At 66.6% G+C, this 113035-nt stretch carries 103 protein-coding genes, 3 tRNA genes and 1 pseudogene (2 of these 107 only partly in view); 53 read left to right on the top strand and 54 right to left on the bottom strand.

Annotation, left to right across the window (positions count from 1 at the left end; genetic code table 11):
- Positions 1–481, top strand: partial view of a SecDF P1 head subdomain-containing protein gene (locus PV764_RS16360; protein ID WP_421117100.1) — the 3' portion only. It extends 20 nt beyond the left edge of the window; only the last 481 of its 501 coding nucleotides appear in the window; the start codon falls outside the window, past its left edge; the stop codon is at positions 479–481.
- Positions 482–505: 24 nt separating this feature from the next.
- On the opposite strand, the gene PV764_RS16355 is transcribed toward PV764_RS16360, so the two are convergent.
- Genes PV764_RS16355 through PV764_RS16330 form a run of 6 tightly spaced genes read right to left on the bottom strand, consistent with a single transcriptional unit; the run spans position 506 to position 7730 of the window.
- Positions 506–2311 (bottom strand): MFS transporter, encoded by a 1806-nt coding sequence (locus PV764_RS16355; RefSeq protein WP_019185236.1) that lies wholly within the window; start codon positions 2309–2311, stop codon positions 506–508.
- A 53-nt stretch (positions 2312–2364) separates the two neighbouring features.
- Positions 2365–3480 (bottom strand): N-acetylglucosamine-6-phosphate deacetylase, encoded by a 1116-nt coding sequence (nagA, locus tag PV764_RS16350; protein WP_421117099.1) that lies wholly within the window; start codon positions 3478–3480, stop codon positions 2365–2367.
- Positions 3477–4253, bottom strand: coding sequence for a DeoR family transcriptional regulator (locus PV764_RS16345; RefSeq protein ID WP_019185238.1), 777 nt, complete (start codon positions 4251–4253; stop codon positions 3477–3479). Before PV764_RS16345 ends, nagA begins: the two co-directional genes overlap by 4 nt.
- 34 nt (positions 4254–4287) lie before the next feature.
- Positions 4288–5616, bottom strand: coding sequence for a D-tagatose-bisphosphate aldolase, class II, non-catalytic subunit (locus tag PV764_RS16340; RefSeq protein ID WP_421117098.1), 1329 nt, complete (start codon positions 5614–5616; stop codon positions 4288–4290).
- A gap of 23 nt (positions 5617–5639) precedes the next feature.
- Complete coding sequence (locus PV764_RS16335) at positions 5640–6566, bottom strand: ROK family protein (RefSeq protein ID WP_070472464.1); 927 nt, start codon at positions 6564–6566, stop codon at positions 5640–5642.
- A gap of 6 nt (positions 6567–6572) precedes the next feature.
- Entirely contained in the window at positions 6573–7730 is a 1158-nt protein-coding gene (locus tag PV764_RS16330; protein ID WP_399620672.1) for an SIS domain-containing protein, read from the bottom strand.
- Between the two features lie 333 nt (positions 7731–8063).
- Here PV764_RS16330 and PV764_RS16325 point away from each other — a divergent pair, with 333 nt between their 5' ends.
- The 3 genes from PV764_RS16325 to PV764_RS16315 all read left to right on the top strand — a co-directional run bounded on the left by PV764_RS16325 (position 8064) and on the right by PV764_RS16315 (position 15943).
- Positions 8064–11423 (top strand): TIM-barrel domain-containing protein, encoded by a 3360-nt coding sequence (locus PV764_RS16325; protein WP_421117097.1) that lies wholly within the window; start codon positions 8064–8066, stop codon positions 11421–11423.
- A gap of 138 nt (positions 11424–11561) precedes the next feature.
- The gene (locus tag PV764_RS16320; protein ID WP_046273040.1) at positions 11562–14534 is read left to right on the top strand and encodes a TonB-dependent receptor domain-containing protein; all 2973 of its coding nucleotides are present in this window, start codon (positions 11562–11564) and stop codon (positions 14532–14534) included.
- A gap of 53 nt (positions 14535–14587) precedes the next feature.
- Positions 14588–15943 (top strand): Gfo/Idh/MocA family protein, encoded by a 1356-nt coding sequence (locus PV764_RS16315; protein ID WP_421117095.1) that lies wholly within the window; start codon positions 14588–14590, stop codon positions 15941–15943.
- A gap of 142 nt (positions 15944–16085) precedes the next feature.
- Here the strand turns inward: PV764_RS16315 and PV764_RS16310 are convergent.
- Positions 16086–16162: transfer RNA gene (locus PV764_RS16310), tRNA-Arg, on the bottom strand.
- Between the two features lie 158 nt (positions 16163–16320).
- Between PV764_RS16310 and ubiA the strand changes: the two genes are divergently transcribed.
- The 3 genes from ubiA (at position 16321) to PV764_RS16295 (ending at position 19172) form a co-directional block, all read left to right on the top strand.
- A complete protein-coding gene (gene ubiA / locus PV764_RS16305) occupies positions 16321–17214 on the top strand; it encodes a 4-hydroxybenzoate octaprenyltransferase (protein WP_421117094.1) in 894 nt (297 codons plus the stop codon).
- Positions 17215–17369: 155 nt separating this feature from the next.
- The gene (locus tag PV764_RS16300; protein WP_037553828.1) at positions 17370–18761 is read left to right on the top strand and encodes a short-chain fatty acid transporter; all 1392 of its coding nucleotides are present in this window, start codon (positions 17370–17372) and stop codon (positions 18759–18761) included.
- A 267-nt stretch (positions 18762–19028) separates the two neighbouring features.
- Positions 19029–19172, top strand: coding sequence for a hypothetical protein (locus tag PV764_RS16295; protein WP_167390338.1), 144 nt, complete (start codon positions 19029–19031; stop codon positions 19170–19172).
- A gap of 64 nt (positions 19173–19236) precedes the next feature.
- Here PV764_RS16295 and PV764_RS16290 read toward each other — a convergent pair whose 3' ends face one another.
- Positions 19237–19908, bottom strand: coding sequence for a VOC family protein (locus tag PV764_RS16290; RefSeq protein ID WP_421117093.1), 672 nt, complete (start codon positions 19906–19908; stop codon positions 19237–19239).
- Positions 19909–20681: 773 nt separating this feature from the next.
- On the opposite strand from PV764_RS16290, the gene lanKC reads away from it, so the two are divergent.
- From lanKC to PV764_RS16265, 5 genes are read left to right on the top strand one after another with little or no spacing between them, the layout of a single operon-like run.
- Positions 20682–23390 (top strand): class III lanthionine synthetase LanKC, encoded by a 2709-nt coding sequence (gene lanKC / locus PV764_RS16285; protein ID WP_421117091.1) that lies wholly within the window; start codon positions 20682–20684, stop codon positions 23388–23390.
- Positions 23362–25068, top strand: a complete 1707-nt coding sequence (locus tag PV764_RS16280) for an ABC transporter ATP-binding protein (RefSeq protein ID WP_237740339.1) — start codon at positions 23362–23364, stop codon at positions 25066–25068. The genes lanKC and PV764_RS16280 overlap by 29 nt, the downstream gene beginning before the upstream one ends.
- Positions 25068–26387, top strand: coding sequence for an ABC transporter permease (locus tag PV764_RS16275; RefSeq protein WP_346463441.1), 1320 nt, complete (start codon positions 25068–25070; stop codon positions 26385–26387). Before PV764_RS16280 ends, PV764_RS16275 begins: the two co-directional genes overlap by 1 nt.
- A gap of 11 nt (positions 26388–26398) precedes the next feature.
- Positions 26399–27613 carry an FtsX-like permease family protein gene (locus tag PV764_RS16270; RefSeq protein WP_019185252.1) on the top strand — a complete coding sequence of 405 codons (1215 nt, stop codon included), beginning with the start codon at positions 26399–26401 and terminating at the stop codon, positions 27611–27613.
- Between the two features lie 50 nt (positions 27614–27663).
- Complete coding sequence (locus tag PV764_RS16265) at positions 27664–28359, top strand: ABC transporter ATP-binding protein (RefSeq protein WP_019185253.1); 696 nt, start codon at positions 27664–27666, stop codon at positions 28357–28359.
- 80 nt (positions 28360–28439) lie between these two features.
- Here PV764_RS16265 and PV764_RS16260 read toward each other — a convergent pair whose 3' ends face one another.
- Complete coding sequence (locus tag PV764_RS16260) at positions 28440–29942, bottom strand: YifB family Mg chelatase-like AAA ATPase (RefSeq protein WP_019185254.1); 1503 nt, start codon at positions 29940–29942, stop codon at positions 28440–28442.
- A 159-nt stretch (positions 29943–30101) separates the two neighbouring features.
- On the opposite strand from PV764_RS16260, the gene yidA reads away from it, so the two are divergent.
- Positions 30102–30941 (top strand): sugar-phosphatase, encoded by an 840-nt coding sequence (gene yidA, locus PV764_RS16255; RefSeq protein ID WP_421117090.1) that lies wholly within the window; start codon positions 30102–30104, stop codon positions 30939–30941.
- A 22-nt stretch (positions 30942–30963) separates the two neighbouring features.
- Here yidA and ubiK read toward each other — a convergent pair whose 3' ends face one another.
- Entirely contained in the window at positions 30964–31227 is a 264-nt protein-coding gene (gene ubiK, locus PV764_RS16250; RefSeq protein ID WP_019185256.1) for a ubiquinone biosynthesis accessory factor UbiK, read from the bottom strand.
- A gap of 126 nt (positions 31228–31353) precedes the next feature.
- Here ubiK and PV764_RS16245 point away from each other — a divergent pair, with 126 nt between their 5' ends.
- Positions 31354–31692 (top strand): P-II family nitrogen regulator, encoded by a 339-nt coding sequence (locus PV764_RS16245; protein WP_019185257.1) that lies wholly within the window; start codon positions 31354–31356, stop codon positions 31690–31692.
- 39 nt (positions 31693–31731) lie between these two features.
- On the opposite strand, the gene PV764_RS16240 is transcribed toward PV764_RS16245, so the two are convergent.
- Positions 31732–32385, bottom strand: coding sequence for an RIO1 family regulatory kinase/ATPase (locus tag PV764_RS16240; protein ID WP_421117089.1), 654 nt, complete (start codon positions 32383–32385; stop codon positions 31732–31734).
- A gap of 475 nt (positions 32386–32860) precedes the next feature.
- Here PV764_RS16240 and PV764_RS16235 point away from each other — a divergent pair, with 475 nt between their 5' ends.
- Complete coding sequence (locus tag PV764_RS16235; protein ID WP_026070109.1) at positions 32861–33766, top strand: aspartyl/asparaginyl beta-hydroxylase domain-containing protein; 906 nt, start codon at positions 32861–32863, stop codon at positions 33764–33766.
- 289 nt (positions 33767–34055) lie between these two features.
- Here the strand turns inward: PV764_RS16235 and speE are convergent, their stop codons facing one another.
- The gene (speE, locus tag PV764_RS16230) at positions 34056–34910 is read right to left on the bottom strand and encodes a polyamine aminopropyltransferase (protein WP_019185260.1); all 855 of its coding nucleotides are present in this window, start codon (positions 34908–34910) and stop codon (positions 34056–34058) included.
- A 192-nt stretch (positions 34911–35102) separates the two neighbouring features.
- Here speE and speA point away from each other — a divergent pair, with 192 nt between their 5' ends.
- A complete protein-coding gene (gene speA / locus PV764_RS16225; RefSeq protein ID WP_070426138.1) occupies positions 35103–36992 on the top strand; it encodes an arginine decarboxylase in 1890 nt (629 codons plus the stop codon).
- 94 nt (positions 36993–37086) lie between these two features.
- Positions 37087–37410, top strand: coding sequence for a DUF6122 family protein (locus PV764_RS16220; protein ID WP_046273042.1), 324 nt, complete (start codon positions 37087–37089; stop codon positions 37408–37410).
- A gap of 93 nt (positions 37411–37503) precedes the next feature.
- Here PV764_RS16220 and PV764_RS16215 read toward each other — a convergent pair whose 3' ends face one another.
- Genes PV764_RS16215 through PV764_RS16205 form a run of 3 tightly spaced genes read right to left on the bottom strand, consistent with a single transcriptional unit; the run spans position 37504 to position 39802 of the window.
- Complete coding sequence (locus PV764_RS16215) at positions 37504–38844, bottom strand: sensor histidine kinase (RefSeq protein WP_019185263.1); 1341 nt, start codon at positions 38842–38844, stop codon at positions 37504–37506.
- Complete coding sequence (locus PV764_RS16210; RefSeq protein ID WP_421117088.1) at positions 38841–39503, bottom strand: response regulator transcription factor; 663 nt, start codon at positions 39501–39503, stop codon at positions 38841–38843. Before PV764_RS16210 ends, PV764_RS16215 begins: the two co-directional genes overlap by 4 nt.
- The gene (locus tag PV764_RS16205; protein WP_019185265.1) at positions 39503–39802 is read right to left on the bottom strand and encodes a PepSY domain-containing protein; all 300 of its coding nucleotides are present in this window, start codon (positions 39800–39802) and stop codon (positions 39503–39505) included. Before PV764_RS16205 ends, PV764_RS16210 begins: the two co-directional genes overlap by 1 nt.
- 141 nt (positions 39803–39943) lie before the next feature.
- Between PV764_RS16205 and PV764_RS16200 the strand changes: the two genes are divergently transcribed.
- A complete protein-coding gene (locus PV764_RS16200) occupies positions 39944–40378 on the top strand; it encodes a PepSY domain-containing protein (protein WP_019185266.1) in 435 nt (144 codons plus the stop codon).
- A 78-nt stretch (positions 40379–40456) separates the two neighbouring features.
- On the opposite strand, the gene PV764_RS16195 is transcribed toward PV764_RS16200, so the two are convergent.
- The 3 genes from PV764_RS16195 to PV764_RS16185 form a co-directional block, all read right to left on the bottom strand.
- The gene (locus PV764_RS16195; RefSeq protein WP_046273043.1) at positions 40457–40963 is read right to left on the bottom strand and encodes a hypothetical protein; all 507 of its coding nucleotides are present in this window, start codon (positions 40961–40963) and stop codon (positions 40457–40459) included.
- Between the two features lie 98 nt (positions 40964–41061).
- The gene (locus PV764_RS16190; protein WP_046273044.1) at positions 41062–42273 is read right to left on the bottom strand and encodes an NAD(P)/FAD-dependent oxidoreductase; all 1212 of its coding nucleotides are present in this window, start codon (positions 42271–42273) and stop codon (positions 41062–41064) included.
- A 7-nt stretch (positions 42274–42280) separates the two neighbouring features.
- Positions 42281–42775, bottom strand: a complete 495-nt coding sequence (locus PV764_RS16185; RefSeq protein ID WP_046273045.1) for a lipocalin family protein — start codon at positions 42773–42775, stop codon at positions 42281–42283.
- 183 nt (positions 42776–42958) lie between these two features.
- Here PV764_RS16185 and PV764_RS16180 point away from each other — a divergent pair, with 183 nt between their 5' ends.
- Entirely contained in the window at positions 42959–43207 is a 249-nt protein-coding gene (locus PV764_RS16180; protein WP_026070111.1) for a hypothetical protein, read from the top strand.
- 126 nt (positions 43208–43333) lie between these two features.
- Positions 43334–45739, top strand: coding sequence for a DUF3772 domain-containing protein (locus tag PV764_RS16175; protein WP_421117154.1), 2406 nt, complete (start codon positions 43334–43336; stop codon positions 45737–45739).
- 287 nt (positions 45740–46026) lie between these two features.
- On the opposite strand, the gene PV764_RS16170 is transcribed toward PV764_RS16175, so the two are convergent.
- Both PV764_RS16170 and PV764_RS16165 read right to left on the bottom strand, forming a co-directional pair.
- The gene (locus PV764_RS16170) at positions 46027–48129 is read right to left on the bottom strand and encodes a phosphoglycerol transferase I (protein WP_421117086.1); all 2103 of its coding nucleotides are present in this window, start codon (positions 48127–48129) and stop codon (positions 46027–46029) included.
- Positions 48130–48413: 284 nt separating this feature from the next.
- A pseudogene (locus tag PV764_RS16165) lies at positions 48414–50057 on the bottom strand (ABC1 kinase family protein); the annotation flags it as partial.
- A gap of 178 nt (positions 50058–50235) precedes the next feature.
- On the opposite strand from PV764_RS16165, the gene PV764_RS16160 reads away from it, so the two are divergent.
- Positions 50236–51147: a DUF808 domain-containing protein gene (locus PV764_RS16160; RefSeq protein ID WP_070472385.1), complete on the top strand. Its 912-nt coding sequence runs from the start codon at positions 50236–50238 to the stop codon at positions 51145–51147.
- A gap of 12 nt (positions 51148–51159) precedes the next feature.
- Here the strand turns inward: PV764_RS16160 and PV764_RS16155 are convergent, their stop codons facing one another.
- From PV764_RS16155 to PV764_RS16145, 3 genes are read right to left on the bottom strand one after another with little or no spacing between them, the layout of a single operon-like run.
- Positions 51160–51819 carry a hypothetical protein gene (locus PV764_RS16155; RefSeq protein WP_284128674.1) on the bottom strand — a complete coding sequence of 220 codons (660 nt, stop codon included), beginning with the start codon at positions 51817–51819 and terminating at the stop codon, positions 51160–51162.
- 10 nt (positions 51820–51829) lie between these two features.
- The gene (locus PV764_RS16150; protein ID WP_080341516.1) at positions 51830–52354 is read right to left on the bottom strand and encodes an RNA polymerase sigma factor; all 525 of its coding nucleotides are present in this window, start codon (positions 52352–52354) and stop codon (positions 51830–51832) included.
- A 45-nt stretch (positions 52355–52399) separates the two neighbouring features.
- The gene (locus PV764_RS16145) at positions 52400–53962 is read right to left on the bottom strand and encodes a GGDEF domain-containing protein (RefSeq protein ID WP_019185277.1); all 1563 of its coding nucleotides are present in this window, start codon (positions 53960–53962) and stop codon (positions 52400–52402) included.
- A gap of 147 nt (positions 53963–54109) precedes the next feature.
- On the opposite strand from PV764_RS16145, the gene PV764_RS16140 reads away from it, so the two are divergent.
- The 5 genes from PV764_RS16140 to PV764_RS16120 all read left to right on the top strand — a co-directional run bounded on the left by PV764_RS16140 (position 54110) and on the right by PV764_RS16120 (position 59324).
- Positions 54110–54748 (top strand): NAD-dependent dehydratase, encoded by a 639-nt coding sequence (locus PV764_RS16140; RefSeq protein ID WP_019185278.1) that lies wholly within the window; start codon positions 54110–54112, stop codon positions 54746–54748.
- A 71-nt stretch (positions 54749–54819) separates the two neighbouring features.
- Positions 54820–55698, top strand: coding sequence for a tryptophan 2,3-dioxygenase (locus PV764_RS16135; protein ID WP_019185279.1), 879 nt, complete (start codon positions 54820–54822; stop codon positions 55696–55698).
- Positions 55699–55941: 243 nt separating this feature from the next.
- Positions 55942–57444 carry a peptide MFS transporter gene (locus PV764_RS16130; RefSeq protein WP_046273049.1) on the top strand — a complete coding sequence of 501 codons (1503 nt, stop codon included), beginning with the start codon at positions 55942–55944 and terminating at the stop codon, positions 57442–57444.
- Between the two features lie 8 nt (positions 57445–57452).
- Positions 57453–58061, top strand: a complete 609-nt coding sequence (locus PV764_RS16125; RefSeq protein ID WP_284128676.1) for a thioredoxin family protein — start codon at positions 57453–57455, stop codon at positions 58059–58061.
- A gap of 120 nt (positions 58062–58181) precedes the next feature.
- The gene (locus PV764_RS16120) at positions 58182–59324 is read left to right on the top strand and encodes a hypothetical protein (RefSeq protein ID WP_019185282.1); all 1143 of its coding nucleotides are present in this window, start codon (positions 58182–58184) and stop codon (positions 59322–59324) included.
- A gap of 4 nt (positions 59325–59328) precedes the next feature.
- Here the strand turns inward: PV764_RS16120 and PV764_RS16115 are convergent, their stop codons facing one another.
- A complete protein-coding gene (locus tag PV764_RS16115) occupies positions 59329–59817 on the bottom strand; it encodes a MarR family winged helix-turn-helix transcriptional regulator (protein ID WP_026070113.1) in 489 nt (162 codons plus the stop codon).
- A 172-nt stretch (positions 59818–59989) separates the two neighbouring features.
- Here PV764_RS16115 and hppD point away from each other — a divergent pair, with 172 nt between their 5' ends.
- Both hppD and hmgA read left to right on the top strand, forming a co-directional pair.
- Positions 59990–61060, top strand: coding sequence for a 4-hydroxyphenylpyruvate dioxygenase (gene hppD, locus PV764_RS16110; RefSeq protein WP_087947518.1), 1071 nt, complete (start codon positions 59990–59992; stop codon positions 61058–61060).
- Positions 61061–61179: 119 nt separating this feature from the next.
- Complete coding sequence (gene hmgA / locus PV764_RS16105) at positions 61180–62481, top strand: homogentisate 1,2-dioxygenase (protein ID WP_019185285.1); 1302 nt, start codon at positions 61180–61182, stop codon at positions 62479–62481.
- Positions 62482–62489: 8 nt separating this feature from the next.
- Here the strand turns inward: hmgA and PV764_RS16100 are convergent, their stop codons facing one another.
- The 3 genes from PV764_RS16100 to PV764_RS16090 form a co-directional block, all read right to left on the bottom strand.
- Positions 62490–62717 carry a hypothetical protein gene (locus tag PV764_RS16100; protein ID WP_019185286.1) on the bottom strand — a complete coding sequence of 76 codons (228 nt, stop codon included), beginning with the start codon at positions 62715–62717 and terminating at the stop codon, positions 62490–62492.
- A 68-nt stretch (positions 62718–62785) separates the two neighbouring features.
- A complete protein-coding gene (locus PV764_RS16095; RefSeq protein ID WP_019185287.1) occupies positions 62786–63253 on the bottom strand; it encodes a hypothetical protein in 468 nt (155 codons plus the stop codon).
- A gap of 140 nt (positions 63254–63393) precedes the next feature.
- Positions 63394–63924, bottom strand: coding sequence for a hypothetical protein (locus tag PV764_RS16090; RefSeq protein WP_421117153.1), 531 nt, complete (start codon positions 63922–63924; stop codon positions 63394–63396).
- A gap of 156 nt (positions 63925–64080) precedes the next feature.
- Here PV764_RS16090 and PV764_RS16085 point away from each other — a divergent pair, with 156 nt between their 5' ends.
- Together PV764_RS16085 and PV764_RS16080 are read left to right on the top strand one after the other, a co-directional pair.
- On the top strand, positions 64081–64662 hold the full coding sequence (locus tag PV764_RS16085) for a hypothetical protein (protein WP_192814294.1): 582 nt from the start codon (positions 64081–64083) through the stop codon (positions 64660–64662).
- Between the two features lie 100 nt (positions 64663–64762).
- Complete coding sequence (locus PV764_RS16080; protein ID WP_421117085.1) at positions 64763–65719, top strand: sodium:calcium antiporter; 957 nt, start codon at positions 64763–64765, stop codon at positions 65717–65719.
- A gap of 84 nt (positions 65720–65803) precedes the next feature.
- On the opposite strand, the gene PV764_RS16075 is transcribed toward PV764_RS16080, so the two are convergent.
- The 8 genes from PV764_RS16075 to PV764_RS16040 form a co-directional block, all read right to left on the bottom strand.
- Positions 65804–66217, bottom strand: a complete 414-nt coding sequence (locus PV764_RS16075; RefSeq protein ID WP_019185291.1) for a Na+/H+ antiporter subunit G — start codon at positions 66215–66217, stop codon at positions 65804–65806.
- On the bottom strand, positions 66214–66498 hold the full coding sequence (locus tag PV764_RS16070; protein WP_019185292.1) for a K+/H+ antiporter subunit F: 285 nt from the start codon (positions 66496–66498) through the stop codon (positions 66214–66216). The genes PV764_RS16075 and PV764_RS16070 overlap by 4 nt, the downstream gene beginning before the upstream one ends.
- Entirely contained in the window at positions 66495–67001 is a 507-nt protein-coding gene (locus tag PV764_RS16065; protein ID WP_070426120.1) for a Na+/H+ antiporter subunit E, read from the bottom strand. The genes PV764_RS16070 and PV764_RS16065 overlap by 4 nt, the downstream gene beginning before the upstream one ends.
- On the bottom strand, positions 66998–68533 hold the full coding sequence (locus PV764_RS16060) for a monovalent cation/H+ antiporter subunit D (protein ID WP_046273052.1): 1536 nt from the start codon (positions 68531–68533) through the stop codon (positions 66998–67000). The genes PV764_RS16065 and PV764_RS16060 overlap by 4 nt, the downstream gene beginning before the upstream one ends.
- The gene (locus tag PV764_RS16055; protein ID WP_019185295.1) at positions 68530–68913 is read right to left on the bottom strand and encodes a Na+/H+ antiporter subunit C; all 384 of its coding nucleotides are present in this window, start codon (positions 68911–68913) and stop codon (positions 68530–68532) included. The genes PV764_RS16060 and PV764_RS16055 overlap by 4 nt, the downstream gene beginning before the upstream one ends.
- Positions 68913–71738: a monovalent cation/H+ antiporter subunit A gene (locus tag PV764_RS16050; protein ID WP_421117084.1), complete on the bottom strand. Its 2826-nt coding sequence runs from the start codon at positions 71736–71738 to the stop codon at positions 68913–68915. The genes PV764_RS16055 and PV764_RS16050 overlap by 1 nt, the downstream gene beginning before the upstream one ends.
- Before the next feature lie 359 nt (positions 71739–72097).
- On the bottom strand, positions 72098–72577 hold the full coding sequence (locus PV764_RS16045; protein ID WP_070426118.1) for a DUF962 domain-containing protein: 480 nt from the start codon (positions 72575–72577) through the stop codon (positions 72098–72100).
- A gap of 186 nt (positions 72578–72763) precedes the next feature.
- Entirely contained in the window at positions 72764–73690 is a 927-nt protein-coding gene (locus PV764_RS16040) for a phosphoribosylaminoimidazolesuccinocarboxamide synthase (protein ID WP_019185298.1), read from the bottom strand.
- A 143-nt stretch (positions 73691–73833) separates the two neighbouring features.
- Here PV764_RS16040 and PV764_RS16035 point away from each other — a divergent pair, with 143 nt between their 5' ends.
- The 5 genes from PV764_RS16035 to yegS all read left to right on the top strand — a co-directional run bounded on the left by PV764_RS16035 (position 73834) and on the right by yegS (position 77098).
- Complete coding sequence (locus PV764_RS16035) at positions 73834–74163, top strand: J domain-containing protein (RefSeq protein WP_019185299.1); 330 nt, start codon at positions 73834–73836, stop codon at positions 74161–74163.
- A gap of 42 nt (positions 74164–74205) precedes the next feature.
- Complete coding sequence (gene rpe / locus PV764_RS16030) at positions 74206–74883, top strand: ribulose-phosphate 3-epimerase (RefSeq protein ID WP_070426117.1); 678 nt, start codon at positions 74206–74208, stop codon at positions 74881–74883.
- A gap of 12 nt (positions 74884–74895) precedes the next feature.
- Entirely contained in the window at positions 74896–75378 is a 483-nt protein-coding gene (locus PV764_RS16025) for a GNAT family N-acetyltransferase (protein WP_421117152.1), read from the top strand.
- 220 nt (positions 75379–75598) lie between these two features.
- Positions 75599–76090 carry a hypothetical protein gene (locus tag PV764_RS16020; RefSeq protein ID WP_284128683.1) on the top strand — a complete coding sequence of 164 codons (492 nt, stop codon included), beginning with the start codon at positions 75599–75601 and terminating at the stop codon, positions 76088–76090.
- A gap of 75 nt (positions 76091–76165) precedes the next feature.
- A complete protein-coding gene (gene yegS, locus PV764_RS16015) occupies positions 76166–77098 on the top strand; it encodes a lipid kinase YegS (RefSeq protein WP_019185303.1) in 933 nt (310 codons plus the stop codon).
- Between the two features lie 66 nt (positions 77099–77164).
- On the opposite strand, the gene PV764_RS16010 is transcribed toward yegS, so the two are convergent.
- Genes PV764_RS16010 through PV764_RS15995 form a run of 4 tightly spaced genes read right to left on the bottom strand, consistent with a single transcriptional unit; the run spans position 77165 to position 79156 of the window.
- Positions 77165–77623, bottom strand: coding sequence for a hypothetical protein (locus tag PV764_RS16010; RefSeq protein ID WP_421117083.1), 459 nt, complete (start codon positions 77621–77623; stop codon positions 77165–77167).
- Positions 77624–77662: 39 nt separating this feature from the next.
- A complete protein-coding gene (locus tag PV764_RS16005; protein ID WP_421117082.1) occupies positions 77663–77881 on the bottom strand; it encodes a hypothetical protein in 219 nt (72 codons plus the stop codon).
- Between the two features lie 10 nt (positions 77882–77891).
- Positions 77892–78233 (bottom strand): hypothetical protein, encoded by a 342-nt coding sequence (locus PV764_RS16000; protein ID WP_019185305.1) that lies wholly within the window; start codon positions 78231–78233, stop codon positions 77892–77894.
- 29 nt (positions 78234–78262) lie between these two features.
- Positions 78263–79156, bottom strand: coding sequence for a hypothetical protein (locus PV764_RS15995; RefSeq protein WP_421117081.1), 894 nt, complete (start codon positions 79154–79156; stop codon positions 78263–78265).
- A 34-nt stretch (positions 79157–79190) separates the two neighbouring features.
- On the opposite strand from PV764_RS15995, the gene PV764_RS15990 reads away from it, so the two are divergent.
- The 6 genes from PV764_RS15990 to PV764_RS15965 all read left to right on the top strand — a co-directional run bounded on the left by PV764_RS15990 (position 79191) and on the right by PV764_RS15965 (position 85310).
- Positions 79191–80315: a hypothetical protein gene (locus PV764_RS15990; protein WP_139146347.1), complete on the top strand. Its 1125-nt coding sequence runs from the start codon at positions 79191–79193 to the stop codon at positions 80313–80315.
- Positions 80316–80538: 223 nt separating this feature from the next.
- Positions 80539–82014, top strand: a complete 1476-nt coding sequence (trpE, locus tag PV764_RS15985; RefSeq protein ID WP_421117080.1) for an anthranilate synthase component I — start codon at positions 80539–80541, stop codon at positions 82012–82014.
- Between the two features lie 75 nt (positions 82015–82089).
- Positions 82090–82668 carry an anthranilate synthase component II gene (locus tag PV764_RS15980; protein ID WP_019185309.1) on the top strand — a complete coding sequence of 193 codons (579 nt, stop codon included), beginning with the start codon at positions 82090–82092 and terminating at the stop codon, positions 82666–82668.
- Between the two features lie 33 nt (positions 82669–82701).
- Positions 82702–83739, top strand: coding sequence for an anthranilate phosphoribosyltransferase (gene trpD, locus PV764_RS15975; RefSeq protein ID WP_421117079.1), 1038 nt, complete (start codon positions 82702–82704; stop codon positions 83737–83739).
- Positions 83740–83802: 63 nt separating this feature from the next.
- Positions 83803–84597, top strand: coding sequence for an indole-3-glycerol phosphate synthase TrpC (trpC, locus tag PV764_RS15970; protein WP_019185311.1), 795 nt, complete (start codon positions 83803–83805; stop codon positions 84595–84597).
- Complete coding sequence (locus tag PV764_RS15965) at positions 84594–85310, top strand: haloacid dehalogenase-like hydrolase (RefSeq protein ID WP_070426110.1); 717 nt, start codon at positions 84594–84596, stop codon at positions 85308–85310. Before trpC ends, PV764_RS15965 begins: the two co-directional genes overlap by 4 nt.
- Before the next feature lie 50 nt (positions 85311–85360).
- Here the strand turns inward: PV764_RS15965 and PV764_RS15960 are convergent, their stop codons facing one another.
- Complete coding sequence (locus PV764_RS15960; protein ID WP_421117078.1) at positions 85361–86122, bottom strand: sulfite exporter TauE/SafE family protein; 762 nt, start codon at positions 86120–86122, stop codon at positions 85361–85363.
- 122 nt (positions 86123–86244) lie between these two features.
- Complete coding sequence (crp, locus tag PV764_RS15955) at positions 86245–86910, bottom strand: cAMP-activated global transcriptional regulator CRP (protein ID WP_019185314.1); 666 nt, start codon at positions 86908–86910, stop codon at positions 86245–86247.
- A gap of 170 nt (positions 86911–87080) precedes the next feature.
- Between crp and speD the strand changes: the two genes are divergently transcribed.
- Positions 87081–87875: an adenosylmethionine decarboxylase gene (speD, locus tag PV764_RS15950; protein WP_019185315.1), complete on the top strand. Its 795-nt coding sequence runs from the start codon at positions 87081–87083 to the stop codon at positions 87873–87875.
- Positions 87876–88047: 172 nt separating this feature from the next.
- Complete coding sequence (sugE, locus tag PV764_RS15945) at positions 88048–88365, top strand: quaternary ammonium compound efflux SMR transporter SugE (RefSeq protein WP_046273055.1); 318 nt, start codon at positions 88048–88050, stop codon at positions 88363–88365.
- Between the two features lie 81 nt (positions 88366–88446).
- On the opposite strand, the gene coq7 is transcribed toward sugE, so the two are convergent.
- Positions 88447–89091: a 2-polyprenyl-3-methyl-6-methoxy-1,4-benzoquinone monooxygenase gene (gene coq7, locus PV764_RS15940; RefSeq protein ID WP_019185317.1), complete on the bottom strand. Its 645-nt coding sequence runs from the start codon at positions 89089–89091 to the stop codon at positions 88447–88449.
- 181 nt (positions 89092–89272) lie between these two features.
- Between coq7 and rplM the strand changes: the two genes are divergently transcribed.
- Positions 89273–89701, top strand: a complete 429-nt coding sequence (rplM, locus tag PV764_RS15935; protein ID WP_017354548.1) for a 50S ribosomal protein L13 — start codon at positions 89273–89275, stop codon at positions 89699–89701.
- Positions 89702–89703: 2 nt separating this feature from the next.
- Complete coding sequence (rpsI, locus tag PV764_RS15930) at positions 89704–90096, top strand: 30S ribosomal protein S9 (protein WP_019185318.1); 393 nt, start codon at positions 89704–89706, stop codon at positions 90094–90096.
- Positions 90097–90362: 266 nt separating this feature from the next.
- On the opposite strand, the gene PV764_RS15925 is transcribed toward rpsI, so the two are convergent.
- Together PV764_RS15925 and PV764_RS15920 are read right to left on the bottom strand one after the other, a co-directional pair.
- A tRNA-Gln gene (locus PV764_RS15925) sits at positions 90363–90437 on the bottom strand.
- Positions 90438–90486: 49 nt separating this feature from the next.
- A tRNA-Met gene (locus PV764_RS15920) sits at positions 90487–90563 on the bottom strand.
- A gap of 121 nt (positions 90564–90684) precedes the next feature.
- On the opposite strand from PV764_RS15920, the gene PV764_RS15915 reads away from it, so the two are divergent.
- The 3 genes from PV764_RS15915 to bfr all read left to right on the top strand — a co-directional run bounded on the left by PV764_RS15915 (position 90685) and on the right by bfr (position 92251).
- Complete coding sequence (locus PV764_RS15915; protein WP_019185319.1) at positions 90685–91314, top strand: RNA pyrophosphohydrolase; 630 nt, start codon at positions 90685–90687, stop codon at positions 91312–91314.
- Between the two features lie 116 nt (positions 91315–91430).
- The gene (locus PV764_RS15910; protein ID WP_019185320.1) at positions 91431–91637 is read left to right on the top strand and encodes a (2Fe-2S)-binding protein; all 207 of its coding nucleotides are present in this window, start codon (positions 91431–91433) and stop codon (positions 91635–91637) included.
- 143 nt (positions 91638–91780) lie between these two features.
- Positions 91781–92251, top strand: coding sequence for a bacterioferritin (bfr, locus tag PV764_RS15905; RefSeq protein WP_019185321.1), 471 nt, complete (start codon positions 91781–91783; stop codon positions 92249–92251).
- Position 92252: 1 nt separating this feature from the next.
- Here the strand turns inward: bfr and PV764_RS15900 are convergent, their stop codons facing one another.
- The 3 genes from PV764_RS15900 to PV764_RS15890 are packed head-to-tail and all read right to left on the bottom strand — an operon-like array spanning position 92253 to position 97114.
- Positions 92253–94517, bottom strand: coding sequence for an ATP-binding protein (locus PV764_RS15900; RefSeq protein WP_421117151.1), 2265 nt, complete (start codon positions 94515–94517; stop codon positions 92253–92255).
- A gap of 53 nt (positions 94518–94570) precedes the next feature.
- On the bottom strand, positions 94571–96454 hold the full coding sequence (locus tag PV764_RS15895) for an EAL domain-containing protein (protein ID WP_399616571.1): 1884 nt from the start codon (positions 96452–96454) through the stop codon (positions 94571–94573).
- Positions 96455–96487: 33 nt separating this feature from the next.
- A complete protein-coding gene (locus PV764_RS15890) occupies positions 96488–97114 on the bottom strand; it encodes a DUF4126 domain-containing protein (RefSeq protein WP_019185324.1) in 627 nt (208 codons plus the stop codon).
- Between the two features lie 181 nt (positions 97115–97295).
- Here PV764_RS15890 and PV764_RS15885 point away from each other — a divergent pair, with 181 nt between their 5' ends.
- The 5 genes from PV764_RS15885 to ampE all read left to right on the top strand — a co-directional run bounded on the left by PV764_RS15885 (position 97296) and on the right by ampE (position 100944).
- Positions 97296–98045, top strand: coding sequence for a DUF6776 family protein (locus tag PV764_RS15885; RefSeq protein ID WP_019185325.1), 750 nt, complete (start codon positions 97296–97298; stop codon positions 98043–98045).
- Between the two features lie 4 nt (positions 98046–98049).
- On the top strand, positions 98050–98511 hold the full coding sequence (locus tag PV764_RS15880; protein ID WP_019185326.1) for a bactofilin family protein: 462 nt from the start codon (positions 98050–98052) through the stop codon (positions 98509–98511).
- A gap of 54 nt (positions 98512–98565) precedes the next feature.
- On the top strand, positions 98566–98955 hold the full coding sequence (gene erpA / locus PV764_RS15875) for an iron-sulfur cluster insertion protein ErpA (RefSeq protein ID WP_019185327.1): 390 nt from the start codon (positions 98566–98568) through the stop codon (positions 98953–98955).
- Positions 98956–99024: 69 nt separating this feature from the next.
- Entirely contained in the window at positions 99025–99930 is a 906-nt protein-coding gene (gene nudC, locus PV764_RS15870) for an NAD(+) diphosphatase (protein ID WP_070426105.1), read from the top strand.
- Between the two features lie 120 nt (positions 99931–100050).
- A complete protein-coding gene (gene ampE / locus PV764_RS15865) occupies positions 100051–100944 on the top strand; it encodes a regulatory signaling modulator protein AmpE (protein WP_046273058.1) in 894 nt (297 codons plus the stop codon).
- Between the two features lie 9 nt (positions 100945–100953).
- Here ampE and PV764_RS15860 read toward each other — a convergent pair whose 3' ends face one another.
- The 7 genes from PV764_RS15860 to PV764_RS15830 all read right to left on the bottom strand — a co-directional run.
- Positions 100954–101373, bottom strand: coding sequence for a DUF2752 domain-containing protein (locus tag PV764_RS15860; protein WP_070472290.1), 420 nt, complete (start codon positions 101371–101373; stop codon positions 100954–100956).
- Entirely contained in the window at positions 101373–101732 is a 360-nt protein-coding gene (locus PV764_RS15855) for a CD225/dispanin family protein (protein WP_019185331.1), read from the bottom strand. Before PV764_RS15855 ends, PV764_RS15860 begins: the two co-directional genes overlap by 1 nt.
- A 214-nt stretch (positions 101733–101946) precedes the next feature.
- The gene (locus tag PV764_RS15850; RefSeq protein ID WP_421117077.1) at positions 101947–103836 is read right to left on the bottom strand and encodes an MFS transporter; all 1890 of its coding nucleotides are present in this window, start codon (positions 103834–103836) and stop codon (positions 101947–101949) included.
- A gap of 170 nt (positions 103837–104006) precedes the next feature.
- Positions 104007–106184, bottom strand: a complete 2178-nt coding sequence (gene yccS, locus PV764_RS15845) for a YccS family putative transporter (protein WP_284128692.1) — start codon at positions 106182–106184, stop codon at positions 104007–104009.
- A gap of 183 nt (positions 106185–106367) precedes the next feature.
- Positions 106368–108437 carry a TonB-dependent siderophore receptor gene (locus tag PV764_RS15840; protein WP_421117074.1) on the bottom strand — a complete coding sequence of 690 codons (2070 nt, stop codon included), beginning with the start codon at positions 108435–108437 and terminating at the stop codon, positions 106368–106370.
- Between the two features lie 243 nt (positions 108438–108680).
- A complete protein-coding gene (locus PV764_RS15835) occupies positions 108681–111806 on the bottom strand; it encodes an efflux RND transporter permease subunit (RefSeq protein ID WP_019183492.1) in 3126 nt (1041 codons plus the stop codon).
- Positions 111807–111840: 34 nt separating this feature from the next.
- Positions 111841–113035: the end of an efflux RND transporter permease subunit gene (locus PV764_RS15830; RefSeq protein WP_019183493.1), read on the bottom strand. 2045 nt of this gene lie beyond the right edge of the window; only the last 1195 of its 3240 coding nucleotides appear in the window; its start codon lies off the right edge, out of view; its stop codon occupies positions 111841–111843.

Genomic DNA, 113035 nt, shown 5'->3' with positions numbered 1-113035 from the left:
CGCCACCATGATGCTGGGTGGCGGACTGAGCGCCTGCACCCAGGCACCTCCTGCGCCGGCGGCAATCGAGACACCGGCGGGCGTCGCACCGCTGGCGAGCGCACGCATCCAGATGCGTGAGGTGGCCGAGGATGCCCGCCACCCCGGCGTCACCACGCTCAAGGACCGCGACGGCAACGTGCTGCCCCTGATCGAGCCGGCCTTCATCACCACGGCCGACATCGCCTCGGTGGCCGTGGGCAGCGACGGGACCACCGGACACGGGACGCTGATCCTGCGCTTCACGGATGCCGCGGCGCCGCGGATCCTCGCCGCGACGGAAGCGCGCGTCGCCAAGCGTGTGGCGTTTACCGTTGGCGATCAGGTCCTCAATGTCGCCGTCATCGCCGGCCCCTTCGCGCAGTCCATGCAGGTGAGCGGACTGGACAGCAACGAGGAAGCCCACCGGCTGTATACCGAGATCACCGGCAAGGCGCCCTGAGCCCCTCGCGATCCGCGGAGGCGCTCAGCGGAAATTCGCCTCGATCTGCTCCAGCGATTTGCCCTTGGTCTCCGGCAGCCAGAATGCAGCGATGAGGAAGTACAGCAGCGTACAACCGGCCCAGAAGAAGAACATGCTGGCGTAGCCGTGGTGGCCGACCGTGGGCAGGAAGATCGCGGCGATCACGGTGGAGACGAACTGGTTGATCAACAGTGCGATGCTCATGCCGTTGGAGCGGATGCGGGTGGGCATCAGCTCGGACAGCGCGAGCCACACGCACACGCCCGGGCCCACCGCGAAGAACGCGACGAACAGCAGGATGCAGCCGGCGACCAGCCAGCCGTGGGTGGGCGAGGGCACCGGGCCGATCACCGCACGTTCGATCACCAGCGGCGCGTTCGCGGCCTGCGCCGGGTCCGGGAACGGGTTGAGATGCAGCGTGCGGAAGAAGCGGCCGATCACGCTGTCGGCGGAGACCGCATCTTCGCGGCGGATCTGCAGCGTGGCGTCGATCGGGTTGTCGCTGCGCAGTGAGCGCACGTTGCTGAAGCCACCGTAGGCATAGGATACGGTCAGCTGCTGGGGCGCGGTGCCGGCGTTGCCGTCCAGGCGCTGCCATTGCGCGGCATCCAGTGGCAGCGACAAGGTGGTGCCACTCACCTGCTGCTGCAGCGCGGCCTGCACATCCAGCCGCCCGCGTTCGCTCTGCACGAACAGCAGCGCCGCAGCCAGCAGCGACAGCGTGATGCCGCCACTGCCCAGCATCAGCAGGAACTTGCGGCCTTTGCGGTCCACCAGCAGCAGCGCGACCACCGTCATCACGGCATTGAGCAGCTTGATCGCCACATCGGCGCCATTGGCCACCGAGCCAGGCAGGCCGGCCTGGTTGAGGATGTTGACCGCGTAGGCCAGCACCGAATTGATGCCGGTGGCCTGGGTGAAGGCCAGCACCAGGCAGGCCAGCACGAACGGCCACACGTAGCGGCGGCTGAGCAGCGGGTCGCGCTTGCCGTTGCGGCCGGTCTGCATCTCTTCCGGGGCCTGCATGCGCTGCAGGGTCGGCTCCACCGCGTCCGCGGCCACGGTGCGCTGCAGAGCACGGCGCGCCTTGGCGATGCGGCCACGGCGCACGAGCCAGCGGGGGGATTCACTGATCAGCAGCACGCCCCCGGTGAATACCAGCCCAGGCAGCAGGCAGCTCCAGAAAATAGTGCGCCACGCGTGATCCTTGACGTCGAACAGCAGGCGCTGCTGCTCGGCACCGGGCAGATGGCGCACCGCGGCGGTGGCCGCATCCACTGCATGTGCGTGGTACAGCCCGATCACGGCCGCCAGCACCAGGCCGATGGTCAGCAGCAACTGGAACATTGCCGCGCCACGCCCACGTCGTTCCGGGCTGAGCACTTCGGCCAGGTAGAGCGGCACGACGACACCGATCAGGCCGCCACTGATGCCCTGCAGCAGGCGCCCCATCAACAGCGCGCCATAGCCATCGGACAATGCCATCACCGGAATGCTCGCGGTGAACAGCACGCCGGCCAGCAGCATCGCGCCACGGCGGCCGATCAGGTCGGCGACCATCCCGGCGAACAGCGAGGACAGCACACTGCCCAGCAGCACCGCGGCGACCACGAAACCCAGCTGCTGGCTGGTCAGGTGCCAGCTCGCGGTGGCGGTGGCCTCCAGATAGGGCAGGGCGCCGGCGATGATGCCGATGTCGATGCCGTAGAGCAGCCCGCCCATGCCACCGATGAACAACAGATAGCGTACCGGCCAGCGTGGCGCGGAAGCGCCGGCGTGCACGGGCATGGCTGCGGAAACGTCGTTCATCGTGCCGGTCCTGTCTGCTGCTGCGTGCGCCATGGCGGCGCGGGAGTCCACGCTCAGTCGAGCGCGATGTCGTCGCCTTCCACCACCACGCCGCGCACGCGCAGGTCGTGGTCGAGCACCACCAGGTCCGCCCAGGCACCGGTCACGATACGGCCGCGGTCGTCGATGCCGAGGTAGTCGGCCGGGTAGCGCGACAGCCGGTTGGAGGCATCGGCGATGTCCAGGCCGAGCGAGACGAGATTGCGCAGCGCCTGGTCCATGGTCAGCGCGCTGCCGGCCAGCGAGCCGCTCGACAGCCGCACGCAGCCCAGGCACTTGTGCACGCGCTGCACGCCGAGCGCGTACTCGCCATCGGGCATGCCGGTAGCGGCGGTCGCATCAGTGACGCAGTACAGGCGCGGGATCGCGCGCAGCGCGGTGCGGATCGCGCCGGGATGCACGTGCTGCAGATCGGGAATGAGTTCGGCGTACTGCGCATGCGCGAGTGCGGCGGTGGCGATGCCCGGGTGGTAGTGGTCCACGCCGGTCATGCCGTTGAACAGATGTGTGAAGCCGGCCGCACCGGCGTTCAATGCGGCCACGCCGTCTTCATAGCTGCCGGCGCTGTGACCGAGCTGCACGCGGATGCCGAGCGCGCTCAGGGCAGGAATCAGCGCGAGGTGCTGGCCGATTTCCGGGGCGAGGGTCAGCACCTTGATCGGGGCGATCGCGTGCAGGCGCTTAACGTCGGCCAGGGTGGCCTCGACCACCAATGGTGGCTGCGCGCCCAGGCGCTGCGCGCTGATGAAGGGGCCTTCCAGGTGGACGCCGAGCACGCGCGCCATGCCGGGTTCGCGCGTGGCGATCGCAGCGGACAGGCCTTCAAGCGCGCGCGTGATGTCGTCTTCCTGCGCGGTCATGGTGGTGCCCAGCAGCGCGGTGGTGCCGTGCCGGGCGTGCGCGCGGGCCACCGTCTGCGCGGTCGTGCCGCCCTGCATGATGTCCACCCCGGCCCCGCCATGCACATGCAGGTCGATGAAGCCGGGCAGGATCAGCGGCACCTCCGCATCGTCGCGCGGGTCGGCGTGCGCGGTGTCGATGGCGATGATGCGCTGGTCGAAATGGAGATCGCCGCGGACCCAACCGGTGTCGGTGAGCAGGCGGCCGTGCAGGGAGCGGGATTCGGTCAAGGCGGGGACTCGGCGATGATCACTTCGACGCCCAGCCGCTGCAGCCCTTCCAGGTACTCGGGCTCGATGCTGGCGTCGGTGATGATGGTATGGACCTGGTCCAGCCGCGCGATGCGGTGCAGGCTGACCCGGCCGAACTTGGAGGCATCGGTCAGCACCACGATGCGGCGCGCGCGCTCGACCATGCGGTGGTTGAGGCTGGCTTCGGCCTCGTGGTGGGTGGTCAGGCCGAACTGCAGGTCCAGGCCGTCCACGCCGAGGAACAACGTGTCGAAGCTGTAGGTGTTGAGGCTGGCTTCGGCCTGGCTGCCATGCAGCGACAGCGACTGCTTGCGCAGCAGCCCGCCGGTGAGCAGCAGCTCCACGCCGGGCGCATTGGCCAGCTCCCAGGCGATGTTGAGCCCGTTGGTCATCACCGTGACATCGCGATGCCCGCGCAGGTGCCGCGCCAGGGTCATCGTGGTCGAGCCGGAATCGATGATGATGTTGTCGCCGGCCTTGACCAGCTTGGCCGCCTCGATACCGATGCGGTCCTTCATCGGCAGGTTCAGCGCATCCTTCTCGTGGATGTCCTGTTCCTGCGGCGGCGTGCGCACCAGCGTGGCGCCCCCGTGGGTGCGCGTGGCCAGCCCCTGCGACTCGATGTGGGTCAGGTCGGCGCGGATCGTCACTGCCGACACCGCAAAGCGCTCCACCAGCTCGCTGACCTGCACGTTGCCGTGCTCGACCAGGGTCTGGAGGATCTGCTGGCGGCGCTGCCGGGTGTTTCGCATGGGGGCGATTCCGTTCGAAAGGGAAAGCCGAAGCTTACCGTTCCGAAAGCTCCTTGGCCTGCCGGGTTTCGTTATTCGGGCTTGAGAGGTTGCGATTGCAGGCCCGGGCATACTCGGCCAAGCGCAGCGCGACCTTGTGCTGGATCAGCGCCAGCGGCTCGGGCTGCAGCTCGCCGGCTTCGATCGCCTTGAGCTGTTCGGGCATGAACTGGCTGAGCAGCATCTGCGGCGGCGCGTGCGCGGTGAGATTGGCGATGAGCGTATCCAGCGCGGCCTGCACCGCCGGCTCGCCCCAGTAATAGCGGCTGCGGTCGCTGAGCGAGTACGCGCGCAGCAGGCGCAGTTCGTGTTCGTCGCCCTGGTAGTAGCTGCGCCAGCTGCCGGGTTTGTCGACCATGCAGCGGTCCAGCACCTCGATCAGCTGCGAGTGCTGCGTGGCCGGCAGCAGCTCGCGCTCGATCATCGCCAGGGCGAACACCGCTTCGCGGAAGGCATAGGTTGCCGCCGGGCCGACTTTCAGGATCGCGAAGTGATCGCGGACCAGCGCGTGCAGGCCAGCTTCGGTCTGGTAATCGGTGGAGTGTGCTTCGAACACGATGCGCGGCTGCTGTTCGACGAAGGCCGACAGGTCCGCGGCGGCGGCAGGGTCGTAGTAGTGCACGCTGCTGTGGTCGAAATCCACGCCGGGCTGCACCACCATCGCGATCACGCGCTCCCAGGCGGGCAGCAGGTCCGGGGCGGAAAATGCTTCGCGGTGGATGGCCAGGGTGGTGGCCGCGGCCGCCGGCGTCGTCACCTGCAGGCCACCGGCCAGCGAGGCCTCACCGCCGGGAATCGGCACTTCGGTGCCGATCACATAGACCGGCGGCGGCAGCCCGTGCTCGGCAGCGGTGCGCTCGGCAATCCGCGCCAGCTCGGCCGAGCGCGCCGCGACGATGGCGTCCGGCAACGGGGTCGGGTCATCGGCGCAGGACATGCTGCAGTCCAGGTGGATCTTGTGGAAACCGGCGGCCACATAGGCGGCGATCAGCTCGCGGGCGTTGGCCATTGCGGCCGCTGCGGGGCCTTTCTGCCAGGCATTCGGACCGAGGTGGTCGCCGCCGAGCACCAGCCGCTCGGCCGGGAAGCCCGCATCGCGCGCCAGCTGCAGTACGTAGTCGCGGTACTGCGGTGGGGTCATGCCGGTATAGCCGCCGAACTGATCGACCTGGTTGGAGGTTGCCTCGATCAGCAGCAGGGTGTCGTAACGCTGCGCCACCTGCATCGCCGCCAGCAACACCTGCGCGTTGCTGCAGCAGACGCTGTACAGCCCGACGGGGGCGCCCTGGCGATGGGTGGCGATCAACGATTGGACGGCGGACATGGCAACTCCAGTAACAGCGGTGTTCAGGGGGAGGGATGGTGCTGACGCGCGAGCAGGGCGGCGCCCCGCGCACCGCCGGCATCGCCGAAGGTGGGCGGCAGGATCGGCGGCACGCGCACGCCGGTGAACAGGTACGGCGCGATCGCGGCCGGCAGATCGCGATACAGCTGCTCCAGCTTGGACAGCCCACCGCCGAGCACGATCACGTGCGGATCGAGCGCGAGAATCAGGCTGGCGAAGCTGTAGCCGAGCAGGTCGCGGTGGATGTCCAGCGCCTGCTGCGCGATCGCATCGCCGGCCTGCGCGCGTGCGACCACCTCGGCAGCATCCAGCGCTGTACCACCGCGCCGCGCATGGATCATCGCCAGGCCGCTGCCGGACACGTACCGCTCCAGGCAGCCGCGCAGGCCGCAGCCGCAGTCCAGCAGCGGCAGGTCGTGGCGCTGCTGCAGTGTGGCGGGCAGGCTCCAGTGGCCCCACTCGCCGGCGATGCCGTTGTGCCCGGCGATCAGCCGGCCACCGACGCAGAAGCCACCGCCCGCACCGGTGCCGAGGATCACCCCGAACATGCTGGGATACCCGGCGGCGGTGCCGTCATGCGCTTCGGACAAGGCAAAGCACTGCAGATCGTTGCCCAGTTCCAGCGGGCGCTGCAGGCGAGCCTGCAGGTCCGCCCCGACTGTGTGACCGGTCAGGCTGGGCACATTGGCACTGAGCTGGCGGCCGCTGGCGCGATCACGCACGCCGGGCAGGCCAAGGCCGACCGCCACCCCGCGCTGGCCGAGGGCGGCATCCGCCGCATCGACCAGATCGACGATCGCCTGCAGGAACGCAGCGTAGTCCCGGGTCGGCGTCGGTACGCGCTGGCGATGATGCACCGCCAGCGCGGCGTCGCACGCGACCAGTTCGATCTTGGTGCCGCCGATGTCGATGCCGTACCAGGTCTGCATGCGCGCTCAGCCGTGGGGGTGGATGGTCACGCCCTGCACCACACGGTTGACCGTGCCGTCGGGGAAGGGATTGTCAGGCGTCATGCCGAGCGCGGCCGAACGTTGCAGCGCATAGCACTGCGGCGCCAGCAACCACAGCGGGGCCAGCCACGGATCGGGCAGTGCAGGTGCGGCGAGGACGAAGTCGCCATCGGCGCGGTCCGCATCGTCCGGCCCGATCGACAACACACGCCCGGCGATGCCGTCGCGGCGCAGTTCGTTCAACAGGTCCTGCTCGTAGCGGCGGGCGAGCGGTTGCGCGCTGCGCAGCATCACCACCAGGGTTTCCCCGTTGAGGGTGGACTTGGGCCCATGGCGGAACCCCAGCGGGGTATTGGCCAGCGCCAGCACCTGGCCGGCGGTGAGTTCGAGCACCTTCAGCGCGGCCTCGCGGGCGACCGCTTCCAGTGGCCCACTGCCGAGATAGATGACGCGCGAGTATGGCGCTTGGGCCAGCGTGGCCACCGCCGCATCCCAGGCATCCAGTGCGCGTTCGCCGTGGCTGGCCAGGCTGTGCAGACGTTCCATGCGCTGCGCCCACGGGGCGCTGTCGAACGCACTCAGCGCGGCCAGCAGCATGCAGCTCAGGCTGCTGGTCATCGCAAAGGCGCGGTCGCAGCTGGCCGCCGGCATCAGCAGCGACAGCGTATCGCTGCGGCCGTGACCACGCTTGGCGAGTTCGCCTTCGGCATTGCAGGTGATATCCACGAAGCGTGCGCGGTCGACCTGGTCGCGGACCAGATCCACCGCCGCCACGCTTTCCGGGCTGGAGCCGCTGCGCCCGAACGACACCAGCAGGGTCGGGCGGTCGCGGCGCAGGTACAGCGCCGGATGGGTCAGCAGGCTGGTGGTATGCACGGCGCGGACCTCGGCAGGCCACTGCGCATTGATCTGGTCGGCCACCATCTCGGCAATGAACCCCGAGCTGCCGGCGCCGGTGAAGATCACCAACTGGCCGGGATCGCGCAGGGCTTCCCCGAGGAAGCCGTCGATGCGCGCCTGCGCTGCGTCCAGAAGGCCGGCCAGCGCGGCCCACAGCCGGGGCTGCTGAGCGATTTCTTCGGCGGTATAGGCGCCACCGAGGCGCTGCCACGTGGGCAAATCAGGGAGCAGAGAAGCGTCCATTCGCAATTCCTGTTGGGCGACCGCACCTTCTGCGTTTTCTTTCGAAATGTCAAATATCGAAAGATAAAGAAAAGGTGGATCGGTCACAGTTTTCGTCGTCTTCTCGGAGGGGTCCCGTCACGCCGGCATCTGAATGCCGCGCCGCAGCAAGGTTTCGGGCGCTTAAAAACGCGTATTCAGGCGACGTTTGGAAAGCAGGGTCGCACAGTATCTTTCGTTTTATATAAATTATCCTTCCTTTTTCTTTGCAATTTGTTGACATCTTTCGAGACCCTGCCCTAGAGTCGGCCGCACTGGTTTCAGTTTCCCGCTGACCGCGGGCTTGGGGGCAAGGTGGACTTCCGGTTACGACGCACTGGTCTGACGATTGCACTGCTTGCCGCAGTGGCGCTGGGCGGCACCGCCAGTGCCGCGCCGGTGGGTAACCTGCGTGCGATCAGTGCCACCCCCGCCAACGACGGCACCCCCGGTTGGACGCTCAGCACCGATACCGGCGCCACGGTGCGCGTGGACCTGTTGCGCGATGACGTCCTGCGCGTGCGCGCCGGCCGCAACGGCACGCTCACCGGTGCCGGCGACAAGGCCGCCCCGATCGTGCTGCTGCAGCCGGCCGCGAAGGTTGCCGTCCAACTGGAAGAGGATGCCAACGAGGTGCGCATCCGCACCGATGCGCTGGTCCTGCACATCCAGCGCCAGCCACTGCGCCTGGCGCTGGTCCGCCGCGAGGGCGACCAGGATGTCGCGCTGTGGCGCGAACTGCAGCCGCTGGACCTGGACAAGGACCAGAGCGTGCAGGTGCTCTCGAGCGAGAGCGATGAGCACTTCTACGGCGGTGGCCAGCAGAACGGCCGCTTCGAGTTCAAGGGCCGCGAACTGGAGGTGTCGTACTCCGGTGGCTGGGAAGAAGGCGATCGCCCCAACCCGGCGCCGATGCTGTTGAGCTCGCGGGGCTGGGGCATGCTGCGCAATACCTGGAGCGACGGCACCTACGATCTGCGCCAGGCCGACCAGGCCACGCTGCTGCACCGCGAGGACCGCTTCGATGCGTACTACTTCGTCGGGCCGAGCCTGCATACGCTGCTGGACCGTTACACCACGCTGACCGGCCGCGCCGGCCTGCTGCCGCGCTGGGCGTTCTCCTATGGCGACGCCGACTGCTACAACGATGGCAACAACATCAAAAAGCCGGGCAGCGTGCCCGACGGCTGGAGCGACGGCCCGACCGGCACCACGCCCGACGTGGTGGACAGCGTGGCCAGGCAGTACCGCGAGCACGACATGCCCGGCGGCTGGATCCTCCCCAACGATGGTTACGGCTGCGGCTACAAAAAGCTGCCCGAGACCGTGCAGGGGCTGGCGAAGTACGGCTTCAGGACCGGCCTGTGGACCGAGAACGGCGTCGACAAGATCGCCTGGGAAGTCGGTACCGCCGGCAGCCGCGTGCAGAAGCTGGACGTGGCCTGGACCGGCAAGGGCTATCAGTTCGCCATGGATGCCAACCAGTCCGCGTTCAACGGCATCATGGACAACTCCGATTCGCGCCCGTTCCTGTGGACGGTGATGGGCTGGGGCGGCATCCAGCGCTATGCGGTGGCCTGGACCGGCGACCAGAGCAGCAGCTGGGATTACATCCGCTGGCACATCCCGACCCTGATCGGCTCGGGCCTGTCCGGCATGGCCTACGCCAGTGGCGACGTGGACGCGATCTTCGGCGGCAGCGCCGAGACCTTCACCCGCGACCTGCAGTGGAAAAGCTTCACCCCCGTGCTGATGGGCATGTCCGGCTGGTCGGGCAATGCACGCAAGCACCCGTGGTGGTTCGATGAACCCTACCGCAGCGTCAACCGCGACTACCTCAAGTTGAAAATGCGCATGACTCCGTACATGTACGGACTGGCGCATGACGCGGCCACCACCGGCGCACCGCTGCTGCGCGCGCTGATGTGGGATTACCCGCAGGACCCGCAGGCCTACACTGAGGCGCACAAGTACCAGTTCCTGCTCGGCCGCGAACTGCTGATCGCGCCGGTGTACCGCAGCCAGGCCGCGAGCCGTGGCTGGCGCCGCGACATCCACCTGCCGCAGGGCCGCTGGATCGACTACTGGGATGGCCGCCAGCTGCAGGCCGGGGCCGAGGGACGTTCGCTGGACCGCCCGGTCGACCTGGCCACGATCCCGGTGTTCGTGCGCGCCGGCGCGATCATCCCGATGTACCCGGCGATGCTCTACGACGGCGAAAAACCGCTCGATGAAGTGACCTTCGACCTGTACCCGCAGGGCGCCTCGCAGTACACGCTGTACGAAGACGATGGCGCCACCCGCCGCCATGAGAAGGGCGAATCGAGCACGCAGGCGATCACGGTGCAGGCCCCGGCGCAGGGCACGGGCCCGGTGCAGGTGCGCATCGATCCGGTGCAGGGCAGGTACGCCGGCCAGCTGCCGCAGCGGCGCTATGCGCTGCGCGTGCTCAGCCGCCAGCGCCCCGCCGCAGTGACGCTGGACGGCCGTGCGCTGCCGATGCTGGCCGACCAGGCAGCATGGCAGGGCGCCAACGAAGGCTGGTACTTCGACGCGGCCGAACGCCGCGGCACCCTGCACGTACGCACCGCGCCGACCGACATCCGCCAGCCACTCGCACTCCAGCTGGACCTGCCGGTTGTCGCCGCGCCGGCCGACGATGCCTTCCCGGCCGCACCGGAACTGGGCCGCGCGCTGCCGTCGGACAGCCTGCTGGTGGTGAACCGCCCGGCCGAGGAGCAGGGCTATGAGATGGAGAAGGCGTTCGACGACGATCCGGCGACGTGGTTCCGCACCGTGCGCAACCAGGCGGTCAAGACCGGCGCGCACGAATGGGTGCTCGGCTTCGGCGAACGCAAGCTGATCGACGGCATCGAACTGGCGCCGCGCAACGACCAGCACTGGAAGAACGGCCAGATCCGCGACTACGAAATCTACATGGCCGACAGCAACGGCGAGTGGGGTGAGCCGATCAAGCGCGGTCGTCTGACCCTGCAGCAGGGGATGCAGCAGATCGACTTCCCCGCCCATGCCGGCCGCCTGCTGCGCTTCCGCGTGCTGAGCACGCAGAACCCGGAAGGTGATGGCGCCAGTGGTGCCGATCCAATGGTGACGGCTGCGCAGGGCAGCGTGGCACGTGCGGTGGATGCGCTGCAGCCGCGCGATGTCGGCCCGATCGTGCTGTCCACCTTCCACGTGCTGGAGCATCCGCAGCCGGACGGCCCGGCGCAGCAGCTGTACCTGTCTGCGCTGCCGCTGCCGGCACCGTTGCAGGCCAGCGTCGCCACCGACCACGCCTTCGGTGGGCAGGCGGAAATGCGCATGAACGGCCTGCATTTCCGCCGCGGCCTGGGCGTCAACGCCAGCAGCCGGATCGACCTGGACCTCAACGGCAGCTGGCGCCTGCTGCGCGCCGACCTGGGCATCGATGATCAGTGCCGCACGGCCGGCGGCATGCAGTTCCAGGTGTGGGGTGACGGTCGGCTGCTGTACGACAGCGGCCTGGTCAACGCACCCGGCGTGGTCAAACCGGAGCTGGACGTGCGCGGCCTGCAGCGGCTGAGCCTGCGCACGCTCGGGGCGCAGGGCGATCACCCCGCGCAGGTCTGTGGCAACTGGGCCAATGCCGCCCTGATCGGACAGGAGGGCGATACCGCCAGCATCGTGTCGCCGTAACCGAAGAAACACGCTTTCAGAAAAACAGCTCTCTCCCGTTTCCCGTCTGCGGCCCTCTGGCCGCGGCACGGGGGACGTTTGCCCGAACACACCCATCCACCGCCAGCCCCACGCTGCGGATCGAACAAGGAGCCCAAGATGTTGACCGAACGCCATCGCCATCGCCGCATCACCGCCACCCCCTTGTCCATCGCACTCGGCCTGGCCGTTGCGGTGGTCGGCAGTGCCAGCGCCCAGGACGCAGCGCCCGATACCAAAGCCACCGAGCTGTCGCGCATCGAAGTAACCGGCTCCAACATCCGCCGCAGCGATGTGGAAACCGCCTCGCCGGTGCAGGTGATCAGCAAGCAGGACATCGAGAACATGGGCGCGCGCACGCTGTTGCAGGTGCTCGACAACCTGCCCGCCGCGCGGCCGGGCCAGCAGGACGCCCGCTCACTGTTCACCGGCTCCGACGGCGCCTCGCAGGCCAACCTGCGTGGCCTCGGCGCGCAGGGCACGCTGGTGCTGCTCAATGGCCGCCGGCTGTCCTACTACGGCGCGCCGGCCGGCTTCCAGACACAGTTCGTCAACATCGATGCGATCCCCGCCGCGGCGATCGAACGCATGGAAGTGCTGACCGACGGTGCCTCGGCGGTGTACGGCACCGACGCGGTGGCCGGCGTGATCAACGTGATCACCAAGCGCTCCTACCAGGGTGCGGAGATCAATCTCACCACCGACAAATCCTCGCGGATCAGCTCCTATGGCGAGCACCAGGGGAGCATCACCGCCGGTTTCGGCGACCTCGATGAAGACCGCTACAACGTCTACGCCTCGGTGAACCTGTACCGGCGCGACGCGATCCCGCTGAGCGATTTCTACGACAAGCGCCCCGACCAGTACTACGTCAACAACCCGAACTACCTGCCCAACCTGCGCCTGGGTACCGGCAGCAAGCCGGGTGAGTTCAACCCCGGCAGCTACTTCGCCTTCGACCCGGTCACCGGCCGCCGCGTGCAGGAAGCCGCGCCGGGCTGCAACAACGTGCTCACCAGCGAAGCGGCCGGCCCGCGGTGTATCTGGGAGACGTGGATGAACAACGAGATCGACGCCGGCGCCAAGTCCGAGCGCAACACCGCCTACGTCAATGCGCACTTCCTGATCGGCGACAGCACCGAAGCCTTCGCCGAGGCGACCTACACCGACATCGACCTGACCGCCAACGGTGGCACGCCGCGCGCCTATGGCACCACCACCGGCAACCCGACCAGCTGGTTCTCGCGCAACACCGGCACCACCGTCAACCAGTTCCTGTATCCGTACCTGGGCCCGAACAACGAGTACAACCACGCTTCGCCCGAGCTGAAGGCACTGATGGGCGGCGTGGTCGGCCTGCAGTACCTGCTGCAGGACGTGGGCGCCAACCACTTCGGCCAGCGCAACACCGACCAGAGCTACCGCGTGGTGGCCGGGCTGCGCGGTGACATCGGCGACTGGAACTGGGAAACCGCCTTCGCCACCGCCGGCAGCCACTCGGTCACCTACCAGACCACCAACGTGAATCTGGCCGGCTTCGAAAAGGCCTTCGGCCCGTACTCCGTCGATCCGGGTACCGGCCGCGTCATCATCTCCGACCACCCGGCCTACAAGTTCGGCGAGATCAGCGAGGCCAACGCCGCGCTGATCCGCGAAGCATTCCCGACCTTCGACATCCAGTCCTGGACGCGCCTGCATACGCTGGATGGCAAGATCGAGGGCCCGCTGTTCCAGATGCCGGCCGGCGAGGTGCGTGCGGCCTTCGGCTTCAACGCCAGCCGCGAAACCTTCTACACGCCGGGCAACCCGGATGCGGCCAACGGCCTGATCACCCAGCAGGGTGGTTCGTGGTTCGACGGCAAGCGCAACACCTATGCGCTGTTCGCCGAGACGGTGGCGCCGCTCACCGAGAAGCTGGAACTGGACGCCGCGCTGCGCGTGGACAAGTACCCGGACTTCAGCGCCAACCTGGCCCCGAAGATCGGCCTGAAGTACCAGATGTTCGACCAGCTGATGCTGCGCGGTACCTACTCCACCGGCTTCCGCGCGCCCAGCCTGGCCGAGTCCGGCAACGGCGGCGTGTTCGCCCAGCTGGGCGGTTACCGCGACGAGGTGCGCTGCAACGAAACCAACGCGATCGCCAACCTGCTGTTGCGGTCACAGCGCGGTGGCGATGTCGACCTGGGCAAGACCCTGCTCAACACCGATTGCAGCCGCACCGTGGCGCGCATGACCCAGCCGAACCCGGACCTGAAGCCGGAGAAGGCCAAGATCACCACGCTGGGCTTCGTCTACGAGCCGACCCAGTGGCTCTCGGTATCGGCCGATTACTGGTTCATCTACCGCAGCAACGAAATCGTCGCCCCGGATTTCACCCGCGATGAAGACATCATCTCCTCCACCCGCTCGCCGATCACCGACAGCGACCGCGCCAACCTGGCGGCGCTGGCGGCGATGTGCGCCGATCCGGCCAGCGGCGTCGCGTGCCCCGGCACGCTGCCCGGTTACAGCGTCGGCAACGTGGCCAGCGTGGTGGGCCAATACAAGAACCGTGGCAAGACCCTGATCGACGGCTTCGACATCGACGCGCGCAGCCGCTTCTCGCTGGGCGAATGGGGCAACCTCAACATCGGCGTGGCTGCCACCATCGCCAACCGCAACCGTTCCTACGTGGATGACGAAAGCGGCTGGTACTACGGCGACCTGGTCGGCTATTACAACAACCCGCGCCTGCGCGCCACGTTGAACGCGGACTGGAGCTACAAGCAGGTCACCACCAGCGTCTTCGTCAATTACGTGGGCGGCACCAAGTGGGCGCTGCAGCAGATCGACGAGGAAGACAACAACCCGCAGACCTGCACCGCCGGCTACCTGCCGGTGGAGCAGAGCAAGTGCGATGGCGCCCCGTCGTGGTGGACCACCAACCTGAGCGTGGCCTGGCGCCCGGATGACCACTGGAACGTAGGCTTCACCATCAAGAACCTGTTCGACCGCCTGCCGTTCTATGACCCGAACAGCTTCCTGGGCGACTCCAGCGATTACGCCACCATCTTCGGTCGCGGCTACAGTCTGACCGTGGGCTACAAATTCTGATGCATCCCTCGCGCCGGTCCCGGCCGGCGCGATCTTCACATGAGGTACTGTCCATGAAACGCAGAGAATTCATCGCCGCCAGCGCGGCCGTCGCCGCCAGCAGCCTGCTGCCGAACACACCCGCCTGGGCCCGCGCACGCAAGGTGCGGCTGGGCCTGATCGGCACCGGCATGCGCGGCCAGGTGCTGCTGAAAGAACTGGTCCGCCGCGATGACGTGGAGGTGGTCGCCCTGTGCGACATCGAGCCGATCATGCTCAAGCGCGGCATGGACATGGTCGCCAAGGCCGGCAAGCCGGCGCCCAAGGCCTATGGCCAGGATGGCGATGTCAACGCGTGGAAGCGGCTGATCGAGCAGCGCGGGCTGGACGGGGTGGTCATCGCCACGCCGTGGGAATACCACGCGCCGATGGCGATCGCGGCCATGCAGGCCAAGGTCGCGGTGGGCTGCGAAGTGGTCGCCGGCATCACCCTGCAGGACCACTGGGATGTGCTCAAGACCCAGCTGTCCACCGGCACCCCCTACATGCTGCTGGAAAACGTCTGCTATCGCCGCGACGTGATGGCCGCGCTGCAGATGGTGCGGCAAGGCCTGTTCGGCGAGCTCGTGCATCTGCAGGGCGGCTACCAGCACGACCTGCGGGGCGTGAAGTTCAACTCCGGCGATCCCAGCCAGCCCTATGACAGCGGCGTGGAATTCGGTGCCAAGGGCTGGTCCGAGGCGCGCTGGCGCACCGAACATTCGGTGCAGCGCAACGGTGAGCTGTACCCCAGCCACGGCATTGGCCCGTGTGCGATGTACACCGGCATCAACCGCGGCAACCGCTTCACCCATATCAACGCCTTCGCCAGCAAGGCGCGCGGTCTGCATGAGTACACCGTGGCCAAGAGCGGCGGCACCACCCACCCCAGCACCAAGGTGAACTTCAAGCTGGGCGACATCGTCACCACCACGCTGGCCTGCGAAAACGGCGAGACCATCCTGCTGCAGCACGACACCTCGCTGCCGCGGCCGTACTCGATGGGGTTCCGTGTGCAGGGCACCAAGGGCCTGTGGATGGACGTGAACCAGTCCATCCATATCGAAGGTCGCAGCCCGCCGCACAAGTGGGAACCGTTCCAGGCCTACCAGGATCAGTACGAGCACCCGCTGTGGAAGCAGCACGCCGACACCGCCGCCAGCGCCGGCCACGGTGGCATGGACTGGTTCGTCATCCATGCCTTCGTGGAGGCGCTCAAGGCCCGGGCACCGATGCCGATCGACATCTACGACGCGGTCACCTGGAGCGCGATCACGCCGCTGTCCGAGCAGTCGATCGCCAACAGTTTCCAGACGTTGGAATTCCCGGATTTCACCGCCGGGCTGTGGAAGCAGCGCAAGCCGATCCTTGCGTTTGATGGGACGTACTGAGGAAGCCTGACGTCGAATGGCCGGTACCGGTGCGTACCGGCCATCCCGTCCGCGCATTGACCCGGTCGGCCAGACGATGGCGCGGCCCAGCCTGGGCGCGGTCAGCGCAGGTAAAGCAATGAACACGGGGAAGTGGCAAGGATGGTGCGCCCGGAGGGATTCGAACCCCCGACCAATGGCTTCGGAAGCCACTACTCTATCCGGCTGAGCTACGAGCGCGTTGTATCCTGCATCCCGCCGGGCCGCCTGATGGGGCCACGGACCGCCAAAGCGGCGCGGGAGGAGCATTCTATCCGTAAACGCCGCGCAGGTCTGCCCCCTGCATCGATGCACTGGGCGACGGCGCGCCCGGCCAGCCCAGGCGGTATCCTTTACCGATGGCTTACGAACGTTTTGAAGCGCCCGAGGCGGCGCCCCCGTCGCGCTGGCGGCACTACTGGAAGTTGATGCGCGCCGACCGCCCGATCGGCACCCTGCTGCTGCTCTGGCCCACCTGGTGGGCGCTGTGGCTGGCCTCCGGCGGGCTGCCGCCGCTGTGGACGCTGTTCGTGTTCACCGCCGGCGTCTGGCTGACCCGCTCGGCCGGCTGCGTGATCAACGATTACGCCGACCGCTGGCTGGACCCGCACGTCAAGCGCACCAAGGACCGCCCGCTGGCCAGCGGCGCCGTCTCCGGCCGCGAGGCGCTGGCCCTGTTCGCCGGGCTGATGATCGTCGCCTTCGCGCTGGTGTTGACCCTGAACTGGCTCACCATCGGCATGAGCTTCATCGGCGTGTTCCTGGCCGCCAGCTACCCCTACCTGAAGCGCTACACCCACCTGCCGCAGGTTTACCTGGGCATGGCCTTCGGCTGGGGCATCCCGATGGCCTTCGCCGCGGTGCAGGGCGAGGTGCCGGTGATCGGCTGGCTGCTGTACGGCGCCAACATCCTGTGGTCCACCGCGTATGACACCTGGTACGCCATGGTCGACCGCGATGACGACCTGAAAATGGGCTCGCATTCCACCGCGATCCTGTTCGGCGATCTGGACCTGGTCATCCAGGGCATCCTCTATGCGCTGTTCCTGGGCACGATGGTGCTGGTCGGCCTGCGCGCCGGGCTGGGGTTCTATTACGGCCTGGGCGTTGGGGTGGCCGCCGGGCTGATCGCCTACGAGTTCTGGATCGCCCGCAAGCGCGAGCGTGACCCGTGCTTCAAGGCCTTCCTGCACAACAACTGGGTCGGAGCGGCGCTGTTCGCCGGCATCGCGGTGTCGCTGGCACTGCGCTGAGGGGTCCACCCGACCAACGGTCGGGTGCTACCGGTAACGCGCACTACGACCATTAGGCGACTGACAGCGCCGTGGCCAGCGCCCAGAATCCCTCCCATCGAATGATCGGGGAGGGCGGGGCAATGAACACGTCGACGGTGGTGCAGGACGGCTGGATGGCGCGCGCGGCCTTGCGCTCAGCCGCCTGGGCGGAAAAGTGGTTCCCTGATGCGTACGTGTTCGCGGTGCTCGGCGTGGTCATCGTCGCCGCCGCCGCGATGGGCTTCGGCGCCACCCCGCAGGCCACCGCCACGGCATTCGGCGAGGGCTTCTGGAGCCTGATCCCCTTCACCATGCAGATGGCCTTCGTGGTCATCGGCGGCTACGCCGTCGCCACCGCGCCGATCGTCGCGCGTTTCATCGATCTGCTGGCCCGCGTCCCCAAGACCGGCCGTGGCGCGGTGGTCTACGTCGGTCTGATCAGCATGCTCGCCTCGCTGCTCAGCTGGGGCTTTTCGCTGGTGTTCGGCGGCTTGCTGGTCCGCGCGCTGGCCCGCCGCGAAGCACTCCACATGGACTACCGCGCCGCCGGTGCCTCGGCGTATCTCGGCCTTGGCGCGGTCTGGGCGATGGGCCTGAGCTCCTCGGCCGCCCAGCTGCAGGCCAACCCGGCCAGCATGCCGCCCGGCCTGGTCGAGATCACCGGCGTGCTGCCCTTCACCGAAACCATCTTCCTGTGGCAGTCGATCGCGCTGACCGCCGCGCTGATCCTGGTCTCGCTGCTGATCGCCTGGCTGACCGCCCCCGGGGCCGCCTCCGCGCGCACTGCCAAGGACTTCGAAGGCGCCGCCCGCGCCGAAGCCGAGCCGCTGCCGCCGCGCACCCGCCCCGGCGAGTGGCTGGAGTACAGCCCGCTGCTCACCGTGCTGCTCTCGCTGCTCGCGTTCGGCTGGCTGTTCGGCGAGTTCGCCAGCAAGCCGGTGGTGACCGCCATCGCCAACCTCAACACCTACAACTTCCTGTTCATCTCGCTTGGCCTGCTGCTGCACTGGCGCCCGCGCAGCTTCCTCAACGCGGTGGCCAAGGCCGTACCGAGCACCACCGGCGTGCTGATCCAGTTCCCGCTCTACGGCGGCATCGCGATGATTCTCACGCACGCCACCGGCAGTGGCGATGAGACGCTCGCCCATCGTCTCTCCACGTTGTTCGTGCATATCGCCACCACCGACACCTTCGCGCTGGTGATGGGCGTGTACTCGGCCGTGCTCGGCTTCTTCGTGCCCTCCGGCGGCGGCAAGTGGATCATCGAAGCGCCGTACGTCATGCAGGCGGCCAACGAACTGAAGGCCCATCTGGGGTGGGCAGTACAGGTCTACAACGCGGCCGAGGCGTTGCCGAACCTGATCAACCCGTTCTGGATGCTGCCATTGCTGGGCGTGCTCGGCCTGAAGGCGCGCGACATCGTCGGCTTCACCTTCATCCAGCTGCTGGTGCACATCCCGCTGGTGCTCGGCCTGCTGTGGCTGCTCGGCATGACGCTGACCTACGTGCCGCCGGTGATGCCGTGATCGTCATCTGCGCGTCATCTGCAGACGTTGGCCCAGCGATGCCCTGTTCAGTCGCACGACGAGGCATTCTGTGGGAAGCGGAATAAGGGCATTCGAACCGTTCATATGCGGGTCAACGCCTACTGCGACATGGGGTCTGCACTCGCTGAAAAGGCGGGCGTGGAGACGTTGACGAATTCGTATGCAAACCCCCACACGTCGTTAACCTCGCGCTGCAGAGGATGGCCCGGACCGCGACATTCCGTTCGCGGCAACCGGAGAATCGAAATGGCTCAGCAGAACCAGCAGAACCCGAATCAGCGCGGTGAGCAGCAGGAGAGTGGTCGCGGCCAGCAGCAGCAACAGCAGCAGGAACAGCAGCAGCGCAACCAGAACCAGCAGCAGGGCGGCCAGCAGGACGAGGAAGAGTGAGCCCAGCCGGCTGTTGTGCGAACTGAAGCCCCGCTCCGGCGGGGCTTCGTTCGTCCGGGCCTGCTCAGGCCGAGCGCAGGTGCCAGCCCAATGCTGCGTCTTCGACCACCGCGCCCGGCACCACGTCATGCAGCACCACGCGGATGCCGCGCGCATTCGGCAGCACCTTCTGCTCGGGGAACCAGCGGCGGGTGGCATCGACCACGATCAACAGGCCTTCGTCATCGCCGAGTGGTGCGAAGTGCGGCGTGGGCTGTGACAGCGGCGCCAGCCCGAAGGCGTTCTGTGCGTTTGCCTGCACTTCACCGACGTGTTCAGCGGGTAGGCCGACCTCGCTGATGCAGGTCATCTCGCTGCCGTGGAACCCGCCCTGGCACTCGCCCGCAGGCAAGCGTCGCCGCGCGATCAATTCCAGGATCAGGCCGTCCGGCCCGGTGAAATAGATCGATTCCGAATCCCAGCGGCCATCGAACGTGAAGTGGTCATGGCCTTTCAGATCGCGCTGCAGGGTGGCGCGTGCTTTGAGCCAGTCGGTGGCCGCCTCGAAGCGATTGGCGGGCACGTTGAACGCCAGGTGCACACCGCCGACCGGGTTCGATCCTGCGGGTTGCAGCTTCAGGGTGCTCCAGCCGATGCGCACGGCTGAGCCCTCGACCGGCAGCTGAAGTTCATCGCGGAAGTACGCCACGGTGGCGGCGACATCGGACACAGGGAGATCGATCTGATGGATGCGCATGGTGCGGGAGGCCTCGCGTAGCTACGTCGACATTCTGCTGGATAACCGAGGCGCGCGCTATGCGTTGATCTGATCACATGGACGCCGTTACAAGGGCATTTCCTACTTCATTACGCGGAGAAGACCGGCTACTCGCCTGGCTACGAAAGGCGTTGAATATTCGTCAACGCCTTCGCCCCTTCGCGGACGTTTATCGGTAGGAGAATCAACCGCAATCCGCAGTCCGCGGCGCTACACGGTCCATTACGGTTGTTGCTGTTTCGTAATGCCCATTTATCTGCGCAACTGAAATGCCAGTGCGCAGTGTCACCGACTGATTCGATACACAATCAAGTCAGATCGGATTCTTCGTTTCATAATAAGGAGAAATCTCATGAATCGCGTACTCAATCTGCAGCGCCTAGCCTTGGACACCAATGCCGGCACGATGGGAAACAGCTCGGGTAGCTCGACGCACACCTGCTGCGGCGCCGGGAGCGTGGATCGTTAACCACCGCCTGTGACTGATGTGAATAATCGTGGGTGTGGAACGCACCCACGATTCAGACCTTCAGTGATCGGCGTCCAAGCTGGAGATCCTGCCTGACGGTGGGCAAGGTGAGAGGAGGAGCTCTCATCCCGGCGTCCTACCTGCGACGTGCGTCTCAGGATCGCTAGCCGGCGTATCCAGCCGGAGAGGGGACCGCTGCCCGATGTCCTTCCCGCAGCAGTGTTGGACACCGCTTGGCTCAATACATGGGTCAAGCGCCGAGCCCATTCAAGGAGCGCGCGCCATGGCATCTGAAAATCTGACACTGCGGGAACTTCGGCACGTAGACAAGATCACGTTCATCAATAGCGATGATCGCTTCTATGAGCCGGATTACGACCATTACACGCCGGGCGATGAGCTCGCCGCAATCGTGCGACCACTACTGGCAGCGCATGGGCGTGGTTGGGAAATTCGCCGGAAGAATGTCTGGTCGCACGTGACGCCTGGTGGCGATGCTCAGGTGCGCTCTCTTCCCATCCAAGGGTGGAAGATTCACCTGTCGGCGATCGAGGACAATTGCCGCGCCATGCTGGCTGACGCTGCGGCGCTGTTGCTGGAGCAGGATGTCCAGTTCAAGTTCGCGAACGATTGCCGGACGATGAGGATGATGACATCCAAGCGATGGCCCCGGGGAGGGTCCGGAAAGTTCATCACCGTCTATCCGCACACGGAGGGCGAATTCATCCAGGTGATCGAGGCGCTTTACCAGGCGCTTGGCGCCCGGACCGGCTCCTACATTCTGTCCGACAGACGCTACAAGGACAGCCGCTGCCTGTACTACCGCTATGGCGGCATCATCCAGGTGAGCCACCTGGACATCATGGGTAAGCGGATACCGATGCTAGTGGGGCCATCGGGAGAGCACATGCCTGACCGCCGGAACCCATACTTCGAGAGTCCGCCGTGGGCTCAGGATCCGTTCCCGAGTGATGAGGATGAAACTGACGACCGATCACTCAATGGGGGACGATATCTCGTCGAAAGCGCGCTGGGCTTCTCCAACACGGGAGGTGTCTATCTGTCGATCGAGCGCGCTACCGGCCGACAGGTGGTCATCAAGGAGGCGCGTCCTCATGTCGAGCTCTACGAGAACGGCGGGGATGCGACTACCCGTCTCAAGCGCGAGATGGAGAACCTGAGCATCCTGAGTTCCTTGGGTATCGCGCCAGCGGTCCTCGATACGTTCTGGGACTGGGAAAACCTCTACATGGTCGAAGAGTACGTCGATGCCCATGACATGCGTCAGGTCATGCTGCAGTTCTCTCCACTGATGAAAGTACGCCCGACGCTGGCGGATAGTGATGCGTTCTACGCGATGTACAGGGACATCTTCGTCAACATCATGCGTGCAGTTGATCTAGCTCATGGGGCGGGCATGGTGATCGGTGACTTGTCTCCTCCCAATATCCTTGTTGCCAAGAACAGTCTGGCAGTCCGCCTGATCGATCTTGAGGCCGCGTTTCGACCCGAGCTCGGAGAGTCAGAGGACATCCACACACCTGGCTTCCGGAGCAAGCTTAAGAGCCGGGCAAGGATCAGCAGCTACGAAGATGACAACTATGCCGTGGCTGCCATCATGATGTACGCCATGTTCCCGATCGTCGCCATGGCCTACATCAGAGATGATCTGTTCGATACAGTGCTGCCTGAGATTGTGTGGGATATCGGCTGGGAGGACACGCCCGTCATGGGGGTCATCCGTGACCTCGCACGAGGCAAGGTCAGCCTGAAAGAGGCGGAGGAACGGCTGCTGCAGCCGGTGAGCATTCGCCAGCCCTATGCCTCCAGAGCTGGTAGACGCCTTCCCGCTGACAGCGTGCTGAAGAGGCTGGCCGCCTTCATCCAAGTCAATTATCGCCTCGACCCGAATCACACGCTCTTCCCGTGCGATCCATTCGCGCTGGCGACAAACGGTAGCAGCCTTGGTTTTGGGTCATCAGGGGTGATCTACGCGCTCATCCGTGCCGGAGTGGAGGTGCCCCAAGCGGCATGGGATCGGCATCTCGCCGAGGTCTCTAGCCTGAACAGCCAGAATGCGGCGCCGGGATTCCTGACCGGCCTCGCGGGGATCGGTTGGGCGCACCTGGCAATGGGAGAGGCCGCCATTGGCCTCAGCTTTGTGGACCAAGCCAACAGGAGTGCGCAGAACATCACACATCCTTCCCTGTACTACGGGATGGCAGGCCTGGGCTTGGCCGATTTGGCCGCCTACGTGGTCTCTGGTCACCATCGCTATCTTGACCTGGCCCTGGAGCTCGCGGCACAGCTCGAGTCCTCCGCGCTTCGGAGCAACGACGGGCTGTATTGGGAAGACGATGGAGTCGTCCGAATCGGCTTTGGCTATGGACAATCCGGAATCGCTCTTTTCTTCCTTCGACTGTCACAGGCCGCCGGAGACCAGCGCTGGCGAACTCTGGGCAAGGCTGCCCTGTGCTACGACCTCGCTCATGGCCATGAGCTGGAGGCAGGGGTGACGACATTTGCCGCTGCTCCGGCAGGGATCACGACTTATGAGCATTACATTGAGCAAGGCACCGCCGGCATCGTCAAGGTGGCCATCCGGTACGGACTTTGGGAGACGGTGGATCAGCTCGTACTAGATCTGCACAGAAAGTACGCCGGCTTCGCAGGCCTCATGTATGGCTTGGCTGGCCTCATCGACACGCTGGTTGATGCCCACGTGTACTCCGGCAACCCCAAGTATCTGGAAATGGCCCAGCGTGCCTACCAAGGCCTTACCGATCTCTATGTTTTCGGAGACGACGACATGGCTGCGGTGCCTGGAGAGAACCTCTTCCGCATATCGTGTGATTATGCAACTGGAATGGCCGGGGTCATACGCGCCGTCCAGAGGCTCAGTGCTCCTGATAGCGATGACTTCTGCTTGGATGTCATGGACGGGCCACTGCTGAAGCGCATCGGTGCGCACGCTGTCCAAGCGTCTGCGTGATCGCGAGGAGCGCGCAATGAAATTCGCAGCCCGAGGACAAGGAGTGCAGGCTGCCTCCACTGCCAAGACTAGCGTGAGAGACTTCGCTTGTCTGTTGGGCGGCGATCGACGTGAATACATCGGCGTGACTGCTGCAGGTGTGCTGATCGGCGCTGCCGAAGGCCTGATTCACCCCTTGCTGATCAAGGCAATTCTTGATCATGCGTCGTCCAGCGGCGAAGTTGAAAGGGTGATTATTTTGGTGCTCGGCTATCTGGTGCTTGGCATATCCCTGAATGCTGGCGCCTACGCCACCTCGTTGTGGCAGCAACGCCTGGATAACAGGATCGTGAGGCGAATCAGTGCGGATCTGCTTGGAGCGTTCTACACCGAAAACTACCGTTGTTTCCTCCGCAATGGGGTCGGGCACTACGTATCGCGCATACGGGCGGATGTAAAGGATGGGTTGGTTCCGATGCTTGCGTTGGTGCGAGTGCTTGCGACGAAGATCTCCATGTTGCTGGCCCTGGTCTCTGCATTGATCCTCATCTCCTGGCAAGCATTTGCCGTGCTGGTGGTCATCATTCCCGTGGCGACGGTCGTGAGCTTGTCTGTCGGCAACAGAATCCGCCACCTGACATCGACCGAGCGGGAAAATGAAGCCGACGTGCTCGGTCTGCTGACCAAGGCCGTTGGAAGCATCAAGATGGTTTGCGGCTTTGGGCTTGTGAACAAGACGGTCAAGGAATTCGATAACGGTATGGGCGTATTGCTTGATACCGGCTACAAGCGATTCAAGGCCGTCCGCACCCTGCAGGGTGCCAGTGACCTGACCATGGTGCTGTCGGATGTCTGCTCGATCTTTGTTGGCGCATTGTTCGTCCTTCAGAGAAAGATGACGTTCGGCTCATTCATTGCCTTCATGAATTCATTCTGGCGGGCCGCGACGACATTGATCGCGATCTTCAAGCACTGGGCCGAGCTCCAGAGCCATGGCGCAACCGTTCATCGGATCACCCAATTCCTTCATGGTCACGAGACGCCTGATTTCGACGTCAGCGACGGCGTGATCGCCATGGATGTTGGCTTCTCCTACAACGCGGCCGACGTGCTGCGGAATGTATCGGTGGCCTGGAAGGCCGGGCGCCGCGTTCTGATCACGGGCGACAACGGATCCGGGAAGACAACGTTTGCCAACATTCTGGCAAGATGCCTGTACCCGACGCAGGGGGGCGTTTCGCTTCCTTCCCGGATCAGTGCCGCTACGCTGCCACTTGCATTTCCACCGCTGAGGGTTGGACAGCTTGACGTCGAGCAGCGCCTGCTCCAGTCCTTTAGCCTGGACTGTCCGGAAATCCTAACGGCCTATCCCGACCAGCTGTCAGCCGGGCAGCAGCAGAAGCTCGCATTGGCCATGGTGCTCAGCAAAGCAGCGGATCTTTATGTGCTGGATGAGCCCCTCGCAAACCTGGATACCAGCGCTCAGGACGTCGCGATGCGAGAGATCATGGCATGGACCGAAGGCGGAACCCTAGTGATGATCATGCATGGCGGCAGCCGGTTCCGAGACCTCTTCGACGAATGTCACCACCTTGGGTCGCTGGAGCAGCCCTCACCGAGTGTGTTCAGCCCCGACCAACCGCGGGCGACGTCAGGAAGGCAGAGAACCTTGGTGGCGAACCACGGAAATGCTTCATGATGATTTTCTACTACGTCAAGGTCGCTCTGCGCAACGCAGCGAGAAGCAAGGTCGTCACCGGATTGATGGTTCTGGCGATCGCCGTCGGTATTGGTGCCTGCATGGCTACGCTGACCGTCATGCGCCTGCTGTCGGGCGATCCACTTCCGGGAAAGAGTGCCCGCATCTTCTACCCTCAGGTCGATGTGAACCCTGCTTCCAGAGGACGCGAGCCGTACGACGTACTGGATTACCGGACTGCCCACGATCTGTGGTCGTCCAGCCAGGCCGACAGGCAGACGATGGTCGTGTCGAGCCCGGTGAAAGTACGATCAGATCTGACCGGTACCGTTCCATTGATGGTGTCTTCGACCTCGACCACAGCGGACTTTTTCCCGATGTTCGAGGTGCCGATTCAGTACGGGCGAGCGTGGACGCAGGAGGACGATAGGCGGCGCAGCCGGGTAGTTGTCATATCCGATCGCCTGAATCGGCAACTGTTCGGAGGTCGTGACAGCGTCGGTCAGACCCTCAGTGTCAAAGATGCGAAGCTGCAAGTGATAGGCGTGCTCAAGCCATGGCGCCCTGCGCCCCTGTTTTACAAAATCCGAGGGGGGCGCTTCTCTGGTGGCAAGACCTCAGGATTCTATGGCGCAGCCGATGATGTCCTTCTCCCGATGTCAGCGAGCCTTGAGATAAACGAAGGGGACTTCCAGCCCTTTACGTGCTGGGCCGCCCCAGAGCGCAGCGGCGTCCTGCAGGGGTCACCGTGCGTGGCGGTCGGTGTATGGGTGGAGCTTGGCAGTCGGGAGAAGGTCGCAAACTACCGTCGCTATCTCGCCAACTATGCCAGCGAGCAGAAGCGCCTGGGTCGTATTGCGCATGACCAGAACACTCGTATGCCATCGCTGATGGAGTGGCTGGACTTCAATCGCGTCGTACCCAGTGATGTGAAGGTTCAGGCCGTTCTGTCATTCGCATTTCTCATCATCTGCCTGGCGAATGTCGTGGGCCTGTTGCTGGCCAAGTTCATGAGGCATGGCGGAGAGATTGGACTGCGGCGGGCGTTGGGAGCGAGCAGGACAGCGGTGTTTACGCAGTGCCTTGTGGAGGCGGGGGTCATTGGCATCATTGGTGGGGTCGCTGGCCTGCTTCTGACTCTGTTCGCCTTATGGGCGATTCGCACCCAGCCGGTGGCATACGCAGACCTGATACGCCTGGACGTCACCATGTTCATCGCTACGTTTGTCCTGTCTTTGGTGAGCAGTTTGCTGGCCGGTGCCCTTCCGGCCTACCGGGCCAGCTCGATCCAGCCAGTGGCCCAATTGAAGCTGCTATAGCGGAGTCCATCATGCAAGTGGGAATCATCGTCGCCGCCCTGCGAAAGCATCGATTGGCCACGTTTCTGATAGCAGCGGAGATTGCACTGGCATGCGCAGTGCTCTGCAATGCAATCTTCATGTTTATGGAAAGACGTCGGGCACTGAATCTGGACAGCGGGATCCAGGAGTCTGCGCTTGGTGTCGTTCAACTCTCTGGTTTCAGCTCGGACAACGCCAATGACATCAATGCCCGTGTGACGAGTGCCCTCAGGGCGATTCCCGGTGTCGAGTCGGTGGGGGTGATAAGCGCTGTGCCTTTTGGAGAGCCGGGAATCCGGGCCGGCGTGAGCACCGACGAGGAGCTGGAGCAACCTGGTGGCGTGCTGGATTTCTACCTGGGAGACTCCGCTGCGCTCCAGGCGTTGAGCTTGAGGCTTGTCGCGGGCAGGATGCCAGAGCCGGCGGAGTACACGCCTGTTGCTCAGTACGTCCCTTCGAATGCGCCCGTGCTGATTACCCAACAATTGGCGGAGCGCTATTGGCCCGGCCAGAGCGCCGTGGGGCGGAGCCTGTGGGCGTTGGATACGCGATTCACTGTCATCGGCGTCGTCGAGCATCTCATCATCTCGCAACCCGGCGGCGGCGAGGCCTTGGGAAATGATTGGTCCCTCTTCGTGCCAGCAAGTCCTGGGCCATACCTTGCAGGACGTTACATCGTTCGAGCAATGCCCGACGATCTCCCGCGGGTATTTGGCCAAGTAGCAAGGGTGGTGTCATCTGCCGCCCCTGATGTGGTCTTCGATCAATCCGCCAGTCGAACGTTGACTGAGCTCCGTACAGAGTTCTTCCATGATGCAACGGTGATGATGGGACTTCTGGCGGGCGTCATCGCCGCGCTCCTCGGTGCTACTGCACTCGGCATCGGCGGGTTGGCGAGCTACTGGGTGGAGCAGCGCCGCAAGCAGATCGGGATCCGCCGCGCATTGGGAGCAACACGATGGGACGTGCTTCGCTACTTCCAGATCGAAAATTTCATGATCGTGAGCGTCGGCGTCGCCGCAGGCCTGGTGCTTGCCTACGGACTGAATCTGGCGCTGATGCGCTTCTATGAATTGCCCCGGCTGCCCGCGATGTACTTGCCACTTGGCGCCGCGGCGCTATGGATACTCGGCCAGTTCGCAGTACTTGCGCCGGCGCTGAAGGCATCGATGATCACGCCTGTTCAGGCGATCCGGTCGTTCTGAATTGATCTAAGGGCGCCTGAAAGGCGTCTCCCTAAAGCGCGAGGTGGAAGATGTTGAGAATGCAGGGATTGAGCAAGGTCTTTCAGGTCGAACATGTGCGAACGCATGCCTTGAGGGAGGTTGACCTTCACGTAGGCGAAGGGGAGTTCCTCGCTGTTACCGGTCCCTCGGGCTCTGGCAAGTCCACATTGCTCAACATTGCTGGTCTTTTGGAGGGTGTGACGACGGGTACGTACACGCTCGATGGCCGGGATGTGTCCAGACTCAGTGACGGCAATCGAAGTCGGATCAGGAATGAAAAGGTGGGTTTCATCTTCCAGGGCTTTAATCTGATCCCTGATCTGACACTCTACGACAATGTCGATGTGCCCTTGAGGTATCGCGGACTCGGCGTGAAAGAGCGCGCTGAAAGAATCATCCGCGTACTGCAGCGTGTCGGCCTCGGCTCCCGGATGCATCACTTTCCACGAGCACTGTCTGGTGGACAGCAGCAGCGCGCAGCCATCGCGCGAGCGTTGGCTGGCCGCCCGCGGCTCCTGCTGGCGGATGAGCCGACAGGCAATCTGGACGGCGAAATGGCGGGAACTGTCATGGAGCTGCTGCAGGAGATCAACGCTGGCGGCGCCACGATCATCATGGTCACCCATGATCCTGATCTCGCCCTGAAGGCGACCAGAAACGTGCACATTGTGGACGGTACCCTCAGTGACAGATTCAGGCCCGATGTGAATTTTGTGGCCGCTTAGCCACTTAGCCGCTTAGCCGCCTGACGGCTTTGCCGGCTACCGGCAAGCTGACGGATCGGACTCCGCCGGCTTGTGCCGCATCACGTCCCCCCACCCCGATCCAACTGCCGATACCCGATCGCCTCCGCCACATGCGCGGTCTCGATGTTCTGGGCATGCCCCAGATCCGCCAACGTCCGCGCCACCCGCAGGATGCGATGCATCGAGCGCGCCGACAGCTGCAACCGTTCCACAGCATCCTCCAACAGCTGCTGATCCTCCCGCGACAACCGGCAATGCGCGCTCAGCTCGAACGGCAGTAGTTGGGCGTTGGCTTTCCCACTGCGCAGCAGCTGCACGTCGCGCGCGGCCACCACCCGGGCGCGAACACTCGCGCTGTCTTCGCCCAGCGGCGCGTCATCGCGCAGCTCGCGCGGGTCCAGCCGCGGCACTTCCACATGCAGGTCGATGCGGTCCATCAAGGGCCCGGAAACCCGCCCCCGGTAACGCTGGATGACCTCTTCGCTGCAGAGACAGCGGCCACTGCGATCCCCCGCCCAGCCGCAAGGGCAGGGGTTCATCGCCGCAACCAGCTGGAACCGCGCGGGAAAGCGCTCCGTCCTTGCCGCGCGGCTGACCACGGCGACCCCGGATTCGATCGGCTCGCGCATGACCTCGAGCGCGTGCCGGCTCCACTCCGGGAGTTCGTCCAGGAACAACACCCCGTTGTGTGCCAGCGAGATCTCGCCTGGCCTGGGATGCGAGCCGCCGCCGATCAGCGCCACCGCGCTGGCGGTATGGTGCGGCGCTCTATAGGGCCGCTGCCGCCAGCGCCCCGCATCAATGCCCTGTCCGCTGCAGGAGGCAATGGTCGCCGCTTCCAGGGCCTCGAGCTCGCTGGCCGCGGGCAGGATGCCGGGCAGACGCGACGCGAGCAGCGTCTTGCCGCAGCCCGGCGTGCCGAGCAGCAGCAGGTGGTGCCCGCCGGCCGCCGCGACTTCCAGCGCCCGGCGCGCCTGCAGCTGCCCGCGCACATCGCGCAGGTCGGGAATGCTGACCGGCACCGTGGCGGCGGCCACAGCCGGTGGCAGCGTGCCGCTTTCAAGGGCGCTGCAGACTTCCAGCAGAGTGCGTGCGATGCGTACGTCGGCATGTTGGGCCAACGCCGCCTCTTCACTGTTGGCCGCAGCCACGATCAGGCTCCGGCCATCCCCGGCGGCTGCGATCGCGGCAGGCAGGACACCGTCTACACCGCGCAGCTCGCCGGTGAGGGCCAGCTCGCCCAGGAATTCGTACTTGTCCAGGGATTGCGCATCGATCTGGCCACTGGCGGCGAGGATGCCGAGCGCAATGGCCAGATCGAATCGGCCGCCTTCCTTGGGCAGATCGGCGGGAGCCAGGTTGATGGTGATCCGCCGCTGCGGAAACTCGAACCGCGCGCAGATCAGCGCGGCGCGCACGCGGTCGCGCGATTCCCGCACGGCCGCCGCAGGTAGCCCAACGATCTGGGTATGCGGCAGCCCACCAGAGAGGAACACCTCGATGCGCACGGCAGGGGCTTTCACACCGGCGCGGGCACGGCTGTGCACCAGCGCGAGGCTCATGCGGTTGTTTCCGGGATCTGCGGCATGGTGGGAACAATGGCAGTGAACGGAGCACCCACTCCATAGGCGTTCACCGCGCCACGGGGTAGGCAAGCACCGCCACCGTATCCGGTACTGCCGCTAGACTGGATGCCCCCACGTGCCACGCCGTCGAACACCATGGATATGCACCACCGCTCCGGCCCGATCGAACTGGTCGCCGTCGATATGGACGGGACCCTGCTTGATCCGTCCCACACGCTCACGCCCCGGGTGATGCACGCCATCGCCCGCGCCCGCGCGCAGGGCGTGCAGGTGGTGCTGGCCAGCGGCCGACCGGTGTCTGGCATGGCGCCGTTCCTGCAGCAGCTGGGTATCCAGGGCGAGCAGGATTACTGCATCGCCTGCAACGGCGCGCTGGTGCAGAACATCGGCAGCGGCCAGCGCGTGGTCGAGTTTCCGCTGAGTTTCGAGGACTTCGTGTTCTGTGAGCGGATCTCACGCGAACTCGGTATCCACTTCCAGGCGCTCGATGGCCGGCGCATGTACACGCCCAACCAGGACATCAGCCACTACACCGTGGCCGATTCGCACCTGTCGAACGTGCCGCTGTCGTATCGCCGGGTCGAGGACATGGACCCGGCCATGCAGTTCATCAAACTGATGATGATCGACGAACCCGCGGTGCTGGATGCCGCGATCCAGCGCCTGCCCTCGGAACTGACCGACCGCTTCGCGGTGCTCAAGAGCGCGCCGTTCTTCCTCGAGGTGTTCGACGACCGGGCAGGGAAGGGGCCAAGCCTGGAGAGGCTGGCCGCCCATCTGGGCGTGGACCGGGCCAACGTGATGGCGGTGGGCGATCAGGAGAACGACCTGACCATGCTGCAGTTCGCCGGGACCAGCGTCGCCATGGGCAACGCGATTCCGGCGGTCAAGCAGAGCGCGCGCTTCGAGACCGCCACCAACGCCGAGGACGGCGTGGCGCTGGCGATCGAGCGGTTCGTGCTGCAGGACGCCTGACGCGCGTCAGCGCAAGCCCGGCTTACTCGCGCGGCGCAGCCGATCCGCCACGTGCTTCCAGCTCGGCCACCGTCTTCTCCAGCGCCTCCAGCTTCTCGCGGGTGCGCAGCAGCACGGCGCGCTGCACGTCGAATTCCTCGCGGGTGACCAGGTCCAGCTTGCCCAGCCCGGCCTGCAGCGCGGTCTTGAAGGTGGCCTGCAGTTCTTCGCGCGACTGGCGCAGGCCCGGGGGGACCATGTCGCTCAGGCGGCGGGCGAGGTCATCGAGGTGGTTGAGGTCGATCATGGTGCGGCTCCGCGGGGTATGCGCCAAGGATAAGCCGCCACGCTGCCGGCGGCACTGACCGCGCGCATCGCGTTCACCGGCGGACAGGCGTTATCCTCGCAGCCTGAGAGACAGGAGTGCAGACGGATGAAGATGGTCATGGCGGTGGTCAAACCGTTCAAGCTCGACGACGTGCGCGAAGCGCTGGCCGAGCGCGGCGTCACCGGGATCACGGTCACCGAGGTCAAGGGCTTCGGGCGGCAGAAAGGCCACACCGAGCTCTACCGCGGGGCGGAATACGTGGTCGATTTCCTGCCCAAGGTGAAGATCGAGGTGGCCGTCACCGACAGCCAGGTCGAGGAGGTGGTGGAAGCCATCGTCAAGGCCGCCGGCACCGGCAAGATCGGCGATGGCAAGGTGTTCGTGTACGACCTGGGCAGCGTGGTGCGCATCCGCACCGGTGAACTGGACGCCGACGCGCTGTAACGCACGCCGGCTTGCCCATGGGCGCATGGGCAAGCGCGGTCAGGCGTGGCCCTTGAACCAGCGGTAGAAGCGCTTCCAGGCCACGCGTACGCCGGCCACCCAGCGCGGGTCGGCCACCTGGGCCGCCTCGGAGGCGCTGGGGCGCTCGCCGGTCAGGCGCTGGCGCATCTTCAGCAGATTCTTCATGTCGCTGCGGCGCAACTGGCGCGAGACCGGGTGCACCGGCAGCCAGCGCGAGCTGCGCCAGGCCGAGGTGAAATCCACCAGCACCGGCACGCCCCCGCTGACCATCACGTTGGTGCCATGCAGATCGTTGTGGGTGATGCCGGCGGCATGCAGGCGGGTGAGCGCGAACTGCAGCTGCTCGAAGACCTCGATGCCGACCGACTGGGCCGCGCTGAGGGTCTGGCCGGGAATGAACTCCATGCCCAGCGCGAGGCCGCCGATGGTGCCGAGCAGGGCAGGGGCGTGCTTCCAGCCGCTCAGGCGCTGCAGGATGCGCGCTTCGCGGCGGACCAGCAGGCGCGCGATCGGCGACAGCGGGGTGCCGCGGTAACGGGTGTAATCCTTGACCACGGCCGGCTGCCCGTTGAGGCAGGTCCGGTAGACGTCGGGTTCCAGGAGGCGTTCGCCGCGCTTGAGCAGCTCGGCGGGGGCGGTGTCATCGACACACGAGGCAACGATTGTGTTCATAGGGGTCTGTGCGACCCGGCGGTCGGCGCAATGCGTCAGGCGTACCGGTGCTGCTTATGGTGGGAACTAAAGATTTCGTTAATTTTAGTACTCGTCAGTACACGAATCCAGATGATGTCGGAGAAATGTCGTCGCCCGGGGTGGAACAGTTCGTCACGCTGAAGCGGACAATCTTGTATCGTTTGGAATAATTCCGTTCAATATCAGCGGGTTGCTGGCGATCACCGGGGGAGTGCGGGGCAGGCAGCGCTGCCGTGCGTCCAACGCAGCAGGCGGTTGCATGGGTCACCCGGCGCTGAACATCACCCAGCCCGCGCTTGACCGCGACGCAGGCGCTGCGGACCATATGCTGTTGTTCGCGACATCGGCGGCCGCCCCTCTCCGGCACGTCCCCGCCCTCTGCCGCCGTATCGGTGCCGGTCACTTCCGTGCATCCCCCCACCATTTCGGGTCCGGCTGTGCCGGAGGAAGACTGATGATCAAGATCGTGCTGGCAGGGCTGTTCATCGCCTGCGTGCTGTACATCCATTACCGCGGCAAGGTGCGCGCGCGCTGGTCGCGCCAGCTGCTGGACCACTCCAGCTTCATGGCGCCGATCAACGTGATCATGTACGCGTTCTCGAAGGTGCCAACCACGCCCTTCCTGGACCCGGGCAAGGAATTCCCGCAGCTCGAGCCATTGCGCCAGAACTGGCAGATGATCCGCGACGAAGCGCTGGCCCTGCGCGATGCCGACAAGATCGCTGCCTCCAGCACGTTCAACGATGCGGGCTTCAATTCGTTCTTCCGCCGTGGCTGGAAGCGCTTCTACCTGAAGTGGTACGGCCCCTCGCACCCCTCGGCCAAGGCGCTGTGCCCGAAGACCACCGCGCTGCTGGAATCACTGCCGGACGTGCGCGCGGCGATGTTCGCCCAGCTGCCCTCGGGCAGCGAACTGCGCCCGCACCGCGATCCCTTTGCCGGCTCGCTGCGCCTGCACCTGGGCCTGGCCACGCCGAACGATGACGCCTGCTACATCGAAGTGGACGGCATCAAGAAAAGCTGGCGCGATGGCGAGTGGATGATGTTCGATGAAACCTACATCCACCACGCGCACAACGAGACGCCGGATGACCGCGTGATCCTGTTCTGCGATATCGCGCGTCCGCTGCGCTTCGGCCTGCCGGGCCTGTTCAACCGCGCGGTGGCCTCCACGCTGCTGGCTGGTGGTGCCTCGCCGAACCTGCCGGGTGACCCGACCGGTGGCGTCAACAAGGCCTTCGGCAGCGTCTACAAGGTGCGCCTGAAGGCCAAAGCGCTGCGCGAGCGCAGCGTGGTTGCCTACCAGGTGATCAAGTGGGGCCTGGTGGTGGCGGTGATTGCGGGTATCTGGGCGATCTGACTGCTGGGGTCATGAGGTTGCCGGCCAGCGGCCGGCACTACCGGAAACGAAAAAAACCCGCGCTGCTGCCAGCGCGGGTCTTTTGTTGTCTGCATGAACCGGTCTCACGGCGCACCGACCAACGGTCGGTGCCTACCCCTTCGTTGCCGGGGCCGAACGGCCAATGCAGGGCCCGAAGGCCAACCGGGGCCGGCCGATCAACACCCGGGCCGAAGGCGACCGGTAGAGCCGACCGTTGGTCGGCTGGCCGCGCGAAGCGCGGCAACGATCGACACCGACGCTTAACGCATCAGCCCTTCAGGGCCGCCGCCACGAACGGCGGCGTCACCAGCACGCCGGTGTGCAGCGCGGCGTTGTAGTACAGCGTCTCGAACGCCTTGCCAGCCGAATCGGCCTGGCGGAAGTCGAAGCTGCTCTCGCCCTTGCGGGCCAGGGTGACGCTCCACCAGCCGGTCGGGTAGCACGGCTGCGGGAACGGCAGGGTCTTGAACGAACCGAAGCCGGCCTTGCCCATCTCGGTGCGCATTTCGTTGATCAGGTCCAGCTGCATCAGCGGCGACTCGGACTGCTGCACCAGGATGCCGTCGTCCTTCAGGGCCTTGAAGCAGCTCTCGTAGAACGCCTTGTTGAACAGGCCTTCGCCGGGGCCGACCGGATCGGTCGAATCCACGATCACCACATCCACGCTGCCGGCCGGGCAGTTGGCCATGTAGGCCACGCCGTCGTCGAACATCAGCTCGGCGCGCGGGTCGTCGTTGGAATCGCAAAGCTCCGGGAAGTGCTTGCGGGCCATCACGGTGACCTGCTCATCGATGTCGCACTGGGTCACGCTCTCCACGCCCTCGTGCTTGAGCACTTCGCGCAGGGTGCCGCAGTCGCCGCCGCCGATGATCACCACGCGCTTGGGCGCGGCGTGGGTGAACAGCACCGGGTGGCTGATCATCTCGTGATAGAAGAAGTTGTCCTTGCTGGTCAACATGATGGCGCCATCGATGGTCATCAGGTTGCCCCAGTCGGTGGTCGCGAAGATCTCGATCTTCTGGAACGGCGACTGCACTTCGTCCAGCTTGCCGGTCAGGCGGTAGCCGATGGCCGAGCCGGTGCGCTCGAAGTGTTCGATGTACCAGTTGTTGTTGTCAGTCATGGAGGAGCAGTCCTGTTCGGAAGGGTGGTGGAGCCGGGCTGGCGGCGGTGCCGCGTGGCGCAAGCCACGTCCGGACGGGTTGGCCCGTTCAGGTTTCAAGCCTGAGCACGGGCGCGGGCGCGCATGATAACGGAGCTGTCGCCACATAGGCGTTATCATGCACCCCCTTTTTTACCAACCAGGCCCACTGAAATGACCGATTGGTCCCTCGACCAAGCCCGCAAGACCTACTCGATTCCGCATTGGGCGGATGGCTACTTCGACGTGGATCAGGCAGGACACATGGTGGTGAGACCGACTGGCCAGGACGGCCCGGTGGTGTCCTTGCCCAAGATCGTGGACGCCGCCCGCGAGGCCGGCGCCAAGCTGCCGCTGCTGGTGCGCTTCCCGGACATCCTGGGCCAGCGCCTGGGCAAGCTGCAGGCCGCGTTCGCGCAGGCCCAGGCCGATTGGGAGTACCCGGGCGGCTACACCGCCGTGTACCCGATCAAGGTCAACCAGCACCGTGGCGTGGCCGGCACCCTGGCCAGCCACCACGGCGAGGGCTTCGGCCTGGAAGCGGGCAGCAAGCCCGAGCTGATGGCCGTGCTGGCGCTCTCGCGCCCGGGTGGCCTGATCGTCTGCAACGGCTACAAGGACCGCGAGTACATCCGTCTGGCCCTGATCGGCCGCAAGCTGGGCCTGCAGACCTTCATCGTCATCGAGAAGCCCTCCGAGCTGAAGCTGGTGCTGGAGGAATCCAAGGCGCTGGATGTGAAGCCGGGCCTGGGCGTGCGCATGCGCCTGGCCTCGCTGGGCGCGGGCAAGTGGCAGAACAGCGGTGGCGACAAAGCCAAGTTCGGCCTCTCGCCGCGCCAGCTGCTGGACCTGTGGAAGTCGCTGCGCGATACCGAATATGCCGACTGCCTGAGCCTGCTGCATTTCCACATGGGCTCGCAGATCTCCAACGTGCGCGACATCGCCAACGGCATGCGCGAAGCCACCCGCTACTTCGTGGAACTGTCGCGCCTGGGCGCGAAGATCACCCACGTGGACGTGGGCGGTGGCCTGGGCGTGGATTACGAAGGCACCCGCTCGCGCAGCTTCTGCTCGATCAACTACGGCCTGAACTCCTACGCCAGCAACATCGTGCAGCCGCTGGCCAATGCCTGCGAAGAACATGGCCTGACCCCGCCGCGGATCGTCACCGAGTGCGGCCGCGCAATGACCGCGCACCACGCGGTGCTGATCGCCAACGTCTCCGAAGTGGAAGAGGCGCAGGAAGGCCGCGTGCCGGACCAGCACGACGACGAGCCGGCGGCGATCCGCCACCTGCGCGAAATCCACGCCGAGCTCGATGAGCGTCCGGCGGTGGAGCTGTTCCAGGAAGCGCAGCATTTCCATGCCGAAGGCCTTGCCAGCTATGCGCTGGGCCAGATCGACCTGCCGCAGCGCGCCCGCATCGATGACCTGTTCTACGCCATCGCCCATGCCGTGCGTGCCCGCCTGAGCTATGACGAGAAGAGCCATCGCCCGGCGCTGGACGAGTTGAACGAACGCCTGGTGGACAAGTACTTCGTCAACTTCAGCGTGTTCGAATCGATTCCCGATGCCTGGGCGATCGACCAGGTGTTCCCGATCGTGCCGATCGAGCGCCTGAACGAGCAGCCCGAGCGCCGCGGCATCATCGCGGACATGACCTGCGATTCGGACGGCATGGTCAAAACCTATGTCGAAAACGAGAGCCTGGACACCTCGCTGCCGTTGCATGCGCTGAAGTCGGGCGAAAGCTACCGCATCGCGTTCTTCATGGTGGGCGCGTACCAGGAAATCCTGGGCGACATCCACAATCTGTTCGGCGACACGGATGCGGTAGAAGTGCTGGCCGATGCCGATGGCTATGCGATCACCCAGCAGCGCCGTGGTGACACCACCGATGTGATGCTCGACTACGTGGGCTACAGCCTGGCCGATCTGCGGGCGAGCTATGCCGAGCGCGTGGCGGCGGCGAAGCTGTCGCCCGAGCGCGCGCAGGAACTGTCCGAGGCACTGGAGGCCGGCCTGACCGGCTATACCTATCTGTCCGACGAGCCGCTGACGTAAGCCAGCGTTGACGGGTGACGGCCTTCGGGCCGCACCCGGCTGTCCGTAACGCCGGGCATTGCCCGGCGGTCTTTGCAAGGCACCCGACACCGGCATGAGCGCGCGCGCGATCTTTCATCTGTTCCTGCATGCGGCCGTCCCCGCGCTGCTGGCGTGGATGTTCTGGCGCAAGCGCTTCCTGTCCGCCTGGGTGCTGATGCTGCTGGGCTGGATCATCGATCTGGACCACCTGCTGGCCGATCCGATCTACGCCCCGAACCGCTGCAGCATCGGGTTCCATCCACTGCACACCGCCCCGGCGATCGCGGTGTATGCGGGGCTGTGCGTACCAAAGAAGACGCGCCTGTTCGGGATCGGGCTGATCATCCACATCGTGCTGGATGCCATTGATTGTTGGTGGATGCACCAGGCCCGTTGAACCGCCGGCCCCGGTAGAGCCGACCGTTGGTCGGCTGGCGCGCGCCTGGGCGCGTTCGGGTGTTCGCGAAAGGCAGCCGACCAACGGTCGGCTCTACCCGGTGGCTGCTCCGCCTGCCGGCAACGTCACCGTCGCCTGCAACCCCGGCGTGTCATTGGCCAGGACCAGCGTGCCACCGTAGCTCTCGGCGATGTCGGCCACGATCGACAATCCCAGCCCGCTGCCCGACGCGCGCTCATCCAGCCGCACGCCGCGTTCCAGCACGCGCTCCAGCTGCGCTGGCGGGAGTCCCGGGCCATCATCGGCCACGGTGATGCGTAGCTGCGTGCTGTCCCGTGCCACGTCCACCCGCACCGCCTGCGCGGCCCACTTGCCGGCATTGTCGAGCAGGTTGCCGAGCATCTCTTCCAGGTCCTCGCGCGCACCGGCGAACACGGCGGCATCCTCGCTGTCGCACGTGAAACGCAGCCCGCGCGCGGCATGTACGCGCTGCATCAGCCCGCACAGCGCGCTCACCACCGGCGCCACCGGCGTGCGCTGCTGGCTGTCCGCGCCCAGGCCTGCAGCGAGGTAACGATCGATGCTGGCCTGCATGCGCGCGGTCTCGCTGCGCAGGGTCTGGCGCCAGTCGCTGCCATCCCCTTCGGCTTCGGTGATGAGCACGGTCAGCGGTGTCTTCAGCGCATGCGCGAGGTCTTCGGCGCTGCGGCGGGCGCGCACCACCATGCGCTGGTGGTGATCGAGCAGCGCGTTGAGCTGGCCGGCCAGCGGCGCGACTTCCTTGACCAGGCCCTGCTGCGGGAAGCGCACGTTCTCGCCGTTGCGGACCTGTCCGGCGATGCGGCCCAGTTCGGCCAGCGGCCGCAGCCCGTAATGCACCTGGGTGACCAGTACAGCGAACCACAGTGCGATCAGCACGGCCAGGGCCAGTGCGGTGCGCTGCCGGAAACTGGCAACCTGGGCATCCAGCTGGCTGCGGTCGGTGGCGACCATGACGATCACCGGTGCGGCGGCGCGCGGCAGGGTCACCTGCTGGGCCAGCACGCGCAGTGATTGCTTCAACGGGCCGCTGGCATCGAAGGCCTGCGCCGGCCCCGGTTGCAGCGCGGTCGGGGCGGCCAGCGCGTCATCCCACAGCGAGCGCGATTGCCCGAGCGGGCGGCCCTGCGCGTCCAGCACCTGCCAGTAGTCGCCGGAGAACACGCGCCGGTAGCGCTCGTCGGCCAGGGTGTCGCGCCAGTGCAGCTGGCCGTTGGCATCGCTCTCGGCCAGTGCCAGCACCGCGATCAGGTCGTTGCCCAGGCGCTCGTCCATCGCGGTGCGTGCCGAGCGCTCGAACATCGCGCCCAGCCACCAGGTGGCCAGCGCGGAGACCAGTACCAGGCCCAGGCCACCGGCCACCAGCAGGCGGGTGCGCAGCGAGCCGGTGGTCATGGCATCGCCGAGAGGCGGAAGCCCTGCCCGCGGTGGGTGTGGATCAACGCGCTGCCCAGCTTGCGGCGGATCCGCCCGATCAGCACGTCCAGCGTGTTGGAGTCCGGATCGAAGCCGTCCTCGTAGACGTTCTCGCCCAGCCGCGCGCGGCTCAGCACGGTATCGGGGTGATGCATGAAGTAACTGAGGATGCGGTGCTCCTGCGCGCTGAGCGCCAGCGGTGCACCGTCCAGTTCGAAGCGGCCGGCATTGACGTCCAGCACCAGTGGACCGCACTGCAGGCGCGGATGCGCGTGGCCGGCACTGCGGCGGATCAGGGCACGCAGGCGCAGCAGCAGCTCTTCGGGCTGGAACGGTTTGGTCAGGTAGTCATCGGCACCGGCATCGAAGCCGGCCAGCTTGTCGTGCCAGCGGGCGCGGGCGGTCAGTACCAGCACCGGGAAGTCCCGGCCCGCCTGGCGCCAGCGCTCGATCACGCTCAGCCCGTCCAGGCCCGGCAGGCCCAGATCGACCACGGCCGCGGCGATGTCCTCGATCTGGCCCTGGTACTCGGCGTCCCGGCCCTCCGCACTGTGGATGACCACGTAGCCGGCGTCTTCCAGCAGCGTCTGCAGGCGGCGGGCGAGCAAGGCGTCATCTTCGGCAAGCAGCACGCGCATCAGTCTTTTTCCATTTTCAGCAGGCGGCCGGTGGCCGCATCGTAATCGAGCTCCATCACCACGCCGTCCGGGCCGAGGATCTCGACCTCGTAGGTGTCCTCATCCAGCTCCACTTCGATGAGCTTGCCGGGATAGCGCCGCAGTGCATCGGCCACCACCTGTTCCAGCGGTACGAAACGGCCCTGCCGGACCGCCTGGCGCACGCTGTCCTGCTGGCGGCTGCCACCGTCGAGCACCCGCATCGGGTCCTGCGGGGCCAGGGTCAACAGCAGGGGCAGCATCAGGGACAGGGCGGACATGCGGGCACGCAGGGCAAAGGGCAGGCCACCGGTATACCGGGGATGTCTAAACAGTATCTAACAGTGCCCCTCATGGTCCGGTTAGGCGTGGTGGCCAGACTGGCGGTGCCGGAATGGACCGGCGCCCCCTCAAGGATTCCCATGAAGACGATGATTGCCGCTACCACCCTGGCCGCCGCCCTGTTCGCCACCCCGGCCTTCGCCGCCAACCTGTCCGCCGCCCAGGTGCAGGCCAGGCTCAGCGCGGCCGGGTACACCCAGGTGCACGAACTGGAGCACGATGATGGCGTGTGGGAGGCGGATGTGACCCGCAAGGACGGCACCGTCGATGAAGTGATCATCGATGACACCAAGGGTGAGATCTTCGACCCGCGCGATGGCCGCGCGCTGCTGGATGCCGGGCAGATCCTGGCGCTGGCCGGCAAGGCCGGGCTGACGCAGATCGAGTCGCTCGAGCGCGATGGCGCCACCTGGACGCTGGATGCACGCAATGCCCGCAACCAGCGCGTGGAAGTGCGCATGAGCGGTCACGATGGCCGCGTACTGGCCAGCAAGCGCGATGGCTGGTGGGACTGATCCCGCGTCACGGCGCACGGATGCACGAACGGCCGGGTTGCCCCGGCCGTCCGCGTGAGTGCCCCACCGCTGCAGCGCTTACCAGCGCGCCGGGTAATCCCAGTAGCCGGGCCCACGGCCGTAGCCGCCGTAGCCATCGAAACCGTCATAGCCGTACGGGCCGAAGAAGCCCGGGCCCTTGCCTTCGCTCACCCGGATGTTGACGTTGACGTTGCGCGTATTGCCTTCGTCGGACGTGTAGTTCTTGCTCAGGTTGAGCTCGGCGGCGTTGTAATGGGTGTTGCCGAAATTCTTCGCGTAACCGATGCCGGTGGTGACGCTGCCGTTGACCCGCAGTTTGTCGTCGGTCACGTGGGCGATGCCGTTGGCGGCCCGGTCGGTGGAACGCCGGCCGGTGCGGTCGCCGTAGAACGTGCCCGGCGGATCGCCGCGCAGGGACTGGTCGCTCAGGTACTGCAGCGGCGCGTCGGGGATGCTCAGGTCCAGCCCGGTGGAGGACTGCGGGCCGGTGGCGCCTGCGGCAGACTGGGCCAGCGCCACACCGGGCAGGGACAGGCACAGCAGCAGGGGAAGCAGGCGGATCATGAGAGGCTCCGGAGCAGACAGGCGGGACGGCCGACAGCGCTGACGCTAGCAGCCGTAGTTTGAATGATGCCTGTCATGGCGTGCGTTGCAAGGGGAACTCAGCCCAGGCGCTCAAATCCGAACAGCTCGGCCAGCGGATGCCGGCGGCGCTCGATCCGCGACCGCAGCAGCCCGGCGCCGATCATGGAGTAGGTGATGCCGTTGCCGCCGTAGGCCATCGCGAACAGCACCCGCGGCCCCCACTGTGGGTGTTGACCGAAGAAGGGCAGGCCATCGTGGGTCTCGGCGAAGGTGCCGCCCCAGGAGAAGGCCGGCTGCAGCGGCAGGTGCGGAAACAGTTTGGCGGTCTTCTTGAGCAGCTTGCCGGTCTTGCTCTCCACACGCCGGTCGCGCCGCGCTGGGAGATCGATGGCGTCGTCTTCGCCGCCGATCAGCAGCCGGTTGTCGCCGGTACTGCGCAGGTAGAGGTAGGGTCGCGCCGATTCCCAGGCCATCGTTTCGCGCAGCGGACCGAGCAGATCCGGGTGGATCGGGTCGGTGATGAAGGCGTAGCTGCTGCGGTTGCGGGCCACCGAGGGCTTCAACCAGCGCTGTCCGGCATAGCCGGTGGCCAGCACCACATGCCGGGCCCGGATGCGTGCGCCGCCCAGCGTGGTGGCGGTGACGCCACGCGCGGTGGGGGTGAGCGTGTCGAGCACGGTGCGGTCGTAGACCCCGCAGCCACGCTTGTGCAGCCGCATCAGCAGGCGGTAGGTCAGCCGGTACGGATCGATGCGTGCGGCGAGCGCGCTGAGGATCGCCCCCGGCGCGCGGATGCCGTACTCGTCCGCGACGGCGTCGCTGTCCAGCCAGCGCACGTCGAAGCCGTGCCTGGCACGCAGCGCGCATTCTTCGGCCAGTACGGCCTGATGCCCGCGCTTGCTCGCGTAGTAGAGGCTGGCCATGCGATGGCAATCCACATCGCGGAACGGCGCGGCCACCTCGCAGATGGCCGGAATGGCATCGGCACACGCCTGGTAGGCCCGTACGGCAGCCTCCTCGCCGTAGCGCTGGGCCAGGTCGATCAGGTGGGTGTCGATCTCATACTGCAGCAGCGCGGTGCTGGCCGCCGTGCTGCCCCAGCCGATATCGCGCTGTTCGATCAGCGCCACGTCATGGCCGTGCGCGCACAGCTCGTCGGCGATCAGCGCACCGCTGATACCGCCACCGACCACCAGCACCTCGCAGTTCAGATCGTTTTCCAGCGGTGGAAACGCATGCATCAGGCCGTTGCGCACGGCCCAGAACGGGTAACCGCTCTTCAGATCCATTGCAGCCTCAAGCGGTGGGATGGCCGGTGTGCGGGGTCTGGATCAGCTCGGACAGGTCGAAGCCCTGCAGCCGCGCCTGCGCCAGATAATGCTCCTGCGTGGTGCGATCGAGCGTGGGGGTACGTGAGAGCAGCCACAGGTACTTGCGGTCCGGGCTGCCGACCAGCGAGACACTGTAGTCCGGCGCGATCTGGATCACCCAGTAGTCGCCCTTGGTGAAGGGCAGCCAGCGCAGGCCCTTGGGCAGGAAGCTGACTTCCAGCCGCGCGGTGTCGTTATCGACCGGGCAGGCCTCACCGTCGGCTTCCTCGATCTCGTTGCCCATGCGGCAGCGGTTGACCACGGCGACATGGCCGTTGTCCTTCAGGCTGTAATGCGCGGACACATCGGTGCAGCCCTCCGGCTCGTGCTTCATGGGCAGGCGGGCGATCTCGTACCAGGTGCCCAGGTAACGCGGCAGCTTGAGGTCGGGAACGGTCTTCAGGTCGGGATGTGTGGTCATGGGCAACGGCTGGTGGGAATGCGATCCCACGATGCCGGGCCTGCTGCCACGGCGGGGTGAAGCCGAGGCGAGTACGGCGTCGAGAACGCTGCGTTGTCGATGCGTCATGCTCCGGCCGCGTGGGCGGCGCTATGCTGGGCAGGGGCGCCATGAGCGCTTCTTTCAACAGCGATGGAGATGCGGATGTACCAGGTGATTCTGCTCAAGAGCGAAACCGGCTTTGCCCGCCAGCAGCGGGAGACCGCCGACGACGTGCTCGACCATGAGGGCGTGACCTATACCCTGCGTGCCGGGCCGCGGCAGCCGCTGCCGACCGATCATGCCTGGGACGAGATCGCGGTCTACGCGCCGGAGGAGATCACCGAAGAAGAGTTCCAGGACTGGTACGCGCGCCTGCAGCCGCAGGTCGAAGAGCTCCGCCTGAAGTACTGAGGGCCGCATACCTGTTCTGAACGGGCCCCGGTTTATAGTCGCGGGCAGGCGCGGTGGTCCGCGCGAACCGTTGGTGCTGGCGTGTCGCTTCGTCATTCTTCGTTTGTGGTGCGGTCGTTGTCGTGGCTGCTGTTGTTCGCCTGGCTCGGCGCCGCGCCGATCGCGCTGGCCCAGGCCGGCGACCCGGATCCGGACCCTGCCAAGCAGCTGGCCCAGGCCGAAAAAACCTTCCGGTCGATCAATGACGACCTGGAGGACGCGGCCACCACCGAGACCCTCAAGGCGTTGTCCGACCGCGCGCTGGCCGTCCAGCGCGATGCGGACGGCCTGCAGAGTGCACTGGACCCGCAGCTCAAGCAGGTGGACGCGCGCCTGTCGCAGCTGGGCGAGGTGGCCGAAGGTACCGTCGAGCCACCGGAGGTCAGCCGGCAGCGCAAGGCGCTGAACCAGCAGAAGGCCGATATCAACGCGCAGATCGCCCGCGCCAAGCTGCTTTCGGTGGACGCCAGGCAGCTCGGCGAGCGGATCGAGAAGATGCGGGTCACCCAGTTCAGCGAACAGCTGACCCGCAAGGTCGCCTCGCCGTTGTCGCCGGCGCTGTGGCGCAGCTTCGCCAAGGATGTGCCGGGCGATGTGGATCGCTTGGCGATCCTGTACCACATGGGCGTGGACGCCGCGCGCAAGGCGATCGCCCGGCACGGCTGGACCGCGCCGCTGATCGGCTTGGGCGTGGCCCTGGTGATGTTCTTCCCCCTGCGGCTGTGGCTGCGCGCGCTGGGCCGGCGCTTCGCTGCCTCCGAGCGCGCACCGGATGGCCGCCTGCGTCGCTCCGGGCTGGCGGTGTGGCTGCTGCTGGTCGGCACCCTGCTGCCCGGCCTGGCGGCGGTGGCACTGGTCGAGTCACTGGATGCGATCGGCGCGATCCCGCCGCGCCTGCAGTCGGTGGCCCAGACCTTCGAAGTGGCCACCTTCGTGGCCGCCTTCATCGCTGCGCTCAGTGCCTGCCTGCTGGTGCCCAAGCGGCCGTCGTGGCGGCTGCTGTCGCTGGATGACAGCGCGGCCTGGCGCCTGCGCAAGTACGCCTGGGGCGCGGCCGGCCTGACCTGGCTGAGCATCATGCTGGTCGCCCTGGACCGCGCGGCACGTACCAGCGAAGTCACCACCGTGGCCGTGGATGGGCTGATCGCGCTCACGTACATGGCGTTGATCATCGCGATCCTGGTTTCGCTGGCGCGCATGCACAACCGCCAGGCGGCTGAAGCTGCCGAAGCCCAAGCGCGTGCCGATCCCCGCGCTGGTGGCGATGGCAAGGTACGCGGCGCGCCCCGCCGCAGCGGCTGGATCGTGCTCGCGCGCCTGGCCGGCCACATCGCCGTGGCAGCGGCGGTGATCGCCACGCTGCTGGGCTATCTCAACTTCGCGCTGTTCGTGGCCCAGCAGCTGGTCTGGGGCGCGGTCGTGCTGATGGCCGTCTCGCTGCTGCTCAAGTTCGCCGATGACCTGGCCACCTGGGCACTCGCGCCCAGCAGCCGTGCCGGGCAGACCATCGTATTGACCACCGGGCTCAGCGAATCGCGGGTGGAGCAGGCCGGCGTGCTGCTCTCGGCGGTGCTGCGCGTGGGCGTGATCGTGCTCGGCCTGCTGGCGCTGGCCGCACCGTTCGGCAACCTCAACGCCTTCCTCGGGGGATTGGATTCGCTGTCCGGCGGGCTGAAGATCGGCGAGACCACGCTCAGGCCGAGCAGCGTGATGTACGCGGTGCTGGTGTTCCTGGTGGTCTGGGCGGTGATGCAGGCGTTCCAGCGCTGGCTGAGCGACACCTACCTGCCCAAGACCGAACTGGACGCCGGTGCACGCAACTCGATCAGCACCGTCACCCGCTACCTCGGCATCATCGCCGCGGTGCTGTGGGGCCTGACCGCGCTGGGCATCGGCTTCGAGAAGCTGGCCCTGGTGGTCAGTGCGCTGTCGGTGGGTATCGGCTTCGGCCTGCAGGCGATCACCCAGAACTTCGTCTCGGGCCTGATCCTGCTGGCCGAGCGGCCGGTCAAGATCGGCGACTGGGTCAAGCTGGGCGATCAGGAAGGGGACATCAAGCGGATCAGCGTGCGTTCGACCGAGATCCAGGTCGGCGACAAATCCACCTTGATCGTGCCCAACTCCGAGCTGATCACCAAGACCATCCGCAACATGACGATGGGCAATGCGCAGGGCCGGATCCAGATCCAGTTCTCCGTGCCGTTGAACACCGACGTGGCCGCGCTGCGGCAGATCCTGCTGGATGCATACACCGATCATCCGGGCGTGCTGAGTGACCCGGCACCGTCGGTGTTCATCGATTCGATCGCCAATGGGCAGATCGCGATCAACAGTTTCGCCTACGTCTCGGGCCCGCGTGCGGTGTACGGCGCACGCAGCGAGCTGTATTTCACGATGCTGCAGAAGTTTGCCGCCGCCGGGATCGCGTTGTCCGCACCGACGGATATCCATCTGGTACGTGAGCCAGCGGCAACGCCGCACCCCGACGCATAACAAGGCCGGTAGGTACCGGCTGTTGGCGGGCAGCGTCCTGATCCGGGTAGTGCCGCGATCCAGGTAGTGCCGGCCGCTGGCCGGCAGCTGCACGATGCAGAGAGAACCGGGAGCCGGCCAGCGGCCGGCACTACCGATACGGACAGCGGACTCGATACGAACAGCGGACCCGATACGAAGAGCGGACCCGATACGAAGAGCGGACCCGATACGAACAGCGGACCCGATACGAACAGCGGACCCGATACGAACGACGGACCGCCCCCATGCCCGGCGGGAGGGCCGGATCAGCCGCGGTTGCCGCGGCGCGACGGCACCAGCGCGAAGGTATCCACGGCCAGCTTCTCGGCGTGGTTCAACCAGGCGCGCACTTCCAGATCATCCACCTCGTGGTCCAGGCCGAAGCTCAGGTTGATGCGGCCTTCGGCATCGGGCTGCACCCACTGCTGGGCCACCACCACCTTGCGCTGCGAGGAGACGGCTTCGATCCAGAAGCCACGGTCCGGCGACTGCTTGGTCACCAGCTGCACCATGTACTGCCCGGCGCGGGTGCGGCGGCCCTTCTGCGTGATCATGTGCGCCTGGCGGATGCTCGGGCGCGGGCCGTTGAACGGGTCCAGCGGGCCATCCACCGCCACGCCACCGCGCAGCTGGTCATCACGGAAGAGCTTGATGCCCTTGTCCTGGTTGACCAGCATCGCGCACCAGTCGCCATCGGCCGAGCCATCCTCGAACGCAGTGCAGCGATCCACGTAGGCCAGGGTATTGGACGGGTCGGCCAGATCGAACTGCTTGGACGTGTTCTCCAGATACACCGACTTCAGATCCCAATGCTTGTCGTACTCCAGCAGCACTGGGGGCTGCACGTGCTGCAGGCCGATCACCACCTGGTTGTCGTCATCGATGCGCAGCTGGCGGGTCTTGTCGCCCAGCCACAGCGAGCGCGAGAACGCGAGGTAGCGCGGGTAGTCCTTGCCGTTGTCGCGGAACACCGCGGCGCTGGCACTGTCCGAACGCTCCGGATGCAGCAGCGAGCGGCCGAAGCCGATCGAATCGATGGCCGGGTCGATCAGGCTCAGCAGCGTGGCGCCCGAGTCCAGCGTCGAGCCGGCCGGCGCGGTCAGCTGGCGCGGAGCGATGTCCTTGCCCAGGAACAGCAACAGATTCTCGCGATCCTGCTTGGCCAGGATGTGGCTGAGATCGTTGGGCATGGCCAGGTGATCGGAGGCGATCACGATCAACGTGTCTTCGCCGTACGGACTGGCCTGGATACGATCGACCAGTTTGGCGATCAGCCCGTCGGTGCACTTGAGTGCGTTGAGCATGCCGATGTTGCCGTGCTCGCTCTGGTAACGGGTGCCTTTGCAGGCCACGGGCAGGTGACCGGCGGGATGATGGGTGTCCATGGTCAGCGTGGTGAGCATGAACGGCTCGCCCTTGCGCGAGAGCTGCACGAAGCGGTCGTACGCCTTGTCCAGCAGCACGTCATCATGCACGCCCCACGGCGAGAAATGCGCGCGCGTGATCTTCTGCTTCTTGAACCAGGCCAGATCATCGACGGTATCGAAGCCGTGCGTGGCCAGGAACTGGCCCTTGCCCGCGAACTGGCCGTTGGCGCCGCCCAGATAGTGGTTGGTGTAGCCCTGCTGCTTGAGGTAGTCGCCCAGGCAGACCGCTTCGGGCAGGAAGCTGCCCATGCGCCCCATGCTGTTCTCATCTTCCTTGGCGGTGGTCAACGGCACGCCGCACATCGAGGAGACCAGGCCGGCGATGGTCCAGCCACCGCCTTCGGCCGAGACCAGCCCACGCACGTCCAGCGACTGCGCGGCCAGCCGGTTGATGTTGGGCATCAGGTCGGGGAAGGTGGTTTCATTGAGATAGGTGCGCTCCAGGCTTTCGCCGTAGATCCACACGATGTTGCGCGGCTTGGTCAGCGGCTGCTGCGGCACGCGGTACTCGGCCTTGACCATGCTGTAGTCGACCGGGCGCATCTGCTGGTACAGGCGCTGGCCATCGCTGTACAGCGGGCTGACCACGATCGCGACGAACCACATCGCCAGGAAGCCGGCGAAGACTGCCTTGCCGTGTGCGGGGCGGTGCCGGCGACGCAGGCGTGCCAGCAGCAAGGGGGTGAGCGAGACCAGCGCCAGTGCGATGAAGCCGGCGATGTAGTGCTTGAAGTCGGCGATGCCGGCGCCTTCCATGTCCGCGCCAAAGTGGTACAGGGTGGCAGCATTGAGGCCATCACCGGACAACTTGTTGATCAACCACCACGCACTGAGGGTCAGCAGCAGCAATGACATCAGGCTTGCCTTCCACCACACCCACTTGTCAGATGCGAGGAACAGCCAGGTGAGCAGCAACAGTGACAGCAGCAGAATCCAGAGCATAAGCACTTTTGGCAGTGGAGACAGGTGGTGATGGACGTCATGACGACGTATGTCCCATCCGACCGGCTGTCCCAACCACACATGCATGACAAGCCGATGACCCGATCATGCCTGCACGAACCTGACTGAAATGTTTGTTGAAAACGACAGCGGTATTCACGCATCGCATTGCGAGATGCGACGTAAAACAGGCGTGAAGACGTACGCATGATGCTGCATTGCATCGCGCGTTCCGCGGTGTGTTTTACCGGTTGTCTGAATGCGTGACGCGCGTGGTGAGCGCGTCAACGATGCCCGCGTTCTTCCTTGGAGCGCGCTCGACGATCGAAGATCAGCGCACTGAGGATGATGCCCAATCCGAGGAAGACACCGATCAACATCAAGGTGAACGCGATGGCGGGATAGCCGAACAGATGCCATCCGGTATCGACCTTCATCATCATCGCGGCGGCCAGTATCAGCGCCGCGGTGACGATGCCGGCAGAGACGCGGTTGGCGATCTTCTGCAGGTTCTCCATCAGGCGGGATTCTTCCAGCCCGGTGACCTTCATCTGCAGGCGGTTCTCGGCCAACAGCGCGAGGATGTCGGTCATCTTGCGTGGCCCGTCGCGCAGCAACTGCTGCATCTCCATCGCTTCGCTGGCGAGGTTGGCGGCCGACAGCGATTTCTTCAGGCGCGCGCGCATCACGTGCTGCAGCTGTTTCTCCACGATGCGCCGGGTATCCAGGTCCGGCGACAGCAGCCGGCACACGGTTTCCAGATTCAACAGTGCCTTGCCCAGCAGGCTCAGCTCCGGCGGGGTGCGCAGGCCGCTGGCGGTGGCAATGCGCACCAGGTCCAGCACCACGCGGCCTTCGGAGAAGCTGCTGTTGGCGGCATAGCGCGCGATGATCTGCCCGGTCTCGCGCAGATAGCGTTCTTCGTCGAAGAACTCCAGCCGCGTGCTGATGCCGATGATTTCATCGGCGACTTCCTCACCGCGCCCATCCACCGCGGCGAACAACAGTTTGAGCAGGCGCTCGCGCAGGCGCGGCGGCATGTGCGCGACCATGCCCAGGTCGAAGATCGCCAGGCGACCGGCCGGGGTGACGCGCAGATTGCCGGGATGCGGATCGGCGTGGATCTCGCCATGCACGAAGATTTGGTCGACATAGCCGCGGATCAGCGCGGCAGCGAGCGGAGCCATCGGCTGCTCGGTACGGCGCACATCGGGGATCATGTCCACGCGCACGCCCTGCGCCAGCTCCATGGTCAGCACGCGGTGGCTGCAGTAGTCCCAGATCGGCTGTGGCACCCACAGCGGCTTGAACGGCTTGAGATGCTGGCCGAAGCGCTGCAGGTTCTCGGCCTCGGCCTGGTAGTCCAGCTCCTGCATCAGGGTCTTGGCGAATTCATTGAGCCAGTCGCGCAGGCGCACGCGGCGTCCGACCTGGGTGAGATGGTCGGCGGCCAGCGCAAAGCTGCGCAGCACGTCCAGATCCGAGCGCAGCTGGGCGGCGACCTCCGGCTTCTGCACCTTGACCGCCACCTGGCGGCCATCGTGAAGCTCGGCGCGGTGCACCTGGGCGATCGAGGCGCAGCCCAGTGGCACCGGGTCGAAGCTGGCAAACAGCTTGGACACCGACGCGCCCAGTTCCTTTTCGATGATCGCCGCGACGCGCTCGACCGGGATCGGCGCAACGTTCTCCTGCATGCGCTCCAGGGCCGTGGCGAACTCCACCGGCACCATGTCCGGGCGGGTGGAGAGCATCTGGCCCAGCTTGACGAAGGTCGGCCCCAGCGATTCCAGGTCGGTGACGAACTGTTCCGGGTTGCCTTCCGGTGGCACATCGTGGACCGCGCCTGCGTCCAGGTTCATGCCGGAAAATACGCCGGAATTACGGTAGCGCAACAGCAGGCGCAGGATCTGGCTGCGGCGGTTCATGCCCTTGACCAGCGACGGCGAACCGGGAAGGACGGGCGTGGTGTTCAAGCAGGACTCCGGGGCGACGATCACCGGCAGTGTGGCCGGGCCGCAGTGGTGGACTGGTGAATCCGCTCCGGCTACCGCGACAGGGGTCGGATCGGTCAGAATCGGCGCTCCCGCTTCCTCCTTTGGATCCACCATGGCCGGTGCCAGTCTGTTCGCGTTGCTCGATGACATTGCGTCCCTGCTGGACGATGTGTCGGTGCTGACCAAGGTCGCGGCCAAGAAAACCGCCGGCGTGCTCGGCGACGACCTCGCGCTGAACGCCCAGCAGGTGACCGGGGTCAGTGCCAACCGCGAGCTACCGGTGGTCTGGGCCGTCGCCAAGGGCTCGCTGGTCAACAAGGCGATCCTGGTGCCGGCCGCGCTGGCGATCAGCGCCTGGCTGCCCTGGGCGATCACCCCGCTGATGATGATCGGCGGCGCGTTCCTCTGCTACGAGGGCGTGGAGAAGCTGGCGCACCGCTTCCTGCATTCGCGCGACGAGGATGAGCAGCGCAAGGCCGAGCGGGCCAAGGCCCTGGCCGACGAGAAGGTGGACATGGTCGCGTGGGAGAAGGACAAGGTGAAGGGCGCGATCCGCACCGATTTCATTCTGTCGGCGGAGATCATCGTACTGTCGCTGGGCGTGGTCTCCAGTGCACCGTTCCTCAACCAGGTCAGCGCGCTGGTGGTGATCGCCCTGGCGATGACGGTGTTCGTCTACGGTCTGGTCGCCGGCATCGTCAAGCTGGACGACCTGGGCCTGTACCTGTCGCGCAAGGGCGCGGCGCTGGCCGCAGTGGGCCGGGGCCTGCTGGTGGCTGCACCGTGGCTGATGAAGTTCCTCTCGGTGGCCGGCACCGCGGCGATGTTCCTGGTCGGCGGCGGCATTCTGGTGCACAGCATCGAACCGCTGCACCACGCCATCCTGGAGATGGGCGGTGACGGCAGCTGGGGCTGGTTGATCAATGCGCTGGGCAACGTGATCGTCGGCGTGGTGATCGGTGCGGTGGTGCTGGCAGCGGTGACCGGGTTCCAGAAGCTGCGCGGGTCCAAGCCCGCGCACTGACGGCCGGCCGGTTCAGGTCGGCGTCCAGCCGCTCAGGGCGTCCAGCTCGGCGCGGGCGCGGGCCAGCCGGCGCCCGGACAGCGCGTCGATTGCGCGCTGCAGCCACGGCGACGCCGGTGCGTGCTGCACCCAGCGGCGGGCAAGGAGCACCGCGGCCAGCATGGCCAGCGCCCCCGCCGCCAGCGAGGCCAGCAGCCACGGTGCGGCCAAGGCCCCCAGGTCCACCCCCCAGGCCTGCCAGGCCACCAGGACCGGCACCGCCAGCCACAGCCAGCACCACGGCAGGCCGAGCAGCAGCTCGGTCAATGCGGTGTGCCGGGCAAGCGCGGCCAGCTGCTGCGATTGCTCCACCACCGTGTGTGTCGGCTCCAGCTGCCGGCGGCGATGCAGGCGGGTGATGCTGGCGATGATCACCGCGATGCAATAGGCGTGCAGCGCCATCGCGCTGAGCATCACCGCCAGCGGCGGTTGCTGCCACCACTGGCTCCCGCAGTACACCGCCAATGCCAGCCAGGCCACCAGCTGCAGCCCCTGCCAGAGGCTGAAGAGCCCGAGTTGGCGCTGCACCGCCCGGTGCCGATGGCTGCGCCACGCCTCCAGCGCGAAGGTCTCCTGCGCATCCGCGTGCTGGCTGGTGCTGTTCCACAGCTGCTTGAGGTCATCCGGTTGCATGGCGGGGTTCTCAGTCGGTGGGGTTCAGGCGCGTGCGCAGCTGCTGGCGCAGGCGGTGCAGGCGGGTAGAGACATTGGCGACGCTGATGCCCAGCACTTCGGCGATCTGCCGATGGTCGTGATCGTCCAGGTGCAGCAGCATCAGCGCACGATCCAGCGGCGGCAGCGCGTGGATGGCGACCTCCAGTTGGTGCAGCGCGTGACGCTGCTCGGGCGGCGCGCTTTCGTCGGCGGCGGGCAGGTCGTCGTCCAGCGCGGCGTGGTGGCGCTGCCGATGCTGCTGCCGGCGCCATTGCGAGATCGCCACGTTGAGCGCCACCCGGTACAGCCAGGTCGAGAAACGCGCCCGCGCCGGGTCGAACGCCTCGAAGGCCGCCCAGGCCTGCACGCTGATCTCCTGGACCAGATCGAGCCGGTCCTCGTGCTGCGGGCAATAGCCGCGCGCCACCTTCAGCACGATGCCGCGGTGCTGCTCCAGCAGCGCGGCGAAGCGCGGGCGCAGATCGGTGTCGGTGGCGGGCAGTGTCATGTCCATACCCGGATGATTCGCGCCGCTGCGCCGAATATCACAGGCGCAGGCTCAGCGCGGCGGCTCGGCCGCCAGTACCCGGTTCTTGCCGACCCGCTTGGCCGCATACAGCGACGCATCGGCGCGCCGCAGCAGCGCCTCGGCCGGCTCGCCCGGCTGCCACTGCGCCAGCCCGGCACTGAAATGCACCGGCACGCGCTGTTCGTCCAGCGGCAGCGGCCGCTGTGCCAACGAGCGCTGCAGCCGCAGCAGGGTGGACATGCTGTCGGCCGCCGGGGTTTCCGGCAGCAGCAGGACGAACTCGTCGCCACCGAGCCGGGCGATGGCATCGCTGCTGCGCAGGTGCAGCTGGCAGACGCTCACCAGGTGGCGGAGTACCGCATCGCCACCGGCATGGCCGTGCAGGGTGTTGGTCTGGTGGAAATCGTCCAGGTCGAGCAGCGCCAGCGCCAGTGGATGGCCGTGGCGTGCGGCGCGCGCCAGCTCGCGCTCCAGCAGCTCGTCCAGACCGCGCCGGTTGAGCGCGCCAGTCAGCGGGTCGGTACGGATCAAGCCGGACACCTCGCGCAGCTCCTGCTCCAGTTCGGCGATGCGCTGTTCGGCCTGTTCCACTTCGCGGCGTGCATTGCCCAGGTGGTCGCGCGCCTGCAGCGCCTGGTCCTGCACGCGCCCGGTGTCCTGCAGCACATCCTGCAGCAGCTGGTTGAGGTCGGCGATGCTGCGCGCTTCCTTCAGGGCCAGCGCGTAGCTGCTGATCCGGTCGTGGTACTCGCCGGTGCTCACCGCCATGCCGTCCAGGCGCTCGATGAAGCCACCCATGACGTTCTTCATCGCCGCCTTGGATTCGACGATGCCCTGCTTGAGCAGCCCCTGCTTGTAGATCACCTCGCGCAGGTTGGCGCGCGCCTGTTCGACCGAATCGCGATCCAGCGGGCCGCCAATCAGTGAGCGCACCGCGTGGACCTGGCCGTGCAGCCAGCTGCTGTCATCCAGCAGCTCGCTGATGTTGTCCAACAGCAGATCGAACAGACTCAGCAGCAGCTCCTGCTGCTCCTGCCAGCCGTCGCTGCGCACGCCGATCTGGTGCGAGAGCTCGCGCAGCCGCTGTTCGATCGGCTGCAGCGGCTGGCCAGGATGCCAGTGGCGCAGTTCACCGGCCAGCTGCACCGGCTCCTCGCGCAGCTCGGGCATGTTCTGCAGCAGGCTGGCCACGGTCACCCCGACGGTGTGCCGCAGCAGCTCGCGCAGGCGCAGGCTGTCAGGCTGGCCGTCGGGCGTTTCCTGCTCGATGGTGCGGATGTACTTGTCGATCAGCTGGCGCATCGCGCGGCCATAGCTCACCCAGTCCGCGCTGCGCTGCGCCGACTGCAGGCGCAGGCCCATGTCGCCCAGCTCGCCGGGCAGGGTGGACATGCCATTGGCGAACGCGGCCAGCAGCGGCTCGGGCGCATCGATGCCGGCGAACAGCCGCTGCAGCATCGCGCTGCTGCCGCCTTTGGGCCCGGGCGCCGGCTCGCTGGCGGTCTCCACCCCGGTGCCCACGCTCTGTCGCCGCGACAGCAGCCGCCCGACGGCGGTGCCGGGGCGGGGGGAAGCGTCGTGCGGGTCCGTCATGCGGCAGGTCCTTGGCAGTGACCGGCGAGGTGCGCCGGGGCGAGGGGAGGTGGCAACAGTATCGGCGCGCGGCACGCCGGCTTGAACGCGGGGCCCGCTATGCGCGATATGCCACGATGGTAGGCAATCTGACCGCAGGAGCGTGCGATGAAGGTGATGCTGGTAGGCGCGACCGGACTGGTCGGGGGCCATGTGCTGCGGCAACTGCTGGATGACCCGCGTTGCGATGCGGTGATCGCCCCGACCCGCCGCGCGCTGAAGACCACGGATGCAGCGCTGCTCAACCCGGTGGTGGACTTCGCGCAACTGCCGGCCGGGGCCGACTGGTGGGCGGTGGATGCCGTGATCTGTGCGCTTGGCACCACGATCAAACAGGCCGGCAGCAAGGAGGCCTTCGCACGGGTCGACCATGATTTCCCGCTGGCCGTGGCGCGGCTGGCGCGTGCCCACGGTGCGCATGCCTTCGCATTGAACTCGGCGATGGGCGCCGACCCGAGCTCGCGGATCTTCTACAACCAGGTCAAAGGACGGTTGGAGCAGGACCTGCGGGCGCTGGGCTACCCCTCGCTGACCCTGGTCCGGCCCGGGCTGATCGGCGGTGAGCGTGCCGAACGGCGTACCGGCGAGCATCTGGCCAGCGTGGTGCTCGGCGTGCTCGGCCCGGTGCTGCCGCGCGCCTGGCGGATCAATCCGGCCGGGAACATCGCCGCCGCGCTGGTCGAGGCGGCGTTGGTGCCCACGCCCGGCGTCAGGATCGTGGGTTCGGCCGATCTGGCGGAGCGGTGAGCCGCTGACGGCCGGATGCGCGGCGACCCGGTCACTGCGCTACCCTTTCAGCCCCTTTAGCGGTCCCTGCCATGTCCGTCGACAAGAACCAACGCGATCTCGAAGCCGGTATCCACACCGATCTGGAGGGGCGGCTGACCTACGGCGGCTACCTGCGCCTGGACCAGCTGCTGTCGGCCCAGCAGCCGCTGTCCAACCCGCCGCACCATGATGAAATGCTGTTCATCATCCAGCACCAGACCTCCGAGCTGTGGCTGAAACTGCTGGCGCACGAACTGCGCGCGGCGATCGGGTTCCTGCAGCGCGACGAGGTCTGGCAGTGCCGCAAGGTGCTGGCGCGCAGCAAGCAGGTGCTGCGCCAGCTGACCGAGCAGTGGTCGGTGCTGGAAACGCTGACGCCTTCGGAGTACATGGGCTTCCGCGATGTGCTGGGCCCGTCCTCGGGCTTCCAGTCGCTGCAGTACCGTTACATCGAATTCCTGCTGGGCAACAAGAACGCGCAGATGCTGCAGGTGTTCTCGCACGACCCGGCCGGCCAGGCCCAGCTGCAGGAGGTGCTTGATGCCCCCAGCCTGTATGAGGAGTTCCTGCGCTACCTGGCCCGCTTCGGCCACCCGGTCCCGGCCGGCTACCAGGGCCGCGACTGGCAGCAGCCGCACGTGGCCGACGACGCCCTGCACCCGGTGTTCGAGCGGATCTACCAGAATACCGACCGCTTCTGGCGGGAGTATTCGCTGTGCGAGGACCTCGTCGATCTGGAGACCGCCTTCCAGCTGTGGCGCTTCCGCCACATGCGCACGGTGATGCGGGTGATCGGGTTCAAGCGCGGCACCGGCGGCTCCAGCGGGGTCGGCTTCCTGCGCCAGGCGCTGGAGCTGACCTTCTTCCCGGAGCTGTTCCAGGTGCGCACCACCATCCGCAACGACGACCCGATGCCGCCGGACGCCTGATCGGGCATCGGCCGCAATAAGCCTATTCATATTTACCTGCCCCATCCGCCGTAGGGTGCGGCAGGCCCCGCCGTTGCTGCGCTGCCGGTCTCTGGCCGGAAGTTGCAGATGCAAGTTCAGCGACCATGCTGCCAGCGGTACACATCAGCGTGTATTTGACGTGAACGTGGTTGGTCTGGGATTCTCCCGCGCTGCTTTCGCACATCGGACGTGCATGTCTTCCACCGAACCCAGGAATCCCGCATGAGCGTAGACGCCGCCGCGAAATCCGTTCCCGATCCGGCGCTGCCGGAGTTCAAGACCACGCTGGGCCATCCGCGCCCGTTGTGGATGCTGTTCATGACCGAATTCTGGGAACGCTTCGCGTTCTACGGGATCCGCTGGGCCCTGGTGCTGTACATCGTCGCGCAGTTCTTCGACGGTGATTCGGCCGGCCAGGCCGCGGCCAGCCGGACCTACGGCGCCTACCTGGCGCTGGTCTACGCCGCCGCCATCTTCGGTGGCTACGTCGCCGACCGGGTGCTGGGCTACCAGCGTTCCATCCTGACCGGGGCGGTGATCATGGCCGCCGGCCTGTTCATGGTCGCGATGCCCAACAAGGAAATCTTCGAGCTGGGCCTGGCCACGATCATCATCGGCAACGGCCTGTTCAAGCCCAACATCTCGACCATGGTCGGCAAGCTGTACGGCCTGAAGGATGAGCGCCGCGACTCGGGCTTCACCATCTTCTACATGGGCATCAACATCGGCGCGATGATCGCCCCGGTGCTGACCCAGTACCTGGCCGAGCGCGTGTTCGGCACGCAGGCGATGCCGTCCTACAAGATGGTCTTCATCGCCTCGGGCATCGGCATGCTGATCAGCCTGGCCTGGTTCTACGTCGGCCGTGCCGGCCTGAAGGGCATTGGCGCCCCGCCGGCCGGTGCCGAAGGCTACGGCCGCATCGTGATGGTGTTCATCGGCGCGATCGTGGCGATCCCGGTGGCCTTCTTCCTGCTCTCCACCGGCGCCACCGCGCTGGCCTGGATCCTGGGTGTGATGTTCATCGCGCTGGCGATCCTGCTGCTGGTCGAAGGCATCCGCGAAGGCAAGGTCCAGCGTGACCGTGTGATCGCGATGCTGATCATCTTCACCTTCAACGTGATGTTCTGGATGTTCTTCGAACAGGCCGGCAGCTCGTTCACCTTCCTGGCCGACAACATCGTCAACCGCAACCTGGGCGGCTGGGAATTCCCGACCGCCTGGTTCCAGTCGGTCAACTCGGTGGCGATCATCACCCTGGCCCCGATCATTGCCTGGATCTGGATCAAGCTGGGCCGCGCCAATCCGTCGATCCCGCGCAAGTTCGGCCTGGGCCTGCTGTTCAACGGTGCGGCGTTCGCGCTGCTGATGGTGGCGCTGTCGAGCATGGTCGTGGACGGCAAGATTCCGTTCTGGACGCTGTTCATGGTCTACGTCATCCAGTCCATCGGTGAGCTGTGCCTGTCGCCGATCGGTCTGTCGATGGTGACCAAGCTGGCCCCGGTGCGCCTGGTCGGCTTCGGCATGGGCGGCTGGTTCCTGTCCACCGGCATCGGCAACAACATGTCCGGCATCTTCGCCGGCGTGGTCAGCGGCGAAGGCGGCATGACCGTGGAATCGGCCCTGAAGGGTTACACCTTCGGCTTCTGGGCGTTGATCATTTCCGGCGTGGTGCTGTTCCTGGTCGCCCCGCTGATCAACAAGCTGATGCACGGCGTCAAGTGAGGACCGCGATGCGCATGAAAGCAGCGGCAATGTCGATGATCGCGGCCGGCCTGCTGGCCGCCTGTTCACCGTCGTCGGCGCCCACCGCTGCGCCTGCGCAGCCGCTGGACACCTCCGAGCAGAAAACCCCGGTCGCCGATCCCGGCGCACCGGTGGCCTCGGGCAACACCCCGGCCGCGGCGGACATCGCCGCGATCGCGGCGCTCAACGCCCAGTTCGATCCTGCGCGTGATCCGGTCGCCGATCTGGCCACGGCCAAAGTCGAGGCCCAGCGCGGTGGCAAGCGGATCATCCTGGATGTGGGCGGCGAGTGGTGCCCGTGGTGCCATCTGATGGACGGGTTCATCGAAGGCGATGCGGAGATCCGCAGCTTCCGCGATGCCAACTACGTCTGGATGAAGGTCAACTACAGCGAAGAAAACGAGAACGCGGCATTCCTGTCGCAGTTCCCGGCAGTGAAGGGCTACCCGCACCTGTTCGTGCTCGACGCCGACGGCACGCTGCTGCACTCGCAGTTCACCGGCGAGCTGGAAGCGGACAAGGGGCAGAAAAAGGGCTACGACCGTGGCCGCTTCTTCGCCTTCATGAAGCAATGGGCGCCACCGAAGGCGTCGTGATCGAAGAGGCCGCGGATTCCGCGGCCTTTTTTTTGCGCTCAATTTGTCGGCCACCCTGCCGCTACCTCCAAGGACCTCATGCCGCGCTGTTCGTGGCGGGCAACCGACGGAATTGGACGCATGCAGCCGGGCACCAGTGACACCCCCACCGATGTTTCCCTCGATGCGCCGGCCGGCGTGAGCCTGCCGTCGGTCGATGTGCTGCTGGACGACCAGACCGCGCCGGATGCGCTCGATGGCGAGGGCGGGACGCCGGCGCCGGGTGCGATCCGCTACCGCCTGCCGATGGTCTCCGTGCCCGGCAACGTGCTGCTCAAGGCCGCGGTGCAGAAACTGGTCGAGCAGAAGGCGCAGCTGGACGCGCTGGCACGCCAGGGCAGCCTGACCGGCCTGATCCCGGCCGAGTGGCAGGGTAGCGGCCTGCGCGGGGTGGACCTGCAGGGCTTCGTGCTGAGCGTGGTCCCGTTCCTGCACAACGCCAGCAAGGACGAAACCGCCCCGGCGCGCGTGCCGCTCAAGCATGTACTCGGTGATGCCGGCCGCTGGGACCAGCACGACGTCGAAGAACCCAAATCGCTGGCGTTCTTCCTGGCCAGCGACGATCGCGCCAGTGCCGGTACGAAGGATCCTGCCGAGGTGTATCTGGTCGGGGCGCTCGGCCTGGCCTGGGCACACGAGGGGCGTACCCGCGCGGGCTTCCTGCGTGCGATGGGCTACGACAGCATGGCCGCGCGCGTGCACCTGCTGCCGTACCCGGCGCCGGCGCAGCTGGCGCTGTACAGCGTGACCGCGCACGGGGTGACGCAGCTCTGGTGCGTGCTGGATCGCCGCAAGGTGCGCCCGCTGCTGGCGCCGTGGCTCAGCGTGCCGCTGCTGACCGCCTATGGGGTCACCCCCCCGCAGAGCTGGCCGACCAGCTTCCCGGCGGTCGATGAGGTGGCCGCGATGCTGGCCGCCGCGCGTGGTGGCAAGGGCCCGGTCGAAGCGGACCTAGGCAAGGTGGCCGCCAAGGTTGCCCAGGACGCCTCCGGCGAAGCCTGGATGCCGGTCAGCCTGCTCCAGGTCGGCACCTGGTCACCGCGCTGGCGCTACTTCATGGCGACCTTCATCGGTCTGCCATCCCTGTTGCTGGTGGTGGCCGCGCTGGCCTTGCCGGGGGCGATCGAAGCGGCCGCCGTGGCGGCCTCGCTGGGGTTCGCCGGCGGTGCCATCGGCGCCCTGGCCGCGCCCTGGGTGCATGCGCGGCGCAAACACCTGAGCTGAGGCGCTACTCGTCCATCCGCTGCAGGCCTTCGCCGGCCAGGCGCAGGATCAGCGTTTCCAGCATCTGTTCTTCTTCCTCGCTGAGCACGGACATCAGCTTGCGGGTGATGTCGATCACCAGCGGGGCGATGGTTTCGTACACCTCGAAACCGGCCGCCGACAGCGCCAGCACCGAGCGGCGCCGGTCGTCGCCATGGGTTTCACGCTTGATGAAGCCCCGTTCGAGCAGTCTGGCCACGGCGCGGCTGACCGCGACCTTGTCCATCGCGGTGCGATCGGACACCTCGCTGGCCGACGAGCCCGGGTACAGCGCCAAGACCGTGATCACCCGCCACTCGGGGATCGCCAGCCCATAACGGTCCCCATACAGCTTGGCGATGTTGCCGCTGACACGGTTGGACAGAACGCTCAGCCGGTACGGCAGGAACTGCTCCAGATCGAGCAGGGCGTGCGACGCGCGGATGCTGTGACTGCTGGGATCGGGCGGGCTCATGTTGCGGTGCACCTTGATGGTGGTTTCATGTGAAACTATAACCTACGTTCCGGACTCCGCATTCTCGCGGGTCTGCCTTCCTACCGCACCTGGTTTTTTCCGATGCGGACTGCTTTGGAGCCACAGCATGACCAGCCAAACGAGCACCGCGTCCTACGCACCCGATCCGGGCATGCAGGTCACCACCTTCGAAAACCCGATGGGCATCGATGGGTTCGAGTTCGTCGAGTTCGCCGCCCCGGCCGGCCGTGGCGCCGAACTGCACGACTATTTCCGCAAGATGGGCTTCACCGCCGTGCTGCGCCACAAGCAGCGTGCGATCACAGTCTATCGCCAGGGCGACGTGAACTTCCTGGTCAATGAAGAGCCGGACTCGTTCGCCTCGGATTTCGCCGAGAAGCACGGCCCGTGCGCCTGCGGTTTCGCGATCCGCTTCAAGAAGCCGGGCGACGAGGTCTACCAGATGGCCCTGGGCAACGGCGCCGAAGCGATCGACTTCAAGCCTGACACCCGCGCCGTCGCCGCCCCGATCATCAAGGGCATCGGCGACTGCATGCTGTACCTGGTCGACCGTTATGGCGCCAACGGCAGCATGTTCGATACCGAGTACGCGCCGATCGAGGGCGTGGACCCGCGCCCGAAGGGCTTCGGGCTGACCTTCATCGACCACCTGACCCACAACCTGTACTTCGGCAACATGCAGCAGTGGTCGGACTACTACGAGCGCCTGTTCAACTTCCGCGAGATCCGCTACTTCGACATCAAGGGCCTCAAGACCGGCCTGGTGTCCAAGGCGATGACCGCCCCGGATGGCATCGTGCGCATCCCGCTCAACGAATCCTCCGATCCGAAGAGCCAGATCAACGAATACCTCGACGCCTACAAGGGCGAGGGCATCCAGCACATCGCCTGCTTCACCGAGAACATCTACGAGACCGTGGAAGCGATGCGCGCCCAGGGCGTGGAGTTCCTGGACACGCCGGAGACGTATTTCGACGTGATCGACATGCGCGTGCCCAACCACGGTGAAGACGTGGCCCGGCTGGCGAAGAACAAGATCCTGATCGATGCCGATCCGGAGACCAAGCAGCGCAAGCTGCTGCAGATCTTCACCACCAACTGCATCGGCCCGATCTTCTTCGAGATCATCCAGCGCAAGGGCAACGAAGGGTTCGGCGAAGGCAACTTCACCGCGCTGTTCGAGAGCATCGAGCGCGACCAGATGAAGCGCGGCGTGCTGTAAGACGCGCGCTGTAACGCACCGGCAGCCGCCCGCGTTACGCTGCAACGATGGCATCGGCGTCCGCGCCGGTGCCATCGGCTGTACTCCCTTGCCATCCACGCCTCCGGCGGAGCAGGACCATGAACAACCCGATGTCATCGCGCGGCTACCAGACCGGTTTCGGCAACGAGTTCGCCACCGAGGCGGTGCCCGGTGCGCTGCCGGTGGGGCAGAACTCCCCGCAGCGTGTCGCCCATGGCCTGTATGCCGAACAGCTGTCCGGCACCGCATTCACCGCGCCGCGCGGCAGCAACCGCCGCAGCTGGGTGTACCGCATCCGCCCCGCGGTGACCCACGGTGAGTTCACCCCCTTCGCCCAGCCGCACCTGCACGGTGACTTCGCGCAGGGCGCGGTCTCGCCCAACCAGCTGCGCTGGGATCCGTTGCCGCTGCCGGGTACGCCCACGGATTTCGTCGAGGGGCTGTACACGATGGGCGGCAACGGCTCGCCCGACGCCCACCATGGCGTGGGCATCCACCTGTATGCGGCCAACCGCGACATGCAGGGCCGCTACTTCTACAACGCCGATGGCGAGCTGCTGATCGTTCCGCAGCTCGGCCGCCTGCGCCTGCTCACCGAAATGGGCGTGATCGAGATCGAACCGCAGCAGATCGCGGTGATCCCGCGTGGCGTGCGCTTCCGGGTCGAACTGCCCGATGGCGATGCACGCGGCTACGTCTGCGAGAACTTCGGCGCCCTGCTGAAGCTGCCCGACCTGGGCCCGATCGGGTCCAACGGCCTGGCCAATCCGCGCGACTTCGAGACGCCCCACGCCGCATTCGAGAACGTCGATGGCGCGTTCGAACTGATCGCCAAGTTCGAGGGCCAGCTATGGCGCGCGGACATCGATCATTCGCCGCTGGACGTGGTCGCCTGGCACGGCAACTACGCGCCGTACCGCTATGACCTGCGCCGCTTCAACACGATCGGCTCGATCAGCCACGACCACCCCGATCCGTCGATCTTCCTGGTGCTGCATTCGCCCAGTGATACAGCGGGCACCAGCAACATGGATTTCGCGATCTTCCCGCCGCGTTGGCTGGTCGCGCAGAACACGTTCCGCCCGCCGTGGTTCCACCGCAACATCGCCAGCGAGTTCATGGGCCTGATCCACGGTGCCTACGATGCCAAGGCCGAAGGCTTCGTGCCGGGCGGCGCGTCACTGCACAACTGCATGAGCGGCCACGGCCCGGATGCGGCGACCTTCGAGAAGGCCTCCGCCGCCGACCTGAGCAGACCGGACGTGATCAAGGACACCATGGCCTTCATGTTCGAAACCCGCGGCGTGATCCGCCCGACCGCCCAGGCGATGGCGGCAGCGCACCGCCAGCGCGGGTACCAGCACTGCTGGCAGGGCTTGAAGGCGAACTTCTCGGGGTAAGTGGGCGCTCAGCTGCCGTCCGACCTGCGGGTAGGCAACACGCGGTCAATGTAAACGTCGTTGCCGTTGCGTTGGTAGGCGATCAGGTACCGGCCATCGCGCGTTGCATACAGGAACGCCCCTTTGATGGCATCGAGGCGGTAGACCGCCGGGCCATCCAGGGCCTCTCCTTCGTTCTCGATCGCATCGTCTCGCGCTACGGCTGCGATGAACAGATGCGGGTCCGGCAGTGCCATGGCGCGCTCGAAGGCGGCAACAAGTTGCTGGGTTCTATCCTCAAGGGCCAGCCTGCCCCACGCAACCGTCATTTCGTGGACGGGCGGCGCTTCAATGCCGTTTGCAACTCGTCACCGAGTCGCGTTTTCAGCGCCGCCATGTGCAGGTGCGCATCGGTACCGGACAGTGCCGGCCGTGAATCCGCGCGCGCTTCAGCCACTGCCTCACGGATGCGTTCCAGATAGGCCGAGTCTTCATGCAGCTGCTTCAGCACCCGAGCCCGATCCGGTCGCGAGCGGCGCGGGGGCTCGGCGCCAGCCGTCGCCGAGGCGTCTACGCGATAGCGTGTGATCCCCAACCGGGCCAGGACACGTGCGGCCGCCGCGACGCCAGAGAAAATGCGCGGCGTCCCATCTTTGGTGGCCAACGCACGGTCGCTGTTCTCCAGGGCGAAGGTGACAACGTAGCCTCCCGCTTCCGCGGTCACCGTCGTTTCGCGCAGGCTTCCGGCGTCGGCGAGTTCCCGGGCAGTCGCCAGTTTGATCGTTTCGACCATGATCGACTCCCAATTAACCGTTATTTGGGAATCATACATTAGTAAAACCTCACTGGCGGGTAGGGCTCCTACCCTGCGCGCAGCTTCTTGCCGCGTCCAATTCAATGTCCTCATCGAAACCGGATCCGGTCACTACCAACTCAAACCGCCGCGATCTGGAACCGCTCGGCATGCGCCGTCGGCAGCACCTCCAGCAACCGCTGCCGCACCCGTTCGGCGTAGCCGGTCGAGGTCAGCCCGGGCAGCGCCTCCAGCGCGGCGTGCAGTGCGGCCATGACCGCGTCGTCGCTGCGGGCCTGCTGCAGGGTGTGGAACAGTGCCGCCGCCTGCGGATGGCGCTGCAGTTCCAGGATGTCGAGCAGGTAGATCCGCGCGGCGACCAGCGAGCGGCGGCGTTCCGTCACCGGCGGCAGCGCCGCGGTCTGCATCACGCTGGCTGCGGGCGCGGCGGGCGCGACAACGGCGACCTCCGCCGCCGCACTGGACACCAGATACCCGCTCTGGATCAGCTGGATCACCATCGCCGGGGTCTCCGGGCCCACCAGCTGGCCCAGCTGGCCCAGGTCACGCTGGCCGTCGCACAGGATCAACAGCCGGCGCTGGCGCATGTCCAGCAGAGCGCGGTGGGCCTGCAGCGCGGTGCGGGCAAGGTCGGTCTTCTGCGGTTGCATGGGGGCGGGGTCGATGCGGTGCAGGCCGAGCCTGAACGCGGCAGGTGAAACGCCGATGACAACGACAGCGTGCATGCCGCCCACACGGCGCACGCGCTAGGCTGCGCCCATTCACCGGGAGATGCAGGCATGAAACAGCTGGGAAGCGTGATGGCACTGGGGATGGTGCTCGCCTTGGCCGCGTGCGGACGCGCGCCGGAAACCCCGTCCAGCGATGCCGAGGCAGCGGTGCCTGCGCCGGCAGCGGACACCGCGCCCAGCGCGCCCGCCACGGCGACGTCGGGGACGCCAACGGCGGGGCCGGCACGCCTGGACGGCTACGGCCCCGTTGCGTTGGGCAGTACGCTGGAGGAGGTCCGCGCGGCCTGGAAAGAACCGCTGCAGGGCGAGGTCGCCGACGACTACTGCCATGCGCTGCGACCCGAAGGCGCACAGGCCGAGGACGTCATTTTCATGATCGAGGGCAAGCGCCTGGTCCGCTATGACGTGCGCAACGACCGCACCGTCGCCCCCGGTGGCGGCAAGGTCGGCATGTCGCTGGGCCAGCTGCAGACGCTGTACCCCGACCGCGGCGATCTGACCCCGCACAAGTACGACGCGCAGGGCCACAACCTGCGCGTGCGCCCGGCGGCCGAGGGCGGTGCGCTGATCAACTTCGAGATCAACGGCGATGGCAACGTGACCGCGTGGCGCGTTGGCAAGACACCGCAGGTCGACTACGTGGAAGGCTGTTCCTGAGCCACCGCTACCGCCTTGGCCCGGGTGCCGGGGCGGGCGTTCACCGTTCGGGCCGGGCGGGCCCTAGAATCGGCCCACATCCGTCACCGGGGAGCACCAGATGATCGCTGCCACTGTTTGGTTCGTGCTGGGCCTGGTGCTGTTGGCACTGGGCGGGGACAGCATCGTCCGTGCCGCCTCCGGGCTGGCCCAGCGCTTTGGCGCCTCACCGTTCGTGGCCGGGCTGCTGCTGGTGGCCTTCGGCACCTCGCTGCCGGAACTGGTGGTCAACGCCCGCGCCTTCGTGGTCGGGGCGGAAGAACTCGCGCTGGGCAACGCGGTGGGCAGCAACATCGTCAATGTCGGCCTGACCCTGGGGCTGGCGGCGCTGGCCGCACCGCTGCTGGTCCGTGCGCGCCTGCTCTCGCCGCTGCTGGTGTGCCTGGCGGCGGCAAGCCTGCTGCTGATCCTGTTCGGCCTGGATGGTGTCATCGCGCGCTGGGAAGGGGCGGTTCTGCTGCTCGCCTTCGTCGGGCTGCTGGTGTTCCTGCTGCGCCGTGCGCGGTTGGAATCCGAGCCGGTGCGCGAGGCCGTCGCCGGCTATGCCATGACCCGCACCGGGCTGTTCCTGAACCTCCTGCGGCTGCTGTTCGCGGCGCTCTGCCTGTATGTCGGCGCGCGCTGGATCGTGCAGGCCGCGCCGGTGTTCGGCGCCGGGCTGGGCTGGTCGCCGTTGCTGGTTGGCCTGTTGCCGGTGGCGATCGGCACCGCATTGCCCGAAGTGGCGGCCGCGATCGCGGCGGCGCGGCGTGGGCAGGGTGACATGGTGCTGGGCCATGTGATCGGCTCGAGCCTGTTCAACCTGCTGGTGGTGGTCGGCGGCATGGCCGCGCTGCGCCCGCTGGCGCTGCCCGCATCGTTCGTGAAACTGGAGCTGCCGGCGGCGATCGCCTTCGTGCTGGTGCTCTATCCCATGCTGCGCGGTGACCTCACCATCAGCCGCCGCGAAGGCGCGGTGCTGGTGGTGGCCTTCGTCGGCTGGATCGCGCTCGAGCTGGCGTTGATCGGCAGCGTGTGAGGTTGACGGCCAACCGTTGAAGCAGCCGGCCAGCGGCCGGCGCTACCGTTTCGCAGGCGTGTTGCAGCCGACCAACGGTCGGCTCTACTGGCTGTCCCGGGAAACGGGGGCCTTGGCATCGTCGGTCTCGTCTGCGCGGCGCGGTTCCGGCGGCGGCAGCTGTTCTTCCTTGGCGGTCTTGTGCCCCGGCAGCTCCGGCCGGGTTTCCATCAACAGCGACAGCGCCGCCTTGGCCATCATGTGCGCGCTGATCGGCGCGGTGATGAACAGGAACACGGTGATCAGCAGCTCGCGCGGCTGCGGATCTTCGCCGAGGAAGATGTGGTAACAGACCGAGCCGACCAGCACGCAGCCCACGCCCAGCGTGCTGGCCTTGGTCGGCGCATGCAGGCGTTTGAAGAACGTGGACAGCTTCACCAGGCCCAGCGCGCCGACCAGGATGAAGAAGCAGCCGAACAGCAGCAGGATCGACAGCACGATCTGGATGAAGGTGATCATTCGACGATGTCCCGGCGCAGCACGAACTTGCTCAGCACCACCGTGCTGCCGAAACCGAGCATGGCGATGATCAGCGCGGCTTCGAAATACACCGCCGAGTTGAGGTACATGCCGAACAGCATCAGCTCGGCGATCGCCGTCACCGACAGCGTGTCCAGGGCGAGGATGCGGTCGGGCACGGTCGGGCCGCGCAGCAGGCGCCAGGTGGCCAGCAGCATGGCCAGGCCGACCACGTGCATGCACACCACCATCGTGGTCTGGATGAACATATGTCCGGTCATGGGAAGATCTCCATCAGCGGGGCTTCGTAGCGGGATTTGATCTGCCGGATCAGCTCGTCCGGATCATCCAGGTGCAGCACATGCACCAGCAGATACCTGCGGTCATCGGACAACGCCGCCGAAACCGTGCCCGGGGTGAGCGTGATCATGCTGGTCAGCGCGGCGATGCCGTGGATGTTGGCGATATCCAGCGGCAGCCAGATGAAACCGGGATGGATGCGCCGCTCCGGCCCCAGCACCTGGATCGCCACCCGGATGTTGGACACCAGGATGTCCCACAGGGTCACGAACAGCAGCTTGGGCAGCGGGCGGAGCGAGCCGATGCGGGCGAACTCGCGATCCAGCCGCGCGGCGAACAGCGGCACCACCACGCCCAGGATCATGCCGAGCACGATCTGGCCGAGGGTGAAGCTGTCGGACATCAGCAGCCAGAACACCACGACCATCACGCTCAGCGAGGGCGAGGGCAGCACGCGTTTGTAGAGGGAAGGCTTGCGCGTCATGGCTGGCGGATCTCCGGCGTGGTGGCGCGCAGCTCACCCACGTAGTCCTGCGGCTGCAGCAGCTGGGTGGCCATCGCATCGGTGTGCTGCATCAGCGGGCCGGCGAACACGCTCATCGCGATGCCGTAGCTGAGCAGCAGCGCCGCGGCGAACAGCTCCACGGTGCGCGTGGGCGCCTTGCGCGGTTTGGGGGCGCCTTCTTCGACCACCGGCACCCGCCAGAACAGGCGGATGCCGCCGCGGGTCAGGCCGATGATCACCATCAGGCTGCTGCCCAGCACCGCGGCCCAGACCGCCCAGGTGTACTGCGCCGGCATGCCGGCCAGCAGTGCCGCCTTGGCCAGGAAGCCGGACAGCGGCGGCAGGCCGGCCACCGAGACGGCGCCGATCAGGAACAGCACCGCCGGCGTTTCCTTGCCCGGCATCGGCGCGATGATTTCCTTCCTGTCGCTGGCACCGCCGCGGCGGCGGCGGATCAGATCGGCAATGAGGAACAGCGCGGCAGCCACGAAGGTACTGTGCGGCAGGTAGTACAGGCCGGCCGAGAGCACTTCGGGTGTGCGCACCGAGAAGGCGATGAACAGCGTCGCTGCCGAGACCACCACCAGGTAGGAAATCAGCACGCGCAGGCGCGCCGCGGCCAGGACACCCAGGCCGCCCAGCACCAGCGTGGCCACACCGGCCCAGAGCAGCCACTGGCTGCCGTAGCCGGCCATCGGGCCGGCACCGTCGCCGAACCACAGGGTGCTGACCCGCAGCACCGCATAGAGGCCGACCTTGGTCATGATCGCGAACAGGGCGGCCACGGCAGCCGGCGCACGCGCGTAGGCTTCGGGCAGCCACAGGTACAGCGGCATCAGCGCGGCCTTGCTGCAGAACACCAGCAGCAACAGCCCCATGGTCGCCTTGACCAGGGTCAGGTGCGAGGCCGGCACTTCGGCGATGCGCTGGGACAGCTCGGCCATGTTGAGCGAGCCCAGCGAGGCGTACAGCAGGCCGAGTGCGATCAGGAACAGGGTCGAGGCGGTGACGTTGAACACCACGTAGTGCAGGCCGATGCGCATGCGCAGGCCGCGCCCGCCGCTGAGCAGCAGGCCGTAGGAGGCGATCAGCATCACCTCGAAGAACACGAACAGATTGAAGATGTCGCCGGTCAGGAACGCGCCGTTGAGGCCGACCAGCTGGAACTGGAACAGCGCATGGAAGTGCGGCGCGCGCCGGTCCCAGCCCGAGCAGGCGTGCAGCAGGCAGGGGATGGCCAGCAGCAGGGTGGTCACCAGCATCCATGCCGAGAGGCGGTCGGCCACCAGCGCGATGCCCAGCCGCGAGGGCCAGTCGCCCAGCAGGTACACCGCGATGCTGCCATCGGCGGTCTGCGCGAACAGCAGTGCGACCGCCGCGGCGAGCGCGGTCAGCGTGGTCCACGCCACCGTGCGCTGCACCTTCGGCCCGTAACGGCGGTGCTCGACGAACAGCGAGCAGGCCGCGCCGAACAGGGGAATCAGGATGGGCAGGATCACCGCATGGTTCATGCGCCGCCCTCCCGGCCCGGCGCGGTATCGGCAGGCAGCTCTTCTTCTTCGTGCGCGTCCACGTGGTCGCTGTGGTTGTCGCTGCGACTGCGCATGGCCAGCACGATGCTGACCGCGGTCATCGCAAACGCGATCACGATGGCGGTCAGCACCAGCGCCTGCGGCAGCGGATCGGTGTAGTTGCCCAGGTCGCTGTCGATGCCCTCACGCAGCACCGGCGCCTTGCCCTGCACCAGGCGTCCACCGGCGAAGATCAGCAGGTTGGTCGCATACGACAGGAAGGTCATGCCGAGGATCACATCGAAGCTGCGCGCGCGCAGCAACAGGTAGATGCCGATCGCGCTCAGTACGCCGATGGCGCTTGCCAGGGCCAGTTCCATCAGTGCATCTCCCCGGTTTTTGCCGAACGGCGGGTGGGATCGATCTCGCCTTTGCGGGCGTTGCGGGTGCGCGAGGGCTTGATCGTGCCCATCATCGAGAGCATCAGCATCACCCCGCCGAACACCACCAGGTACACGCCGGTATCAAAGCCGATCGCACTGGCCAGCGGCACCTCGCCGATCAGCGGAATGTGCAGGTCCAGGTGGCCGCTGGTCAGGAACGGCACGCCGAACAGCATCGAGGCGCAGCCACTGAGGATGGCGATCAGCAGACCGGCACCGATGCAGCGGATGTAATCGAAGCCGAAGCGCGATTCCACCGAAGTGGTGCCCTGGATGACGTACTGGATCAGCAGCGGCACGGCCAGCACCAGGCCGGCGATGAAGCCGCCGCCGGGCGCGTTGTGGCCGCGCAGGAACAGGAAGATCGAAACGGTCAGGGTCAGCGGGAACATGATCTGGGCAAGATCGGCCGGTACCGGCAGCTTGATCGGCGGGCCGGGCATGATCTGCTCCGGCGCCATCCGCGAGCGGCGCAGCATGGCGTGCACCACCAGCGCGGCGATGCCGAACACGGTGATCTCACCAAACGTATCGAAGCCACGGAAGTCGACCAGGATCACGTTGACCACGTTCTGCCCATAGGCCTCCGGCAGCGCACGTGCCAGCAGCTCGCCGGCCATGGTGTTGGGCGGCAGGGTCATGGCGGTGTAGGCCATCGCGGCCAGGCCACCACCGGCGACGATCGCGATCACCGCATCGCGCCGCTTGCGCCAGACCGACTTCTCCGGCGGCGACTGGATCGGCAGGTAGTTCATGCCCAGCAGCATCAGCACCAGGGTGACCATCTCCACCAGCAGCTGGGTCAGGGCCAGATCCGGTGCGGACAGGAACACGAAGGTCAGCGAGACCATCAGACCGACGCCACCGACCACCAGCACCGCCAGCAAACGCTGCCGGTAGACGAACAGCGCGCCCAGCGCGCAGGCCATCATCACCAGCCACAGGGCCCAGCCCAGCAGCGGGATCGGCTGCGGCGAGGGCCAGTTGGGCGACGTGGGATGGGCCACGAACGGGGCGGCGGCGACGATCACCGCCACCACCACCAGCGCCATCAGCATGCGCTGCAGGCTGCCGTTGGCCAGGCCCTGGGTGAGCCGGTGGGCGAAGCCGAACACCAGGTCCAGCTGCTTGTGGAAAATGTTGCGGCCGATGCTGCGGCTGACCACCGCGTGCAGGTCGATCAGGCGGCGCAGGCCGAAGTACAGCGCGATGCCCCCGACCACACCGGCTGCGCTCATCGCCAGCGGCATGTTGAACCCGTGCCAGACCGAGAGGCTGTAGGCCGGCATCGCCGGGCCGAGGATGGACGACGCCGCGGCGTGCAGTACCGGGGCGATGGTGATCGCCGGCGCAACGCCGACGGCTACGCAGACCACCACCAGGATCTCCACCGGCACCTTCATGAAGCGCGGCGGCTCATGCGGGACGCGGTCCAGATCGTGTGGCCCCTTGCCGAAGAAGGTGTCGTGCACGAAGCGCAGGCTGTAAGCCACACCGAACACGCCGGCCAGCAGCGCGGCAATCGTCATGGCGATGCGCATCGCCTCCGGCCCGGCGGTCAGGGCTTCGGCGAACAGCATTTCCTTGGACAGGAAGCCGTTGAGCAGCGGGATGCCCGCCATGGCCAGCGAGGCGATGATCGCCAGCGCGCTGGTGATGGGCATCAGCTTTCGCAGTCCCCCCAGCTTGCGCATGTCGCGGGTACCGGTTTCATGGTCGATGATGCCGGCGGCCATGAACAGCGAGGCTTTGAAGGTGGCGTGGTTGAGGATGTGGAACACACCGGCCACCACCGCCATCGGCGCGGACAGGCCGAACAGCATCGTGATCAGGCCCAGGTGGGAGATCGTCGAATAGGCGAGCAGGCCTTTGAGGTCATGCTGGAAGATCGCGTTCCAGGCACCGATCAACAGGGTGATCGCACCGATGCCGCTGACCGTATAGAAGAACAGGTCGGTGCCGGCCAGCGCCGGGTGCAGTCGGGCCAGCAGGAAGACGCCGGCTTTGACCATCGTGGCCGAGTGCAGGTAGGCCGAGACCGGCGTCGGCGCGGCCATCGCGTGCGGCAGCCAGAAGTGGAACGGGAACTGGGCGCTCTTGGTGAAGATGCCGGCCAGGACCAGGAACAGCGCATAGGGATACAGCGAACTGGCGCGGATCAGATCGCCGGCGGCGAGCACGGCATCCAGTTCGAAGCTGCCGACGATGCGGCCGATCAACAGCACGCCGCCGAGCAGGGCCAGGCCGCCGCCGCCGGTGACCACCAGGGCCATCCGGGCGCCCTCGCGGGCGTCCTGGCGGTGCGACCAGAAGCCGATCAGCAGGAACGAGCTGATGCTGGTCATTTCCCAGAACACCATCAGCAGCAACAGGTTGCCCGACAGCACCATGCCCAGCATGGCGCCCATGAACAGCAGCAGGTAGCAGTAGAAGCGGTGGGCGCTGTCGCGGGCACTGAGGTAGTAGTGGGCGTACATCACCACCAGTGCGCCGATCGCCAGCACCATCCCGGCGAACATCCAGGCCAGGCCATCCAGGCGCAGCGAGAAGGCCAGGCCGATCTGCGGTATCCACTCCCCGTAACTGCGGACGATGCCGCCGTCCATGATCGCCGGGGTCATCGTCGCCAACAGCGCCAGTCCCCCCAGCGGAGCGGCCGCGGCTACCCAGGCGGCCGTGGAGCGGGAGGTGCGGCGGAATGAAGCGACAGCCACTGCCATCAGGAAGGGCAGGGCGAGCAGCAGGAGCAGACTAGGATTCATGCAGGGAATGCGGGATTCACGAGCAGGCCGTTCAGTCTAACAGGCAGGCAATTGCTGCCGATACACCCGAATACGCCCTCAATTGCATGTAACGTGCACTGATTCATTTTTTCCGGGCAGCGCCCGGCCCCATTCGGGTCCGTCGGCGGCCGTATGGAAGCCCGCTGGTGACTTTGCCGACTGTGGCCTCCCGACGCCTGTGGAAACGGATCCGGAACCAGGCGTCGCAGGGGCTGCGGGGCCGAAACGGTGTGCACGAAGATGAACGGTGGCCGTCGCTCGAAAGGCCACTGGAGACGATGCTGGAGGGTGCGGCGTGGAGTGCCGGTGAGTGTCCGCGCTCGTTCAGGAAAAGCGGGTCAGTAGCGCCAGTCCATCCGGCGATAGAGCTTGGCCAATACCCACAGGGGGCCAATCAGCAGGTAGACCAGATCGGTCAGGAAGCTCGGCTTGCGGCCTTCGTGCTTGTGGCCGATGAACTGCGCCACCCACGCCACGGCAAAAAGCCCCAGCGCCAGCCAGAACAGGTTCACCAGGCCGATCTCGGCTTCCAGCAGCCGGCAGACGCAGCCGCTGACGAAGAAGAACGCGAGCATGCCGTAGCCCAGCGTGCGCGAAAGACGGTTGTAGAAGCACCAGGCGGCGAACATCGCCAGGCCGGCCCAGATCCCGTTCTGGAACCAGGTGATCAGCGGCGGCAGGCACCACAGCAGGGCGATGACCGACCACGCGATCGCCGGGACGGCCAGGACGTGGATGCGCTGGTTCAGCACATTGCGGTGGTCGTCGGAATAGCTGGCGAAGTAGCGGTCGATCGGGCGTGCGACGGTGGTGGCCATGGTCCCTCCCAGGATCTGCAGAGCATACCGCCCCGGGCGGGCGGAGCCGACCGTTGGTCGGCTTGCTCTCACCCAGACGATGCCCCTCGCGTTGCACGCGATAGGCCACCAACCTCCGCGGCAGTCGACCAACGGTCGACTCTACGGCCGGGACCCCCGGCCATCACGGCCGGGGGCGCAGGCGAATCAGTCGACCGAGATCCCGGCCAGGCGCTGCAGCGCCTCGGCGTACTTGGCGCGGGTACGTTCGATGATCTCGGCCGGGATGCTCGGGCCGGGCGCGGTCTTGCCCCAGTCCAGCGTCTCCAGGTAATCGCGGACGAACTGCTTGTCGTAGCTTGGCGGGCTGGTGCCCACCTCGTACTCGTCGGCCGGCCAGTAGCGCGAGGAATCCGGGGTCAGCATCTCGTCCATGATGTACAGACGGCCATCGGCATCGGTGCCGAACTCGAACTTGGTGTCGGCCAGGATGATGCCGCGCTCGCGCGCATAGTCGGCGGCGAAGGCGTAGATGCGCAGGGTCGCATCGCGTACGCGCTCGGCCAGGTCCGCACCGACCGCCTTCACCATCGCATCGAAATCGATGTTCTCGTCATGGTCGCCGACGGCGGCCTTGGTCGAGGGGGTGAAGATCGGTTCGGGCAGCTGCTCGGCCTGGCGCAGGCCGTCAGGCAGCTCGATGCCGCTGATCTTGCCGGTGCGCTGGTAGTCCTTCCAGCCACTGCCGATCAGGTAGCCGCGGGCGATGGCCTCGACCGGGACCGGCTTGAGCTTGCGGGTGACCACCGCGCGCTTGGCGTACAGCGCCGGATCGACACCCTCGGGCAGCACGCTGGCGACATCGATGCCGGTCAGGTGGTTGGGCATCAGGTGCGCGGTCTTGGCGAACCAGAAGTTCGAGACCTGGCAGAGCATTTCGCCCTTGCCGGGGATCGGGTCGGGGAGCACCACGTCGAAGGCTGACAGACGGTCGGTCGCGACCATCAGCAGGTAGTCCCCCGGCGGAGTGCCGGCGGGGAGCCGGTCGCGCGGAATGTCGAAAACATCACGCACCTTGCCGCGATGGCGCAAGGGCAGGCCGGGGAGATCGGATTGCAACAACGTGGTCGGCACGGGCACTCCTGAGGCTTCGTCATGACAGCTGTCCAGGGGACCCGGAGGGCCCGCACAGACAGCGGGCGGCCTAGTGTAAAGCGGGTTGGGCCCGCTGTGACGTAAAATGAGGATCCTTTGTCGCCTCGGCTGCCCAGACCACCATGCGCTGGTACGGAAAACTGCTCGGATTCATCGCTGGCGCCCTGTTGTTCAGGCCCAATCCGCTGTTCGGGGCCGCGTTCGGGCTGTTGCTGGGGCATGCCTTCGACGCCGACTGGTTCCGGCTGAACAGGGAAAATCCCTACCGTGAGCTGGGGCTGACCTCCGAGGCGACCGATGCCGAGATCGACCTGGCCTACCGCCGGCTGATGTCCCAGTACCACCCCGACAAGGTGGTCGGCGCCGCCCCGGAGCTGCGCCAGCAGGCCGAGCGCAAGTCGCGCCAGCTCAATGCCGCCTATGACCGCATCAAGACCCTGCGCAAGCGCTGATTCCGCGCGGCGCCCCCTTTCAACATCCTGAAGGTCCCGGCCATGTCCAACTGCATCATTGCTCCCTCCATCCTGTCCGCCGATTTCGCCCGCCTGGGCGAGGAAGTGGACAACGTGCTCGCGGCCGGCGCCGACTGGGTGCATTTCGATGTGATGGACAACCACTATGTGCCGAACCTGACGATCGGCCCGCTGGTCTGCCAGGCGCTGCGCAAGCATGGCGTGACCGCACCGATCGACGTGCACCTGATGGTCGAGCCGGTGGACCGCATCATTCCGGATTTCGCCGAGGCCGGCGCGACCTACATCAGCTTCCATCCGGAGGCGAGCCGCCACGTGCACCGCACCATCCAGCTGATCCGTTCGCTGGGCTGCAAGCCGGGCGTGGTGCTCAATCCAGCCACGCCGGTGGACATCCTGGACTGGGTGCTCGATGACCTGGACCTGGTGCTGGTGATGTCGGTCAACCCGGGCTTCGGCGGCCAGGCCTTCATTCCCTCGGCGCTGGACAAGGTGCGCGCGATCCGCAAGAAGATCGATGCCAGCGGCAAGGACATCCGCCTGGAGATCGACGGTGGCGTGAAGGCCGACAACATCGGTGCCATCGCGGCGGCCGGTGCGGATGCGTTCGTGGCCGGCTCGGCGATCTTCAATGCGAAGACCAGCTACCAGGACATCATCGCGCAGATGCGCGGCAACGTCGCCGCGGCGCGGGGCTGAGCCATGGGTTCGGTGGCTGCCGTGACCATCCGCGTGGCCACCGCCGAGGATGCGGGGCGGATCCTGCGCTTCATCCGCGAGCTGGCGATCTACGAAAGGGCCGAGTCGTCGGTGCAGACCGACGAAGCGGGCATCCGCGCGAGCCTGTTCGGGCCGGAAGCGAAAGCGCACGCGCTGATCTGCGAGGCCGACGGCGTGGCCATCGGGTATGCGGTGTATTTCTACAATTACTCGACCTGGCTGGGCCGCAACGGGATCTACCTGGAAGACCTGTACGTGAGCCGGGAACGGCGCGGCAGCGGGGCCGGCAAGGCACTGCTGCAGCACATCGCACGGATCGCGGTGGCCGAAGGCTGCGGCCGGTTCGAGTGGTCGGTGCTGGACTGGAATGAACCGGCGATCCAGTTCTACCAGGCCGCCGGTGCGAAGCCGCAAAGCGAGTGGACGGTGTACCGGATGGAAGGCGAGGCATTGCGGACCTTCGCCGAAGGCTGAGCACCCGGTAGAGCCGACCGTTGGTCGGCTGCCCTCCCGGCGGCAAGAAAAAAGACCGCACCCTTGCAGATGCGGCCCCGGGAACAGCGGGAGGCTGATCCTGCCTCCATCCATCTTCCCTGCTATGGCCTTCCATTCTCCCGGTGGCCGATGACAGGCAGATGACATGATGTCGTCAATGGCCCTGTGGAGAGCAGCGCATGCGCACTAGAATGCGTCGATGGAAAATGATGCCGATGTCGTTGCGCTGCTTGAATCATGGTTCCAGTTTGCGGCAGAAGATGCACTGGTCGTTGATCTGGACTCCATCAATACCGAGGCGCGTGGGAATCTCTGCGCTTTCTCTCCACCTCCAGAAATGAACCTGGAAGTTGAGCCGGTGGTTGCCTTCATCAACCGGGTTGCCACGCACCGGGCCTCGCAGGTCGCGGGTCACGCAATGACGTTCTACTGCTGGCACGACGCGATGGTGCGGCAGCTGCGCCTGAGTCTGGTGTCATTCGGGCACGGCCATCTGCCATTTGGCTGCCACTACGTTGAAACGACGGATATCCGCAGCGTTGTGCAAGCCATCGTGGTCGACGATTGGAACAACCCTCGATACATGTGCTTTGAAGAAGACGGTGCAGACGGCGGCATCGATGTCGATGTAAACGAGCCGATGTACACGGAAAAGCATCCCCTGAGGGTCGCGGTCATGGCGCTCGGCTGAACGGTTTCGCCGGCTTCACCGACGGCCACCCCGCGCGCTGCTAGCCTTCGCTTCCCCACTCCCTGGAAGTACCGCATGAGCCGTCCCCATTGGCGTTTGATCCTCAACGGCAAGGCCACCGGCAATGAGGATGTGCGCGAGGCGGTGGCAGCACTGCGCGAGCGCGGGGTGCAGCTGGAGGTGCGGGTGACCTGGGAGTCGGGCGATGCCGAGCGCTACGTGGCCGAGGCGATCGCACACGGGGTCGACACGATCATCGCGGCCGGCGGAGACGGCACGCTCAGCGAGGTGGCCGAGACGCTGGCCCATCGCGAGGAGCCGGCCGATGCACTGCCGTCGCTGGGCCTGTTGCCGCTGGGCACGGCCAATGACTTCGCCACGGCGGCCGAAATTCCCGACGAACCGCTGGCGGCGCTGGAGCTGATCAGGCACGCGCCGGCGCGGCCGGTCGATCTGCTGCGCATCGATGCCGACGGCAAGGTGTGGTGGTGCGCGAACGTAGCCAGTGGCGGTTTCGGCACCGAGGTGACGGTGGAGACCGATGAGGGCCTGAAGAAGGTGCTCGGCGGGCTGGCCTATCTGGTGACCGGGGTCTCGCGGCTGGGCCGGATCGATCCCATCCAGGCGCGGGTCCGGGCGCCGGGCTTCGAATGGGCCGGTGGCTTCATCGCGCTGGGCGTTGGCAACGGCCGCCAGGCCGGCGGCGGCCAGGTGCTGTGCCCGGAGGCCCTGATCGACGATGGTGTGCTCGATATCACCGTGATTCCCGAGCTGAGCGGGGAGGTGGCGTCCACCTTCGCTGCGCTGGTCAAGGGCGGCAAGCGCGGTGCGCTGGAACAGGTGGCCGAACGTGTCCAGGCGCCGTGGGTGGAGATCGAGGCCGAGGCGCCGCTGACCCTCAATCTGGATGGCGAGCCGGTCCAAGCCCGCCATTTCCGCATCGACTGCGTGCCGGGGCGGGTGAACCTGCATGTGGCGCTGGACAGCCCGCTGCTGTCCAGGGCCTGAGTCCCGGCGCGGCTGCGGGGCCGTCCTGCATACGGCTGGCGCGTGGTGGCGCCTGCCGTGCCCGGCTCACTTGAACAGGCGGTCCAACAACCTGCCGGCCGCGTTTTCAACCGTCTGATCCGCGCGCCCACCGATACCCGTGGCGACGCCGCCCGACGTGACTGAGCGATCCTTGAAGGAAACGGGGAATGTCTGCAGCCGTCGCAGTCGTCCCTGGCCCAGGTTTTCGTACTGGCCGAAGCTGGCACTGATATCGAAGCGGCTGCCCGGGGTCTGCGCCTCGTTCATGGCGCGCTGCACGAGGAAGGTGACCGTGCTGGATCGGCCTGGCAGCAGGGTGAAGGTCGGGTCGACCCGGTTCGTGGTGGCGATCGGGATGCCCTTGATCGTGTCTTTGTCCTGCCCGCCGAAGAAGCGGTAGGTATAGCCGTGGCTGTCGGTCGCGTTGAAGGTGTCGTATTCATAATTCAACACCATCGGCTGCGATGACACATTGCGCAGTGTCATCGTCACCGCGATCTCCACCGAGCCGCGCGTGCGCTGTCCTGCCCGGATCGAATCCAGTCACGCTTCGATATCGCCAAACCGCTCCAGTGCGCCGGTGTCGTCGGGGGCCGGCACGCCGCAGCGTTGGTTCAACGCGTCCAGCTGGGCACGCAGCTGTGCGTTCTCACGACGGAGCGCGTCGGCGGATTGTGCGTGGGCAGGCACGGCCTGACCGGCCAGCAATGCGGCCGCCGCAGCGGCCGACAGCAGCGACTGCTTCAAGGTGATTCCGTTCATGTGCAGATCCTCAATGCATGGACATGGCTGCGCCAAACAGGCCGAGCACGGTGAGATTGACCAGCACCCAGACGATGCCCGCAGCGAACAGGCTGGCCAGGGTGATCAACAACTGCTTGATGCCATCGGGGTTCCCCTTGCTTTGCGCATAGGCGAAACACAGGATCGTGCTGAGCAGGAACAGCACCACACCGACGATGCCGACGATCGGCACCAGCGCGCAGCCCCAGCCGATCCATCGCAGCGTCCTGGCCGTGCGCATCAGGCCGTCGGTTGCGCGCCGCCCGGCTTCCTCGCGCACGAGGCGCTGCTGCAGCGCGTTCTGGACGTCGCTTTCATTGAGTTGATTCATGGATGATTCCCCTGTGGATTCCGAAACGATCAGCTGCCCAACGCACGCCGTGCGCAGTCCTCCGGTGAAACGCACGGATCCTCTTCCGCTGGCTGCGCGGCCACCGCCGGATCGGGCGAGTAGGACGCCAGGACGCGTCCGCTGCGGTCCAGAAGCTGGACATGCGTGACATAGGCATTGATGCGACGCTGGTTCAGATCGGCAGACTGGACGAAGAAGTAGGTCCGCAGCCGGGGTTTGCTGTTCCATCGGCTGCGAAGCCCTTCGAGCTCGCGGGCAACCGTTTCGTCAGCGACCGGGGCAAGCTGGACCTGCGCGGGATTGGCCCAGGTGTAGCTGTACTCCGGAATGTCCATGAAGTAGCGGTACTTGCCGCCGTTGAATTCGCCGACCGGGAAGCCCTTCCGCTCGAAGTCATAGGCCTGCAGGTCGGCATCATCCAGTTCGCTCCAGTAATAGGGCGAGCGGCCAGCGTCTGCGATGCTCTGTTCGAGCTGCGGGCGAAGCGCCCCCATCAGGTCCTTGCGGCGGAAGGTATCGGCGGTGCCGCGGTATTCCTGCGAGGCAAGGCTGGCCATCGTGTCGAAATCCGTCGGAAGCTTGGACATGGCGGCATAAAGAAACATGACCTGCTGGCCGCTATCCAACTTGCGGTACTCGGCCAGCGGCTTGGCCAGGTCGGCTTGAGGAAGGGGGGTGGGCGCCGGTTTATCGGCGTTTGCCTCACCCTCGGCCGCAGCGGCGTTGCTGTCCTTATCGGTACTCGGGGAGGCTGCATCGCCTCTGCCGCCGCATCCGACGAGCAGCAGGGACAGGGTGAGCGCAGTAGAAACTGATCGCAGCGCAGAGAGGGCCATGGCGTCCTTGACGTGGTGATGGGATGGCGGCAAATCTGCGTCCAGATGCGCAGCGACGCAGGTCATGGACATGACTTGACGAACAACACAGGAGATGGTTGTGAAAGCGGAGCTTATGGAAGAGCTGTACGCGGGGGTCACCGACCCGGAGCGGATGCAGTCATTCGTTGAACGTCTCGGTCGCGCGGTCGGTTGCCACTCCGGCAGCGTGACCCTGCGCGACGTGCACGGGGGGCGACACAGGGCGCTGGTCGCGGCCGGCGCGATGGCCGACCCGCGTACGGTGGAGCGCTTCAACGAAGACACGCTCTACTCGGTGGACAACCTCTGGTTCAACCGGGCCGCGCCGACGATGCGTGCTGGCAGTGTCATCGTCAGCGATCGGGTGGCCACGCTCGATGAGATGCGTGGAACGCGGTACTACCTGGATTTCCTGCGCCAGATCGACACGCTGCGTTCGGTGGCATTGTGTGCCTCGCGCAAGCCGGACCAGGTCACCATGCTGACCTTCGTGGGAACCGAGCGGCGCGGCGATTTCGATGCCCGCGAGGTGGCACTGTGCGAAGCGTTGGCCCCTCACTTCGTCAATGCCTTCGAGCTGCGCCAGGCACTGCAGGACGCGTGGCGGCAGGCAGGAACGCTGGCCCTGCTGCTTCTCGATGAGAACCTGCGGCCAGTATCGGTCAATGCCGGGGGCGAGGAGATGCTGCTGGCGCGCGTCCTGCGTGTGCGCCGAAAGGCGGCATTGGAGCCGGTGCATCCCGCCTCGCGGGCGGGTTGGAATGCCCTGGTCCGGCGCCTGGCGCTGCGGGGCGGTCCGGCGCAGGACCCCGGAGAGGACATCGTCGCTCTGCACGATGCAGATGGACTCCTGGCAGGATTCGCATCGCTTCGGCCCTATGGAAAGTACATTCCCGGTACGGGCACCGCCCGTTTCGTCATGACGGTCAACACGCTGGTGCGCCGCTCTTCGGCGGGGCTGTCCGCCACCCTGCGCGAGCTTTTCGGCCTGACCCCGGGCGAAGCGACGCTGGCCGTAGCGCTGCATCACCAGGGCGAGCTGTCGGCCGCCGCAGCGACCTGCGGCATCGGTGTCGGGAGTGCGCGGACCCGCCTGCAGAGCATTTTCGAGAAGACCCGCCTGCATCGGCAGGTGGACCTGGTCAGGATGCTGGACACCCTGAACGGCATGCTGGCCAGTGAGCGCCCGCTGCCGCTGTACTGACGCCCGGGCAGTCGCTCCATGCCGGAGTGGGCCGCCACGTCGGCCTTGGAGCGGCCGCACGCAGGCCCGGGCGGGGTTCCCCCCCGCGCCGGGCTGAGGTACAGTCGCCGGGTGTCCATTCTGACGACCCCGCATACCCTTTCTTCCGCTCGCCGTTGGTGGCGATGGTGGCCTGTTGCCGTCGTCCGTCCCGCCACCGCCGTTTCCCGGAAGGAAAGTCGTCTTGATCACGCTCGAGCAGTTCCAGCAGCAGGCCGCTGAAGGCCACACCCGCATCCCCGTCGTCCGTGAAGTGCTGTCCGACCTGGACACGCCGCTCTCGGTCTATCTGAAGCTCGCCGACGGCCCGCATACCTATCTGTTTGAATCGGTCGAGGGCGGCGAACGCTTCGGGCGCTATTCCATCATCGGCCTGCCGGCGCGCCGGGTGTATGCCTTCCACGGCCATACCCTGACCATCAGCGAATCCGGCACCGTGGTGGAAACCCGCGAGGTCGCCGATCCGTTCACCGAGGTCGAGGCCCTGCGCAGCGCCCACTCGGTGCCGAAGCTGGCCGGTCTGCCCGGCTTCACCGGGGGCCTGGTCGGCTGGTTTGGCTTTGAGTGCATCGGCTACATCGAACCGCGCCTGGCGCCGCCGCGTGGCCGCGACGAGCTGGGCACGCCGGACATCCTGCTGCTGCATTCCGAAGAGCTGGCGGTGTTCGACAACCTCAAGGGCCGCCTGTACCTGATCGTGCATGCCGACCCGGGCCAGCCCGGTGCATGGGAGGAGGCCCAGGCCCGTCTGGATGCGCTGGTCGCCAAACTGCGTGCGTCCGGTGCCGGCTACCCCGCGCCGATCACCCGCGACGTGCTGGACGAGAACGATTTCGTCTCCGGCTTCACCCGCGAAGGCTTCATCGCTGCGGTCGACAAATCCAAGGAATACATCCGCGCCGGCGACATCTTCCAGGTGGTGCTGAGCCAGCGCCTGAGCGTGCCGTTCAAGGCGCGCCCGGTGGATGTGTACCGCGCGCTGCGTGCGCTCAATCCCTCGCCGTACATGTACTTCCTCGATACCGGCGATGTGCAGGTGGTCGGTTCCTCGCCGGAAATCCTGGTGCGCCTGCAGGACGGGGAAGTCACCGTGCGTCCGATCGCCGGCACCCGCCCGCGCGGCGCGACGGTCGAAGAAGACAACGCGCTGGAAGTGGAACTGCTGGCCGACCCCAAGGAGCGCGCCGAGCATCTGATGCTGATCGATCTCGGCCGCAACGATGCGGGCCGCGTGTCCCAGGCGGGCACGGTGGAAGTGGGCGAGCAGTTCGTGATCGAGCGCTACAGCCACGTCATGCACATCGTCAGCGAAGTCACCGGGCAGCTGCAGCCGGGCCTGAGCTATGCCGACGTGCTGCGTGCGACGTTCCCGGCCGGCACCGTCAGCGGTGCGCCGAAGATCCGCGCGCTGGAAGTGATCCGCGAGCTGGAACCGATCAAGCGCAACGTCTACGCCGGCAGCATCGGCTACATCGGCTGGCATGGCGATGCCGACACCGCGATCGCGATCCGCACCGCGGTGATCAAGGACGGCCGCCTGCACGTGCAGGCCGGTGCGGGCATCGTCTACGACTCCGATCCCGGCAAGGAATGGGACGAGACGATGAACAAGGGCCGCGCGCTGTTCCGTGCGGTCGCGCAGGCTGCCAAGGGCCTGTAACGGCGCACTGCCGAACGGCCTGACCCGTGCGCGGTTGCGCGCACGCCACTTCCCCATTCAAGACGGACCCTGACCATGTTGTTGATGCTCGACAACTACGACAGCTTCACCTACAACCTCGTGCAGTACCTGCAGACGCTCGGCGCCGAAGTGAAGGTGGTGCGCAACGACGCGTTGAGCGTCGATGAGATCGCCGCGCTGGCGCCCGAGCGCATCGTGATCTCGCCCGGCCCGTGCACGCCCAACGAAGCGGGCGTGTCGCTGGAGCTGATCCGCCGGCTCGGCCCGACCACACCGATCCTCGGCGTGTGCCTGGGCCACCAGAGCATCGGCCAGGTGTACGGCGGCGATGTCATCCGCGCCACCAACATCATGCACGGCAAGACCTCGCCGATCCGGCATGAGGGCAAGGGCGTGTTCGCCGGCCTGCCGGACCGCTACCAGGCCACGCGCTACCACTCGCTGGTGGTGGACAAGACCACGTTGCCGGCGTGCCTGGAAATGACCGCCTGGACCGAGAACGAGGACGGCTCGATCGAAGAGATCATGGGCCTTCGCCATCGCGAGTACCCGGTCGAGGGCGTGCAGTTCCACCCCGAGTCGATCCTCACCGAGCATGGCCACGCCCTGCTGAAGAATTTCCTGCAGCGCTGAGCGCGCTGCACCTGCATCACAAAGGACCCCCGCATGACCTTCTCCCCCCAGGAAGCCCTGCAGCGCACCATCGAACACCGCGAAATCTTCTTCGACGAAATGGTCGACCTGATGCGGCAGATCATGCGCGGTGAGGTCTCGCCGGTGATGACCGCCGCGATCCTGACCGGCCTGCGGGTCAAGAAGGAAACCATCGGCGAAATCGCCGGTGCCGCCACCGTGATGCGCGAGCTCGCGCTCGCCGTGCCGGTGGAGGAAAAGACGCACCTGGTGGACATCGTCGGTACCGGTGGCGACGGCTCGCATACCTTCAACATCTCCACCTGCGCGATGTTCGTGGTGTCCGCGGCGGGGGCCAAGGTGGCCAAGCATGGCAACCGCAGTGTCTCCTCCAAGTCCGGCAGTGCCGATGCGGTCGAGGCGCTGGGCGCGATCATCGACCTCACCCCCGACGAAGTCGCGCGCGCGATCACCGAAACCGGCATCGGCTTCATGTTCGCGCCGATGCACCACCCGGCGATGAAGGTCGTCGCGCCGGTGCGCCGCGAAATGGGCGTGCGCACGATCTTCAACATCCTCGGCCCGCTGACCAATCCGGTCGGTGCGACCAATGTGCTGATGGGCGTGTTCCACCCGGATCTGGTCGGCATCCAGGCACGCGTGCTGCGCGAACTCGGTGCCGAGCGCGCGCTGGTGGTGTGGGGTCGCGACAACATGGATGAGATCTCGCTCGGCGCCGGCACGCTGGTCGGCGAGCTGCGCGACGGCAAGGTGCGCGAGTACGAGATCCATCCGGAAGACTTCGGTATCGCGATGTCGGCCAGCCGCAACCTCAAGGTCGACAGTCCGGAGGAATCCATCGCCATGCTGCGCGGCGTGCTCGACAACCAGCCCGGCCCGGCGCTGGACATCGTCGCCCTCAACGCCGGCGCCGCCCTGTATGTGGCCGGTGTCGCCGACAGCATCGCCGATGGCCTGGCCCGCGCGCGTGCGGTGCTGGCCGATGGCAGTGCGCGCTCGCGGATGGAGCAGTACGTGGCCGCCACCCGCCGCATCCGCGGGGCCGTCTGAGCCCGCGTTTTCAGAATTCAGCGGGGCTGGCCGATAATGGCCGGCCTCCAGGACCCCAATGACATGAGCGACATCCTCGATACCATCCTGGCCCGCAAGGCCGAAGAAGTCGCCGCACGCCGTGCCCAGGTGCCGCTGGAGGCGCTGATCGCGCGCGTGGAGCAGGCCCCGCCGGTGCGGGGGTTCGCCGATGCGCTGCGCGCCTCGATCACCGCCGGCAACCCGGCCGTGATCGCCGAGATCAAGAAGGCCAGTCCGTCCAAGGGCGTGATCCGCCCTGACTTCCATCCGGCCGATATCGCGGTGAGCTACGAGTTCGGTGGCGCCAGCTGCCTGTCGGTGCTGACCGACGTGGATTTCTTCCAGGGCAGCGATGCCTATCTGCAGCAGGCCCGGGAGGCCTGCACGCTGCCGGTGCTGCGCAAGGACTTCGTGATCGATGCCTACCAGGTGTATGAAGCGCGCGTGCTCGGCGCGGACTGCATCCTGCTGATCGTGGCTGCTTTGGACGACCGCCAGCTGGCCGAGCTTTCCGACCTGGCCATGCAGCTGGGCATGGACGTGCTGGTGGAAGTGCACGACATCGACGAGCTGGAGCGTGCCATCCAGGTGCCGGTGCCGCTGATCGGCATCAACAACCGTAACCTGCGCACCTTCGAGGTCTCGCTGCAGACCACGCTGGACATGCGCCAGGCCGTACCGCGCGACCGCCTGCTGGTCACCGAAAGCGGCATCCTCGGCCCGGCCGATGTCTCGGTGATGCGTGAGGCCGGGGTCAATGCGTTCCTGGTCGGCGAGGCCTTCATGCGCGTGGAAGAGCCCGGCGAGGGCCTGCGTCAGCTATTCTTCAGCGCATGACAGCGATCTACCCAACGCCGCGCGACGACGCCCCGCTGGTGGTCTTCGATTTCGATCACACCCTGTATGACGGCGATTCCGGCAGCCATCTGTTCGCCTGGCTGATCAAGCGCAACCCGCTGCGGCTGCTGGCCGCCCTCATCGCCACGCCGCTGCTCGGCCCGCTGGTGGCGTTCCTGCCGACCCGGCGCCGCGGCATCTCCGGCTATGTCTGGATCGCCACGTTCGGCCTGCACCGGGCGCGCGAGTTCAACAAGGTGATCGACCGCTACGTGCTCAAGCACGAGGCCGACATCCGCCGCCGCCTGCTGCCGGTCGCGCTGGAGGTGTTTGCCCGCCACCGGGCCGCCGGAGACCGCGTGGTGGTCGCCACCGGTGCGCCGCCGGAACTGGCCCGCGCGATCCTGGCCTTCGTCGCCCACCAGGGCGTGCCGGTGATCGGCAGCGAGGTCGGCCCGTTCCTGGGCGCGGTCATCGCCACCCGGCACTGCCACAACGAAGAAAAGATGCGGATGCTGCGCGAGCGCGGGTATGGCGAGATCGACGTCGCCTACTCCGACAGCAGCGCCGACCTGCCGCTGCTGCTGGCCGCGGCCGCGCCGGTCGTGGTCAATCCCAAGGCCTCGCGGGTGGCGTACTTCCGCCAGGTGCTGCCCCCGGGTACCCCGGTGCTCAACTGGGGCTGCGTGGACCGGGCCGGCGACCCGGTCTGATCCGGCGCTGAAAACGCCCGGGAAGGGCTGAAAAGCGTGTCGCGTCCGGCTCAGCCTGCGCGCCACTGCACGATTGCGTGGCTGATCTGGAACAGGCTGATGCCCAGGACCAGCACGCCGACGGCGATCAATACCCAGCGTTCCTTGACGTTCTTGACCAGAATCGCGGCGATCGGCGCGGCCATCATGCCGCCGATCAGCAGGCCGGCGACGATGTTCAGGTACTGCACGCCCATGGTCAGCAGGAAGGTGATCGACACCGCGAGGGTCACCACGAACTCGGCGGCATTGACCGTGCCGATGGTGGTGCGGGCCTTTCCGCCGCGGGCGAGCAGGGTGGAGGTGGCCACCGGCCCCCAGCCACCGCCGCCGCTGGCATCCAGCAGGCCGGCCACGAAGCCCAGCAGCGGGACACGCTTCACTTCCTGCGCCGGCAGCATCCGGCCGGCCGCGCGTAGCAGGATGAAGATCGCCAGCACCAGCAGATACATATAGATGAAGGGGCGGATCACGTCACCGGGCAGCTGGGTCAGCACGTAGGCGCCCACCACACCACCGACCGCGCCGGGCAGGGCCAGGCGCAGGAACAGCCGGCGGTCCACATTGCCGGCGACCAGGTGCGACACCCCGGAGGCGCCGGTGGTGAAGACTTCAGCGGTGTGCACGCTGGCGCTCACGGCTGCCGGCGGCACGCCCATGCTCAGCATCACCGAGGAGGACACCAGCCCGAAGGCAATGCCCAATGCGCCATCGACCAGCTGTGCGCCCAGGCCGATCAGGATGAACCAATAGAATTCGCTGCCAAGTTCCATGCGAACAGCCTAGCGGCAAATGGGCAGGTAGTGCCGGCCGTTGGCCGGCCACCTCGTCCAGGTCGACGGGCATGGGGGATCTGCGTGGTTGCCGGCCAGCGGCCGGCACTACGCGGGCAGGATCAACGGGTGCCGTACAGAACGACGGTCTTGCCGCGGGCATGCAGCAGCCCGTCGGTCTGCAGCTTCTTGAGCACGCGGCCGGCCATTTCACGCGAGCAGCCGACCAGGCGCGCCAGCTCCTGGCGCGAGACGCGCAGCTGGGTGCCCTGCGGGTGGCTCATGGCCTCCGGCTCGCGGGACAGGTCGTGCAGGGTCCGCACGATGCGGTCGGTCACGTCCAGGAAGGCCAGGCGGCTGGCTTTCCTGCTGGTGTCGAGCAGGCGCTTGGAGAGCTGCTGGCCGATCGAGTAGAGCAGCCGCGGGGCATCGGCGGAGAGCGGGCCGAGGAACAGCTGATGCAGGCGTTCGTAGCTGATCTCGGCCAGTTCGCACGGGGTGCGGGTGCGCAGGATCACCTCGCGGCGGTCCGATTCCACGAACAGCCCCATCTCGCCGACGAACTCTCCCGAGCCGAAGTAGCCCAGCACCAGCTCACGATCGTCATCTTCCTCAGCCATTATTGAGACGGAGCCGCTGATGACGTAGTACAGGGTGCCTGCCGGATCCCCCGGACGGAACACGTCGGTACGGGCGGGATAACGGCGGCGGTGGCTGTGGGCCAGGAAGCGATCGATTGTTGCGATATCCAGGGCCAATGGACTTGTGGCAAGGCGCACAGTTGACACGTTGAGGCGCTCCGATTGCTCATGAAGAATTCACGGCTATGTGCCGGGAGCTTAACGATCCGAATTGTTAAGGGCAAACCGAGCACAGCTACTCGTTTCAATGCAAGTTTCGCCCCCGATCACTTTGCCCCATAATTACTTCTTTCCCACCACACACAGGATCGACCGCCGTGGTCAAGCCGTTGCCTCGCCTGAGGTTGCAGGGTTTCAACAACCTCACCAAGGCGCTGAGCTTCAACATCTATGACGTCTGTTACGCCCGCACCGAAGAGGAGCGTCAGCGTTACATCGAATATATTGATGAAGAGTACAACGCCGATAGGCTGACTCAGATCCTGACCGACGTTGCCGAGATCATCGGCGCGAACATCCTGAACGTGGCCCGCCAGGACTACGACCCCCAGGGTGCCTCGGTGACGATCCTGATCTCGGAAGAGCCGGTGATCGACAAGAAGCAGGCCGGCAAGGAGCTGATCTCCGATGCCGTGGTCGCCCATATGGACAAGAGCCACATCACTGTCCATACCTACCCGGAAACCCATCCGCAGGAGGGCATCGCCACGTTCCGCGCGGACATCGATGTGGCCACCTGTGGCGTGATTTCCCCGCTGAAAGCGCTGAACTACCTGATCGAGAGTCTGGAATCGGACATCGTGATCATGGACTACCGCGTGCGTGGCTTCACCCGTGACGTGAAGGGCAAGAAGCACTACATCGATCACAAGATCAACTCGATCCAGAACTTCCTGGCCAAGAACATCAAGTCGCGCTACGAGATGTTCGACGTCAATGTCTATCAGGAAAACATCTTCCACACGAAGATGCACCTGAAGGACTTCGACCTGGACCAGTACCTGTTCGAAGAGAAGGCCAAGAACCTGTCGTTCAAGGAACGCATGAAGATCGAGGCGCTGCTGCGTCGTGAGATCGAAGAGCTGTTCCACGGGCGCAACCTGGCCGAGTAAGGCACACCCTGCGATGTCGTCCGGGCCTGGCCCCGGCCGACCTCGTCCAGGCGGGACGGCCCGCCCTGTGGAACCGGTGTTTGCGCAAAATCGGGTTCCACGGCAGCTACCGACGACGGTCCGGTGTGAAAACACCGGGCCGTTTTGTTTTTGTTAACCCAAGGAATCCCCCATGCCCTGGATCTATCTTCTCGTGGCCGGTCTGTTCGAGATCGGCTTCGCCATCGGAATGAAGTACTCCGAAGGCTTCAGCAAGCCCCTTCCCACGCTGGCCACCGTCGCCGCCGCCCTGGTCAGCCTCTACCTGATGAGCCAGGCCATGAAATCCATTCCGGTCGGCACCGCCTATGCGATCTGGACCGGGATCGGCGCACTGGGCGTGGCGATGCTGGGCATCTTCCTGTTCGGCGACAGCGCTTCGCCGTCGCGGCTGGCCTGCATCGCGTTGATCGTGGCCGGTGTGATCGGGCTGAAGCTGGTCTCGGCCTGATCGTCGCCCGGCCAACGGTCGGACGCTACCGCTGGGCCTCCGCGCCACCGCGGCAGGTATCGACCGTTGGTCGATACGCCGTTACAACCGGTACGCGATGGTCTTCATGACCTTGGAGGCCAGCGCCATCACCGATGGGATCGGGGCGGGCAGCCTGCGCGCGCCGGCATGCTCGGCGTGGTCGGCGTGGCGGGCCTCGTCGATCTTCATCACCTTGATCACCTCGCGGCTGCGCAGGTCGGCCGGCGGCAGGGTGTCCAGGTGTTCGTCCAGATGGGCTTCCACCTGGCGCTCGGTTTCAACCACGAAACCCAGGTTCCAGCCGTCCCCGCGCAGGCCCGCCAGGGTGCCGATGGTGTAGCTGCCGGCATACCAGATCGGGTTGAACAGGCTGGGACGGCTGTCCAGTTCGCGCAGGCGCTGGGCGCACCAGGCCAGGTGGTCGGTCTCTTCCTGGGCCGCATCGAGCAGGTGGGCGCGGGTTTCCGGCTCGCGGGCGACCGCGGCCTGGCCGAAGTACAGGCCCTGGGCGCAGACCTCGCCGACGTGGTTGATGCGCATCAGGCCGGCGGCGTGGCGGCGCTCGGGTGCGGCCATCTGCACGTCCGGGGTGCCCTCGGCGGGGTAGGGGCGGCTGGCCGGCGGGTTGCCGAACACCGTATCCAGGGCCCGCTGGGCTTCGGTCAGCAGGTGGTCGAGCGGGGTGATCTGGCGGAGCGCGGTCATGGCAGGCGGTGTCGCGGCGGGGGACCGTCGATTCTCGCCCCATGGGGCCGGTGTGCCAAGCCGGGATCGGGGTCAACTTGCATGTGGTGGGGATGGCCAGTACAATCCCGCCTCTTCACAACGCGTGGCAGAGTTCCGGCCGTACTGCGCCGTAATGAGCCCGACCTACTTGAGTTCTTTCATGAGCACTTTCACTGCAAAGTCCGAGACCGTCCAGCGCGACTGGTATCTCGTCGACGCTTCCGGCAAGACGCTGGGCCGTCTGTCCACCGAGCTGGCCCGCCGTCTGCGCGGCAAGCACAAGCCGGTCTACACCCCCCACGTTGATACCGGTGATTACCTGGTTGTCATCAATGCAGAAAAGATTGCCGTCACCGGCAACAAGCTGCAGGACAAGCTGTACCACCGCTTCACTGGCTACATCGGCAACCTGAAGACCGAAACTCTGGCCCAGGCGCTTGAGCGCCACCCGGAGCGCGTCATCGAGACCGCCGTCAAGGGCATGCTGCCGAAGGGCCCGCTGGGCCGCGCCATGTACCGCAAGCTCAAGGTGTACTCGGGTTCCGAGCACCCGCACGCCGCTCAGCAGCCCCAGGTTCTGGATATCTAATCATGGCTATCACGCAAAACTACGGCACCGGCCGCCGCAAGTCCTCCACCGCCCGCGTGTTCCTGCGCAAGGGCGCCGGCAACATCACCGTCAATGGCCGTCCGCTGGACGAGTTCTTTGGCCGTGAGACTGCACGCATGATCGTGCGTCAGCCGCTGGAACTGACCAAGAACACCGAAACCTTCGACATCATGGTCACCGCTGCTGGCGGTGGTACCACCGGTCAGGCCGGTGCGATCCGTCTGGGCATCGCCCGCGCGCTGATCGAGTACGACGAAACCCTGAAGTCCGAGCTGCGCAAGGCTGGCTTCATGACCCGTGACGCCCGTGAAGTCGAGCGTAAGAAGGTCGGCCTGCACAAGGCACGTCGCGCCACCCAGTTCTCCAAGCGCTGATCCATCGCGCCTGGCGTGGGATCCTTCGGGATCCCCCTGGGAGGTACGCAAAAGCCCGGCTTCGGCCGGGCTTTTGTCGTTTCCGGGGGTGGGTGTCCCCGTCCGGGGGCGCGCGCCGCCAGGCGAGGGGATGTGGCAGGCAGGGCAGGGGAGGGCTGGCGCCCACACCTTGCTGCGCAAGGTGTGGGGTCCGGGCGCTTCGCGTCCCGACAAACGCCCAAACAAACAGAAAAGGCCGATCTTTCGATCGGCCTTTTCTGTTTGTTTGGCTGCCCCGGATGGATTCGAACCACCGAATGCCTGAGTCAGAGTCAGGTGCCTTACCGCTTGGCGACGGGGCAAAATGTGCGTGCAATTATTGCACTTTCTCCCTGAAAAACCAAGCGAACTTGGTGGCTATGGGTGGACTCGAACCACCGACCCCAGCATTATGAGTGCTGTGCTCTAACCGGCTGAGCTACATAGCCTCAGGGAGCCGGTAATTCTGGAGATGTATCTGGAATCTGTCAACACTTTTTCACCGCGCTTGTGAGTGGGCAGCGGGCGTGGCACAGTCCCGATCAGTAGATTTTTCTAGGAGTCCGCATCGTGATCGATCCGGACGGCTATCGACCGAACGTCGGTATTGTGCTGATGCGGCAGGATGGGCAGGTTTTCTGGGCACGACGCGTGCGCCGGGATGGCTGGCAGTTCCCGCAGGGCGGCATGAACACCGACGAGACGCCTGTCGAAGCCATGTATCGCGAGTTGCAGGAAGAGACCGGGCTGTTGCCGGAGCACGTTGAAGTGCTCGGGGCGACGCCGGGTTGGCTTCGCTATCGGCTGCCGGCCCGGGCCATCCGCCGCAATGAACGGCAGGTCTGCATCGGCCAGAAGCAGGTGTGGTTCCTGCTGCGGCTGGCCGGGGACGAATCCCACGTCACCCTGGACCATACCGACAGCCCCGAATTCGACCAGTGGCGTTGGGTCGACTTCTGGTACCCGGTGGAGCACGTGGTGATGTTCAAGCGGGGCGTCTACGCACGCGCCCTGCGCCATCTGGCGCCGCTGGCCCGGGGAGTGGCCGGGACGGGGGTGGAATCGATGCCGAAATCCGCCCAGGAAGCCTGGATGCCCGGCAATGCGGCCGGCCACGACCGGCCACGCAAGCGCACCACGCCCAAGCGGGGCGGCGGCTACTGGCCGCGCAAGACCAAGGGCGAGCCGGGCGCGGTCTGAGCGATCCCGGTGGCCGTGAACCGTATCGAGAATGATTCAGGTTCGAAATTGACAACCATTCTCGTTTCGATTGGAATAGCAGCAGGCCGATCCGGGCCTGCCTGCCGAGTCCGCACGTGTACGTCTGCATCTGCAACGGGGTTACCGACCATCAGATCCGTGAAGCCGCCCAGAGCGGTGTCGCGAGCGTGTCCGAGTTGACGATGCGCACCGGCTGCGGCGCCACCTGCGGGTCCTGCCTGGACATGGCGGCGGACCTGCTGGCCAAGTTCAGCGCCACCCACGATCTGCCCCTGCCGGTCCTGGGCCTCCAGGCCGCCTGACCGGGCGGTGCGCCCGCGAGTCGCCGGCCGCCCAGGGTGGGCTTGCCCTTCTGCCGGGTCGCAACTGAGCACGATTCGCGTTCCTTCATGCTTCCGCGCGACGCGCTACAGTGCCCGCGATTCCACGCAGCAGGAGCACGCTCATGAAGGGCGACGCGAAAGTCATCGAATTCCTCAACAAGGTCCTCTACAACGAGCTGACCGCCATCAACCAGTACTTCCTGCACGCCAAGATGCTGAAGAACTGGGGTCTGAAGGAGCTCGCCGATCACGAGTACAAGGAATCGATCGAAGAGATGAAGCATGCGGACATCCTGTCCGACCGCATCCTCTTCCTCGAAGGCCTGCCGAACTTCCAGGCACTGGGCAAGCTGCGCATCGGCGAGAACCCGGCCGAGATCCTGCAGTGCGACCTCAGCCTGGAACGCGATGGCGTGGTGACCCTGCGCGAAGCGGTGGCCTATGCCGATTCGATCGGTGACTACGTCAGCCGCCAGCTGTTCGTGAAGATCCTCGAGTCCGAGGAAGAGCATATCGACTGGCTGGAAACCCAGCTGGATCTGATCGAGCGCATCGGCGAACCGAACTACCTGCTGACCAAGATCGAAGACTGAGTCAGCCCTGCAACGGGGCGCGCAGGCGGGCGTGATAGCCGCCCAGCGCGATCCGTGCACGCGCGAACTCGGCGATCAACAGCGCCACCGCGACCGCGGGGCGCTCCAGCGTGCCGGCGCGGGCATCGTGCTCGATCCGCCAGGCCGCGGCCGACAAGGCCATCGCACCCACATTCGCACTGGCGGATTTGAGGCTGTGCGCCAACGCGCGCAGCTGGTCCAGATCCGCGGCAACCGAGGCGTCCTGCAGCTGCCGGATCAACGGTGGCGTGTCATCCAGGAACACGCCGATGATGCGCGCGGTGTCGGCGCCGACTACCTCCAGCAGTTCATCCAGCACCTCCTGATCGAGCACCGGGGCCGGTGACTCGTCGCGGGTCGGCGAAGCGGCGGGCGGAGCCGGCGCGTGCTGAGGCAGGGACGGTGGCTGCACTGCCGGGTCATCGGCCATCGCACTGCCCCAGCGCGCCAGTACGGCCTGCAGCGTTTCGCGGTTGATCGGCTTGGACAGGTAGTCATCCATGCCGGCCTGCAGGCAGCGCTCGCGGTCGCCGGCCATCGCGTTGGCGGTCATCGCCACGATCGGCAACCGTGCGGTGCCGCGCGGGGCCTCGTGCGCGCGCCAGCGGCGGGTGGTGTCGTAGCCATCCAGCACCGGCATCTGGCAATCCATCAACACCACATCGAATGGCCGCGCGTGCAGCGCCGCCAGCGCCTGCTCGCCCTGCGTGGCGGTCTCCACCTCGCAGCCCAATACCTGCAGCAGGCGCTGGGCGACCAGCAGGTTCACGCTGTTGTCCTCCACCAGCAGCACGCGCAATGGGAACTGCGGCAGGGCCATGGGCGAGCCGGCGTACTCCACCTCGGCCAGCAGCGCGGCCGGCCGGGCGCTGGCGACCACCGGCCTCAGCAGTGCATGCAGTTCGCTGTCTGCAACCTGCCGCGGCAGCGCCGGTCCCGGGCCGAGGGCCTCGGGCGCGGGTGCCTCCTCGCCGTACAGCCACAACAGCTGCGCTCCGGCATGCCGCTCGTTGCCGGCCAATGCCTTCTGCAGCGCCTGGGTGCCGTGACGCAGGCCGTCAGTGTCGCCGATGACCCAGGCCAGCACCGGGTCGATGCCGGGGCGCTGCGGCGCGCGCAGGGCGTCGATCGCTTCGGCGGCGGTCTCCACCGTGTGCAGGCGCAGGTCATGGTGCTGGGCCACGCGCTCGATGCGCTGGGCCAGCAACGCATCGCGCGTGATCAGCAGGGCGCGGCGCACGGTGCCGATGGCGGGCAGGTCGCCGATCACCTTGAGCAGCGGGATCTCGAACCAGAACGTGGCACCCTGCCCGGGCGTGGAATGCACGCCGATGCGGCCGTGCATGAGATCGATGATGCGCTTGCAGATCGCCAGCCCCAGGCCGGTGCCGCCATACAGGCGCGTGGTCGAGGCATCGGCCTGGCTGAAGGACTGGAACAGGCGCGCCTGCAGGGCGTCATCGATGCCGATGCCGCTGTCGGCGATCTCGAACCGCAGCTGGTGCTGTGCGTTGGTCTCGCCCTGGCGCTGCACGCGCAGCCGGATCTGGCCGCGCTCGGTGAACTTGATCGCGTTGACCAGCAGGTTGCTGAGCACCTGGCGCAGCCGCACCGGATCGCCGCGAACCGACAACCGCACCGCCGGGTCCAGCTCGAGCGACAGCTGCAGGCCCTTGGGATCGGCGGCACGCTGCATGAGCTGCACCAGTCCTTCCAGCAGCTCGCGCAGGTTGAACGTGGTGATCTCCAGGTTCAGGCCCCTGGCTTCGAGCCGCGAGTAATCGAGGATGTCATCGACGATGCGAAGCAGCTGCTGCGAGCTGGTCGCGGCGGTCTGCAGCATCTGCCGCTGGTCGCTGCCGAGCTGGCCGCGCGCGATCAGGTCCAGCATCGGCAGGATGCCGTTGAGCGGCGTGCGGATCTCATGGCTCATCGTGGCCAGGAACTCACCCTTGGCCAGCGCCGCGGCTTCGGCGGCCTGCTTGGCGCTGAGCAGTTCCTGTTCGAGCTGGTTCTGCTGCTGCCGGCGTTGTTGAAGGTGATCGCGCTCCAGCAGCAGCGACTCGCTGCGCAGCTGCAGGGTGTGGAACTGATCCTGCGTCTCCCGCCAGCGGCGCACCACCTGCAGCGCAGCCAGCAGCGCCAGCACGGCGGTGCCCGCGGCGATGTCGATCCAGGGGCCATTGGCGCCGATCCGTGCCATCACGCCGGCGGTCGCGCAGGCCGCGGCCGACCCGGCGGCGATCCACAGCGAGGCCGGGGTGGGCGAGGGGGCTGGCCGTCCGTGGCGTCCCATGCTCAGAGCACCGAGTTCTGGAAGTCGAAGTTCAGTTCGCTGCCGGCGGACTGGACCATGTTGCCCTGGATGAAATCGACGCCGCTGATCCACATCGCGGCCGCGGCCTGCGGATCTTCGATCTGCTGGCCGATGATGCGCAGCCCGGCGCGGTGCGCCCGGTCGATCGCCGCGCGCAGTTCGTCGCGGGTCTGCTGGTTGGCATGGCTGTTGGAGAAGCGCGCGGCCATGCGCACATACGCCAGCGGCAGCTGCGCCATCAAGGCGTTGGCCTCATCGCCCGGCTCGAACTGGCTCAGGCAGAAGCGCACGCCGGCCGCATGCATGCGCGTGCAGAACTGCTGCAGGGTGACGGTGTGGATCAGGGCATCAGGCAGGCGCACGTCGATGACCAGCGCGCTGCCGTCGATCTGGCGGCTGGCCAGCGACTCCAGCAGCCAATCGCCGAACGCATCGCGGGCCAGCGTGCGCAGCGACTGCGAGACGAACAAGTGCAGCGGTTGTGCGGCGTGGCGATACAGATCCAGCAGGCCCAGTGCGTGGTCGAGCACCTGCTGGTCAAGATCGGCGATGCGCCCGGCCGCTTCGGCCGCCGGAATCACCTGGCCGGCGGCCAGCACACTGCCATCGGCCTGGCGCAGCCGCAGCAGCACCTGGTACTGCGCGGTGTTGCCGCCGGCGACGGCGACGATGGGTTGATAGGCCAGTTCCAGTTGCCCTTCCAGCAACGCAAGATGTTCCTGTGCGGCCACATCTTCGCGACGCACATAGGCGGCCACGCCGGCGGTCAGCAGGCGCGCCTGCAGCGTCGTGCGTTCGACCGCTTCCAGCGCGCTGCCCGCATCGGAGAAGCCCGGCGAGAGCTGGGCATGGCCGACCACGCCGCGCAGGTGCACGGATTCGTCATCGCGGATCACGAACGCGCGCGTGGACAACTGTTCGCGCAGCGCGTGCGCCATCGTATCCAGCGTGTCCTCGTCGGCATCGCGGGCCAGGACCAGGAAGCTGTTGTCGTTCAAGCGCGCCAGCAGGTGCGGTTGCGCGGCATCGGCCAGGCGTTGGCCGGCCTGGGTCATCAGCCGTTCGAAGGCGGCATAGCCATAGCGTTCGCGCAGGCCGAGCGCACTGGCGATCTCGATGAAGAACAGGCCGCCGCGATCGCGGTGCGCGAGCGAGGTGCCCAGCTCCTGCATCACGTGATGGCGGGTGGGCAGGCCGGTCTCGGGATTGTTCATCGCCGGCGCACCCGCGTTGCCCGCCTGCGAGGCGGCCTGCGCACGGGCGCGGCGGATCCGGTTGGAGACGGCCGCGATCAGGTGGCGCGGGCGGATCGGCTTGCTGAGGAAATCATCGGCACCGCTGTCGAGTACCTCGAACTGGCGCTCCGGATCCGGGTCGCCACTGAGGAACACGATCGGCAGCAGCTGCTGGCCAGGCTGCTGGCGGATCAACGCGGTCAGGCGCATGCCGTCCAGGCCGGGCAGGTGCAGGTCCATCAGGATCAGGTCGGGGCGATGCTCGGCGATGGCCTGCTGCACGCCTTCGGCATCGCCGTGCACCAGCGCCTGCATGCCGGCGCCGTGCAGCACGCTCTGTGCGAACAGCGCCTGCGAGCGGTCGTCTTCGACGATCAGGACGCGGTACGGCGAATCGATGCCCGGCGGCACCAGGTCGCTGGCATCGGTGGTCATTGGCGGCAGCAACGGCGGCGGGCTGGCCGGCACGGGATTGAGCGCGACGACATTGCTGTGCGCCAACGCGGCGGGCGTGGCCTGGCGTTGCCAGCGCTGCCAGTGCTCGGCCGGCGGCGTTTCAGCGCGCACGGCGCGGGCGGGTGCAACAACGTTGTCGTGAACGGCCATCCGTACTCCCAGTCTGCGCCGCAATTATGCGATGAACGCCCGGAGGCAGGGCGCGCCTTACCGGGGCAGGGTGCCCGGTTTCACCTGCGTCTGCCCACTGTCGGCCTGGCGCATCAGCCAGCGCATCCCCTTCCACAGCGTCCGCCAGATCATCCACACGATCAACGCGCCGATCAGGCTGCACGCCACCACCAGGATCAGCGCCAGCCACGGGTGCGCCAGTGCGAGCGCCAGCCCGCCGACCACCACGGTGTCTTCGGCCGCCGAGGCGACCCAGTTGCTGGCCGGTTCGGGCGAGGTGTTGAGCAGGGCACGGGTGCCGGACTTCAGCCCGTGGCTGGCCAGCGCCACCCCGGCCCCGGCCACCAGGGCGGTACCGCTGAGTTCACCGCTGGGCGAGAGCGTGGCCGCGGCCAGGAACGCACCCGCCGGTACCCGGGCCAGGGTCTGGACCAGGTCCCAGACTGAATCGACCCCGGGGATCTTGTCGGCGAAGAACTCGGCGATGGCCAGCGCGGCCGAGGTGCCCAGCACCCACCACGATTCGGTGGCCTGCAGCGCGGGCGGCAGGTCGACCCAGCCGAGCAGGCCGGCCAGCCCCACGCCGAACACGGTCAGGTACACGCGGATACCGGCCAGCCAGGCCAGCAGGATGCCGATCACGAACAGGTGGGCTTCGGTCATGGCACGCGCTCCGGTGGCAGAATGTGCACAGGCGCACACTATCGTGGATGACGTCCATGAACGCTACTGCCCGGATCCCGAGCCTGCGCGGACAAGGCCTTTCCCCTGACTTACACTAGCCCGTCGTTCCAGACAGGGGCCGTTGCGACAGCGCCGGCAGGCGCGGTCGCCCAGGACTGCCATGAATAAGCCCACACCTTCCCGCATCCAGATCCGTCGGCCGGGCACGCCGCCCGTGCAGGACCGCAAGCGCCTGCTGGTGCTGGGCGGTGCCTGGCTGCTGTCGCTGATCCTGGCCGCGCTGCTCGGCGCCTGGCTGGGCTCGCCCGGCGGCGACGTCGGCACCCAGCTCAAGGCCGCCGAGACCCGCAACGAGCGCCTCCAGCAGCAGCTCATCGAACTGCAGCAGCGCCAGGCGACCCTGCAGGCCTCCGACCGCATCAGCCGTGCTGCCAATACCGAGGTCCAGGCCTCGCTGGGTGAGCGCGATGAAGAGATCGCCGGCCTGCGCGCCGACGTGGCCTTCTACGAGCGCCTGGTCGGGGCGACCAGCCAGCGCAAGGGCCTGAACACCCATTCGGTGGAGTTTTCGCCGGAAACCGGCGGCACCTGGCAGTACGCCGTGGTGCTGACCCAGAACCTGAACCGCGGGGCGATCAGCCAGGGGCAGATGCGCTTCACCGTGGAAGGCGTCAAGGACGGCAAGCTGACCTCGGTCAGCTGGGACGAGCTGCACCAGCGCACCAAGGTACCGGGCCAGGACTATTCCTTCCGGTACTTCCAGCAGCTCACCGGCAGCGTGATGCTGCCCCAAGGCTTCACCCCGCAACGTGTGCGGGTCACGCTGGGATCGGGCGCGGGGGGCGCCACCCAGGTATTCGATTGGAAACAGGCCGGGGCACCGGCGGCATCGGCAAAAGAAGGGGAGTAAGCCCATGTTTGGCAGCAACAAGTCCAACCGCGACGGACATCTGGTCGTGGACGCGCTGATCGGCGCGCAGGTGGTGATCCGCGGGGACGTGGAATTCAGCGGTGGCCTGTATGTGGAAGGCACCATCCTGGGCAAGGTGATCGCCCAGGACGGCGCCAGCAACGCCACCCTGACGGTGGCCGAGCACGGCGCCATCGAGGGCGAGATCCGCGCCCAGGTGGTGGTCATCAGCGGCCGCCTGGATGGGGATGTGCACGCCACCGAGCGGGTCGAACTGACCCCCAGCGCCCGGGTCACCGGCAATATCCACTACCAAGTGGTGGAAATGCACGCCGGTGCCCAGCTGACCGGCCGCCTGATCCACACCTCGGCGCAGATGGCCCTGCCGCCGCCGTCCGGGGATGCGGACGAGGGCAAGGGCAAGGACACCGCCGCCCGCAGGAAGCTGGCCGAGGCGATGGCCTGAATCGCGCCGGCGCCCCACCTTGAAACCGTGCTCATGCAGCCCCATGCTGGGGGCATGAGCACGCTTGTTTCCCTGCCCGGCGCACCCGCCGCCGCGCCGAACTACCAGTCCCTGGACCGTCCGCTGAACTTCACCGAGGCCGCTGCGGCCAAGGTCAAGGAGCTGATCCAGGATGAGGGCAACGCTGCCCTCGCCCTGCGCGTCTACATCGAAGGCGGTGGCTGTTCCGGCTTCCAGTACGGGTTCGAGTTCGATGAGAACCGGGCCGAGGACGATCTGGCGGTGGATACCGCGGGCGTCACCCTGCTGGTGGATCCGCTGAGCCTGCAGTACCTGATGGGCGCCGAGGTGGATTACACCGAGAGCCTGACCGGCGCGCAGTTCGTGATCCGCAATCCGAACGCGAAGACCACCTGCGGCTGCGGCAGCAGTTTCAGCATGTGATGCGCGCGCAACCGGCCTGCGGGTCGGTTGCCGCTTGCCAGTCCCGCCGAATGTGGGCAGGCTCTTGCGATGTCCAAATTCTCTTCGCAGCTTTCCGGTTTCGCCTTCGTCAGCGAGCCGTTGGAGCGCGCCGATACCCTGCGCGATGACGCTGATGCGTTGTTGCGGCTGTGGCCGGACGCGCGCGTATTGGTGCTCGACCAGGACGGCACCGCACTGGCGGGCAACGACGGCCAGCCCCTGCCACTGACCGGCGCCGAGCTGGGCGGTGGCCCGGGTACCGCGATCTTCCTCGGCCTGCGCGGCGAGCAGGCGTGGTTCTCGATGGAGGCCGCCGGCCTGTCGGTGACGGCCCCGCAGCGGGTCGACCTGCGGCAGTCCGCCGCGACCTGGTCGATCGCCGATTCCACCGCCTTCTGTTACGCACGCGGCATGTCCTACTGGCAGTCGCGCACCCGTTTCTGCGGCGTGTGTGGCGGCGCGGTGACCTTCAGCCGCGGCGGCTTCGTCGGCCGCTGCGGCCAGTGCGCAACCGAACATTACCCGCGGGTGGATCCGGCCGTGATCGTGGCCGTGGAAAACCAGGGTCGGCTGCTGCTGGGCCGCCAGGCCAACTGGGCCCCGCGTCGCTATTCGGTGCTGGCCGGCTTCGTCGAGCCCGGTGAATCGCTGGAGCAGACCGTGGTCCGTGAGGTGTTCGAGGAAAGCCGGGTGCGCGTGCGCGAGTGCCGCTACCTGGGGACCCAGCCATGGCCGTTCCCCGGCGCGCTGATGCTCGGCTTCGCCGCGACGGCCGAAGACGACGTGCCGACCGTGAACGGCGAGCTTGAGGATGCCCGCTGGTTCACCGCCCAGGAAGTGGGCGCTGCCCTGGCCCGGGATGTCGAGGACGACGGCGAAGGCATCCGCCTGTCCCCGCCGATCTCGATCTCGCGCAGCCTGATCGAGCACTGGTACCGCCAGCAGGTCGCCTGACCGTCGCCTGCCGTTGCCGCAGGCTGAACACGCGGCGCGTTACATTACCTACGGCCCGGGGAGTTGCCGGGCCGCAAGGCATAGTAGCGGCGCGTTCCACGTCCCGAGCCGGAGGCTTACATGTTCACCACCCTGGTCGCCGTGCTGGTTGCCTTGGCCCTGGGCCATGTCGCGCCGGGCGCGGCCGTTGCGCTGCGGCGGTTCGGCCTCTACCGGCGCTGGCTGCAGTGGCTGGACCGGCATGCCGCCGAAGACGGCGCCTGGCGCGGACGCAAGGGTGCCTGGCTGGCGGTGCTGCCGTTCGTCGTGGTGCTGGGCCTGATCCAGTGGCTCTTCGATGATCGGATGTACGGCCTGCCGTCACTGCTGCTGGGCGTGCTGGTGCTGGTGATGTGCTGGGGCCCGCGCGACCTGGACCGCGATGTCGAGGCGGTGATCGATGCCGATGACGCCCATGCGCGTCATCTGGCGATCGCGCAGCTGCAGTCCGCCGGTGGCAGCCTGCACGAAGACGTCCCCTCGCTCGTCGAAGCAACGGTGCTCAACGCGCTGCGGCGCTGGTTCGCGGTGCTGTTCTGGTTCCTGCTGCTGGGCCCGGTCGGCGCGCTGCTGTATCGCCTGCTGGCGTTGCTGGCGGTCGGCCCGATGCGCTCGCTGGCCAGCGTGGAAGCGGTCGCCGGTGCACGCGTGGTGCTGTCCTGGCTCGAATGGCCGGTGGCGCAGCTGATGTCGCTGTCGATGGCGCTGGTCGGCAACTTCGATACCGCATTCAAGGCGTGGCGCGAGGCGCATGGCAACCAGTGGGCCGCCTCCACGCACTTCCTTGGCGCGGTCGCGCGGGCGAGCGTCAGTGCCGAGCTGCGCGAGGATGCGCACGATTACAGCGATGCGGGCATGGTGCCGGTATGGCGTCGGCTGCCGGAACTGCGCGATGCAATGAGCCTGGTGTGGCGCATGCTGCTGTTGTGGATGGCAGTGCTGGCGTTGCTGGTGATCGCCGGCTGGGTCACCTAGCGGTTGGGATCAGCCCGGTGCCAACCAGGTAAACGGCACCCACGGCAGGTTGCGTGCGATCCAGTACGCGGGCAGCAGGATCAGCCAGAAGGCGGGCTTCATCAGCAGCGTGATCAGCGGCTGCAGCACGCGTGGGCGCCAGCCCAGCGCCCAGCCGATCACCAGCGGGGCGATGGCCAGCATCAGCATCGCCAGGGGATTCATCGAGAACGCGGCGACCACATCGCCGTGGGCCAGCGCGTGCAGTGCACGCGTCAGCCCGCAGCCGATGCAGTAGTACCCGGTAACGGCCAGGAAGCTGCACGGCGGGAACGGACTGCTGGCGCTGTTGGGGTCGTAGTGCCGCAGCACCCAGAACCCCGCGCCGGCGGCCAAGGCGGCCGGCGGCAGGGCCGCCAGCAACCAGCGCTTGCCGTGCAGCGCGATCATCAGCTGGCGCTTTCGATCTGCTGCTGGAACTGCTGCATCTGCTGCATGTAACCGTCAACGCCCATGAAGGCCAGCGAGATCACGAACAGCACGACGCCGGCGATCAGGAAACCGGTGGTGACCCACGCCCAGATCTTGGCGTTCTTGGAGGCACGACGCGCGCCTTCCAGGTCGCCCTGGTTGAGCAGGCCGTTGACCTTGCTGGCAAACACGATCGCGACCACGCCGGTGACGATGCCCGGGAAGCTCAGGCACGACAGGCAGCACACGAAGAACGCCAGGATGGTGACGACGATCGACCAGATCAGGTGGTTCGGAATGCTGCCCGGGGCGGGCGGCAGGGGGGCGGTGGCATTCATCAGCGAAGCTCCATTTGCTTGGGTGGGTGTGTACGGGATGGATCCGGGGCGAACAACACACGCGATGAGGCACGATCGGCAACAGGTGACACGACGGCAATGTCCGGCATCGAGCGTCCGCCCGCGCCGGCCAGCGCGGGCGAGGTGCCCCGGGCGGTAATCTAACCGATGTACCCGCGTCCATGTATACGGTTACATGCAGGCAGGGCGGGACTCACGCCTGGTCAGCCCGCAGCTGCCGCACCTGTGTCTCCAGCATCGGGGCCGTGGCGACCTCGCCGGCGATCGGTGCCGACGCAACCACCTCGACATGCGCGCGGAACCGACGTGGCACGCGCATCCGGCCCAGGCGCGTGTCGCGCCGGCTCCACATGCTCGACCACATGCCGCGCAGCGCCATCGGCACCACCGGCACCGGGCGGCGCTCGAGAATCTTCTCCACGCCCGACTTGAACGCGCCCATCTGGCCATCACGGGTCAATGCGCCCTCGGGGAAGATGCAGACCAGCTCGCCTTCGGCCAATGCCTTGTCCACCTCGTCGAACGCGGCCTGCATCAGCGCCGGATCCTCGCGTGCACCGGCGATCGGGATCGCCTTGGCGGTGCGGAAGATCCAGCGCATCACCGGGATGTTGAAGATCCTGTAGTACATGACGAAGCGCACCGGGCGCGGGATCGTGGCCGAGAGGATCAGCGCGTCCATGTAGCTCACATGGTTGCACACGATCAGCGCCGCGCCCTCGTCCGGCACGTTGGCCTCGATCCCGTGCGGGCGAAGGCGGTACAGCGCACGCACCATCACCCAGCTGAGGAAGCGCATCAGGAATTCGGGGACGATCGTGAAGATGTAGATCGACACCACGGCGTTGGCGATCGCCAGGGCCAGGAACAGCTGCGGAATGGTCCAGTCCAGCACGCGCTGGGTGAGCAGGCCCAGGCCTGCGGCCAGCACGATGAAACCGGAGTTCTGGATGTTGAGCGCGGCGAACACGCGCGACATCTCCGACTTGGCCGTGCGGCTCTGGATCAGTGCGAACAGCGGCACCACGAAGAAGCCGGTGAACAGGCCGATGCCGATCAGGTCGATGATGATGCGCACGCTGCCGGGCGCCTGTACGAACTGCCAGATCGACAGCCCGGCGGCGGCGGCTTCCCCGACACGTGCGAAGTACAGGTCGAGCATGAAGGCGGTCATGCCGAACGCGCCCAGCGGCACCAGGCCGATTTCCACGGTGCGCCCGGACAGCTTCTCGCACAGCAGCGACCCGGTGCCGGTGCCGAGCGAGAACAGCGCCAGCGCGAAGATGTACAGCGTGGAGCCACCGCCTAGATTGATTTCGGCGTAGGTGGGCAGCTGCGAGGTCAGCATGGTGCCGACGAACCAGAACCAGGACACGCCGAGGATCGCGTTGCGCACCGCCTTCTGCTTCTTGGCCATGCGCAGCACCGCCAGCGACTCGGGCAGCGGGTTCCAGTTGATCTTCAGGTCCGGTGCGCCGGCATCGACCTTCGGGATCATCCGCGCGGTGAGGTTGCCGGCCACGGCCAATACGATCACCGCGGTCGCGGCGACGATCGGGCCATGGCTGCCCGCCAGGGTGAAGATCAGACCGCCAGCGATCATGCCGGTCAGGATCGACAGCGAGGTGCCCATTTCGACCAGGCCGTTGCCGCCGGTCAGCTCCTCGGGCTTGAGGATGGAGGGCAACACCGAGTACTTCACCGGCCCGAACAGGGTGGACTGCATGCCGGTGCAGAACAGCGCGACCAGCAGCACCGGCATGCTCTCGGTCAGGAAGCCGACCGCGGCCAGCGACATGATCGCGATCTCCATGGTCGTGGTGATCACGATCAGCCGCGACTTCTCCAGCTTCTCCGCGATCTGCCCGGCCAGCGCCGAGAACAGGAAGTACGGCAGGATGAAGATTGCCGGTGTCAGGTTGGTGTACAGCGAGCGCTCTTCGATCGGCGTGCCGAGGAAGAACAGCAGCGCGATGATCGCCTGGCGGTAGACGTTGTCGTTGAACGCGCCCAGCGACTGGACGATGAAAAACGGCAGGAAACGGCGTTGCCTGAGCAGGGCGAACTGACTATGGCCGGACATGGAGACTCCTTGCGAACCGGCGCAGCCTAGCATTCTCCCTGTTGGCGCAGCATGGCAGCGCCGCGGTACGGTGCAGGCAGCCCCGTCCTGGGTAGCTCACGACCGTTGGTCGTGAGAACGTTCTATAGGCCGTGAGACGTTCAACATCCGTATCGACCACCGGTCGATACCTACCGCAGCGTGCGCGCGGCCTCGTTGGCGGCACCGCGCAGCTTGGGCAGCAGGCGCAGCATCAGGCCCATCTGGGTCCGGATCAGCTGCAGCTGGGGCGGCATGTCGTCCGGGATCTGCTCGAGCTGTTCGGCCAGGGCGCGGTCGCCGTCGTTGGCGTCCTCGGCCACCGGCTCGCGCTGCTGCAGCGCGCTGGCGATCTGCTGCATCGCCTGCTCCACGCGTTCCCCGCCGGACAGGGCGAGTGGGTCCTGGCCGTAGCTGTCCAGCTGGGTGCGGTGCGCACCCAGCGCGGAGAGATGGCCGAGCAGCGTGTTGGACAACGCCAGGAAGCGGAACCCCGCATCCAGGTTGCGGCGTACGTGGCCCGGCTCGCGCAGCATGTTCGACAGGGCCGTGGACAGCGCCGCATCGGCGTTGTGCATGTCGCGCCGTGCGATGCGGTAGGCCAGATCGTCCCGCATGCCACTGCCGTACTGGCCGAGCACGGCGTGCAGGTACCTGGCGCAGTTGTCGAGCACCCGCGCCATCACCAGGTTCAGGCGGCGGCCCTGCCAGTCGGGCAGGATCAGGAAGGCTGCCGCCGCGGCGATCGCACAGCCCAGCAGCGTATCCACCAGCCGCGGCCAGATCAGCAGGAAGCCATCGCCGATCAGGTTGAAGCAGGTCAGCGCCATCACCGTGATCGCCGCCGAGGCCACCAGGTATCGATCGCTGCGGGTGAAGAAGAACAGCAGCGCCGAGAGCAGGGCGATCAGCAGCTCGATGCGCAGGTCCTGGAACAACTGCATCAGCGCCCAGGTCAGCACCAGGCCGATCAGGGTGCCGGCGATCCGCTGCGCCAGCCGCTGGCGGGTGGCACCGAAGTGCGGGCGGCAGACGAACACGATGGTCAGCAGCACCCAGGAGCCGTTCTGGGCGTTGAACAGGCGGATCGCCGCGAAGCCGACGATCAGCGCCAGCGCCATGCGCAGGCCGTGCCGGAACAGCACCGAGCCTGGGGTGAGCTGCTGGCGGATACGCACGCCCATCTCGCGCAGGGTGTGCGGGTTGGTATCGCGCAGGCGGGTGTCCACGTTGTCCAGCGTGGACTCGGACTTCTCGGCTTCGGACAGGCGGCGTTCGATGCTCTGCAGGTTGTGGCCCAGCAGTTCCAGCGAGGCCAGCAGGCGCTGCCACTGGGGGTTGTGCTGGGCGCGCAGCCAGGCCAGCGAATCGGTCAGGTCGGCGGTGGCCTGCTTGGTGCGCTCGCCGTACTGGAAGGGCTGGCGCAGGCGGATCGCCTGGCCGAGATTGGCGCAGGCTTCGCCCTGCAGCGCGAGCAGGCGCTGGCAGCGGTACAGCACGTCGCTGTGGAAGAACGCTTCGGTCAGGGCGCCATAGGGGTAGTGCGAGGAGCTGGCGCGCTCGTGGAAGTCCTGGGCCATGTAGTACAGGCGCAGGTACAGGCCGGACTGCACGCCGGGCCGGCCGGAGCGGCCAAAGCGCGCCAGGATCGCGGTCTTGGCGATGTTGAGGGCTTCAACCACGCGCCGGTTCTGCTCGGCCAGGGCGAGCTGGCGCTTCTGCACGTCCGCATCGCGGACCGGTTCGAACAGATCGGCCTTGAGCTTGAGGTAGCGGCCCAGCTCCAGATACAGGCGGGCAACCCGCTCGCGCACCGGGCGGTTGGCGAACAGGGCGGTCCACAGGATCGAGAGCAACGCATACCAGACCGCACCGGCCAGCAGGTGGCTCACGGCGTTGACCGCCTGGGACAGATCGGCGGCACCGTGCTGTTCCAGCCCGATCATCGTGTAGATGGCCAGGGTTACCGTGGCCTGCGCGATCGAGGCATAGCGCTCGCCGAGCGCGCCGAGCAGGGTCAGCCCGAAGGTGGCCGCGGCCAAGGCGGTGATGAACCACCACGGATGCGGGAACAGCACCACCACCGCCGCGGCGGCCGCCACGAAGCACAGCAGCGACAGCGCCACCGATTTGATCCGGCCCCACCAGTTGTCGTCGGTCTCGGCGATCGCGCTGGCGATGATGCCCAGGAACACGCCGGGCAGGGCGGGCAGCTGGTCCAGGTACCAGCACAGCCCCATGGCCGCCGACAACGCGATGAATACCCGCAGGCCATAGCTGGCCTTTTCATGTGCCCAGAGGCGGCTGACGCGGGTTTCGAACGAGGGCATGGCGACTCGGCGGAAGAGAGGCCGCCATTATTGCCGGGGCGGAGTGAAGGGGACACCTCTACCGCCGACGGTAGTGCCGGCCGCTGGCCGGCTCCCGACAATGCCGAGGAGCCGGCCAGCGGCCGGCACTACGCGCTGTGTGGAGGAGCCGGCCAGCGGCCGGCACTACCTGTGTGCTTCCGGTTACATGTCCCAGCGCACGCTTACCGCGAAAGTGCGCGGCAGGCCGACGCCTGCGTTGGACCAGTACTTCTTGTTGGCCAGGTTCTCCACGCCGGCGCGCCAGGTGACGGGATGGCCGGCGGCCTGCATCCGGTAGCCGACACCGGCGTTGACCAGCGTGTAGTCGGGCAGCTTGAGCGTGTTGTCGGCGTCGTAATAGACGTCACCGTAGTAACGGGCCAGTGCATACACGCTCAGGCCCTCAACCTGCGGGACGCTGTAGTCGGCGTGCAGGACGCCCTGCCAGCGGGCGGCGCCGGCGGTGCGGTTGCCTTCCTGGGCGACGCTGTCGGGGGAGAGCTTGTCGTAGGTGGGGTCCAGCCAGGTCACGCCGCCACCGAGCGTGAAGGCATCGGTCAGGCGCACGTCGCCGCTGACTTCCACGCCTTCGTACAGCGTGATGCCGTCCTGCACCAGCAGCTTGCCGGCGGGCGTGAGCAGGTCGATGTTCGCGCCACGCTCCAGCCGGAAGGCGGCGGCATTGGCGCTCCAGCGCGGGTACTCGATCTTGGCGCCGATCTCGTACTGCTTGCTGATGGTCGGGTCGAGCACGTCACCGGCATTGATGTAATCGCTGCCCACGCGGCTGCCGGCTTCCAGCGATTCCACGTAGCTGGCATACAGCGTCACTGCATCGGCCGGCTTGTACATCAGGGCGTAGGTCGGGGTGACCGGATAGGTGTGGTACGCACCCTTGTTCTCGAAGTCGTTGTAGCGCGCGCCGGCCAGCAGCGACCAGCCATCGGCGAAGCTGACGGTATCGCTGACAAACGCAGCCTGCTGCACCGTTTCGCTGCCGCGGCTGAGCACGCGCGAGCCGACCGCATCATGACGCAGTGTCGGGCGCTGGTAGAGGTTGCCGCGGCCGATGGTGTTCCACTCGTAGGGACGGTCCCAGCCCAGCCCGGTCTGGTGGGAGACGCCGGCGACCACCTGGTGCGACAGCGGGCCGGTCTGGAAGCGGCCCTGCACGATCGCCTGGGCCAGCTTCCACTCGCTCTTGCCGCCGAGCTCGTAGGTGTTGACGTTGTAATCGCCGTTGACGTCATCGATATAGGCGAAGATCTTGTTGACGTCGTTCCATGAGGTGGTCACGCCATAGCTCAGGCTGGCCTTCCAGTCACTGTTGATCTGCCAGTTCAACGCCGTGGAGAGCAGGCTGGAACGGGTGTCGTAGTAGCTGCCATCGATGCTGTTGTCGATGTCGCCCGCGAGCGGGCGCGGCAGCTCGGTCAGGCCGATGAAGTAATACTGCGGCGACTCGTTGCTGAGATCGCGCGACTGGAACACGCCATCGAAGGTCCAGGTCAGCCGGTCGGTCAGGCGTGCATCCAGCGACAGGGCGCCGACCTTGCGGTTCACCTCCCCGCCGTTGAACGTTTCACCTTTCTCCTGGTACGCGTTGAAGCGGTAGCCGAACATGTCCTCGTTGCCGAAGCGTCCGCCCACATCGATCTGGCCGCTGACGATGCCTGCCTCGCGCCAGCCGAGCTGTGCCGACAGCGTGGTGACCTCGGTCGGCTTCCTGGTGACGTAGTTGACGATGCCGCCGGGCTGGCCGAAGCCGTACATGAAGCCGCCGGGACCTTTGAGCAGTTCCACCTGTTCCATCACTTCCAGCGGCCACTCGGTGCCCCACGAGGACACCTGCAGGCCGTTGACGCGGTAGCTGTCGTAGCTGAGATCGATGCCGCGGTTGCGGATCGGCGAACTCCAGCCGCTGGCGTAGGCGCTGACCTGGGTGACCACCGAAGGATCGGTCAGGAAGGCTTCGCCCAGCGAGACCACCTGGCGCTTTTCGATGTCCTCGCGGCCGACCACCGAGATCGCAAACGGGGTATCGCGCACGGCGCGGTCGCCCAGGGCGCCGGTATCGGTGTGGGTACGTTCGGCGGTGACCTTGATCGCATCCAGGTCGGTGGCCGAGCGCGCCCGCGCGGTGCCGTCCGGTACGGACTGGGCATGGGCGGCGCAGGCCAGCGACAGTGCGACGGCCAACGTGGCCAGGCGGGGCAGGGAGGACGACAGCATCGATGGGTTCCTTGGCGGACAGCACAATGCCGTCCGCGATCTACAGAGGGCGGGGGAGGGTCGATGGCTGGATCGCGCAGGCTGGCCGGGAACCGGCAGCGGGGGCATCGCAGAGGGCGATGCAGGACCGTGGCTGGATGAGAATTGTTGTCGTTTTGTTACGTGGCGTCAAACCGGTGCGCACCGGCCGGGGGTACCGACAGGGGCGTACCGACCAACGGTCGGTACCTACCGATGCAATGCCTACCGCGCGGCGGCGGCCCGCTTCAACGCGCGCTTCTCTCGGCGCCGCGCCCGGCGGGCCACCCAGCGCTCGCGCAGGCACGAGAAGATCACGTACAGCGCGGGCGTGCTGAGCAGGGTCAGGCTCTGCGAGAACAGCAGGCCGCCGATCATCGCGATGCCGAGCGGGCGGCGCAGTTCGGAGCCTTCGCCCAGGCCGATGGCCAGCGGTACCGCGGCCAGGATCGCCACCATGCTGGTCATCATGATCGGGCGGAAGCGCACGATGCTGGCTTCGCGGGCGGCCTCCAGCGGCGTCTTGCCATGCTCGCGCTGCGCGACCACCGCGAAGTCGATCATCATGATCGCGTTCTTCTTGACGATGCCGATCAGCAGCACCAGCGCGATCATCGAGATCACCGACAGCTCGGTGTTGGTGCCGTACAGCGCCAGCAGCGCGCCGACGCCTGCCGCCGGCAGCGTGGAGAGGATGGTGACCGGGTGGATCAGGCTCTCGTACAGCATGCCCAGCACCAGGTAGACGGTGATGATCGCCGCCATCACCAGGATCAGCATCGCCATCGGGTCCGAATCGAAGCCGAACCCGGCGTCGTCGGCCAGGCGGATGTCGCCGGGCATGCGCATGCCGTTGACGGTGCTGTCGATGATCGCCTTGGCCTCGCCCATGCTGGTGCCGGGGGCGAGGTTGTAGCTCAGGTCCATCGTGGTGTACTGGTTCTCGTGGGTGATCTGCGACGGTGCCAGACCCGGTACCTGCTCGGCCACCGCGGTGATCGGCACCATCTCGCCATTGCCGGCGCGCACGTAGATCTGGTCCAGCGCGCCCGGTGTCGCGGTCTGCTCCGGCAGGGCGTTGACCACCACGCTGTACTGGTTGATGTCCGAGTAGATCGTGGAGATCTGGCGCTGGCCGAAGGCGCCGTACAGCGCGCCGTCGATGGCACCGACCGACACGCCCAGGCGGGCGGCCTTGGCCCGGTCGATCACGATGTTCTGGCGCAGGCCGGCGGCGTCCACGTCGGTGCCGACATCGGCCAGCTTCGGGTTCTTCTTCAGCGCGGCCTGCAGCTTGGGCAGCCACTCCTGCAGCTGGGCCAGGTCGTTGCCCTGCAGCGAGACACGGTACTGCGCGCCCTGGCTGGCACCACCGCCGTCATTGCTGGGCAGATCCTGGATGGCGCGCAGGCGCAGCTGCAGGTCGGGGTAACGATCGGCCTTGGCGCTCAGGCGGGCCAGGGCCTGCGCGGTGGTCTCGCGGCGGCCGTCCTTGCGCGACTTCAGCTCAACATTGAACTGCGCGCTCGAGCCCTGGCGGCCACTGCCCAGGCGCACACCCACGGTCTTCACCGCCGGGTCGGCCATCAGCATGTCGGTGATGCGGCGCTGGCGGTTGACCATGTCTTCGAACGAGACCGTGGCGCTGGAATTCGCGCGGCCCCAGATCAGCCCGGTGTCCTGCGGCGGGAACGCGCCCTTCTTGACCGCACCGAACAGGAACACCGTCGCGCCGATCAGCAGCAGCGGCGTCAGCGACAGCAGCAGCGCGTGGCGCAGCGAGAAATCCAGCAGCTTCACGTAGATCCGCAGCATGCGGTCGTGGCCGGCATCGAGCAGGCGGCCGAAACGGCTCGGCGCACCGGCGTCGGCATGCGCGCTCAGGAAGCGGCTGCACAGCGCCGGGGTCAGCGTCAGCGAGATGATCATCGAGACCACGATGGCCGCCACCAGGGTGACGGTGAACTCGCGGAAGAACGCGCCCATCATGCCTTCGGCGAACAGCAGCGGAATGAACACCGCCACCAGTGAGGCGGTGATCGAGACGATGGTGAAGCCGATCTCGCGCGCGCCGGTGAGGGCGGCCTGCATGCGCGGCATGCCCTCGTCGAGGTGGCGCATGATGTTCTCGATCACCACGATCGCATCGTCGACCACGAAGCCGATCGCGATCACCAGCGCCAGCAGGCTCAGGTTGTTCAGGGTGAAGCCCAGCACGTACATCACCAGCGCCGCGCCGGCCAGTGAAAGCGGCACGGTCACCGCCGCGATCAGGGTCGGGGCCAGCCGGCGCAGGAACAGCGCCATGGTCAGCACCACCATGGCCAGCGCGATCAGCAGGGTGATCTGCACTTCATGCAGCGACGAGCGGATGGTCGGGGTGCGGTCGAAATACGGGGTGAGCGTGGTACCCGGTTCGAGGTAGTCGCGCAGGGTCGGGATCTGCGCCTTCACCCGGTCCACGGTTTCCACGATGTTGGCGCCGGCGCGGGTGAACACGTACATCACCACCGCCGGTTTGTGGTTGAACCACGCGGCCTGGTAAGCGTCCTGCTGCCCGTCGTAGACGTTGGCGATGTCCTGCAGGCGGATCACGCGGCCATCGTCGGCGGTCTTGATCACCAGCTGGGCGAAATCGGCGGCGCGCGCGACCGAATCGTTGGCGATGATCGCGGTGGTGGTGTTGCCATCGGTGAGGAAGCCGGTCGGCGAGGTCACGTTGGCTGCGCGTACCGCATTGCGCAGGTCATCGGCGGTCAGGCCGAGGGCATTCATCAGGCGCAGGTTGACGTCCACCCGCACCGCCGGCGTGGAGGCGCCGGCGATATCCACCGAGGAGACCCCGGTGATCTGGCGCAGGCGCTGGGCCAGCAGCGAGTCGGCCACGTTGTAGAGGTCGTCGGCGGACTGCGTTTCGGAGGTCAGGGCGATCGCGATGACCGGGTCGTCGTTCGGGTTCGCCTTCTGGAACATCGGCGTGCCCAGCCCGGCGGGCAGGTCGGACTGGGCCGAGTTGATCGCGGTCTGCACGTCCAGCGCGGCCGAGTCGATGTCGCGGTCGCTCTGGAAGATCATGAAGACCAGCGAGCTGCCTTCGGAGCTGGACGAGCGCATGCGGTCGATGCCGGGCAGCTGGCCGAGGTGGCGCTCCAGCGGCGCGGTCACCGTGGAGGCCATCGTCGTGGCGTCCGCGCCGGCCTGGTTGGCGTGCACGAAGATCACCGGGATCTGGATGTTCGGCAGTGCCGACACGCCCAGCTGCAGGTAGCAGATCACGCCCACCACGAACAGGCCGATGGCCAGCAGAGCGGTGCCGATCGGGCGGCGGATGAACGGGCCGGAGATGTTCATCGAACGCCTCCGCAGCGGTCTGCGGTGCTCATCATCACGCCTGCGGCTCCTGCACCGGGCCATGGCCGTGACGCAGCGCGCGCTGTTCGCGGCGCTGGCGCAGGCGCTCGGAGAAGCGCTCCATGTACAGGTAGATCACCGGCGTGGTGTACAGCGTGACCAGCTGCGACAGCAGCAGGCCGCCGACGATGGCGATGCCCAACGGGCGGCGCAGCTCCGAGCCGATGCCGGTGCCCAGCGCCAGCGGCAGCGCGCCGAGCATGGCCGCGGCGGTCGTCATCATGATCGGGCGGAAGCGCAGCAGGCAGGCGCGGCGGATCGCTTCATGCGCGTTGGCCCCGGTGCGGCGTGCCTCGATCGCGAAGTCGACCATCATGATGCCGTTCTTCTTGACGATGCCGATCAGCAGCACGATGCCGACGATGCCATCCACCGACAGCGGCAACCCGCACACCATCAGTGCCAGCAGTGCGCCGACACCGGCCGGCGGCAGGGTGGAGATGATGGTGAAGGGGTGGATGTAGCTTTCATACAGCACGCCCAGCACGATGTAGATCAGCACCAGCGAGGCCAGCAGCAGCCACACCACGTCGGTCTGGCTGCCGGTGAACTCGGCCGCCTTGCCGATGAACTGCGCATGCACCTGCGAGGGCATGTCCAGGCCGGCCTTGGTTTCCTCGATCGCCTTGACCGCATCGGACAGCGAGTAGCCCGGCGCGATGTTGAACGACACCGTGACCGCCGGCAGCTGTTGCTGGTGGCTGACCACCAGCGGGGTGCTGGTGACCTTGCCTTCGGCCAGCGCGGCCAGCGGAATGATGTTGCCCGCACCGACCGGGATACCGGTGTTCTGCGCGCCGATGCCGGTGGCCGTGGACGAGTTGGACGAGGTGACCTGGCCGAAGTTGGTGGCGTTGCTGCCGGTCAATGCACCGGCCCCGTTGGAGGCCACCGCCAGCTGGTTCATCAGCGCGGTGCTGGTGCGGAATTCCGGCGCCACTTCCAGCACCACGCGGTACTGGTTGAGCTCGGTGAAGATGGTGGAGATCTGGCGCTGGCCGAAGGCGTCGTACAGGGTGTCGTCGATGGTCTGCATCGGCACGCCGAGCACGCTGGCCTTGTCGCGGTCGATGGTCAGTTCCAGCGCGCGGCCCTGGTTGGACAGGTTGTTGTCCACGTCGGCCAGTTCCGGGCGCTGGCGCAGCGCTTCGGTCAGCCGGGTGGCCTGC

Source organism: Stenotrophomonas sp. AS1 (genome assembly GCF_048957655.1).
GTDB classification, from domain to species: Bacteria; Pseudomonadota; Gammaproteobacteria; order Xanthomonadales; family Xanthomonadaceae; genus Stenotrophomonas; species Stenotrophomonas bentonitica_A.
Note: the sequence above shows the minus strand (reverse complement) of the source record. Positions and strands in the feature narration are given on the sequence as shown.

Bases quoted from the DNA above. Each gene is read 5' to 3' on its own strand.
- PV764_RS16170 (WP_421117086.1), bottom strand. From the start codon at position 48,129: ATGCTCTGGATTCTGCTGCTGTCACTGTTGCTGCTCACCTGGCTGTTC.
- PV764_RS16190 (WP_046273044.1), bottom strand. From the start codon at position 42,273: ATGGATCTGAAGAGCGGTTACCCGTTCTGGGCCGTGCGCAACGGCCTG.
- PV764_RS16090 (WP_421117153.1), bottom strand. From the start codon at position 63,924: ATGCAACCGCAGAAGACCGACCTTGCCCGCACCGCGCTGCAGGCCCAC.
- yegS (WP_019185303.1), top strand. From the start codon at position 76,166: ATGAGCCGTCCCCATTGGCGTTTGATCCTCAACGGCAAGGCCACCGGC.
- PV764_RS16295 (WP_167390338.1), top strand. From the start codon at position 19,029: ATGGCTCAGCAGAACCAGCAGAACCCGAATCAGCGCGGTGAGCAGCAG.
- PV764_RS16210 (WP_421117088.1), bottom strand. From the start codon at position 39,503: ATGCGCGTGCTGCTTGCCGAAGATGACGCCTTGCTCGCCCGCCGCCTG.
- PV764_RS16000 (WP_019185305.1), bottom strand. From the start codon at position 78,233: ATGAATCAACTCAATGAAAGCGACGTCCAGAACGCGCTGCAGCAGCGC.
- PV764_RS16260 (WP_019185254.1), bottom strand. From the start codon at position 29,942: ATGAGCCTCGCGCTGGTGCACAGCCGTGCCCGCGCCGGTGTGAAAGCC.
- lanKC (WP_421117091.1), top strand. From the start codon at position 20,682: ATGGCATCTGAAAATCTGACACTGCGGGAACTTCGGCACGTAGACAAG.
- PV764_RS16075 (WP_019185291.1), bottom strand. From the start codon at position 66,217: ATGATCACCTTCATCCAGATCGTGCTGTCGATCCTGCTGCTGTTCGGC.
- PV764_RS16320 (WP_046273040.1), top strand. From the start codon at position 11,562: ATGTTGACCGAACGCCATCGCCATCGCCGCATCACCGCCACCCCCTTG.
- PV764_RS15835 (WP_019183492.1), bottom strand. From the start codon at position 111,806: ATGAACATCTCCGGCCCGTTCATCCGCCGCCCGATCGGCACCGCTCTG.
- yidA (WP_421117090.1), top strand. From the start codon at position 30,102: ATGGATATGCACCACCGCTCCGGCCCGATCGAACTGGTCGCCGTCGAT.
- PV764_RS16155 (WP_284128674.1), bottom strand. From the start codon at position 51,819: ATGCAACCGGATGACCTCAAGCAGCTGTGGAACAGCACCAGCCAGCAC.
- PV764_RS15880 (WP_019185326.1), top strand. From the start codon at position 98,050: ATGTTTGGCAGCAACAAGTCCAACCGCGACGGACATCTGGTCGTGGAC.
- PV764_RS16055 (WP_019185295.1), bottom strand. From the start codon at position 68,913: ATGGAACTGGCCCTGGCAAGCGCCATCGGCGTACTGAGCGCGATCGGC.
- rplM (WP_017354548.1), top strand. From the start codon at position 89,273: ATGAGCACTTTCACTGCAAAGTCCGAGACCGTCCAGCGCGACTGGTAT.
- PV764_RS16160 (WP_070472385.1), top strand. From the start codon at position 50,236: ATGGCCGGTGCCAGTCTGTTCGCGTTGCTCGATGACATTGCGTCCCTG.
- PV764_RS16070 (WP_019185292.1), bottom strand. From the start codon at position 66,498: ATGACCGGACATATGTTCATCCAGACCACGATGGTGGTGTGCATGCAC.
- PV764_RS16120 (WP_019185282.1), top strand. From the start codon at position 58,182: ATGCAGCCGGGCACCAGTGACACCCCCACCGATGTTTCCCTCGATGCG.
- PV764_RS16065 (WP_070426120.1), bottom strand. From the start codon at position 67,001: ATGACGCGCAAGCCTTCCCTCTACAAACGCGTGCTGCCCTCGCCCTCG.
- PV764_RS16290 (WP_421117093.1), bottom strand. From the start codon at position 19,908: ATGCGCATCCATCAGATCGATCTCCCTGTGTCCGATGTCGCCGCCACC.
- PV764_RS16115 (WP_026070113.1), bottom strand. From the start codon at position 59,817: ATGAGCCCGCCCGATCCCAGCAGTCACAGCATCCGCGCGTCGCACGCC.
- PV764_RS16315 (WP_421117095.1), top strand. From the start codon at position 14,588: ATGAAACGCAGAGAATTCATCGCCGCCAGCGCGGCCGTCGCCGCCAGC.
- PV764_RS15995 (WP_421117081.1), bottom strand. From the start codon at position 79,156: ATGACCTGCGTCGCTGCGCATCTGGACGCAGATTTGCCGCCATCCCAT.
- sugE (WP_046273055.1), top strand. From the start codon at position 88,048: ATGCCCTGGATCTATCTTCTCGTGGCCGGTCTGTTCGAGATCGGCTTC.
- PV764_RS16265 (WP_019185253.1), top strand. From the start codon at position 27,664: ATGTTGAGAATGCAGGGATTGAGCAAGGTCTTTCAGGTCGAACATGTG.
- ampE (WP_046273058.1), top strand. From the start codon at position 100,051: ATGTTCACCACCCTGGTCGCCGTGCTGGTTGCCTTGGCCCTGGGCCAT.
- PV764_RS16080 (WP_421117085.1), top strand. From the start codon at position 64,763: ATGATCGCTGCCACTGTTTGGTTCGTGCTGGGCCTGGTGCTGTTGGCA.
- speA (WP_070426138.1), top strand. From the start codon at position 35,103: ATGACCGATTGGTCCCTCGACCAAGCCCGCAAGACCTACTCGATTCCG.
- PV764_RS16125 (WP_284128676.1), top strand. From the start codon at position 57,453: ATGCGCATGAAAGCAGCGGCAATGTCGATGATCGCGGCCGGCCTGCTG.
- PV764_RS15960 (WP_421117078.1), bottom strand. From the start codon at position 86,122: ATGGAACTTGGCAGCGAATTCTATTGGTTCATCCTGATCGGCCTGGGC.
- rpe (WP_070426117.1), top strand. From the start codon at position 74,206: ATGTCCAACTGCATCATTGCTCCCTCCATCCTGTCCGCCGATTTCGCC.
- PV764_RS16355 (WP_019185236.1), bottom strand. From the start codon at position 2,311: ATGAACGACGTTTCCGCAGCCATGCCCGTGCACGCCGGCGCTTCCGCG.
- PV764_RS16330 (WP_399620672.1), bottom strand. From the start codon at position 7,730: ATGGACGCTTCTCTGCTCCCTGATTTGCCCACGTGGCAGCGCCTCGGT.
- coq7 (WP_019185317.1), bottom strand. From the start codon at position 89,091: ATGACCGCGCTCCGCCAGATCACCCCGCTCGACCACCTGCTGACCGAA.
- trpC (WP_019185311.1), top strand. From the start codon at position 83,803: ATGAGCGACATCCTCGATACCATCCTGGCCCGCAAGGCCGAAGAAGTC.
- PV764_RS16095 (WP_019185287.1), bottom strand. From the start codon at position 63,253: ATGGTCGAAACGATCAAACTGGCGACTGCCCGGGAACTCGCCGACGCC.
- PV764_RS16150 (WP_080341516.1), bottom strand. From the start codon at position 52,354: ATGGACATGACACTGCCCGCCACCGACACCGATCTGCGCCCGCGCTTC.
- PV764_RS15860 (WP_070472290.1), bottom strand. From the start codon at position 101,373: ATGATCGCGCTGCACGGCAAGCGCTGGTTGCTGGCGGCCCTGCCGCCG.
- PV764_RS16195 (WP_046273043.1), bottom strand. From the start codon at position 40,963: ATGATCCGCCTGCTTCCCCTGCTGCTGTGCCTGTCCCTGCCCGGTGTG.
- nudC (WP_070426105.1), top strand. From the start codon at position 99,025: ATGTCCAAATTCTCTTCGCAGCTTTCCGGTTTCGCCTTCGTCAGCGAG.
- PV764_RS16145 (WP_019185277.1), bottom strand. From the start codon at position 53,962: ATGACGGACCCGCACGACGCTTCCCCCCGCCCCGGCACCGCCGTCGGG.
- PV764_RS16045 (WP_070426118.1), bottom strand. From the start codon at position 72,577: ATGGCCACCACCGTCGCACGCCCGATCGACCGCTACTTCGCCAGCTAT.
- PV764_RS16005 (WP_421117082.1), bottom strand. From the start codon at position 77,881: ATGAACGGAATCACCTTGAAGCAGTCGCTGCTGTCGGCCGCTGCGGCG.
- PV764_RS16275 (WP_346463441.1), top strand. From the start codon at position 25,068: ATGATTTTCTACTACGTCAAGGTCGCTCTGCGCAACGCAGCGAGAAGC.
- PV764_RS15980 (WP_019185309.1), top strand. From the start codon at position 82,090: ATGTTGTTGATGCTCGACAACTACGACAGCTTCACCTACAACCTCGTG.
- PV764_RS16050 (WP_421117084.1), bottom strand. From the start codon at position 71,738: ATGAATCCTAGTCTGCTCCTGCTGCTCGCCCTGCCCTTCCTGATGGCA.
- PV764_RS16035 (WP_019185299.1), top strand. From the start codon at position 73,834: ATGCGCTGGTACGGAAAACTGCTCGGATTCATCGCTGGCGCCCTGTTG.
- PV764_RS15850 (WP_421117077.1), bottom strand. From the start codon at position 103,836: ATGTCCGGCCATAGTCAGTTCGCCCTGCTCAGGCAACGCCGTTTCCTG.
- PV764_RS15855 (WP_019185331.1), bottom strand. From the start codon at position 101,732: ATGAATGCCACCGCCCCCCTGCCGCCCGCCCCGGGCAGCATTCCGAAC.
- PV764_RS15965 (WP_070426110.1), top strand. From the start codon at position 84,594: ATGACAGCGATCTACCCAACGCCGCGCGACGACGCCCCGCTGGTGGTC.
- PV764_RS16180 (WP_026070111.1), top strand. From the start codon at position 42,959: ATGTACCAGGTGATTCTGCTCAAGAGCGAAACCGGCTTTGCCCGCCAG.
- PV764_RS15885 (WP_019185325.1), top strand. From the start codon at position 97,296: ATGAATAAGCCCACACCTTCCCGCATCCAGATCCGTCGGCCGGGCACG.
- PV764_RS16020 (WP_284128683.1), top strand. From the start codon at position 75,599: ATGGAAAATGATGCCGATGTCGTTGCGCTGCTTGAATCATGGTTCCAG.
- PV764_RS16345 (WP_019185238.1), bottom strand. From the start codon at position 4,253: ATGCGAAACACCCGGCAGCGCCGCCAGCAGATCCTCCAGACCCTGGTC.
- PV764_RS16270 (WP_019185252.1), top strand. From the start codon at position 26,399: ATGCAAGTGGGAATCATCGTCGCCGCCCTGCGAAAGCATCGATTGGCC.
- PV764_RS16240 (WP_421117089.1), bottom strand. From the start codon at position 32,385: ATGAACACAATCGTTGCCTCGTGTGTCGATGACACCGCCCCCGCCGAG.
- yccS (WP_284128692.1), bottom strand. From the start codon at position 106,184: ATGCCCTCGTTCGAAACCCGCGTCAGCCGCCTCTGGGCACATGAAAAG.
- PV764_RS16205 (WP_019185265.1), bottom strand. From the start codon at position 39,802: ATGTCCGCCCTGTCCCTGATGCTGCCCCTGCTGTTGACCCTGGCCCCG.
- PV764_RS16100 (WP_019185286.1), bottom strand. From the start codon at position 62,717: ATGGCACTGCCGGACCCGCATCTGTTCATCGCAGCCGTAGCGCGAGAC.
- PV764_RS16245 (WP_019185257.1), top strand. From the start codon at position 31,354: ATGAAGATGGTCATGGCGGTGGTCAAACCGTTCAAGCTCGACGACGTG.
- hppD (WP_087947518.1), top strand. From the start codon at position 59,990: ATGCAGGTCACCACCTTCGAAAACCCGATGGGCATCGATGGGTTCGAG.
- PV764_RS16140 (WP_019185278.1), top strand. From the start codon at position 54,110: ATGAAGGTGATGCTGGTAGGCGCGACCGGACTGGTCGGGGGCCATGTG.
- PV764_RS16215 (WP_019185263.1), bottom strand. From the start codon at position 38,844: ATGACCACCGGCTCGCTGCGCACCCGCCTGCTGGTGGCCGGTGGCCTG.
- PV764_RS16130 (WP_046273049.1), top strand. From the start codon at position 55,942: ATGAGCGTAGACGCCGCCGCGAAATCCGTTCCCGATCCGGCGCTGCCG.
- speE (WP_019185260.1), bottom strand. From the start codon at position 34,910: ATGACTGACAACAACAACTGGTACATCGAACACTTCGAGCGCACCGGC.
- PV764_RS16220 (WP_046273042.1), top strand. From the start codon at position 37,087: ATGAGCGCGCGCGCGATCTTTCATCTGTTCCTGCATGCGGCCGTCCCC.
- PV764_RS16340 (WP_421117098.1), bottom strand. From the start codon at position 5,616: ATGTCCGCCGTCCAATCGTTGATCGCCACCCATCGCCAGGGCGCCCCC.
- PV764_RS16185 (WP_046273045.1), bottom strand. From the start codon at position 42,775: ATGACCACACATCCCGACCTGAAGACCGTTCCCGACCTCAAGCTGCCG.
- hmgA (WP_019185285.1), top strand. From the start codon at position 61,180: ATGAACAACCCGATGTCATCGCGCGGCTACCAGACCGGTTTCGGCAAC.
- PV764_RS16200 (WP_019185266.1), top strand. From the start codon at position 39,944: ATGAAGACGATGATTGCCGCTACCACCCTGGCCGCCGCCCTGTTCGCC.
- bfr (WP_019185321.1), top strand. From the start codon at position 91,781: ATGAAGGGCGACGCGAAAGTCATCGAATTCCTCAACAAGGTCCTCTAC.
- trpD (WP_421117079.1), top strand. From the start codon at position 82,702: ATGACCTTCTCCCCCCAGGAAGCCCTGCAGCGCACCATCGAACACCGC.
- PV764_RS16060 (WP_046273052.1), bottom strand. From the start codon at position 68,533: ATGAACCATGCGGTGATCCTGCCCATCCTGATTCCCCTGTTCGGCGCG.
- PV764_RS16235 (WP_026070109.1), top strand. From the start codon at position 32,861: ATGATCAAGATCGTGCTGGCAGGGCTGTTCATCGCCTGCGTGCTGTAC.
- PV764_RS16335 (WP_070472464.1), bottom strand. From the start codon at position 6,566: ATGCAGACCTGGTACGGCATCGACATCGGCGGCACCAAGATCGAACTG.
- rpsI (WP_019185318.1), top strand. From the start codon at position 89,704: ATGGCTATCACGCAAAACTACGGCACCGGCCGCCGCAAGTCCTCCACC.
- PV764_RS15840 (WP_421117074.1), bottom strand. From the start codon at position 108,437: ATGCTGTCGTCCTCCCTGCCCCGCCTGGCCACGTTGGCCGTCGCACTG.
- ubiK (WP_019185256.1), bottom strand. From the start codon at position 31,227: ATGATCGACCTCAACCACCTCGATGACCTCGCCCGCCGCCTGAGCGAC.
- PV764_RS16135 (WP_019185279.1), top strand. From the start codon at position 54,820: ATGTCCGTCGACAAGAACCAACGCGATCTCGAAGCCGGTATCCACACC.
- ubiA (WP_421117094.1), top strand. From the start codon at position 16,321: ATGGCTTACGAACGTTTTGAAGCGCCCGAGGCGGCGCCCCCGTCGCGC.
- PV764_RS15890 (WP_019185324.1), bottom strand. From the start codon at position 97,114: ATGACCGAAGCCCACCTGTTCGTGATCGGCATCCTGCTGGCCTGGCTG.
- PV764_RS16300 (WP_037553828.1), top strand. From the start codon at position 17,370: ATGGCGCGCGCGGCCTTGCGCTCAGCCGCCTGGGCGGAAAAGTGGTTC.
- erpA (WP_019185327.1), top strand. From the start codon at position 98,566: ATGAGCACGCTTGTTTCCCTGCCCGGCGCACCCGCCGCCGCGCCGAAC.